Source organism: Luteimonas sp. MC1782, assembly GCF_014164605.1.
Classification (GTDB): domain Bacteria; phylum Pseudomonadota; class Gammaproteobacteria; order Xanthomonadales; family Xanthomonadaceae; genus Luteimonas.
In genome coordinates this window covers 1,926,943-2,029,251 of the sequence record NZ_JACJFT010000001.1, presented here as the reverse complement: position 1 = coordinate 2,029,251, position 102,309 = coordinate 1,926,943, and the positions used below count along the sequence as shown (strand labels likewise).

92 protein-coding genes and 1 pseudogene are annotated in these 102,309 nt (G+C 70.0%); 58 read left to right on the top strand and 35 right to left on the bottom strand.

Translation table 11 applies throughout. From position 1 onward, the window contains the following. Positions 1–219 precede the first annotated feature (219 nt). The 6 genes from H5368_RS09440 (at position 220) to H5368_RS09415 (ending at position 4,355) form a co-directional block, all read left to right on the top strand. Positions 220–747, top strand: coding sequence for a hypothetical protein (locus H5368_RS09440; protein ID WP_182823596.1), 528 nt, complete (start codon positions 220–222; stop codon positions 745–747). A 170-nt stretch (positions 748–917) separates the two neighbouring features. Further along, positions 918–1,223, top strand: a complete 306-nt coding sequence (locus H5368_RS09435) for a helix-turn-helix transcriptional regulator (protein WP_182823594.1) — start codon at positions 918–920, stop codon at positions 1,221–1,223. A gap of 1,029 nt (positions 1,224–2,252) precedes the next feature. Beyond that, positions 2,253–2,591: a DUF488 domain-containing protein gene (locus H5368_RS09430; RefSeq protein ID WP_182823959.1), complete on the top strand. Its 339-nt coding sequence runs from the start codon at positions 2,253–2,255 to the stop codon at positions 2,589–2,591. A 98-nt stretch (positions 2,592–2,689) separates the two neighbouring features. Next, positions 2,690–3,232 (top strand): DUF1810 domain-containing protein, encoded by a 543-nt coding sequence (locus tag H5368_RS09425; protein WP_182823592.1) that lies wholly within the window; start codon positions 2,690–2,692, stop codon positions 3,230–3,232. Next, positions 3,229–3,918, top strand: coding sequence for a VIT family protein (locus H5368_RS09420; protein ID WP_182823590.1), 690 nt, complete (start codon positions 3,229–3,231; stop codon positions 3,916–3,918). Before H5368_RS09425 ends, H5368_RS09420 begins: the two co-directional genes overlap by 4 nt. A gap of 215 nt (positions 3,919–4,133) precedes the next feature. Next, entirely contained in the window at positions 4,134–4,355 is a 222-nt protein-coding gene (locus H5368_RS09415) for a hypothetical protein (protein WP_182823588.1), read from the top strand. 120 nt (positions 4,356–4,475) lie between these two features. Here the strand turns inward: H5368_RS09415 and H5368_RS09410 are convergent, their stop codons facing one another. The 3 genes from H5368_RS09410 to H5368_RS09400 form a co-directional block, all read right to left on the bottom strand. Beyond that, positions 4,476–6,197 (bottom strand): M28 family metallopeptidase, encoded by a 1,722-nt coding sequence (locus tag H5368_RS09410; protein ID WP_182823585.1) that lies wholly within the window; start codon positions 6,195–6,197, stop codon positions 4,476–4,478. Between the two features lie 54 nt (positions 6,198–6,251). Continuing rightward, complete coding sequence (locus H5368_RS09405) at positions 6,252–7,295, bottom strand: serine hydrolase domain-containing protein (protein WP_255486501.1); 1,044 nt, start codon at positions 7,293–7,295, stop codon at positions 6,252–6,254. A 114-nt stretch (positions 7,296–7,409) separates the two neighbouring features. After that, a complete protein-coding gene (locus H5368_RS09400) occupies positions 7,410–8,195 on the bottom strand; it encodes a rhomboid family intramembrane serine protease (RefSeq protein WP_182823582.1) in 786 nt (261 codons plus the stop codon). 103 nt (positions 8,196–8,298) lie between these two features. Here H5368_RS09400 and H5368_RS09395 point away from each other — a divergent pair, with 103 nt between their 5' ends. The 3 genes from H5368_RS09395 to rmuC all read left to right on the top strand — a co-directional run bounded on the left by H5368_RS09395 (position 8,299) and on the right by rmuC (position 11,903). Next, positions 8,299–9,468 carry a class I SAM-dependent rRNA methyltransferase gene (locus H5368_RS09395; RefSeq protein ID WP_182823579.1) on the top strand — a complete coding sequence of 390 codons (1,170 nt, stop codon included), beginning with the start codon at positions 8,299–8,301 and terminating at the stop codon, positions 9,466–9,468. 143 nt (positions 9,469–9,611) lie between these two features. After that, positions 9,612–10,394, top strand: coding sequence for a hypothetical protein (locus H5368_RS09390; protein ID WP_182823577.1), 783 nt, complete (start codon positions 9,612–9,614; stop codon positions 10,392–10,394). A gap of 120 nt (positions 10,395–10,514) precedes the next feature. Continuing rightward, entirely contained in the window at positions 10,515–11,903 is a 1,389-nt protein-coding gene (gene rmuC, locus H5368_RS09385) for a DNA recombination protein RmuC (protein WP_182823575.1), read from the top strand. Between the two features lie 39 nt (positions 11,904–11,942). Here rmuC and H5368_RS09380 read toward each other — a convergent pair whose 3' ends face one another. Genes H5368_RS09380 through H5368_RS09355 form a run of 6 tightly spaced genes read right to left on the bottom strand, consistent with a single transcriptional unit; the run spans position 11,943 to position 16,124 of the window. Next, positions 11,943–13,019, bottom strand: coding sequence for a VacJ family lipoprotein (locus tag H5368_RS09380; RefSeq protein WP_182823573.1), 1,077 nt, complete (start codon positions 13,017–13,019; stop codon positions 11,943–11,945). A gap of 24 nt (positions 13,020–13,043) precedes the next feature. Further along, positions 13,044–13,337 carry an STAS domain-containing protein gene (locus H5368_RS09375; RefSeq protein ID WP_182823572.1) on the bottom strand — a complete coding sequence of 98 codons (294 nt, stop codon included), beginning with the start codon at positions 13,335–13,337 and terminating at the stop codon, positions 13,044–13,046. Beyond that, a complete protein-coding gene (locus tag H5368_RS09370; protein ID WP_182823569.1) occupies positions 13,321–13,986 on the bottom strand; it encodes an ABC transporter substrate-binding protein in 666 nt (221 codons plus the stop codon). Before H5368_RS09370 ends, H5368_RS09375 begins: the two co-directional genes overlap by 17 nt. Next, complete coding sequence (gene mlaD / locus H5368_RS09365; RefSeq protein WP_182823567.1) at positions 13,983–14,519, bottom strand: outer membrane lipid asymmetry maintenance protein MlaD; 537 nt, start codon at positions 14,517–14,519, stop codon at positions 13,983–13,985. Before mlaD ends, H5368_RS09370 begins: the two co-directional genes overlap by 4 nt. A 31-nt stretch (positions 14,520–14,550) precedes the next feature. Beyond that, complete coding sequence (locus tag H5368_RS09360) at positions 14,551–15,300, bottom strand: MlaE family lipid ABC transporter permease subunit (protein ID WP_182823565.1); 750 nt, start codon at positions 15,298–15,300, stop codon at positions 14,551–14,553. Then, positions 15,300–16,124, bottom strand: coding sequence for an ATP-binding cassette domain-containing protein (locus H5368_RS09355; RefSeq protein WP_182823563.1), 825 nt, complete (start codon positions 16,122–16,124; stop codon positions 15,300–15,302). The genes H5368_RS09360 and H5368_RS09355 overlap by 1 nt, the downstream gene beginning before the upstream one ends. Positions 16,125–16,364: 240 nt before the next feature. On the opposite strand from H5368_RS09355, the gene H5368_RS09350 reads away from it, so the two are divergent. From H5368_RS09350 to H5368_RS09290, 13 genes and pseudogenes are all read left to right on the top strand, one after another. Continuing rightward, on the top strand, positions 16,365–19,124 hold the full coding sequence (locus tag H5368_RS09350; RefSeq protein WP_182823561.1) for an HAD-IC family P-type ATPase: 2,760 nt from the start codon (positions 16,365–16,367) through the stop codon (positions 19,122–19,124). After that, on the top strand, positions 19,121–20,011 hold the full coding sequence (locus H5368_RS09345; RefSeq protein WP_182823559.1) for a universal stress protein: 891 nt from the start codon (positions 19,121–19,123) through the stop codon (positions 20,009–20,011). The genes H5368_RS09350 and H5368_RS09345 overlap by 4 nt, the downstream gene beginning before the upstream one ends. A 25-nt stretch (positions 20,012–20,036) precedes the next feature. Further along, positions 20,037–23,519 carry an exodeoxyribonuclease V subunit gamma gene (gene recC / locus H5368_RS09340; RefSeq protein ID WP_255486413.1) on the top strand — a complete coding sequence of 1,161 codons (3,483 nt, stop codon included), beginning with the start codon at positions 20,037–20,039 and terminating at the stop codon, positions 23,517–23,519. Between the two features lie 17 nt (positions 23,520–23,536). Next, on the top strand, positions 23,537–27,268 hold the full coding sequence (locus H5368_RS09335; protein WP_182823956.1) for an exodeoxyribonuclease V subunit beta: 3,732 nt from the start codon (positions 23,537–23,539) through the stop codon (positions 27,266–27,268). 134 nt (positions 27,269–27,402) lie between these two features. Next, positions 27,403–29,214 (top strand): exodeoxyribonuclease V subunit alpha, encoded by a 1,812-nt coding sequence (recD, locus tag H5368_RS09330; RefSeq protein WP_182823954.1) that lies wholly within the window; start codon positions 27,403–27,405, stop codon positions 29,212–29,214. A 311-nt stretch (positions 29,215–29,525) separates the two neighbouring features. After that, a complete protein-coding gene (locus H5368_RS09325; RefSeq protein WP_182823555.1) occupies positions 29,526–29,894 on the top strand; it encodes a hypothetical protein in 369 nt (122 codons plus the stop codon). Then, positions 29,894–32,377 (top strand): Hsp70 family protein, encoded by a 2,484-nt coding sequence (locus H5368_RS09320; RefSeq protein WP_182823553.1) that lies wholly within the window; start codon positions 29,894–29,896, stop codon positions 32,375–32,377. Before H5368_RS09325 ends, H5368_RS09320 begins: the two co-directional genes overlap by 1 nt. A 57-nt stretch (positions 32,378–32,434) precedes the next feature. Then, entirely contained in the window at positions 32,435–33,769 is a 1,335-nt protein-coding gene (locus tag H5368_RS13610; RefSeq protein ID WP_182823551.1) for an ATP-binding protein, read from the top strand. Then, the gene (locus H5368_RS09310; RefSeq protein WP_182823550.1) at positions 33,766–35,397 is read left to right on the top strand and encodes a hypothetical protein; all 1,632 of its coding nucleotides are present in this window, start codon (positions 33,766–33,768) and stop codon (positions 35,395–35,397) included. The genes H5368_RS13610 and H5368_RS09310 overlap by 4 nt, the downstream gene beginning before the upstream one ends. Positions 35,398–35,782: 385 nt before the next feature. After that, entirely contained in the window at positions 35,783–36,436 is a 654-nt protein-coding gene (locus H5368_RS13605) for an SH3 domain-containing protein (protein ID WP_182823548.1), read from the top strand. A 17-nt stretch (positions 36,437–36,453) separates the two neighbouring features. After that, the gene (locus H5368_RS09300) at positions 36,454–36,873 is read left to right on the top strand and encodes a hypothetical protein (protein WP_182823545.1); all 420 of its coding nucleotides are present in this window, start codon (positions 36,454–36,456) and stop codon (positions 36,871–36,873) included. Between the two features lie 71 nt (positions 36,874–36,944). Beyond that, positions 36,945–37,434: pseudogene (locus H5368_RS09295) on the top strand (YdeI/OmpD-associated family protein). Positions 37,435–37,770: 336 nt separating this feature from the next. Further along, entirely contained in the window at positions 37,771–37,989 is a 219-nt protein-coding gene (locus H5368_RS09290; protein WP_182823542.1) for a polyprenyl synthetase, read from the top strand. 24 nt (positions 37,990–38,013) lie between these two features. On the opposite strand, the gene H5368_RS09285 is transcribed toward H5368_RS09290, so the two are convergent. After that, positions 38,014–39,450: an NAD(P)/FAD-dependent oxidoreductase gene (locus H5368_RS09285; protein WP_182823540.1), complete on the bottom strand. Its 1,437-nt coding sequence runs from the start codon at positions 39,448–39,450 to the stop codon at positions 38,014–38,016. A gap of 298 nt (positions 39,451–39,748) precedes the next feature. Here H5368_RS09285 and H5368_RS09280 point away from each other — a divergent pair, with 298 nt between their 5' ends. After that, positions 39,749–40,303, top strand: a complete 555-nt coding sequence (locus H5368_RS09280; RefSeq protein WP_182823538.1) for a YdeI/OmpD-associated family protein — start codon at positions 39,749–39,751, stop codon at positions 40,301–40,303. An 18-nt stretch (positions 40,304–40,321) separates the two neighbouring features. Here H5368_RS09280 and H5368_RS09275 read toward each other — a convergent pair whose 3' ends face one another. The 7 genes from H5368_RS09275 to H5368_RS09245 form a co-directional block, all read right to left on the bottom strand. Continuing rightward, positions 40,322–40,726 (bottom strand): hypothetical protein, encoded by a 405-nt coding sequence (locus tag H5368_RS09275; RefSeq protein WP_182823536.1) that lies wholly within the window; start codon positions 40,724–40,726, stop codon positions 40,322–40,324. Positions 40,727–40,729: 3 nt separating this feature from the next. After that, complete coding sequence (locus H5368_RS09270) at positions 40,730–40,924, bottom strand: hypothetical protein (RefSeq protein ID WP_182823534.1); 195 nt, start codon at positions 40,922–40,924, stop codon at positions 40,730–40,732. A 124-nt stretch (positions 40,925–41,048) separates the two neighbouring features. Beyond that, the gene (gene dcp, locus H5368_RS09265) at positions 41,049–43,202 is read right to left on the bottom strand and encodes a peptidyl-dipeptidase Dcp (RefSeq protein ID WP_182823532.1); all 2,154 of its coding nucleotides are present in this window, start codon (positions 43,200–43,202) and stop codon (positions 41,049–41,051) included. Positions 43,203–43,261: 59 nt separating this feature from the next. Next, positions 43,262–44,050, bottom strand: coding sequence for a type II toxin-antitoxin system RelE/ParE family toxin (locus H5368_RS09260; RefSeq protein WP_182823530.1), 789 nt, complete (start codon positions 44,048–44,050; stop codon positions 43,262–43,264). 146 nt (positions 44,051–44,196) lie between these two features. Continuing rightward, positions 44,197–44,634, bottom strand: a complete 438-nt coding sequence (locus tag H5368_RS09255) for a DUF3597 domain-containing protein (RefSeq protein WP_182823528.1) — start codon at positions 44,632–44,634, stop codon at positions 44,197–44,199. A 120-nt stretch (positions 44,635–44,754) separates the two neighbouring features. After that, entirely contained in the window at positions 44,755–46,626 is a 1,872-nt protein-coding gene (locus H5368_RS09250; protein WP_182823527.1) for a DUF885 domain-containing protein, read from the bottom strand. A gap of 126 nt (positions 46,627–46,752) precedes the next feature. Then, positions 46,753–48,984 carry an NADP-dependent isocitrate dehydrogenase gene (locus tag H5368_RS09245; protein ID WP_182823526.1) on the bottom strand — a complete coding sequence of 744 codons (2,232 nt, stop codon included), beginning with the start codon at positions 48,982–48,984 and terminating at the stop codon, positions 46,753–46,755. A 199-nt stretch (positions 48,985–49,183) separates the two neighbouring features. Between H5368_RS09245 and H5368_RS09240 the strand changes: the two genes are divergently transcribed. The 3 genes from H5368_RS09240 (at position 49,184) to H5368_RS09230 (ending at position 51,395) form a co-directional block, all read left to right on the top strand. After that, complete coding sequence (locus H5368_RS09240; RefSeq protein ID WP_182823525.1) at positions 49,184–49,609, top strand: hypothetical protein; 426 nt, start codon at positions 49,184–49,186, stop codon at positions 49,607–49,609. 33 nt (positions 49,610–49,642) lie between these two features. Next, positions 49,643–50,230 (top strand): GTP cyclohydrolase I FolE, encoded by a 588-nt coding sequence (gene folE, locus H5368_RS09235; RefSeq protein WP_182823524.1) that lies wholly within the window; start codon positions 49,643–49,645, stop codon positions 50,228–50,230. 76 nt (positions 50,231–50,306) lie between these two features. Beyond that, the gene (locus tag H5368_RS09230; RefSeq protein ID WP_182823523.1) at positions 50,307–51,395 is read left to right on the top strand and encodes a DNA topoisomerase IB; all 1,089 of its coding nucleotides are present in this window, start codon (positions 50,307–50,309) and stop codon (positions 51,393–51,395) included. A 53-nt stretch (positions 51,396–51,448) separates the two neighbouring features. Here the strand turns inward: H5368_RS09230 and H5368_RS09225 are convergent, their stop codons facing one another. The 3 genes from H5368_RS09225 to H5368_RS09215 form a co-directional block, all read right to left on the bottom strand. After that, on the bottom strand, positions 51,449–51,763 hold the full coding sequence (locus H5368_RS09225) for a hypothetical protein (RefSeq protein WP_182823522.1): 315 nt from the start codon (positions 51,761–51,763) through the stop codon (positions 51,449–51,451). A 68-nt stretch (positions 51,764–51,831) separates the two neighbouring features. Beyond that, entirely contained in the window at positions 51,832–52,257 is a 426-nt protein-coding gene (locus H5368_RS09220; protein ID WP_182823520.1) for a barstar family protein, read from the bottom strand. Further along, positions 52,254–52,697: a ribonuclease domain-containing protein gene (locus H5368_RS09215; protein ID WP_182823518.1), complete on the bottom strand. Its 444-nt coding sequence runs from the start codon at positions 52,695–52,697 to the stop codon at positions 52,254–52,256. Before H5368_RS09215 ends, H5368_RS09220 begins: the two co-directional genes overlap by 4 nt. A 160-nt stretch (positions 52,698–52,857) precedes the next feature. On the opposite strand from H5368_RS09215, the gene H5368_RS09210 reads away from it, so the two are divergent. Next, positions 52,858–54,126, top strand: a complete 1,269-nt coding sequence (locus H5368_RS09210) for a lytic murein transglycosylase (RefSeq protein ID WP_255486498.1) — start codon at positions 52,858–52,860, stop codon at positions 54,124–54,126. Between the two features lie 60 nt (positions 54,127–54,186). On the opposite strand, the gene H5368_RS09205 is transcribed toward H5368_RS09210, so the two are convergent. Together H5368_RS09205 and H5368_RS09200 are read right to left on the bottom strand one after the other, a co-directional pair. After that, a complete protein-coding gene (locus H5368_RS09205; protein ID WP_182823514.1) occupies positions 54,187–54,402 on the bottom strand; it encodes a helix-turn-helix transcriptional regulator in 216 nt (71 codons plus the stop codon). A gap of 32 nt (positions 54,403–54,434) precedes the next feature. After that, positions 54,435–55,052: a hypothetical protein gene (locus H5368_RS09200; protein ID WP_182823512.1), complete on the bottom strand. Its 618-nt coding sequence runs from the start codon at positions 55,050–55,052 to the stop codon at positions 54,435–54,437. 142 nt (positions 55,053–55,194) lie between these two features. Between H5368_RS09200 and H5368_RS09195 the strand changes: the two genes are divergently transcribed. Next, positions 55,195–56,904, top strand: coding sequence for a M28 family metallopeptidase (locus H5368_RS09195; protein ID WP_182823510.1), 1,710 nt, complete (start codon positions 55,195–55,197; stop codon positions 56,902–56,904). Between the two features lie 3 nt (positions 56,905–56,907). Here H5368_RS09195 and H5368_RS09190 read toward each other — a convergent pair whose 3' ends face one another. Beyond that, a complete protein-coding gene (locus tag H5368_RS09190; RefSeq protein ID WP_182823508.1) occupies positions 56,908–58,356 on the bottom strand; it encodes an Hsp70 family protein in 1,449 nt (482 codons plus the stop codon). A gap of 68 nt (positions 58,357–58,424) precedes the next feature. On the opposite strand from H5368_RS09190, the gene H5368_RS09185 reads away from it, so the two are divergent. Both H5368_RS09185 and H5368_RS09180 read left to right on the top strand, forming a co-directional pair. Continuing rightward, on the top strand, positions 58,425–59,069 hold the full coding sequence (locus tag H5368_RS09185; RefSeq protein WP_255486410.1) for a DUF938 domain-containing protein: 645 nt from the start codon (positions 58,425–58,427) through the stop codon (positions 59,067–59,069). Positions 59,070–59,134: 65 nt separating this feature from the next. Continuing rightward, positions 59,135–59,890, top strand: a complete 756-nt coding sequence (locus H5368_RS09180) for an SDR family oxidoreductase (RefSeq protein WP_182823506.1) — start codon at positions 59,135–59,137, stop codon at positions 59,888–59,890. Positions 59,891–59,913: 23 nt separating this feature from the next. Here the strand turns inward: H5368_RS09180 and H5368_RS09175 are convergent, their stop codons facing one another. Continuing rightward, a complete protein-coding gene (locus H5368_RS09175) occupies positions 59,914–63,645 on the bottom strand; it encodes an indolepyruvate ferredoxin oxidoreductase family protein (RefSeq protein WP_182823503.1) in 3,732 nt (1,243 codons plus the stop codon). Positions 63,646–63,818: 173 nt separating this feature from the next. Here H5368_RS09175 and H5368_RS09170 point away from each other — a divergent pair, with 173 nt between their 5' ends. The 4 genes from H5368_RS09170 (at position 63,819) to H5368_RS09155 (ending at position 69,312) form a co-directional block, all read left to right on the top strand. Next, complete coding sequence (locus H5368_RS09170) at positions 63,819–65,651, top strand: GGDEF and EAL domain-containing protein (protein ID WP_182823501.1); 1,833 nt, start codon at positions 63,819–63,821, stop codon at positions 65,649–65,651. A 75-nt stretch (positions 65,652–65,726) separates the two neighbouring features. Then, entirely contained in the window at positions 65,727–66,368 is a 642-nt protein-coding gene (locus H5368_RS09165) for a tetratricopeptide repeat protein (protein WP_182823499.1), read from the top strand. A gap of 102 nt (positions 66,369–66,470) precedes the next feature. Further along, complete coding sequence (ggt, locus tag H5368_RS09160) at positions 66,471–68,195, top strand: gamma-glutamyltransferase (protein WP_182823497.1); 1,725 nt, start codon at positions 66,471–66,473, stop codon at positions 68,193–68,195. Between the two features lie 91 nt (positions 68,196–68,286). Then, positions 68,287–69,312: a hypothetical protein gene (locus H5368_RS09155; protein WP_182823495.1), complete on the top strand. Its 1,026-nt coding sequence runs from the start codon at positions 68,287–68,289 to the stop codon at positions 69,310–69,312. A 9-nt stretch (positions 69,313–69,321) separates the two neighbouring features. Here H5368_RS09155 and H5368_RS09150 read toward each other — a convergent pair whose 3' ends face one another. The 3 genes from H5368_RS09150 to H5368_RS09140 form a co-directional block, all read right to left on the bottom strand. Continuing rightward, a complete protein-coding gene (locus H5368_RS09150) occupies positions 69,322–70,110 on the bottom strand; it encodes an ankyrin repeat domain-containing protein (RefSeq protein WP_182823493.1) in 789 nt (262 codons plus the stop codon). A 43-nt stretch (positions 70,111–70,153) separates the two neighbouring features. Then, on the bottom strand, positions 70,154–71,818 hold the full coding sequence (locus H5368_RS09145) for an Mbeg1-like protein (protein ID WP_182823491.1): 1,665 nt from the start codon (positions 71,816–71,818) through the stop codon (positions 70,154–70,156). Between the two features lie 74 nt (positions 71,819–71,892). After that, a complete protein-coding gene (locus H5368_RS09140; protein ID WP_182823490.1) occupies positions 71,893–73,380 on the bottom strand; it encodes an AAA family ATPase in 1,488 nt (495 codons plus the stop codon). A 104-nt stretch (positions 73,381–73,484) separates the two neighbouring features. On the opposite strand from H5368_RS09140, the gene H5368_RS09135 reads away from it, so the two are divergent. From H5368_RS09135 to H5368_RS09085, 11 genes are all read left to right on the top strand, one after another. Beyond that, positions 73,485–74,120, top strand: a complete 636-nt coding sequence (locus H5368_RS09135; protein WP_182823488.1) for a ParA family protein — start codon at positions 73,485–73,487, stop codon at positions 74,118–74,120. 39 nt (positions 74,121–74,159) lie between these two features. Continuing rightward, positions 74,160–74,636: a histidine phosphatase family protein gene (locus H5368_RS09130; protein WP_182823486.1), complete on the top strand. Its 477-nt coding sequence runs from the start codon at positions 74,160–74,162 to the stop codon at positions 74,634–74,636. Next, complete coding sequence (locus H5368_RS09125; protein WP_182823485.1) at positions 74,633–75,199, top strand: YceI family protein; 567 nt, start codon at positions 74,633–74,635, stop codon at positions 75,197–75,199. Before H5368_RS09130 ends, H5368_RS09125 begins: the two co-directional genes overlap by 4 nt. Beyond that, entirely contained in the window at positions 75,196–77,127 is a 1,932-nt protein-coding gene (locus H5368_RS09120; RefSeq protein ID WP_182823483.1) for a phospholipase D family protein, read from the top strand. Before H5368_RS09125 ends, H5368_RS09120 begins: the two co-directional genes overlap by 4 nt. Positions 77,128–77,231: 104 nt before the next feature. Next, positions 77,232–77,441, top strand: coding sequence for a hypothetical protein (locus H5368_RS09115; protein ID WP_182823480.1), 210 nt, complete (start codon positions 77,232–77,234; stop codon positions 77,439–77,441). Positions 77,442–77,509: 68 nt separating this feature from the next. Continuing rightward, the gene (locus H5368_RS13420; RefSeq protein WP_220486522.1) at positions 77,510–78,121 is read left to right on the top strand and encodes a YkvA family protein; all 612 of its coding nucleotides are present in this window, start codon (positions 77,510–77,512) and stop codon (positions 78,119–78,121) included. After that, positions 78,118–78,570 (top strand): hotdog fold thioesterase, encoded by a 453-nt coding sequence (locus H5368_RS09105; protein WP_182823478.1) that lies wholly within the window; start codon positions 78,118–78,120, stop codon positions 78,568–78,570. Before H5368_RS13420 ends, H5368_RS09105 begins: the two co-directional genes overlap by 4 nt. A gap of 52 nt (positions 78,571–78,622) precedes the next feature. After that, positions 78,623–79,423, top strand: coding sequence for a lysophospholipid acyltransferase family protein (locus H5368_RS09100; RefSeq protein ID WP_182823477.1), 801 nt, complete (start codon positions 78,623–78,625; stop codon positions 79,421–79,423). Continuing rightward, positions 79,420–80,412, top strand: a complete 993-nt coding sequence (locus H5368_RS09095; protein WP_343203898.1) for an alpha/beta fold hydrolase — start codon at positions 79,420–79,422, stop codon at positions 80,410–80,412. The genes H5368_RS09100 and H5368_RS09095 overlap by 4 nt, the downstream gene beginning before the upstream one ends. Positions 80,413–80,468: 56 nt before the next feature. After that, on the top strand, positions 80,469–82,541 hold the full coding sequence (locus tag H5368_RS09090) for a tetratricopeptide repeat protein (protein WP_182823475.1): 2,073 nt from the start codon (positions 80,469–80,471) through the stop codon (positions 82,539–82,541). Between the two features lie 20 nt (positions 82,542–82,561). After that, positions 82,562–83,170 (top strand): YbhB/YbcL family Raf kinase inhibitor-like protein, encoded by a 609-nt coding sequence (locus H5368_RS09085; protein ID WP_182823473.1) that lies wholly within the window; start codon positions 82,562–82,564, stop codon positions 83,168–83,170. 22 nt (positions 83,171–83,192) lie between these two features. On the opposite strand, the gene H5368_RS09080 is transcribed toward H5368_RS09085, so the two are convergent. Both H5368_RS09080 and H5368_RS09075 read right to left on the bottom strand, forming a co-directional pair. Next, on the bottom strand, positions 83,193–84,014 hold the full coding sequence (locus H5368_RS09080) for an META and DUF4377 domain-containing protein (RefSeq protein ID WP_182823471.1): 822 nt from the start codon (positions 84,012–84,014) through the stop codon (positions 83,193–83,195). A 68-nt stretch (positions 84,015–84,082) separates the two neighbouring features. Further along, complete coding sequence (locus H5368_RS09075) at positions 84,083–84,877, bottom strand: undecaprenyl-diphosphate phosphatase (RefSeq protein ID WP_182823469.1); 795 nt, start codon at positions 84,875–84,877, stop codon at positions 84,083–84,085. Positions 84,878–85,126: 249 nt separating this feature from the next. Here H5368_RS09075 and glnA point away from each other — a divergent pair, with 249 nt between their 5' ends. Together glnA and H5368_RS09065 are read left to right on the top strand one after the other, a co-directional pair. Further along, complete coding sequence (gene glnA / locus H5368_RS09070) at positions 85,127–86,536, top strand: type I glutamate--ammonia ligase (RefSeq protein ID WP_182823467.1); 1,410 nt, start codon at positions 85,127–85,129, stop codon at positions 86,534–86,536. Between the two features lie 352 nt (positions 86,537–86,888). Beyond that, the gene (locus H5368_RS09065) at positions 86,889–87,650 is read left to right on the top strand and encodes an N-acetylmuramoyl-L-alanine amidase (RefSeq protein WP_182823465.1); all 762 of its coding nucleotides are present in this window, start codon (positions 86,889–86,891) and stop codon (positions 87,648–87,650) included. On the opposite strand, the gene H5368_RS09060 is transcribed toward H5368_RS09065, so the two are convergent. Together H5368_RS09060 and H5368_RS09055 are read right to left on the bottom strand one after the other, a co-directional pair. Next, complete coding sequence (locus tag H5368_RS09060) at positions 87,634–88,197, bottom strand: YceI family protein (RefSeq protein WP_182823463.1); 564 nt, start codon at positions 88,195–88,197, stop codon at positions 87,634–87,636. The genes H5368_RS09065 and H5368_RS09060 overlap by 17 nt on opposite strands. A 50-nt stretch (positions 88,198–88,247) precedes the next feature. After that, positions 88,248–88,955: a pirin family protein gene (locus tag H5368_RS09055; RefSeq protein ID WP_182823461.1), complete on the bottom strand. Its 708-nt coding sequence runs from the start codon at positions 88,953–88,955 to the stop codon at positions 88,248–88,250. Positions 88,956–89,276: 321 nt separating this feature from the next. On the opposite strand from H5368_RS09055, the gene H5368_RS09050 reads away from it, so the two are divergent. The 5 genes from H5368_RS09050 (at position 89,277) to H5368_RS09030 (ending at position 93,793) form a co-directional block, all read left to right on the top strand. After that, positions 89,277–89,867, top strand: a complete 591-nt coding sequence (locus H5368_RS09050; RefSeq protein WP_182823459.1) for a YceI family protein — start codon at positions 89,277–89,279, stop codon at positions 89,865–89,867. A gap of 70 nt (positions 89,868–89,937) precedes the next feature. Next, positions 89,938–91,038, top strand: a complete 1,101-nt coding sequence (locus H5368_RS09045; protein ID WP_182823457.1) for an ATP-binding protein — start codon at positions 89,938–89,940, stop codon at positions 91,036–91,038. Next, positions 91,025–92,455, top strand: coding sequence for a nitrogen regulation protein NR(I) (gene ntrC, locus H5368_RS09040; protein WP_182823455.1), 1,431 nt, complete (start codon positions 91,025–91,027; stop codon positions 92,453–92,455). The genes H5368_RS09045 and ntrC overlap by 14 nt, the downstream gene beginning before the upstream one ends. A 58-nt stretch (positions 92,456–92,513) precedes the next feature. Next, positions 92,514–93,083: a superoxide dismutase family protein gene (locus H5368_RS09035; protein ID WP_182823453.1), complete on the top strand. Its 570-nt coding sequence runs from the start codon at positions 92,514–92,516 to the stop codon at positions 93,081–93,083. Positions 93,084–93,169: 86 nt separating this feature from the next. After that, positions 93,170–93,793 carry a superoxide dismutase family protein gene (locus H5368_RS09030; protein ID WP_182823451.1) on the top strand — a complete coding sequence of 208 codons (624 nt, stop codon included), beginning with the start codon at positions 93,170–93,172 and terminating at the stop codon, positions 93,791–93,793. Positions 93,794–93,800: 7 nt separating this feature from the next. On the opposite strand, the gene H5368_RS09025 is transcribed toward H5368_RS09030, so the two are convergent. Continuing rightward, positions 93,801–94,712 carry a hypothetical protein gene (locus H5368_RS09025; protein WP_182823449.1) on the bottom strand — a complete coding sequence of 304 codons (912 nt, stop codon included), beginning with the start codon at positions 94,710–94,712 and terminating at the stop codon, positions 93,801–93,803. A gap of 78 nt (positions 94,713–94,790) precedes the next feature. Between H5368_RS09025 and H5368_RS09020 the strand changes: the two genes are divergently transcribed. Further along, on the top strand, positions 94,791–96,068 hold the full coding sequence (locus H5368_RS09020) for an acetyl-CoA C-acetyltransferase (RefSeq protein WP_182823447.1): 1,278 nt from the start codon (positions 94,791–94,793) through the stop codon (positions 96,066–96,068). 53 nt (positions 96,069–96,121) lie between these two features. Here H5368_RS09020 and H5368_RS09015 read toward each other — a convergent pair whose 3' ends face one another. From H5368_RS09015 to H5368_RS09005, 3 genes are all read right to left on the bottom strand, one after another. After that, entirely contained in the window at positions 96,122–97,288 is a 1,167-nt protein-coding gene (locus H5368_RS09015; protein ID WP_182823445.1) for a heme biosynthesis HemY N-terminal domain-containing protein, read from the bottom strand. An 82-nt stretch (positions 97,289–97,370) separates the two neighbouring features. Then, positions 97,371–98,357 (bottom strand): uroporphyrinogen-III C-methyltransferase, encoded by a 987-nt coding sequence (locus H5368_RS09010; protein WP_182823443.1) that lies wholly within the window; start codon positions 98,355–98,357, stop codon positions 97,371–97,373. Positions 98,358–98,387: 30 nt separating this feature from the next. Beyond that, positions 98,388–99,167 (bottom strand): uroporphyrinogen-III synthase, encoded by a 780-nt coding sequence (locus H5368_RS09005; RefSeq protein WP_182823440.1) that lies wholly within the window; start codon positions 99,165–99,167, stop codon positions 98,388–98,390. A gap of 60 nt (positions 99,168–99,227) precedes the next feature. Here H5368_RS09005 and H5368_RS09000 point away from each other — a divergent pair, with 60 nt between their 5' ends. From H5368_RS09000 to H5368_RS08980, 5 genes are all read left to right on the top strand, one after another. Then, positions 99,228–99,686, top strand: a complete 459-nt coding sequence (locus H5368_RS09000; RefSeq protein ID WP_182823438.1) for a YiiD C-terminal domain-containing protein — start codon at positions 99,228–99,230, stop codon at positions 99,684–99,686. A 34-nt stretch (positions 99,687–99,720) separates the two neighbouring features. Continuing rightward, positions 99,721–100,155, top strand: coding sequence for a hypothetical protein (locus H5368_RS08995; RefSeq protein ID WP_182823436.1), 435 nt, complete (start codon positions 99,721–99,723; stop codon positions 100,153–100,155). 67 nt (positions 100,156–100,222) lie between these two features. After that, the gene (locus tag H5368_RS08990; RefSeq protein ID WP_182823947.1) at positions 100,223–100,663 is read left to right on the top strand and encodes a rhodanese-like domain-containing protein; all 441 of its coding nucleotides are present in this window, start codon (positions 100,223–100,225) and stop codon (positions 100,661–100,663) included. Positions 100,664–100,721: 58 nt separating this feature from the next. Continuing rightward, on the top strand, positions 100,722–101,246 hold the full coding sequence (secB, locus tag H5368_RS08985) for a protein-export chaperone SecB (protein ID WP_182823434.1): 525 nt from the start codon (positions 100,722–100,724) through the stop codon (positions 101,244–101,246). A 6-nt stretch (positions 101,247–101,252) separates the two neighbouring features. Beyond that, positions 101,253–102,293 (top strand): NAD(P)H-dependent glycerol-3-phosphate dehydrogenase, encoded by a 1,041-nt coding sequence (locus tag H5368_RS08980; RefSeq protein WP_182823432.1) that lies wholly within the window; start codon positions 101,253–101,255, stop codon positions 102,291–102,293. The last annotated feature ends 16 nt before the right edge of the window (positions 102,294–102,309 follow it).

Here is a 102,309-nt window from a genome sequence, read left to right as displayed (position 1 = left end):
CATCCGCGGCTACGTCGACTTCTACAACCACCAGCGCCTACACTCGGCGCTGGGTTACACCGCACCCGCCGACTACGAGCGCAGATGCGCCTAACCAACGGGTGTCCACTTTATCGAAGGAAGTCCCACCCGCTTCGTTACGCGGCCCAGGCGGCAGGTAAAGCTTGCCACCTGGTCCACTCCACTGCGCGGGTCGGCTTAACTTAGGTGTTAGCCCCCATGAGAAAGTTCTTCGGCTTGCTGTTATTGATATTTGTACCTCCGGCCGATTCATCTGAGATGGCTGCCGTCTCCAGTGACGCGGGGTTTTGCGGCCGGGCGGAGGATAAATCGGCCATGTGCTACGAGTGGTTGTTGAACTCCAGTCCATCCATTCGCTTTGTGGCATACGGCTACGAGGACGGGATTGAGTACAGTTTCTACACGCTTCTGCCTAGCGATACGTACGAGCACATTATTCGCGTATATCCCGTGATTCGTGATAGCTCGCGCAACGATGCCTTGTTCTGGGGCTATCCTTGGGACATTCGAGACATCGCCCACTCAAACGGCAAGGGTCAGAAGAGGTTTTTGGCCAGCTTCGAGCACAATCTATTCGATGACGGTGAGGTGCACTCACCTTCGTGGCAGAGGCGTGTCCCTGCGGTCCTTTTCATTGGGCGTACCACACAACCGGCAATGACCGTGCCGCAACTCAAGTTCAAGGCAAGCGCCCTGAGTGGTCTGCGCACCGCGGCTGGGGGCTAACAATTCATTCAAGCCGAACCCGCTTCGCGGCGCGGCTTAATTCAGGCGTTAGGGCTCCCCGTGGGAGGTAATGTGCGAGTCTGGATCGCTCTTGCAACTTCGCTCTTGCTGTCCACCACGGCGTTAAGCGCGCCGCCGCAGAGAACCTCATGACTACCGGAAACGCTGATATGCGCAACTACATTCCTGCCAAAAAGCGCGTGGACGTGACTCCCGGCGAGTCTGTCCGCATTATCCGCGAGCTCCAAGGTTTCAGTCAGACGCAGCTGTCCTCGCTTTGCGGCATTCCGCAGACGACGATTTCCAGCATCGAGAACGGTCGCGTCAACCTTGGAGTGGAACGCGCAAAGACCTTGGCTGTGGCGCTGCATTGCCATCCAGCCGTTCTGGTCTTTCCTGGCTGGCAACTCGAGTCTGCCGCCTATCAATGCGTTCAAGCCGAGCCCGCTTGGTTACGCGGCCCAGGCGGCAGGTAAAGCTTGCCACCTGGTCCGCTTCACTGCGCGGCACGGCTTACCTCAGGTGTTAGGCGGCACATGAACGCATTCGGCTACTTTGGATTCATCGCTCTGGCGTCGCTGGCCATCCCATCGTGTGTGGCTCTGCCCCAAGAATTGATGGCAGTTCTCAAGCTGCGTTTGAACGCAGTCATGCAGCCGTTATTGCGGCACTCTCCGCGGAAGACCGGTTGCTGCTGTCCTAGGCGAAGCTGATAGTCCTATCGCCCAAGGGCTGCCTGACCACCAAGCCACCCGCTGGCCAGCCGTTCCTTAACGAGACTGTCGGCGGACAGGCAGACCTGAGCCCCTGCCGCAAAGAGCTGCATGGCCTTACGTTCAAGGACATCATCGGCCTGGCGTATCCTCAGGGAGAGCCAGCGGGTGGCGGTGTCGCGGGTGTTGCACTTACTTTGTTAACTCACGCCTCGCACTCACGCTCTATGGTATCCGTCAATCATGCGCGTAGTTCAGCTCGTCCGCAGACACTTTCCAGTACGGCGAATGGTCATTTGCGCACTGGCCGGTCTTCTTGTTTTCTACCACACGTACACTCTCTTCGACTTGTACTTTGGCTCAGGCACTGATTTGTACGGAGGTGGGAGCGGACATGCATACCCCTTGTTTGAGCACACGCAATCTATTCTTCGCGTGATGATTGTCGTCAGCCTGGTTTTCGTGGTCATGAACAGCCGATTCGCTCTATATGGAATGTGGGCTGCAATATCTGCGCTGGTAGCGACTCACTACTGGGCATTCTTCTTTGACCTCCCATTTCTTTTTTTGGATGGCAGACACCCACTCTCATATCTAAAGGGATTTATCATTCCCACCGTGATTTCGCTTTTGTACTTCTCTGTGAATTCAAAGCGGAAGTCTCGCGAGCCAAGTGCCGCCAGCGAGGGTTGAATTAACCTGCGGCGCCTGTCCATTCATTCGAGCCGACGCCGCTTCGCGGCGCTGCTTGATTCAGGCGCTAGGTCCGCATGGGGGTTTGTCGTGAACGTCATGTTGAAGCGAGCGTACGAATCTCCGGCCAAGAACGATGGAGAGAGGATTCTCGTAGATCGTCTTTGGCCACGAGGCCTGGCCAAGGTCAAAGCTGAAATCGATCTCTGGCTCAAAGAGGTCGCGCCATCGACCGGGCTTCGCCAATGGTTTGGGCATGACCCGGAGAAATGGTCCGAGTTCAAGAGAAGGTATCGCGCTGAGTTGCAGATCAATCCAGCATGGTCCGAGCTTCAAGCGCTCGCCCGTCAAGGAGATCTCACTCTTGTGTACGCGGCCAAGGATCAATTGCACAATGAAGCGGTGGTGCTCAAGGAGCTCCTGGAGCGCCGCACCTGACAACTCATTCGAGCCGAACGGCACGCCAGTCAAGGCTATGAGTTGCAACTGTTCGCTTTGCCGACGCGTGGGAGGCGTTTGGGCCTACTGGAGTTCGCGTGAAGTCCGATGAGTTCCGCCTCGCTCGGTTCCTGCATGCCCAGGAACATTCCTACGCCGCTGCACTGCAGGAGCTGTGCTCCGGCAGGAAACGGTCGCACTGGATCTGGTTCGTCTTTCCCCAGCTCAGGGGGCTTGGGCGCAGTTCGAACTCCGAGGTGTATGGCTTGGCCGGCTTGGCCGAGGCTCGCGCTTACCTTGCAGATCCGATTCTGGGGCACCGGCTCCGAGAAGCGACACGAGCCATGCTGGCTCATCACACCTTGGGCGCGAGCGCCGTGCTCGGCGACCTCGATGCGCTGAAGTTCCGGTCGTGTCTTACGCTGTTCTCGGTCGCTGATCCATCCGAGCACGTCTTTGCAATGGCGCTTGAGCGCTTCTTCGCTGGGGAGCGTGATGTGCGGACACTTGAGCTGCTGGACGCGCAGGGTGTGAGGCGTAACACCATCATGTCCCCGTACACCGGCGCCCGTGTCCGGCCCGAACCCGTGCCAGGATTGGCATCAACGCGCGATTTTCCACTTGCAGGTGAGCGGACATGAGACATGGCGAACGACATCGCACCCATCGGACCGGCTGGCTTCGCGCGGCGGTGCTTGGCGCGAACGACGGGATCGTATCCACCGCCAGCCTGGTGCTCGGTGTGGCCGCCGCCGGTGCAGGCACACGCGCGATTCTCGTCGCGGGTGTTGCCGGCCTGGTCGCCGGTGCCATGTCGATGGCCGCCGGCGAGTACGTGTCGGTCAGTTCGCAGGCGGACACCGAACGCGCCGACCTGGACCGCGAGCGCAAGGAGTTGGCGGCCAACCCGGAAGAGGAGCACGAGGAGCTGGTGTCGATCTACATGCAGCGGGGGCTGGACAGGGAGTTGGCGACGCGCGTTGCCACGCGCCTGACCGCGCATGACGCGCTTGGCGCCCACGGCCGGGACGAGCTCGGCATCTCGGATACGCTGGCAGCGAAGCCAGTCCAGGCCGCACTGGCTTCGGCTGGAACCTTCGCCGCGGGCGCGGCGCTGCCGCTGCTGATGGTGCTCGTGCTTCCGCAGGCCGGAGTGATGTGGGGAGTGGCCGGCAGTTCGCTGCTGTTCCTCGCGCTGCTGGGTCTCGTGGCGGCGCGTGCGGGCGGTTCGCCAGTGGCGGCTTCGGTGCTGCGTGTCGCCTTCTGGGGCACGCTGGCCATGGGCATGACGGCAGCGGTTGGCGCGCTCTTTGGCGTGAGCGCATGAGACAACCAGTTCGCGCAGCGCTCGTTCAGACTCTGGCTGATCGACGGCGGCTACCACGCCGTGCAGTTCCTGCTGTTCGGGCTGGTGTTTGGCCTCTGGAGCTGAATTCGAGGATGGCGCGTGGTGTCACATGTCGGCTCCACGGGCCGTCAATGCACGCAGTCGTATCCCGTCCGCCAGGAGGGCGTGGAGCGTGACGCTGGAGGGCGCATCAAATGAAGACGTTCATCGTGCTGCTGGGCTGGTGCCTGCTGTTTGTCCTGTGCTGGCCCCTGGCGCTGCTGGCCCTGGTGCTGTGGCCGCTCGCGTGGCTGGTGCTGCTGCCGTTCCGCCTGGTGGGCATCACGTTCGCCGCGCTGTTCGCGCTGCTGCAGGCGATCCTGTTCCTGCCCGCACGCCTGCTTGGCTGGCGTCCGTCCCGTCCCGTGTCTGCCTGAAGGCCCACGCGCTCAAGCACCTCCAGGAGTCGCCATGACCAGGTACTCCACACCGCTTCGACGCGCACTGATCGCGGTGAACGGGATCCACCACGACATCGCACCCGAATAGGCGCGCGCTTACCGCGCCCGCGCGCCCGGCACCGCGACCTGCGGCTTGGCACCGGCAAACCGCTCGCCGAAGAAGTCGCCGTCGTTCCAGCGCGGACGCGCGTCCTCGGCGCCGATCTGCCAGGCGATGCGCGCGGAGAGGCGGGCGAGACGGGCGGCATCGTCGTAGTGGATCGGCAGCGTCGCGTCGTCGCAGGGGCGGTGGTAGCAGTTGCGCATGAACCAGGTGGACGACACCCGCGGGTCGCGCGCGGTATCCACCGGCTCCACGCCACCGTCCAGGTACACCGCCGGAATGCCGGCGCGCACGAACGAGAACTGGTCGCTGCGCACGAACACGGCTTCTTCGGGGAAGGGATCCGACGACACCGCCACGCCGATCTCGGCCGCCGCCGCATCCACCACCGCCTTGAGCGACGAGTGCTGCACGCCGATCGACACCACGTCGCGGCTCGGGGCGGTCAGCACCGGCATGTCGATGTTGATGTTGGCCACCAGCGACCCGCGCGGCACGGTGGGGCGCTGCGCGAACCACTGCGAGCCGAGCAGGCCCTGCTCCTCGCCGGTCAGGGCGACGAACAGCTGCGAGCGCCGCGGCGCTGTTTCGCCCGCCTGCAGTTCGCGTGCCGCCTCCAGCATCACCGCCACGCCCAGCGCGTTGTCGATGGCGCCGTTGTGGATCGTGTCGCCGTCGACTTCGGCACCGACGCCGATGTGGTCGAGGTGTGCGGTGTGCACCACGTACTCGTCGGCCAGCACCGGATCCGCGCCGCGCAGCAGGCCGACCACGTTGCGCGACTGCATCGGTTCCACCCGGGTGCGCACGGCGAGCGACAGCGTGCCCGGCAGGTCGAAGCTACGCAGGCTGCCGGCGCGCGCATCGGCGAGCAGCTGCGCGGCGCTGCGGTCGTGGCCGGCGAACAGGGCATCGGCGGCGGCGGCGCTGACGCGCGCCACCACCTTGAGACCCGGCCAGGTGTCGATGCCGCGGCCGTCGTCGTCGCGCAGGCGCAGCGCGGGCTTCTCCCAGCCGGCAGCACTGCGTGCCCAGGGCAGGCGCACTTCGTCGTCGGCGGTGCCCACCAGCACCACGCCCACGGCGCCACGCTCGGCAATGCCGCGCAGCTTTTCCTGCAGCGAGCCGTGGAAGGCACGGCGGGTGTCGTCGAAACCCGCCGGCGCGCCGCCGAACATCATCGCCACCTTGCCGCGCAGGTCGAGGCCGGCAAAGTCGTCGTGGCCGAGTTCGGGCGCGTGCACCGCCTGGCCGACGAACACCGCCGGCGCGTCCACTTCCGCCAGCGGCTGGTTGAAGTTGGCCATCGGCAGGAACTCGTCCTGGAACGCCAGCGCGATCACCTCGCCGTTGCGGTGCACCTCGAGGCGCGCGCCCTCGGCGGCGATCGTGCCGCGCAGCAGCGGCACGCGCTGGAACCAGCTGCCGTCGTCGCCGCCCGGCGCGAGGCCGATGGCGGCGAAGCGCCCGGCGACGTGGTCGGCCGCCAGGTCGAAGCCGGCCGTGCCGGTTTCGCGGCCCTGCATGCGGTCGTCGGCGAGCGCGCGCACGTCGGCCTCGATGCGGTGGGCAGCCGGATCGGTCGAGCGCGGGGCGCTGGGTACGGGAATCTGGCCCGATGCCGCCGGCGCGGTGTCACGCGAGCAGGCGGGCAGTGCGACGGTCAATGCGACGGCGAGCAGGGCCGGCGCGATGCGGCGGGCGGTGAACGGCATGGGGGCGTCCGGCGATGCGAAGGCCGCCAGCCTAGCCTGCGGCACCCGCTGTGGTCACGGCTCCAGGAACAGCGCGGCAATCGCCCGCGCCGTCGCATAGGGCTCCGGATCGTTGCGGTTGCTGAGCAGCACCACGGTCAGCCGCTGCCGCGGCCAGTGCAGGATCACGTTGCGGAAGCCGATGGTCTCGCCGGAGTGCCACAGCAGGTCGCCATGCAGGCGCCAGCCGTAGCCGTAGGCGTCGACGTCGGGCTCGCCGGTGGGCGTGGTGGTCTGCGCCGACACCATGCGTGCGCGTGATGCCGGCGACAGCAGGCGGCCATCGTCGAGCGCCGCGGCCCATGCGGTGAGATCGTCGATGGAGGCGTAGATGCCGCCGTCGCCGAGCACCGCGCTGGTGGTGCTCTGGTCGGTGCGCTGCCAGCCGTCCGCCGCCGCGCTATGGCCGTAGGCGCGGTGCGCGACCTGCGATACGCCGTCCTCGAACGCCACCGCGCCGTCCATGCCCAGCGGGGCGAAGATCCGCGCCTGCAGGAAGTCCGCGTAGCGGCGGCCGGACGCTTCTTCCACCACCTGCGCCAGCAGCGCGTAGCCGGTGTTGCTGTAGCGGTAGGCGCTGCCGGGCGCGAAGTACGGGGCGATGGCCGCGGCCGGTGGCGTGCCGGCGGCCGCATCGCAGGGCAGGCCGTTGGCCAGCAGGCACACCACGTCGGCATCGTGCACCTGGCCGCTGAAATCCGCCGCCATCAGGTCTTCGTAGTCCGGCAGGCCGCCGGTGTGCGCGAGCAGGTGGTGCAGGGTCACGCCGTCGGCATGCGCGGGCAGCGCCGGCAGCCAGCGGCGCACCGGATCGTCCAGCCGCAGCACGCCGTCGTCGATCAGCAACAGCACCGCGGTGGCGGTGAACTGCTTCGACACCGAGGCCAACCGGAAGCGGGTCGCCGGCGTGATGGCGATGCCCTGCTCCAGGTCGGCCAGCCCGTAGCCGCGGCGCACCAGCGTCTCGCCGTCGCGCACCACCAGCAGCGCGGCGCCCGGGGCGTCGCCGGCGTAGCGCTGCATGTGGCCGTCGATCGCGGTCATCGTGTCGTTCCCCATGGCGCGGCCGGCGAACAGGGCTGCGAGCAGCAGGCAAATCCGGACAGTGGTGCGCATCGGCCGATTCTAGCCGCGGACGGCGATGGTCGCCGCGGTCCCGCCGGGCGCCGCACCTCAACGCTCGCGACGTGGAAACTCCAGCACCTTGCCGCGCGCGTCGTCCTCAGCACGGCCGTCGCGGTGCCACAGTACCGGCACGTCGTGCGGGGTCGGCAACTCGAACTGCTCGCGCTCCGCACGCTCGGCTTCCGCGGCGAGCTCCTCTTCGATCTCCCAGCTGTAGCGTCTGCGCGGCGCCATCGGGTCAAGCCGCCGGAACAACCACGCCGCCAGCGCGCCGCCGACCGCACCGCCCAGATGCGACTGCCATGACACGCCGGGCTCGCGCGGCAGCACGGTGAGCAGCATGCCGCCATAGAACAGGAAGCCGATCATCGTCGCGGCGATCGCCGCGCGGTCGCGGCGCAGCACGCCGAGCACGAACACCAGGAACATCAGGCCATGGGTCACGCCGCTGGCGCCGATGTGGAACGAGCCCGGCTCGCCCAGCAGCCACGCACCCACGCCGGAGCCCAGCCACATCAGCGGCAGCCCGCGCAGGGTGGCGCGCGGATACACGCCGCCCGCCAGCGTGCCGAGGAACAGGATCGACAGGCTGTTGGCCACCAGGTGCTCGAGCGAGCCGTGCAGCAGCGGCGCGGTCAGCAGGCCCATCAGGCCCGCCATGCTGCCCGGCGATACCGCGAACGCGCGCGTGGCCAGCATGCCCTGCACCAGGTCCATCAGCACCAGCACCACCACCGCGGCCACGCTGCACCAGGCAGCGCGGCTGAAGCGCCGCCAGTCGGCGCGGCGCTGGGCGGCGGGGTCGGCGGGCGGGTCGGTGTCGGGGAGGTACATGCAGCATCAATGGCGGCACCTGCGGTCAACGCAAGGGCTGCGGGCCGCTCGCCGCGGTACCCGCGAACGGCAGCGGCGCGGCCCGAGCCGGTAGAATCGCGCCATGAATGACGCCCTGCCCGTGGTCCGCCTGCGCAACGCCTGGCGGTCCAGCCATCCGTGGATCTTCCAGAAGCTGGTCGAAAAGCCCAACCCGCGCCCCAAGCCCGGCGCCCTCGTCGACGTGCTCAACGTCGACGGCGAGTGGATCGGCCGCGGCTTCTACAACGGCCACTCGCGGATCGCGGTGCGCATCCTCGAGATCGACCCGGATGTCACGGTCGACGCCGCCTGGTTCGCGCGCAAGATCGCCGCGGCCGTGGCGTTGCGCAGCGAGGTGCTGCGCCTGGACGAGGTCGGCGACGCCTGGCGCGTGGTGCACAGCGAGGGTGACGGCCTCAGCGGCTTGGTCGTGGACCGCTACGCGGACCTGCTGGTCATCGAACTGTTCAGCGCCGGCATGTTCCGCCACCGCGAATGGATCATGGACGCGCTGCGCGCGCAGTTCCCGGGCTGCCGCTTCCACGTCTCCGCCGACGAGCACGTGCAGAAGCAGGAGAGCTTCGACTTCCACGGCACCAGCACCACCGAGCCCGCGCTGATCACCGAACACGGCATCCGCTTCCGCGCCGATCCCGCGGGCGCGCACAAGACCGGCTTCTTCGCCGACCAGCGCGACAACCGCGAGTGGCTGAGCCGCCAGGTCAGCGGCAAGCGCGTGCTCGACCTGTGCTGCAACACCGGCGGCTTCGCCGTGTATTCGGCGGTGCGCGGCGCGGCGGAAGTCGTGGGCGTGGACATCGACGCCGACGTGATCGAGCTCGCCAAGGGCAACGCGCGCCTCAACAACGTGCGCCCGCGCTTCGTGCAGGCCGACATCTTCCCATGGCTGCGCGATGCCGCCAACGCCGGCGACCAGTACGACGTGGTGATCCTGGACCCGGCCAAGATGACCCGCGACCGCGAACAGGTGATCCCGGCGCTCAAGAAATACCTGGACATGAACAAGCTCGCGCTCGGCGTGGTGAAGCCGGGCGGACTGCTGGCCACGTTCTCGTGCACGGGGCTGGTGAGCGAGGAGCAGTTCCTCGACATGCTGCGGCGCGCGGCGTACTTCTCCAACCGCACCGTGCAGGTGCTCAAGGTGTCCGGCGCCGGCCCCGACCATCCGTTCATGGCGCACGCGCAGGAATCGCGCTACCTCAAGGCGGTGTTCTGCCGCGTGCTGGACTGACCGCCTGCACAGGGTTTGTACAACCCGGCGCTTCATCCACGTCTAACCGGTCCGTACCTAGCGTGTGCGGGCCGCGCCGTGGGCCTCATCTTGGTGTCCACGTATCGCGGCGACTTCCCCCAGTCCCGGATCCGGAGCACCCCATGCGCAGCTGGTTGATCGTCCCCTTCACCGCCCTGTTTGCAACTTCGGCGCATGCCGCGGGCCCCGAGGCGGGCCGCTTCTCGATGTCGCTGTCCGGAGGCGCGGATGTGCCGCTGAGTGGCGATGTCCACGACGGGGCGGTGGCCGCCATCCCCGACCTCGGCCCGCTGAATCCCGACCTCGCGGGCGTCGATGCGGAGCTGCGCATCGGCGCGCGCGGGCACGACCGCATCTACGACCTGGCCACGACGTTCGGCGTCGAGTTCGCGTACGCGTTCGACGACCGCTCCGAGATCTTCGGCCAGGTGCGGCAGACGCGCGCCGGCGAAGGCACGGTGCAGGTCGGCGGCGCCTACGTGCCGGCGCTGGCGACCGAACTGCCGGTGTACGGCACCTTCGGCGCCTACGAGGCGCTTTCGGCCGAGCTCGGCTACCGCTATTACTTCGGCACGGCGGGCAGCGCGCGTCCGTTCGTGGGCGCGCGCCTCGGTGCCACGCGCACCGACGAGATCCGCGCCACGTTCGAGATCCCGGATGCCGCGATCACGATCGCCGATGCGCCGTTCTACGACTCCGGCTGGGCCGCCACCGGCGGGCTGGATGTCGGCGTGATCATGCCGGTCAGCGACACCTTCAGCGTCACGCTCGCCAGCGGCGTGCGCTATGTCGCCGACCTCAAGGACGACGACAGCGCCATCGGCGGGCTTGGCCTGGCGAGCATCAACGACACCGGCAGCCGGTTCTCCGTGCCGGTGACGCTGTCGGCGCGCTGGGACTTCTGACGCGCGCCGTGTTTGGCCACGTGCCCGTCGCCGCGGCAACGCGCCGGCGGGCACGTGGTGCTTTTTCCTGCACGCGGCGGTGGTCGCTGCGCATGAGACGGCAGCCACTACACTGTCGTCATGGACTCCATGACGCTCCTGATCCTGATCGCCGGCCTGCTGCTGCTGGCCGTGGTGTTGCTGTGCGTGCTGCTGTTCCGGCGTCCCGACGGGCGCCACGCGGAGCAGCTCGAGCGCGCGCTGCGCGACGAGCAGCGCGATGGCCGCGGCGAGCTGCGGCAGCACCTCGACAGCGCGTCCAGCGCGCAGATGCAGCGCATCGACGCGTTCGGCCTGCAGCTGCAGGCGCTGGCCACCGGCATGGACAAGCGGCTGGATGAATTCACCCTGCGCACCGACCAGCGCCTCGACGTGCTGCGCGAGGCGCTGACCGAAGACGCACGCAAGGCGCGCACCGAAGGCGCGCAGGCGCAGCAGCGCGGTGCCGAAGTGGTGGGCGAACGGCTGTCCGACCTCACCCAGCGCAACGAACTGCGCATCGGCGAGATGCGCGCCACGCTGGAGGCGCGCCTCAAGGACATGCAGGCCGACAACGCCGGCAAGCTCGAGCAGATGCGCGCCACCGTCGACGAAAAGCTGCAGTCCACCCTCAACACCCGCCTGGACGCGTCGTTCAAGATCGTCTCCGAGCGCCTGGAGCAGGTGCAGCGCGGGCTGGGCGAGATGCAGCAGCTGGCCACCGGCGTCGGCGACCTCAAGCGGGTGCTCAGCAACGTCAAGGATCGCGGCGGCTGGGGTGAGGTGCAGCTGGAGAACATCCTCGAGCAGACGCTCACCGCCGAGCAGTACGCCAAGAGCGTGCGCGTGCGCCCCGGCGGCAACGAAGCGGTCGATTTCGCGGTGCGCCTGCCTGGCCGCAGCGGCGACGACGCGCCGGTGTGGTTGCCGATCGATGCCAAGTTCCCGCGCGAGGATTACGAGCGCCTGCTCGATGCGCAGGAAAAGGGCGACGTGGAGGCGGTGCGCACCAGTGGCATGCAGCTGGAGCGCGCGATCCGCATCCAGGCCAAGTCGATCTGCGAGAAGTACGTGGTGCCGCCGCACACGACCGACTTCGCGATCATGTTCCTGCCCACGGAGGGCCTCTACGCCGAGACCATCCGCCGCCCCGGGCTGACCGATGTCCTGCAGCGCGAGCATCGCGTGGTCCTCGCGGGGCCGACCACCTTCACCGCGCTGCTCAACAGCCTGCAGATGGGCTTCCGCACGTTGGCCATCGAGCAGCGTTCCAGCGAGGTCTGGCAGCTGCTGGCGGCGGTGAAGGGCGAGTTCGGCAAGTTCGCCGGCGTTCTGGAGCGTGCCACCACCCAGCTGGACACGGTGCAGAACAGCATCAAGCAGGCTGGCGTGCGCACGCGCGCCATCGAACGCAAGTTGCGCGGCGTGGAGAGCCTTCCCGGCACGGAAGCCGACGCATTCCCGCTGACGGGCGACGACCCGGTCGGCTGAGGCGCAAGCCGCGCCCCGCGGAGTGCGGCCCGGCGCGGTTTACGGCGTGGACGTGCCCGGCACGATCGGCATCACGTCCACCGGCACCGTGGCATCGTTGTCGTCGAACAGGTAGTCCGGCAGGCCGTCACCGCTGTCGTCGCCTTCGCGGATGCGGTCACCGTGGATCTGGTAGTCGCGGCGCTGCATCCAGGCGTCGCGCACCAGCGCGTACTCGTCGTCGGCACCCTCGCGCAGGCGGTCGAGCGCGAACAGCTGGGTGCGCACGTCCACCAGTTGCAGGCCCTGCAGGAACACGCGCACGCTGTCCTCGCCCACCTGGCGCACCGGCGACAGCGGGCCGTCGCCGACCAGCCCGAACGCGTCGCGCACCGTGCGCGGCCCGAACAGCGGCAGCTCCAGGAAGCGCGAGTTCTTCCAGCCCCACACGCCAAGCGTTTGCCCGAAGTCCTCGCTGCGGTTGGGGATGCCCATGCGCGAGGCCGGGTCGAACAGGCCGCCGACGCCGAGGGTGGCGTTGACCAGGAAACGGCCCAGCGACTGCCCGGACTGCTTCGGCCGGCCCTGCAGCAGCGCGTTCACCGCGCTCGACGGCTGGCCGAGGTTGTTGAAGAAATTGGACACGCCGAGCCGCATCGGGCGCGGCACCACCTTCACGTAGGCGCGCGCCAGGGGCGTGGCGATGGTGCGGTCGACGACGTTGTTGAAGCTGTGCACCTTGCGGTTCCACGGCTCCCAGGGATCGAGCGCCCGCGGCGACTCGGCCGGTGCGGGCAGGGTGTCGTCGGCGACCGGGTCGTAGGGCGCGGCACCCCAGATGGCGTCGTAGTCGACTTCGGCGTCGGTGCGCTGGTCCACTGCAGGCGCGGCGATGCCCGGGACGGCAGCGGCGGCGTCGCCACCGCCAACTCCGACGTCCGCCTCGGGCAGCGGTCCTGCCGCCGTGGCATCCGGCATGCCATCGCCCGCCATGGAGGCCTGCGCCGGCACGCCTTCGACCAGCGGCCCGGGGGCGGGCTCGGACACGCCCCGCGAGGGGGTGCCGGCGCACCCGGCCAGGACCAGCGCGGCGAGAAGGACGGCACCGGTGCGCAGGCGGGTCGGGGTAAGAGTCATCACGGCGTCCAGGAAGGGGACAGGTCAGCGCGCGAACGCGAGCCGGTCATCGAGACGATACGCGGCGCGCAGCTCGGCGAGGCCGGCGGGCATGCCGTCGATGGCGAGGCCGGTGCCATCGCTGGCGCCCAGCTCCGCCAGCAGCGCCAGGCCGGCGCTGTCGAGCTGCTGCACGCCGGCGACGTCCAGCCGCCGCGCGCCGGCACGCAGCGGTTGCGCCGCCTGCCAGAGCGCGGGCACGTGCGCACGCAGCAACGCACCGGTGAACACCAGCGCGTCGCCGTTGCGGCGTACGCCGGCGTCAGTTGGTGCCGGCATCGGCCTGCACGCGGCCGGCGCTCAGGTCCGCGGCCACGTCGCGGATCGACTTGCGGCTGAGCGGCGTGTCGAACTGCTGGCGGAAGGTCTGCACGAACGACACGCCTTCCACCATCACGTCGAACACCTTCCAGGTGCCGCCGACGTTGCGCATCAGGTAGTCGACCGGGATCGGCTCGCCACCCGCGCGCAGCATCTCGCTGGCCACGCGCACGCCGGCGCCGCGCGGCAGCGCGGTCTCGGACTTCACGCGCACCCGCAGGCGGGTGTTGAAGTCGAGCAGCGACGAGCCGTAGCGGCGCATCAGGTTCTCGGCCAGCGCATCGGCGAACACCTTGACGTCGGCATCGGCGGCGCCGCGCCCGTGGCGGCCCAGCACCTGGCGCGCCGCGTATTCGCGGTCGAACATCTGGTCGAACTCGCCGGTGATGAACTGCTGCAGCTTGCCGCGGTCGGCGGTGAACTCGGCGCGGCGCGACTCCAGCGTGGCCAGCACGCGGGTGCTGTTGTCGAGCACGAGCTTGCTGGGCGAGCCCTGCGCCGCGGTGGCGGCCGGCTTCGCGGCGGCCTGGGCGAACGCGGTGGAGGGCGCGGCTGCGACAAGCGCGGCGGCGATGGCAAGGGGAAGCAGGATCTGGCGGACCGTCATGGGGTCGTCTCCGGGGGGGGCGGGGAGGTGGTGGTGTCGGGCGGTGCGGTCGCGTCGGTCGCGGCATCATCGCCGCCGCCGCTGAACATGTACTTGCCGACCATCTGCATCAGGTCGACGGCGGGCTGGGTGTAGACCAGCTCCTCGCCGGGCTTGAACACTTCCATGTCGCCGCCGGGCTGCATGCCGACGTAGCTGTCACCGAGCAGGCCGCCGGTGAGGATGCCGGCCGAGGTGTCGACCGGGATCTCGTTGTAGCGGCTGTCGATTTCCATGGTCACGATGGAGTCGAACTTGACCGGATCAAGGGTGATGCCCGACACGCGGCCGATGCTCACGCCGCCGATCTTGACCGCGGCGTTGGGCCGCAGCTGCCCGAGGTTGGTGAAGCGCGCGGTCAGTTCGTAGCTGTCGCGCGACAGCCCGAAGCGGCCATTGGTGGAGGCGAACGCCAGCACCAGCAGCGACGCCATCGCCAGCAGCAGGAACGCTCCAACCGCGAATTCGACGCGGGGACCACGTGAAGTACTCATTGTGAAACCTCGGAAAAGCGGGCGTTCGCGTTCATCGGAACAGCAGAGCGGAGAGGACGAAGTTGAACATCAGGACCAGCAAGGAGGCGTTGACGACGGCGCGGGTGGTGGCGAGCGACGTGCCCTCGATGGTCGGCTCGGCGTGGAAGCCCACGTAGGCCGCGACCAGCGCCGCCGTGCCGCCGAATACCGCGGACTTCATGAATGCGACCAGGAAATCGTCGCGGAAATCGACCGCGTCGCGCAGCGTCTGCCAGAACCCGCCGTTGTCGATGCCCAGCACCTGCACCGCTTCGAACCAGCTCGCGGTCAGCGCCAGGCTCACGAAGAACGCGGTGAGCAGCGGCACCGCGATCACCGCCGCCCAGAAGCGCGGCGCCACCGCCTTGGCGATCGGGTCGATGGCCATCAGGCCGAGCGCCTGGATCTGGTCGGTGGCGCGCATCAGCGCCAGTTCCGCGGCGATCGACGACCCGGCACGGCCCACGAACAGCAGCGCGGTCAGCACCGGCGCCAGCTCGCGGTACAGGCCCAGGCCGATCAGCACGCTCACCTGGTTGGCTGCACCGTAGGTCTCCAGCGCGCGGTAGCCCAAGAGCGTCAGCGACAGGCCCACGAACGCGCCACCGACGGCGATGATCGGCAGGCTGCGCGCGCCGATCTTGTAGATCTCGCGCGTCAGTTCGACGAAGAAGTCGGCGGTGGGCTTCGATGCGCGCAGCACCGACAGCGAGAACAGCCCGGCGCGGCCCAGCGAGCGCGTGGCTTCGACAAATGGCATCAGTGCGCCTCCATCGGCCGGGCGGTGCGCGCCGGCGCGGCATCGAACGCGATCGGCCCGTCCGGTTCGCCGCGCAGGAACTGCAGCAGCAGCGGGTCGTGGCTGGCCGCGAGCTCGGCCGGCGTGCCGGTGAACACGATGCGGCCGTCGGCGATCACGATCGCCTGGTCGGCGATCGGCAGGGTTTCGTGCACGTGGTGGCTCACGATCACGCTGGTCAGGCCGAGGCTGGCGTTGAGGCGCGCGATCAAACTCATGATCACGCCCGAGGCGATCGGGTCCAGCCCGGTCAGCGGCTCGTCGTAGACCATCAGCGGCGGGTCGAGTGCCAGCGCGCGCGCCAGCGCCACGCGCCGCGCCATGCCGCCGGACAGCTCGCGCGGGTAGAGGTCGGCGGCGGCGCGCAGGCCCACCGCATGCAGCTTCATGCGCACCAAGCGGTCGATCACCGGCCTGGGCAGGCGCGTGTGCGTGCGCAGCGGCAGCGCCACGTTCTCGGCGGCGGTAAGGTCGGTAAGCAGGCCGTTGCCCTGCAGCAGCACGCCGATCGACTTGCGCAGCTCCAGCAGCGCGCGCTGCTTGCGCGGCACCGCCTGGCCCAGGACTTCCACCGTGCCGTCAGCCGGAACCAGTTCACCGGTGAGCGCGGCCAGCAGGGTCGACTTGCCGCTGCCCGAGGGGCCCAGCACCGCAGTGATGCTGCCGCGCGGCACCACCAGGTCGATGCCCGACAGGATGGTCCGGTCGCCGCGCACCAGGCGCACGCCGGCCGCGCGCACCGCAGGGGGCGTGGTCGGGCACGGCAGGGGCGCTGGGGACGACATCGGCCTGGAACTCCGGGCGTTGCGGCATGCCAAAGGGCACGAAGCCCGGTAGCTTCTCAACGGGCAGCTGAATGCCACCCGAGTGTGGACCCGGCGCGGGCTTGGATTGTAGCGAGGCGGCCCCTCGAGGCGGCGCTGTCGACCGACGACGGTCGACATGGCAAGGTCGGGGCACGGGTCGCGCCGGATGCATCCATCTGCATCCATCCGTTTCGGGCCCGCAACGGAGGAGCCAGGCCCATGCGTGCAGACGACCACGGCGGCTCCGTGCGCAGCGCCTGGCACGCGCGGTCGCACGAGGAGGTGCTCGCGGTGTTGTCGGCCTCCGCCGCGGGACTGGCGGGCGGTGAGGCCCGGCGCCGGCTCACGGCGCACGGACGCAACGAACTGCCGCCGCCGCGCCCGGTGCCGGCGTGGCGGCGCCTGCTGCGCCACTTCAACGACCCGCTGATCCTGTTCCTGCTCGCCGCCGCGGTGCTCGCGCTGGCGCTGGGGCACGTGATCGATGCGGCAGTGATCGCGATGGTGGTGCTGATCAACGCGAGCGTCGGCTTCGTGCAGGAGGGGCGCGCCGAGGAGGCGATGTCCGCCCTGCGCGCGATGCTGGCCGCGACCGCCCGCGTCATCCGCGATGGCGCGCGCGTGACGCTGCCGGTGGCGGAACTGGTGCCCGGCGACGTGCTGCTGCTGGAGGCTGGCGACCGCGTGCCGGCCGATGCGCGGGTGCTGCGCTGCCGCGGCGTGCGCGTCGACGAAGCCGTGCTCACCGGTGAGTCCGTTCCGGTGGACAAGTCGCCCGCGCCGGTCGCGGCCACCGCCGATCTCGGTGCCCGCGCGTGCATGCTGTATTCCGGCACGCTGGTGGCGTCCGGGCAGGCCAGCGCGGTGGTCGTGGCCACCGGCCAGGCCACCGAGGTCGGGCGCATCGGCACGCTGCTGGGCGGGGTGGAGGCGCAGACCACGCCCCTGCTGCAGCAGATGTCGCAGTTCGGCCGCCGGTTCACGCTGCTGGCGCTGCTGATGGCGGCGGCGCTGTTCGCGTTCGCCGTGCTGGTGCGCGCCTATCCATGGCTCGACGCGCTGATGATCGTGGTGGCCCTGGCGGTGGGCCTCGTGCCCGAGAGCCTGCCGGCGGTGATCACCATCACCCTGGCCATCGGGGTGCGGCGCATGGCGGCGCGCCACGCCATCATCCGCCGCCTGCCGGCGGTGGAAACCCTGGGCGCAACCTCGGTCATCTGCACCGACAAGACCGGCACGCTGACCCGCAACGAGATGACGGTGAACCTGCTGGTTTCGGCTGCCGGGCGCGTGGCGGTGGGTGGGGGCGGCTACGCGCCCCACGGCACGGTGGTGGCCGACAGCGGGGGCGACCAGGCCAAGGCCGGTGGCGAGCGCATCGCGCGCATCGGCCTGCTCTGCAACGACGCGCGCCTGCACGGCGAGGATGGGCGCTGGTGGATCGATGGCGATCCCATGGACGGCGCGCTGCTGGCGCTGGCCGGCAAAGCCGGCCTGGATGCCACCGCCGTGCGTGGCCTGCATCCGCGGCTCGACGAGGTCCCGTTCGATGCCGCGTACCGCTTCATGGCCACCCTGCACGCCGATGTCGAGGGCGCGGGTGCCCTGCTGTGCGTCAAGGGCGCGCCGGAACAGGTGCTGGCGCTCAGCGCCGGGCAGGTGGACGCCGATGGCAACGTCGCTCCGCTGCGGGCCGCCGCCTGGCAGCAGGAGGTCGACTCCGCCGGTGCCGAAGGGAGGCGCGTGCTTGGCTTCGCGGCCGCGCGCCTCACGCACGTTCCCGGCGCGTTCGCCGTTGCCGACGTGCGCGACCTGGTGTTCGCCGGCATCGCCGGCTTCATCGACCCGCCGCGCGACGAAGCGATCCAGGCGGTGGCCGACTGCCGCAGCGCCGGCATCGCGGTGAAGATGATCACCGGCGACCACGCCGCGACCGCACGCGCGATCGCACGGCAGCTGGCGCTGTCTGACGATCCGCAGGTGGTGACCGGGCACGCGCTGGACGATGTCGACGATGCCGCGCTGGCGGCACTGGCCGAGCGCGCCGACGTGTTCGCGCGCAGCAGTCCCGAGCACAAGCTGCGCATCGTGCGCGCGTTGCAGTCGCGCGGGCACACCGTGGCGATGACCGGCGACGGCGTCAATGACGCGCCCTCGCTGAAGCAGGCCGACATCGGCATCGCCATGGGCAACAAGGGCACCGAGGCGGCCAGGGAAGCCAGCGGGATGGTGCTTGCCGACGACAACTTCGCCTCCATCGCGGCGGCGGTGCACGAGGGCCGCGCGGTCTACGACAACATCCGCAAGGTGGTGGCGTGGACCCTGCCGACCAACGGCGGCGAGGCGCTGGCGGTGACGCTCGCCATCGCCTTCGGCTGGGTGCTGCCCATGACCGCGCCGCAGATCCTCTGGATCAACATGGTGCTGACCATCACCCTGGGCCTGGCGCTGGCGTTCGAGCCGCCGGAACCCGGGGTGATGCGGCGCCCGCCGCGCAGTCGCGCCGCGCCGCTGGTCTCGCCGTTCATGCTGTGGCGGATCGTGCTGGTGTCGCTGCTGTTCAGCGCCGGCGCGTTCGGCATCTTCACGTGGGCGCAGCGCCGCGGGCTGGACGTGGCCACCGCGCGCACCATGGTGGTCAACGTGTTCTGCGTGATGGAGATCTTCTATCTGTTCAGCGTGCGCTACCTGCACGGCAGCTCGCTGTCGCTGCGCGGCTTCCGTGGCACGCCGGCGGTGCTGTGGGCGGTGGCGGCGGTGGTGGTGGCGCAATTGGCGTTCACCTATCTTCCGTGGATGCACCACCTGTTCGACAGTCGCCCGCTGCCGCTGCTGGAAGGCGTGGTGATCGTGCTGGTCGGCGTGGCGCTGGGGTTGCTGCTGGAAGTGGAGAAGTGGCTGCTGCGCAGGCTGGACCTGTTCGAGGAGCTGAGACCGGCGGCCGCCGACCGGCCGTCACTGACGGGAGGGACGGCATGACGACACACGGCGCGGACGCCGCCGGCGCAACCGGCATCCTGGCGGCCAGCGACCTTGGCCCGCGCTGCGACCGTGCGATCGACCGGGCGATGCTGCTGGCGCGCGACTTTCGCGGCGCGGCCACCGCGGCCACGGTGCTTGATCCGGCACAGACGCTGTTGACGGAGGTGCAGCGGCGCGATGCGCCTCCGTGGTACCGCCCGCCGTCGCCGCGGGACCAGGCACGCGCGTGGCTGCAGCGGCAGTTCGACGATCCCGCGGTCGCCTGGGACATCCATGTCGACGAGGGCCAGCCCGGTGAACGGCTGTCGCACCTGCTCGACGCGCGCGGCGACACCCTGGTGGTCACCGGCCCGGTGCGCGACGGCATGCTCGGCCCGGCGATGCTGGGTTCGACCATCGACCGGCTGCTGCGACGCGCCGAGACGTCGCTGCTGGTGGTGCGCGAACGCGCGCAGGCACCGTACCGCCACCTGCTGGTGGCCAGTGATTTCTCCGAACCGTCGCGCGCCGCGCTGCGCCGCGCGCGCGCGCTGTTCCCTGCCGCCCGGGTCACGCTGCTGCACGGATTCCAGCTGCCGATGCTGGGGTTGTCCGGCACCGAGCCGGACGCGTCGATCGCGTCGGCGCAGGCGCAACTCCACGAGGAAGGACGCGCGTTCCTGCGCGCTGCGGCGGCCGATGGCGACCAGCTCGAGCTGCTGGTCGAGCACGGTGACCCCGCGCGCCTGGTGCAGCAGTACGTCGACACCTACGCCCCCGGCCTGGTGGTGGTCGGCAGCCACGGCCGCGGCGCGGTGTACGAACTGGCCATCGGCAGCGTGGCGCGGCGCATCGTCGCCACGTCGACGGCCGATACGCTGGTGGTGGGCGGTCTCCCCCCGTGAGATGCCCCTCCGGCATCATGGCCGCATGACCCAGCGGACCGGCGACTTCCGCCTCTACCATTCCAATGCGCTCGACGTGCTGGCCGGCCTGCTGGCCGCTGAGCTGCGCACGCCCGCGCCCGGCCAGGGGCTGCTGGAGCCGGACGTGATCCTGATCCCGCAGGTGGCCATGCGCCGCTGGCTGCAGGCCACGCTGGCCGAAGCGCACGGCGTGGCGGCCAACCTGGAGTTCCTCACGCCGGGCGAGTTCGTGCAGCGCGCGCTGGATGGCAATGTGCCGGGGCGCGGTGACGACCTCGATGCCGCCGCATTGCGCTGGCGCATCCATGCCGCGCTGGCGGATCCGGTGCTGCTGCGCGATCGCGCCCTGCAGCCCATGCGCGCCTACCTCGAAACCGCCCCCGACCCGCTGAAGGCCTGGTCGTTGGCCGGCGAGCTCGCGCAGGCCTTCGAGAAGTACAAGGCCTGGCGCCGCGAATGGCTGCTGGCGTGGGAGGCGGGCGATGCCCCGCGCGATCCGCAGGCGGCGCTGTGGCGGCGCGTGGCGGGCGGCACGGACCACCGCGCGCGGCGCATCGATGCCTACCTGCGTGGCTTCGCAGACGCAGGCACGCCGCTGCCGGCCGGCTTGCCGAAGCGCCTGTTCGCCTTCGCCATCCTCAACGTGTCGCCGGACGTGCTGCGCGTGATCGCCAGCCAGGCGCGCGTCGGCACGCTGCATCTGTATGTGCCCTCGCCCAGCCGCGATTACTGGGGCGACCTGCAGCGCGCACGCGGCGGCGACCCGGAGGCCGCTGCCGGCGAAAACCCGCTGCTTCGCGCCTGGGGCGCGGCCGGTCGCGACTTCATGGCGGTGCTGGGCAACTACGAAGTGGTGCACCCGGACATCGAGATCCGCGGCGATGCCGACCCGGGCGAGGGCGGCGGCGCGCTGCACGGCAGCCTGCTGCGGCGCCTGCAGTCGGACCTGTTCCACCGCCGCCCGTCGCCGCCGCTGGCGCCGACCGCGGACGACGTGCGCACCCGACTGCCGGCGCTGCGCCGCGACGACCCCAGCCTGCAGGTGCACGCCTGCCACACCCGCCTGCGCGAACTGCAGGTGCTGCACGACCAGCTGCGCGCGCTGTTCGAAGACCCGCGCTTCGACCCACCGCTGCAGCCGCGCGAGGTCGCGGTGCTGGCGCCGGATATCGATCCCTACCTGCCGTACCTCGACGCCGTGTTCGGCGGCCGCGGCCGGGCGGACTCCATTCCGTACGCCGTCGCCGATGCCAGCCCCTTGGCCGGCGAGCCGCTGGCGGAAGTCTTCCTGCGCCTGCTGGCACTGCCGGTGGCGCGCTTCGGCCTGGTGGAAACGCTCGACCTGCTGGCCAGCCCGCCGCTGGCCGAGGCCGCCGCGCTCGATGCCGCCGCCTTCGCGCGCCTGCACGCCTGGCTGCACGCCGCCGGCGCGCGCTGGGGCCTGGATGCGGCGCACCGCGCGCGCCTCGATGCGCCGGCGGATGACGCCTACACCTGGGCCTTCGCACTCGACCGCCTGCTGCTCGGCCACGCCACCGGCAGCGATGCGCCCATCACCACCGCCGGCGGCCAGGTCATCGCGCCGATGCCGGAGCTGGAAGGCAGCGCGCTGGACGCCCTCGACACCCTGGTGCGGCTGCTGCGCGTGCTCGCGCGCCACGCCCGCACGCTGGATGAAGCACTGCCGCCCGAGGACTGGCGCGAGCGCCTGATCGGCCTGCTGGAGGCGCTGCTGCCGAAGCCGCCGTCGTCGCCGGCGTCGCGCCGTGCGCTGGATCGCCTGCGCACGCTGATCGATGCCTTCGCCGCCGATGCCCGCCGCGCCGGCGTGGCCACGGCGGTGCCGGCGGACGTCGTGCGCGCGCATTTCGCCGCCGCGCTGGGCGAGGCCGACACCCGCGCCCCGCTGCTCACCGGCGGCGTCAGCATTGGCCGCATGGTGCCGATGCGCCTGCTGCCGTTCCGCGCCATCTGCCTGCTCGGCATGGATGACGGCGAGTTCCCGCGCCGCGATCCCGCCGGCGGCCTCGACCGCCTCACCGCCGACCTCGCCAGCGGCCAGCGCCGCCAGGGCGACCGCTCCACGCGCGATGACGACCGCTTCCTGTTCCTGCAGCTGTTCAGCGCCGCGCAGGACGTGTTCTACGTGAGCTACCAGGGCGCCGACCCGCGCGACGGCAGCGCGCGCGAGCCGTCGGTGCTGGTCGCGGACCTGCTGACGGCCGCCGATGCGCAGCACGCGCCGGAAGCCAAAGCGGGTGCCGCGCTGGTGGTGCGGCACACGCTGCAGCCGTTCGCGCCGGCGGCGTTCGGCAGCAGTGACGAGCCGCGGCGGTTCTCGTACCACGCGCAGTGGTGGCCGGCGGCCGCGCAGCCCGCGCAGCAGCGCGTGCCGTTGCCGGCGTGGTTTGGCGATGACGCGTTGGCGGCGATGGCCGCGAAGGCGGCTGGTGAAGCCGACGGGCGCAGCGCCACGCATTCGGCGCAGGACGGCGACGCACGCGAGCACACGCTGTCGCTCGACGAGCTGCGCCGCTTCCTGCAGGCGCCGGCCGACGTGTTCCTGAAGCAGCGCCTCGGCCTGCGCTTGGCCGAGGTCGAGGCGATCGACGAGGACGTCGAGCCGCTGCTGGCGCCGGGGCGCGGCCTCGCGCGCCAGCAGCTGCAGAAGGCTGTGTTCGACGCCGTGCTGCGTGGTGACGACGACGCGTCGACCCACGCCCTGCTGCGCGCGCGCGGCCTGTTGCCGTCCGGACCGCTTGGCCGGCGCACGCTGGATGACGTGCGCGGGCAGGTGGATGCGTATGCGGCCGCCTTCGACGCGTGGCGAGGTGCTGCGGTACCGGAGGTGCCAAGGCCGATCGAAGTCCCGTTCGATGGCGTGGTGCTGCCGCACAGCGGTGGCGTCCCGCGCCGCCTGAAGCTGCAGGGCCGCGTCGCCGATGCCTACCCGCACGGCATCGCACGTATCCGCTTCGACCCGCCCGCCGGGCAGTCCGCGATCCGCAACGGCCTCGACTGGCTGCTGGCGAGCGCGGATGGCCAACGCGTGCCGCTGGTCGAATTCCACGACGGCGGCGAACACGGCGTCGGCCCGCACGTGCGTGCGCCACTCGCTCAGGACGAAGCGCGCGACGTGCTGCGCATGCTCATCGACCTGCGCAGCAAAGGCCTGCGCCGGCCGCTGCCGTTCGCGCCCTACAGCGGGTGGGAGCTGTACCGCGCTGACAGCCTCGAGCGCGGCCTGGACCTCGCCGCCAGGCGCTGGCATGGCAGTGACCGCAGCTGGGGCGAGGGCACGGGCGAAGCGCTGCGGCTCGCGCTGCGCGGCCGCGACCCGTTCAGCGACGAGGCCACGCAGGTCGCGTTCGTGGACCTGGCGATGGCGATCTATTCCGCGGTGGTGGCCGGCAAGGTCTATGGCGGCACCGACCTCGGCGCGCTGCGCGACATCGCTGCCAAGCTGGACCTGGAGGATGCGGAATGAGCGCGGGCAAGGACGCCATGCATGCAGACGCGGGCCCCGGCCCCGGCATCACGCAAACGGGCGCCGGTAATGGGGCCACGCGTGCATCCGCGCGCGATCCCTATCTCGAGCTTGCGCTCGAGGGCGTCCACGCCATCGAGGCCTCGGCCGGCACCGGCAAGACCTTCACCCTGGCCACGCTGGTGGTGCGCCTGGTGGTGGAGCGCGGGCTGCGCGTGGGCCAGGTGCTCGCCGTCACCTTCACCGAGGCGGCCACCCAGGAGCTGCGCAGCCGCATCCGCGCGCGCCTGCTGCTGGCCGAAGCGCTGGTCGGCGCCGCGCCCGCGGCCGATGCCTCCCCCGAAGCCACGCTCACCCACGCCGTGCTCGACGCCCACCTCGCGCGCGGCAGCGAGTCCGCCGACGCCCTGCGCCGCCGCCTGCACGCGGCCGCCAACGACATCGATCTCGCGGCCATCTTCACCATCCACGGCTTCTGCGCGCGCGTGCTGCGCGAGCACGCGCTCGAAGTCGGCCAGGCCTTTGATGCGCCTGAGCTGCTCACCAGCGACACGCCGCTGTACGAAGCCATCGCCGCCGACCTCTGGCGTTCGCACGGCAGCACGGCGGACGCCGCCGACGACCTGCTGGCGCTGTGGCCGGGCGGCCCGCAGGCGCTGGCGGCGGATCTGACGCCACTGGTGCGCGAACCCCTGCTCCGCCCGGCGCTGGCCGAGTTGCCGGACGACCCCACGCCGCGCCTGCACGCCACCGGCGAAGCGCTGGCCGCCGCCTTCCGCGCCCACGGCGACGATTTCCGCGCCGCACTCGTGTCGGCGGTGGAGGGCAAGATCCTGCACGGCGGCAGCTACAAGCTCGACTGGATCACCGCGCTGTTCGATTCGCTGCACCACTGGTGCCATGCCGGCGAGCGCGGCGCGCCGTTCGAGCACGCCAAGCTCCCGCAGCTGCATCGCGACACCTTGCAGATCCGCACGAGCGTGAAGCACGCCGGCCGCACGCCCGATTCTCCGATCTGCGACGCCGTACCCGGCTACCTCGACGCCCTCACCGCGGTGGCGGATTGGAAGGACGCGCGCCGCGTCGAACTGCTGCACCGCCTGCGCGATGACGCCCGCCTGCGCGTCGCCCGCGCCAAGCAGCAGCAGCGCGTGCAGACCTATGACGACCTGATCGACCGCGTCGCGGATGCCATCGACCCCGCGCATTACGACGGCCAGCAGGCCGAAGCGCTCACCGCCAAGCTGCGCGCGCAGTACGCCGTGGCCCTGGTCGACGAGTTCCAGGACACCGACGCGCGCCAGTGGCGCATCTTCGACCGCGTGTTCGGCGCTGCCAGCGGTGCGCCCGCGCTGTACGTGATCGGCGACCCCAAGCAGGCGATCTACGGCTTCCGCGGTGGCGATGTCGAGACCTATCTCGCCGCGCGCGCCACCGCCGAGGAGGCGCCGCCGCTCGCGCTCAACTTCCGCTCGCGGCCCTCGGTGCTGCGGGCGGTGTCCGCGCTGTACGCACAGGCGCAGGCGGCGTCCGACGCCGACGACAAGGTCCCGCCGCCCTTCATCGACGGCCGCATCGCCTTCAAGGAAGTGCTCCCCGGCGGCGTGCGTACCGATGCCGACTTCCAGCGCAACGGCATCGCGGCCCCCGCACTCACCCTGTGGCGCGCGCCGCCGCCCGAGGCCGACGCCAAGGGCAAGCTCAAACCCCACAGCGCCGGCCGCTCGCGTGAACTCGCAACGCAAGCCTGCGTCGCCGCCATCCACCGCGTGCTCACCGATGCGCGTGACGGCCACGCCAGCATCGAAGGCCGCCCCGTGCAGCCCGGCGACATCGCCGTGCTGGTGCGCTCGCACAACGAGGCCACGCGCATCCGCCACGCGCTGGCGATGGCCGGCATTCCCGCGGTCGCCGCCGGCAAGCAGAGCCTGTTCGCCACGCCCGAGGCGCGCGACCTGCACGCGCTGCTGCTCGCCCTGCTGCACGGCGCCGACGACGGCCGCCTGCGCATGGCGCTGTCCACCGTGCTGGTGGGCCTGGACGCCACGGCGATCGCCGTGCTGGATGACGACGGCGACGCGCTGCGCGACTGGCAGCTCAAGGCACTCGCCTGGCGCGACCGCCTGCAGCGCGGCGGCCCGCTCGCGCTGGTCAACGACCTCTGCGCCGAACACGCCGGGCGGCTCCTCGGCCTGCTCGACGGCGAGCGCCGGCTCACCAACTACCTGCAGCTGGCCGAGCTGCTGCAGGACGCGCAGGCGCGCGCGCTCGGCCTGCACGGCCTGGTCGACTGGCTGGCGAATGCCATTGCCGATGCCAATGCCAACGACGAGAGCCAGCTGCTGCGGCTGGAGTCCGACGCAAAGCGCGTGCAGGTGGTCACCCTGCACAAGAGCAAGGGCCTGGAGTACCCGCTGGTGTTCATGCCGTTCGCGGCCATCGGCGCGCCCACGCGCAGCCCGGGGCAGCGCGCCGTGGTGAACGGCCAGGCCGGCCGCGCGCTGCACTGGAAGCTGCTGCGCTCGCAGTCCGGCTGGGACGAGGCCGAAGACGCTTGGCGCCTCGCGCAGCGCGCCGAAGACGCGCGCCTGCTGTACGTCGGCCTGACCCGCGCGCGCCACGCGCTGTGGCTGGCCAGCGGCATGTTCAGCAACCACGACAAGTCGCCGCTGCTGCACATGGTGGCCACGCCCGATGCACTGGCCGCGGCACTCGGCAGCGCGCTCGCCATCGACCAAAGCATTCCGCCCGCCAAGCTGCCGTGGTTCGCGGCCGACGCCACCGACAGCGTGCCGCCCGCGCGCATCGCCGCGCGCGCGCTCGCCAGCGACTGGTGGGTCTACAGCTTCACCCAGCTCGCCAACGCCGAAGGCCAGGGCGACGCCTCTGCCAGCGCCACCCAGCCCGCGCCCGGCGGCCAGGACGAGCCTGCGGTGGATGCCGATGCCGAGCTTGCGTCGGGTACCGACCCGGCCGCCGCCGACGACATCTTCGACCCGCGCTTCTCCGGCACCCGCTTCGGCGTTGTGCTGCACGACGTGCTGGAACACACCGACTTCGCGCGCTGGGCCGCGTGGACGCCCGGCGCGCCCACGCCCAACAGCGACGACGCCAGGCTGATCGCCGACCGCCTGCGCGCCGGCGGCTACCCGGCCGAAGACATCGACGACGGCATCAGTGCGCTCACCCCGCTCATCGGTCACACGCTCACCGTCGCCCTGCCCGAAGGCGTGCGCCTGGCCGACGTGCCCGCGGACAGGCGCCGCCCGGAGATCGAGTTCCAGTTCGCGCTCGCGCCCACGCGCGTCGACGCGCTGCTCGCGCTGCTGCACCGCCACGGCCTGCTCACCGCGCGCCAGGGCTTCGGCGCGCGCCGCCGGCTGGAAGGCCTGATGACCGGCCTGATCGACCTCACCTACGTGCACGACGGCCGCTGGTACGTGCTCGACTACAAGTCCAACCGCCTGCCCGGCTACGGCCCCGCGCAGCTGGATGAGGCGATGGCGCACAGCGAGTACGACCTGCAGGCGCTGATCTACACGCTGGCGCTGCACCGCTGGCTGCGCTTCCGCCTGGGTGATGCGTATGAGTACGCGCGGGACTTCGGCGGCGTGCGGTACGTGTTCTGTCGGGGGCTGGATGCCTCTCGCGAAGACGCGAAGGGGGTGCAGGCGTGGCGGTTCATGCCGGAGCTGGTGGATGAGCTGGATGCGTTGTTTGCTGGCCAGGGCGCGGAGGTTGCGGCATGAGTACGCTCCCGCTGTTTCCTGAGAGCCAGGCTGGCGACGCAGTCGGCAAGGTCGACGCGGTCGGTGACGCGGAAGCGAGCGCGCCAGACGTGCGCGATGCGCCGCCGCCGGACCAGGCGCATGACACGCGCCGCATGGGCTTGCTGCAACAACTCGGCAAGACCGGCGCGCTGCGCACGCTCGACCACGCACTGGCGCAAAGCCTGCGCCGGCTGGACCCGGACACGCCGGACAGCGTGCTCGCAGCGGCGGCGCTGGCCTCGCTCGCGGTCGCATCCGGCCACGCCGGCTTCGACCCTGCGGAGCCGCAGCGCCTGGTCGATGCCGCAATCGACTGGCCCACGCCCGAGGCTTGGACCGCCGCGCTCGAAGCCTCGCGCTGGGTCGCCCGCCCGGATGCTGGCGATGCCGAATCCGCCGCCGACGTCCCGCTTGTGTACGAACACGGCCTCGTCTACCTGCGCCGCTACCGCGAGTACGAGCGCCGCCTGGCCGACGGCCTGCGCCGCATCGGCGGCGCCGTCCCGCACACAGGCGCGTCCGCCGCCGATGGCGACGGCGCGCACGTCCCCGCACACCTCGCGCCCCTCTTCGCCCAGCTCTTCCCCGAAGCCGCCACCAGCGACGACCCGCAATCCCGGGCCGCCGCCGCCGCGCTCCACCACAGCCTGCTGCTGGTCACCGGCGGTCCCGGCACCGGCAAGACCACCACCATCACCCGCATGCTGGTGCTGCTGGCCGCGCAGGCGCGCGAAGCCGGCGCCGCGCCACCGCGCATCGCCCTGGCCGCGCCCACCGGCCGCGCCGCCGAACGCATGGCCGAGAGCGTGCGCAACGCCGTGCAGGCGCTGCCCGCGCTCGGCGTCCAACCTGCCCTGTGCGCACGGCTGCCCACCACCGGTACCACGCTGCACCGCCTGCTCGGCACCATCCCCGACAGCCCACGGTTCCGGCACCACGCCGACAACCCGCTGCCGTTCGACGTGGTGGTGGTGGACGAAGCCTCGATGATCGACCTGCCGCTGATGGCCAAGCTGGTCGAAGCCGTGCCCGACGGCGCGCGCCTGGTCCTGCTCGGCGACCCCGACCAGCTGCCCTCGGTGGAAGCGGGCGACGTGCTCGCCGGCATCCTGCGCGCGGCCGAAGCCACCGCGCCCACCGCCACCTTCCCGGCCCGCCACGTCCATCTCACCCGCGGCTACCGCCAGAGCGCCGCGCTCGACCTAGCCCCGCTGGCCGCGGCTGTGCGCGAAGGCGACACCGCCACCGCGCTGTCACTGCTGCGCGGCGGAGAGCTGTCCGGCGTGCATTTCCACGAAGGCAACGGCGCTCCGCTGCAGTCGCATCGCGAGCATCTGCTGGCCCACTGGGCGTCGCTTGCCGATGCCAGCGACCCCGCCGATGCGCTCGCTCGCGCCGGACGCCTACGCATCCTCACCGCCGTGCGCGAAGGCCCCCAGGGCGCGCGCGGCCTAAACGCGCGCATCGAGGAAATGCTTGCCGGTACGCGGCGCGGCGCAGGTCCCGCATCAGCGGCCAGCCGCTACTTCCATGGCCGGCTGCTGCTGGTGACCGAGAACAGCTACCGGCATCGGCTGTTCAACGGCGACATCGGCATCTGCCTGCGCGATGACAGCGGCACGTTGATGGCGTGGTTCCTCGGCGATGACGCGCGTAACCCGCGACCGTTCCATCCCGCCGCACTGCCCGCGCATGACAGCGCGTTTGCGATGACGGTGCACAAGGCGCAGGGCTCGGAGTTCGACGAGGTGTGGCTGGTGTTGCCGGAGCGCTTCAACCGCGTGCTGTCGCGGGAGCTGGTGTACACGGGGATGACGCGGGCGCGGAGGGTGTTGAATGTGGTGGGTAGCGCGGACGTCATCGCCGATGCGTTGGCGCGGCATGCGGGGCGGTGGTCGGCGTTGCGGCTCAGATTGAACCAGTAGTTGATCGGCTCCTTTCACCCGAAGCGGATGCCCAAGAATGACTCAGCTGTCGTTGCACCGTCCTAAGCTGACGCCAGATGCCACGTCACCTTCGAACGGCTGCCACTATTCCTTCAACCCAAGGGCGGGTGAATATCACGCGTTGAGAGGTCGCAATTGCGCAAGCACAATCACCTCGTCATGCAGCGTTGGTTGGGATAGGACGCGCCTGTGGTTGCTCGCAGCCAAGTGCGGGCGTATACAGGAAGTCAGGGGCAGCAGCGCGCCAGCTTGCGAGCGTTTCTCTCCCCGAAATCAAAGCCGAGGGGCAAATGGATAACGGACTTAACGCCGAGACGGGCGATCTCGACACGGTCATTGCGCTGTCAGTTGAAGCTTGGAAGTTCATCCGACTCTTCCAGCGAGCCGTCGGAAAACTCGAAATAAGTGAGCAGTCCAGATTCATCAGCCAAGCACGTTTTTTTCAGAAGCGTGTCGATGCCCTGCTGGAGCAGAACAATGTCCGTCTCGAGTCACTAGAAGGGCAAATTTTTGAGCCTGGCTTGGCGGCTACGCCACTCAACGCAGACGAGTTCCCCGAATCAAATGATCGGCTTGTCGTGGCTCAGATGATCGAACCAGTCGTCATTGGGCCGAATGGCGTAATTCGAACTGGCACTTTTCTGTTGGGAGTTGTGTGATGGCCATTTACGTCGGGATTGACCTCGGAACAACCAATAGCGCGATCTGCACCTACGATGGGGAGAAGCTGCGCATTTGGAAGAGTCCAGAGCAGAACGACGTAACACCCTCGGTAATCTACAACGACGGTCGTAGGCGGTATGTCGGAAAGCGAGCGTACGACATGGCTCCCGCCGCGCCAGAGAGTACGGCAAGGCTTTTCAAGCGATTGATGGGAACCAGCACCCCGATCCACGTCAAGGGATCGGAGTCGCCCACTACGCCGGAGGCGTGCTCGGCCGAAGTGCTTAAGACGCTCTTCGGTTATCTGCCCGAAGAAGTTCGTCAAGATGTAGCCGGCACGGTGATCACAGTGCCGGCGGCATTCAATCAGATGCAGAAGGACGCCACGTTGCAAGCGGCCGAGTTGGCTGGGATCGGCGCTGTGACGCTGATACAGGAACCAGTCGCCGCGGTCATGAGCGTCGTGCGATCACGGGCTTCGGACGGAATTTTCATTGTCTACGACTTGGGCGGTGGAACGCTGGACGTAGCGATTGCGGATTCCGCCGGAGGCCGAGTAAGCCTCCAGGCACACGGCGGCATCGAAATGTGTGGTGGACGTGACTGGGATCGCTCCATCGTGGACAGTGTTGTTCGACCGTGGCTATCAAACACATTTTCGTTACCTGAATCCCTGCGAACTGATGCCAGCTATAAGCGGCTTGTTGCCCTGCTCGAGTGGGCGGCTGAAAAAGCCAAGATCGAACTGTCGTCGCGTGGAGACGCCGTGATTTCCCTGGCTGAGACAGAGGTCCGAATGCAGGACCTCGACGGGCAGGACATCTACCTCGAATCCCCTTTGGAAAAGTCGACTCTCGATACGCTCATTGAGCAGCAGATCCTCGACTCGATCCAAGCCGTTCGTGAAACCATGGAGCGCGCCCACATCGGGTCGCATGATGTGAATCGGGTTGTGTTTGTTGGCGGACCCACTCAGTACAAGACCGTACGTGATCGGGTGGCGTTTGAGCTCGGCATCTCTGGCGCTCTTGACGTCAATCCCATGACTGCTGTTGCTGAGGGTGCCGCCGTATTCGCAGAATCAATCGATTGGGCGAGCGAAAAGCGAGGTCGAAAATCCGCCAAAGGCGCACTAGATGCCATGCAACTTGGCCTGACATTCAATTACACCGCCAGGACCCCATCGCCGAAGGCCAGGCTCGTTGTGAAGCTTTCCGGCAGCGCGCCTGCCGGCGCCGAGTTTCAGGTCGACAGTTCGGATACGGGATGGAGCTCTGGAAGAATCCCGTTGACAAACGGGGCCAGCGTAGATCTTTCATTGACAAAAGCCGGTGAGAACACGTTCAAGGTGACGGCATTTGACCAAGCTGGATTAGTGATTCGATTGCCATCCGACCAACTAGTGATCAATCGTACTGCCGCCACGATCGATGCTATTCCGGCTTCCCACTCAGTGGGTCTTGAAGTGCTCGACAAGCTCGGCGGGCAAGCAGTATTGGAGCCGCTCATCAAGGCGGGCGACCCGCTACCGAAGAAGGGGAAAGTAACGGTTCGCTCGGGAAAATCCATTCGTGCGGGAGGCTCGGGCGCCCTGTTCTTCAAACTTTGGCAGGGTGAGATTGATAGCCCAGTTACCGATAATCTGTTTGTTGGCGAACTGCGAATCACGGGAAATGATCTTGAGAGCGGCGTCATCCCTCAGGGGGCGACAATTGTTTGCGACTACGAAGTGTCCGACGCCGGAACTATCACTATGGAAGTGTCAGCACCCGACGCGGGCGTGACTGTGGGGACGGGACACAACTTCTATTCGCGGCAAGAGGGTCAATTGAACTTTGAGCAGGCCTTGGACTTGGTTCATGAAGAGGTCGGTCGACTGGAAGAGCGCATCGTCTCCCTTCAGGAGAAGGTTGATGATGATGAACTTGCTGATGCGTTTGAAAAGCTAGAAGACGCAAAAGGCAAGAGCGCTTACGGAGACTCTGAGAGCCTCAAGTCCGCGATGGATCGAACTCACGAAATCAAACGCATTCTTGCCTCCGTCAGAAAACGCAATCTTCCGTTAATGCGCCGCTTGGATCTCGACTCATGTGTTTCGTTCTTCGACGATCATTGCCGTGAACATGCCAAAGGTTCAGAGGAGACTCAGTTCGACAATGCCTCGAGAGGGGCGCTTAACGTCATCGAGGCCAAGGGGTCGGACTTTGAGATTCAACTCGATCGGATGCGGGGCATCAACTTTGACGTGCTCTGGCGCCAGGATTGGTTCGTCATCGAAAGGTTCAAGGCGCTAGCCAAGGCAACACATCAATTCACGGATAAGGCGGAACACGCCCAGCTTTGCGCAGTGGGCGTTGATGCGATTAAGAATGACAGCATGGATGCGCTGCGGAGCGTTGTCGCAACATTGATGTCCGTAAGAATTTCAACTTCTGGCGAGAGCGACATGTTGCTCGATGCCAACATCGTCCGGGCTTAGCCTGTGGAAGGCCATAGTTGGTTATCTCCAGGATTTCGCACTCTCGACGGAAGTGTTGTGCGCCGCCGCCTTGCGGCCGGGGAAAGCTGGCAGATCTTCGATTGTGGTACAGATAATCGAATCTTAGCTTGCACGCTTGACGTTGCAGAGAAGTGGGCGGGCCTCGGCTTGATTAACCTGGAGATGTTCGCAGTTGCGCTCGCCGACGAAGGACAGATCCTTGTGATCGAAGGCGGACATGGATACCGAGTCGAGCAAATTGACCTGCCCAGTTCAATCGGCGATGCATCAGATGCCGAAGCGTTTGCCGCCGCCTTGATGGCGACGGTAGAGATTCACCCAGATCTCAACTCCGGAAGTGCCATCTACTTCGAGCGCGTTAGCCGCGTGCTTCCTACCCAGTCTGTAGGCGAACGCATCCCTCCTGAGCGCGTCCTCGGCGCATGGGTAACAGGCGGCGTTGATGTGTCCATATTTTCCACGCGCCGCATCGCCACCCTTGCACCTTGGTTAGACGGCGACGACATCGCTCGCCTGCAACATTCCGTGGGACGGGGTGAGTCACGCGCAGCGGAGCCCGCCACCTACTCGGAAAGCGAAGCGACGGCGGGTTCCGGCCTTCAGGTGCTGGAGCTTGCGGGTCGCCCTTCACTTGCGGAATTTTTTAACGAGCATGTGGTCGACATCCTCAGAAATGAGGATAGATACAAGATGATGGGAATCGGCTTCCCTGGAGCCATACTGCTTCATGGGCCTCCGGGAAGTGGCAAAACATTTGCAGTCGAGAAACTTGTAGGTCATCTCGGCTGGCCCTGCATGTCAATTGACTGTGGGAGCATTGGTAGCCCCTACATCCATGAGACCGGACGGAAGATCGCCACAACCTTCGAGGAAGCCGCAAAGGTTGCGCCCTCTCTGGTCGTCATTGACGAGATCGATGCCTTTCTTTCCGCCAGAGAAGATGGCGGCCATGCTCAGCACCGGGTGGAAGAAGTCTCTGAGTTTCTGCGCAGAATTCCTGAGGCCATGCAGCACCGGGTACTTGTTGTTGGCATGACGAACCGGTTGTCCGCTCTTGATCCAGCGGTCGTGCGCCGAGGGCGTTTCGACCACATCGTCGAAGTCGGGATGCCCTCAGCGCAGGAGGCCACGGACGCGCTGCGAAACCTGCTGGCTAACGTGCCGACAGATCCGAGTATCGACATCGATGCTGTGGGGTGCATTCTTGCCGGCCGCCCGCTCTCTGACGTCGGCTTCGTTGTTCGCGAGGCATGCCGGCTCGCTGCCAGAAATCATAAGGATTTCGTCGGCAAGGATGAACTGTCTGCAGCGCTATCCGTCACGTCTGATCGATCTGCCGCACCCCAGAAACGAAGAATTGGTTTTGTATGAGCGACTTGCTGACTAACGCATTCTACGTACTCGGCGCCAGCCCCAGAACGAGCAAGGGGCAACTTGCGGAGCTTGCGGAAGATGCCGCCCTCACCGGAGATCACTCGGAGGTGGCGGATGCGCGAAGCGCCCTATCCAACCCGAGAAGCCGGCTTAAGGCAGAGGTCTCCTGGCTATTGGGCGTCAGCCCAAGCCGCGCCAAAACGTTAATTAGCAAATTGCGAGCCGATCCCCGCGAGATCTATGGCGACTTGGGTGTGCCGCCCCTTGCAGCGGCCAATCTGATCGCATCTGCGTTGCATCAGATGCAGGAGTGCACAGACGCTGATGTTCATATTGCCTGTGAGGAACTCGCGGATCACTTCGCGTCGCTCGACGCATCTTCGATACGCCGCGACCTAAACGAAGACCGTCAAGTCGCCGGCTTCCCACAGATCGCCGATGATTCTCCCATCGAGGCTGAGATCGAAAGCCTGCGTCGGCACTACATCGTGCAGATGCTTGCTGCGCTGGACAGGCTTCCAACCCATGAGTTGATCAGCACAGTAACCGAGCTAACAGAGACCGCAACAGACAATGGAGAGTCACAGGCGCCGGCACTGATAGGCGACCTTGTTGAGGCATACGAGGCCCGAGCCGGCACGTTTTTGGAGGACGAATCGGCGAGCATCCTTGAGTTAATCGCTGAAACCAAAGAAGCAGCCGACTCGGGCGCCGATCCTACTGCGATCGACAAGCTAACAGGCCGAATACTCGAGCGAATTAAGCATTGGGACTCCATTGCGCAGCCAATTCAGTTGATCAAGCAGAGCAAAGGGCTTCCGCACGATGGGAGCATCAATTTAGCGACAACAATGCGGAGTTTGGCGGTTCATCTTTTCAACAAGCATGACTACCTGAACATCGCCAAGAAGATCAGTGCAACTCTCCGGGAGGCGTTTGCCGAGGTCCCGGACATTGTTGATCAAGTCGACGAAGACATTGATGCTCTAGAGGAGATATTTGAACAGCGGCAGCAGAGCCAGCGGAAGGAAGCGGAAGAAAAAGGAGCCTTGGCGGAAGAGATTACCTACGAGACGGCTATCGGCTTTATCTTCAAGGATCATTTCAAGATTTCACCCGCTGGCGTCGAGTGGAAGGGCATTGTGGCTCCGCTTGAGTCTGTATCCAGCGTCTCTTGGGGCGGAGTCAAAAGCCAGTACTCAACTACGTACTCCGTATTCCTCCATTCAGATCGCGGCCTGCTCAACGTCGAACTCACGGACCAAAGCAAGTTCGGGGAAATTATTGACCGTGTGTGGCGCGCTATCGGCGTTCGTCTCTTGGTGGAACACATGAATGAACTCCGCCGAGGTGGGCGGCTTCGATTTGGAGATATTGTGATGTCAGACGCAGGCATCACACTGCCGGTGCCGAAGCTCTTTCGCGCCAACGAATCCGAATTTGTTTCCTGGAGTCAGGCAAGGCGCTCCAAGCAGAATGGTTCGGTTAGTTTGACAAGTGAGTCGGGCAAGGCGCGGGGCAGTTTTGATCTTCGGACGACACCAAATGCTCCAGTGATCTCCACAGCTATCGACATCTTTTGGAAGAAGGGCGGCGACCGCCTGAGTTCAATTCTTGGCAAATGACATGACCGAAAAAACTACCGGGACGGGCTTCGACGGCCTCAAAGCCCACAAATCAGATCATTCGCTTGACCTAGAGCGAGCAAGGGCGGCCAAGAAGACAGCGTCCGACGGACGCACGACCGCCAAGACAAGCGTTCCCGGGCACCCCCAGCCGCCGTCGTCGCCAAGTCCTTCGGCTGCGAACCCATCTCGGCAGCCCGCACAGGCTCCGCCACCAGCGAGCTCTTCCAGTGGCGGGTGGTGGGCCCTTGGTGGTTTGGGTGCGATAGTCGTGTTTGGCATTGCGCTCAGGGACTCCCCATCAAGCAGCTCGTCTTCTGCCCTTGCCCAAGTATCAGCTGAAGCACTGGCGGCGGCAGACGCTGTAGCCGCTGCGGAGAGCACTGTGCAGCCGATCGAGGCGCACGTGGTCGCTGAACAAGCAAATGTCCGATCAGAGCCAAGCACAAGGGGCGCAGTTGTCACCGCACTGCCTCGAATGCAGTCGGTTTATGTGATCGGGAAGGAGGGCACCTGGAGTCAGGTTGTAACAGGCAGCGGGGCCAACTCCGTTCAAGGTTACATTTCATCAAGGCTACTTTTCGAAGGCAGTGCGCAGGGCGCACGTGCTGTCGTGTGCGATGTGGCAAACAGTTCAACGCCCTATAACGGAGAAGTTCTCACCCGTTCTGGTTATGGCAACAACAGCCTGGCAGTGAACGCCGGAGGAAGCGACGTCTTGATCAAGTTGAGACAAGGCGGCAGCACCGCACTTGCTTTCTATGTACGCAATGGCCAGCGTGGCGTTGTCGAGGATGTTCCAGATGGGACTTACCAAGTGATGTTTGCAACTGGCGATGGCTTCAGCCGAAAGTGCCTAGAATTCGTCAACTCCATGAGTGTTTCTGCAGATCCAACACCTGCAACCTTTGAAACACGAATCACATCTGACGGGTATAACCAATACACGCAGAGTTCAGCCGCTGAATACACCCTCACGCGGCAAACAGGTGGAAATTTTACTCCGAGTACTTTGGAACAAAGCGCTTTTCGCGAATAGAACGAAAGGGAACTCGTATGAGCATTTTCGACTTCTTTAAAGGGAGGTCAGACTCGCGTGGAGAGAAGCCCAAGCAAAGGAGCCCGGAGGTGGAGGCTATGCTCTCGATCATGAAGATGATGGGTAATATGAACGAGAGTGGGATCACGTCTGATCAATTTCCTGATGGCGTCGGCGAGTTTGGCTACTCCGTGGACAATCCGGTGCCTTGCGACACAATCATTGGAAGCAACGCGTATCTATCCCAGTTGCGCTGGAACGGCCATCCTGTGACAAACAATCGGATCGGGTCGTTTGGCTCCGAGATAATCGAGCACCCGATTGATGGCTATCAAATCACTTCCTCGGACGGGAAAGAACTTGCGACAATCTTTGTCTCTCCGTACCAGAAGAAGAACTCTTCGCTAGCGCCGCGTGGTTTTGCTCTCTGGAAATAGTGGGAGAGGAACTACGTTGGTTTCGAGCTGCACAAGTTAGGCGTGAGCCTTCCGTAGTTCGCTTGGATGCAATGCCTTGCCAACCCGCGCAGCTCAAGAACGGCACTTGGGCCTTTCTTGTCCTGCCCGAGGCGGCAAACGCAAAGCTGCCCACCTGCAGCCAGGTGGCAGTAGAGGGCGCGCTCGCTGCAACGCCATTCCGGGCCACCTTTGAGCCGGACGGCCAAGGCAGCCATCCTCGAAGCCGCCGGCGTGGGCTGGCGGCACGGACACGCTGGAGTTTGCTCCGGTGGCGAAGCAGCCGGAGCCGAAGGTGCCGCCCGATCTGCGTGAGGCGTTGACCGCGCACCCCATGGCAAAGGCGACCCTGAGATGACATCACCCGGTTGCGCGCCGCGACTGGATCAAGTGGATGAATCGGGCAAGAAGGCCGAGACGCGGGTGAAGCGCATCGCCACGGCCTGCGACATGCTTGCTTCCGGCAAGCGACGCGCCTGCTGCTTCGACCGCTCCGGCATGTACAGCCGCGGCAATCTCGGGCCGCCGACTGCGGCGGACTGACCCCCGCCGTCTTTGCCCGGCGAGCGGGCGTATTTGGTCGGAGCGCCGGCCTAGCAGGGCGGAGCGCGAGCCTATTAGGGCGAAGCGCCGGCTTACTTGGGCGGAGCACGGGCCTATTCGGGCGGAGCGCGGGCCTATTCGGGCGGAACCCCGGCTTATTCGAGCGGAGCGCGGGCCTATTCGGGCGGAGCGCCGGCCTATTCGAGCGGAGCGCGGGCCTATTAGGGCGGAGCGCCGGCATATTCGAGCGGATCACGGGCCTATTCGGGCGGACAGCCCGGCGTCGGCACTCCCCCATGCCGCACAATGCCCCGCCCCGCACCACCAGGATCTCCCATGGAAGTCGAATCCCTCCTCCGCACCGCCCTCCGCGAAGCCGGTTACGGCCCCGATGCCATCGGCTCGGCGCTGCCGCGGATCATGCGCATCCTCCAGGCGGAGGACGTGCGCCTCGAAGCCGGCCGAATCCTGTCCCGCAAGGAGCGCGATTTCGTGCGCGTGCAGCTCGAGATGGGCGTGGACGTGTCGGAGATCGTGGCCGGCCTCAAGCGCTGAAGCCGGCCACTGCAGCTGCCGCGTTCAGGCGCGGCGGCGGATCAGCTCGGCGAAGCCGACAGCTCCAGCCACCGCAGCAACCGGCACCTGCTTCACCTCAGGCTGGTCTTCCAACTCACGCGAGTCATCAAGAAACGCCTGCAGCGAGTCATCCATCGCCTCCATCCAGCGCGTGTGGTGCCGCGGCGCCAGCGTGCCGGTGATCGTGGAGCGATAGCTCTTGTCGCGGTAGTCGAGGATGCCGGCCTGCTTGTCGCGCTGCCACTCCTTGAGCATCTCGGCCACCTTCTCGATCGCGAACTCGGGGTAGTCGGTGCGGTCGACCAGGTCGCGCACGTAGGCGGCCTGGAAATCGATGTCGTCGTTGGCGCCGGCGCAGGCGTTCTCGCGCGCAAACCAGGCCTCGCTGTCGGCGCGCATGGCGTCGGCGTCGGGCAGCGCGGTGCGGCCCAGGATCACGTCGCGCGCCACCCACGCCTGGGCGTCGAACATGTTGAACGTGTAGTACTGGTCCTGCATGCCCAGGTAGACCAGCTTCGGGTTGTCGATCCAGAACACGCCCTGGTACAGCTCCCGCGGGTACAGGCGGTTGGCGGTGCGCAGGGTCAGCTCGTCAGGCAGGAACGGGAAGTGGTGCTGGTAGCCGGTGCACAGGATGATCGCGTCCACGTCCTGGCTGCTGCCGTCGACGAAGTGCGCGGTGTTGCCCTCCACGCGGAGCAGCAGTGGGCGCTCGCTGAAGGCCTCCGGCCAGTCGTGGCCCATCGGTGCGCTGCGGTAGCTGAAGGTCACCGACTTGGCGCCGTACTTGTAGCACTGGGTGCCGATGTCCTCGGCCGAATAGCTGCTGCCGATCAGCAGCAGGTCCTTGCCGGCGAACTCGCAGGCGTCGCGGAAGTCGTGGGCGTGCAGCACGCGGCCGGGGAACTGCGACAGGCCTTCGAACGCGGGCGCGTTGGGCGTGGAGAAATGCCCGGTGGCCACCACCACCCAGTCGAACTCCTCGCTCACCATGCGGTCGTCCTTGAGCTCGCGCACGGTGACGGTGAACTTGCCCGTCTCCTCGCTGTACTCGACCGAGTGCACGGCGGTGTTGAAGCGGATCTGGTGGCGCAGGTTGCTGCGTTCGATGCGGCCCATGATGTAGTCGCGCAGCACGGGCCGCGGCGGATACGAGGCGATCGGCCGGCCGAAGTGTTCCTCGAAGCTGTAGTCGGCGAACTCCAGGCACTCCTTGGGCCCGTTCGACCACAGGTAGCGGTACATGCTGGCGTGCACCGGCTCGCCGTGCTGGTCCAGGCCGGTGCGCCAGGTGTAGTTCCACATGCCGCCAAGGTCGGACTGCTTCTCGAAGCAGACGACCTTGGGGACTTCGGCACCCGCGCGGCGGGCGGCGTCGAAGGCGCGGAGCTGGGCCAGGCCACTGGGGCCGGCGCCGAGGACGGCGATGCGTTGGGTCATGCGGGTGTCATCTCCTCTGGTGGGTCGCGCCGGCAGGCAGGCGCACAGGCGCCCGGCGGCAGCGGGCTGCGCGCGATGGACCGCGAGGAACAACACGTCGGAACTCCGACCGGAGCCTGGCTCCGTTCCTGCCGATACCGGGCATGGGTTCGCGCGGCGGGCCACGCCAATGGCGGCCCGGATGGGCCGAAACGTCGTTGAAAACGAAGCGATTGGCGGCGAAATGCGCGAAACAGCGGCGATTCTAGCACAGCGCCGAGGTGCCACTCTGCGGCTCGCCCGATGCTAAGGTTTCCGTATGGCCAGCAACGCGCCCGCCGCCGTCCGCTTCGAGGCAAGCCTTCGCCGGCCGTTGCAGCCGAAGAACGCCGCCTGGGCCTTCCTCGTGCTGCCCCAAGCCGCGAGCGCCAGGCTGCCGACCCGCAGCCAGGTTACGGTGGAGGGCACCTTCGCCACGGCGCCGTTCCAGGCCACCCTGGAGCCCGATGGCCAAGGCAGCCACTGGCTGAAAATCGACAAGGCCCTGTTCGACGCCGCCGGAGTGAAGGCTGGCGAAACGGCTGCATTGGAGATCGCACCGGTCGCCAGGGAGCCCGAGCCGAAGGTGCCGCCCGACCTCCGCGCCGCGCTGTCCGCCCAGCCCGCCGCCAAGGCCACCTGGGATGACATCACCCCGATCGCCCGCCGCGACTGGATCCAGTGGGTCACCTCGGGCAAGAAGGCCGAGACGCGCGTAAAGCGCATCGCCACCGCCTGCGACAAGCTGGCGTCAGGCCAGCGCCGCGCCTGCTGCTTCGACCGCTCCGGCATGTACAGCCGCGGCAGCCTCGGTCCGCCTGAAGCGGCGGACTGACTCCGCGCTACGGCCGCGTCAGCGCCCCCGGCGCACGCGCGCCTGCCTGCGGCGTTCGGCCACGCCGGCCCAGAACACCCAGCCGCGCAGCGTGGCGGCGCACAGCGCCAGCAGCGTCAAGGCGATGTCGAGCGAGAGATAGATGTTCGCGACCCGGTCGAGCAGCGGCCAGCCGGTGCCCATGAACCACAGGGTGCCGTCGCCAAACAGCCGGTGCACGGCCTGCGCATTCGACAGGGCCTGCCAGTCGCCATGGCGCAGGATGCCCACGAAGCCCCAGGCCAGGCAGGCCACGACGCCCAGCGCCAGTGCGCCGCCCAGCCACGGCAACACCGCGCCGATCCGGCGCGTGCGCGGCCACAGCAACAGCGCACCGAGCCCCCAGGACAGCGCCACCAGCACGAGGAAGAACAGCAGCGCCATCGCTCAGCGCACGCCCTGCTCGATGCCCGGCGTGAACCAGAACGGGATCCGGTATTCGCGGCGGCGCAGCGGAGGCAGCGCGCCGATGGGCACGTAGCCGACCAGTCCGCGCATGCCCAGGTCGCGGCGCTCGAAGGCGATGCGGCTGCCCGGCGGCGGGCTGTCCTGGCCGGGCTGCGGTACGGTCTCGTCGCTCATCGCGTCCCCCTGCGTCGCGGCAGTTTATCCGCGGCGCGACGGGCGTGCGGCCCGCCTCGCCTGAAAGAACGAAGGCCCGCGATCGCGGGCCTTCGTTACTCGGTGCGACGGTGGAAACCGCGGCTTACTTCAGCCCGCGATGCTCCAGCAACGGCTCCACGCTCGGCTCCTTGCCACGGAACTCGCGATACGCCGTGCCCAGGTCGCGCGACTGCCCGATCGAGAGGATCTTGTCGCGGAACACCTGGCCGTTCTCGCGCGTCAGCCCGCCGTTCTCGCGGAACCACTGGAACGCGTCATGGTCGAGCACTTCCGCGCCGAAGTACGCGTAGTAGCCGGCCGCATAGCCGCCGCCCCAGATGTGGCTGAAGTAGTTGGTGCGGTAGCGCGGCGGCACCGCGGCCATGTCCACCTTGTACTTCGCCAGCGCCTCGCGTTCGAACGCGTCCACGTCCTTCTTCGCGTCACCGGACGGCAGCGTGTGCCACGCCATGTCGAGCAGCGCGGCCGACAGGTATTCGGTGGTCGCGTAGCCCTGGTTGAAGGTGCGCGCCTTGACGATCTTGTCCACCAGCGCCTGCGGCATCGCTTCGCCGGTCTGGTGGTGCTTGGCGTAGTTGGCGAACACCTTCGGGTCGAGCGCCCAGTGCTCGTTGAACTGCGACGGGAACTCCACGAAATCGCGCGGCGTGTTGGTGCCGGCCACGCTCGGGTAGGTGGTCTTGGAGAAGATGCCGTGCAGGGCGTGGCCGTATTCGTGGAACAGCGTGGTCACGTCGTCCCAGCTCAGCAGCGCGGGCTGGCCGGCAGCGGGCTTGGTGTAGTTCTCGACGTTGTAGATCACCGGGATGTCGCCGGTCAGGCCGTTCTGCTCGACGAAGTTGCCCATCCAGGCGCCGCCCTGCTTGCTCTCGCGCTTGAACGGGTCGAGGTAGAACAGCGCCAGCTGCGTGCCGTCGGCGTCGAAGATGTCGAATACGCGCACGTCGGGGTGGTAGACGGGCAGGTCGGTGCGCTCCTTGGCGGTGATGCCGTACAGCTGTTCGGCGGCGAAGAACACGCCGTCCTTCAGCACGCGGTCCAGTTCGAAGTAGGGCTTGATCTGCGCTTCGTCGAGGTCGAACTCGGCCTTGCGCACCTGCTCGGCGTAGAAGTCCCAGTCGGCGGCGCCGGCGGTGAAGCCGCCGCCCTGCGCGTCGACCACGGCCTGGATCTTGGCCAGTTCCGCCTTGGCGCGCGCGGTGGCCGCGGGCACGGTGTCGGTCAGGAGCTTGAGCGCGACCTCGGGCGTGACGGCCATCTGGTCGGCGATGCCGTAGGCGGCGTAGCTGGGATAGCCCAGCAGTTCGGCCTTGCGCGCGCGCAGTTCGGCCAGGCGCTGGATGGTGGCGCGGGTGTCGTTGCCGTCGCCCTTCTCGGCGCGGCCCAGCGACGCGGCCATCACCTGCTCGCGCAGGGCGCGGTCCTTCAGCGACGCCAGCACCGGCTGCTGGCTGGTGTTCTGCAGCGGCAGCAGCCACTGGCCGTCCTTGCCGGCGGCCTTGGCGGCATCGGCGGCGGCGGCAATGGCCGCTGCGTCCAGGCCATCGAGCTTGGCCACGTCGTCAACAAACACGCCGCCGGCATTGCCCGCGGCCAGCAGCTTGTTGGAGAACGCGGTGGTCAGCGACGACTCCTCGCTGTTGAGCTTGCGCAGTTCGGCCTGCCTGGCGGCATCCAGCTCGGCGCCGGCGCGGACGAACTTCTCGTACGTGCGCTCGAGCACGGTGAGCTGCTCGGGCGTGAGGCCGAGGTCGGCGCGCTGGGCATGCAGCGACTTCACGCGCGCGAAAAGCGCGGGGTCCAGGTGGATGGCGTCGCCGTGCTCGGCCAGCTTCGGCGCCAGCGCGACTTCGGAAGCCTGCAGCGTGGGATTGGTGTTGGCCGAGGTCATGGCGGAGAAGATGCCGGCGGCGCGGGTCAGCAGCGCACCGCTGCGCTCCAGCGCTTCGATGGTGTTGGCGAAGCTGGGGGCTTCGGCGTTGTCGGCGATCTTGCGCACCTCGGCGAGGTGCTGGCGCATGCCTTCCTCGATCGCCGGCTGGTAGTGGCTGTCCTCGATGCGGTCGAACACCGGTGCCTGGAACGGCAGCGTGCTGGCGGCGAGGAGCGGGTTTTCACCCTGCGTGGGCGCGGTGGCAACGGGGGCGGTATCGGGCATCGGGGACTCGGTGGCGGCGCGGTCGCAGCCCGACAGGGCCAGGGCGATCGCGGAAGACAGCAGCAGGGTGCGCAGCATGGATGGAGCTCCGGTTGGTCAGGAACAAGGGGCGGTGCGGATGGGGCGCGTGGCGGCGTTCACCGGTAGGGCCCCGGCCCGCTCCACACTTCGTCGCCGCGATGGTAAACCCGGTGCATGAGGATCACCTGGCGCGCGTCGCCGATGGCGGCCAGTTCCGGCGCATCCGGCGCGACCATGCGGCAGGGGCCGGACCCGCGCCGCACCACGATCTCCAGCGGGCACACCATCAGGCGTCGCGTACCGGGCAGCGGCAGGAACAGTTCGGTCATGCCCTGCTCGCGCCATTCGCGCAGCCGGGCTTCGCCCAGCGGCTCGTACTGCACCTGGTAGCCGTCCACGTCGAAACTGCTGGTGGGGCCGCTGGCGGCGTTGCCGCGGCGGCGGTGCACCGTCGGGCTGCGCGGGGGGCCGGCACTGGCCGGGGTCATGTCCTCGGCGCGCATGCCGGGCGGCAGTCCGTACGCGCGCGTCGGGCGTTGTGCGGGCGGCTCCGCCGGCGCCGGGGGCGCCTCCGCGGGGGCGGACGCCAGGGGCGTGGACGGTGCGGGCGGTGGCGGATCTTCGCCCTGCGGGACCGGCGGCGGAGTGACGCGCGCAGGCGTTGGCGATGGCGTGGGCGACGCGTTGGCGCTCGGGGGGCGCGCGGGTGGCAACGGCGCAGGCGACGGCAGCGGGGCGTCGATCCAGGTCACCTGCAGGGCGCCACCGCCATCCGGGCTGCCCTCTGCCGGCGGCACCGCCAACGGCGGCGCTTGCATGGCCAAGAGGAGCACCACGAGGTGCAGCAGCGCGGTCCCCAGCGCGGCGCTCCAGCGTGGCAGGCGTTCCTTGGAGGGCGGCGACATGGCGCCCGCCCCACGCGACGCGTCGCTCATGCCGCCGGAACTGCGTCGAAAAGGCGGAACGGCATGAGGCGTCTACGGCGTGCAACCCGGGGGCGGCATGCTAACGCGCCGGCCCCCGCGGCAGGCGCGCCGCGACGCGTCGCGGTTCAGTCGCGCAGGTCGGCCGGCACCTTGCCGCCGTTCTCGGCAAGCTTGCGCATCACCGCCTTGTGCAGGGCAATGTTCTGCTCGGCGCTGCCGTGCGCGCCGGCGTCGACGCCGAGTTCGGCGGCAAGTTCCTTGCGGGCCGCGAGGCTGGAGTCGAGGTCGAGCAGCTTCAGCAGGTCGACGATGGAACGGCGCCAGTCGCTTTCGCCGCCATTGGCGTCGGCCATGTCGCGCAGCACGGCCTCGACGTCGACGGGCGCCGGGGCGGAGGCGGTTGGCGTGACCGCGGATGCGGTGCGCAGCGCGGGCGGCGCCACCTGCGGGTCGTTGCGGCTGCCCTCGAAGATGACGGGTGCCGGCTTGCCGGTGGATGCGGACGCGGGTGCGTCGGCTTTGCGGTTGAAGATGCGGTCGGCGATCTTGGAGAACAGGCCCATGCAGCACACTCCGGAATGACGGGAGCCGTGAGTCTGGGCGCGCGGCAGGGAAGACCGCATGAAAAAAGCCCCGGCGTGGGCCGGGGCCGTGTCGATTGCGGCGTCCCTTCGCTGTGTGCCTCAGCCCGCGGCCTGCTGCTCCGCGATCCACGCGTCCACGCGCTGCTCCAGCATGTCCAGCGGCATCGCGCCGCCACCGAGCACGGTGTCGTGGAAGCCGCGGATGTCGAAGCGGTCGTCCAGCTCCGCTTCCGCCTTCGCGCGCAGCGCCTGGATGCGGATCATGCCGACCTTGTAGGCGGTCGCCTGGCCCGGCATCACCAGGTAGCGCTGGATCTCGGAGCGGATGGCAGTGAGCGGCGCCGAGCTGTTCTCGCGGAAGTAATCCACGGCCTGCTGCTCGGTCCAGCCCTTGGCGTGCAGGCCGGTGTCCACCACCAGGCGGATGGCGCGCCAGATCTCGGAGCCGAGGCGGCCGAACTCGGAGTACGGGTCCTGGTAGGTGCCGGGGATCTCCTTGGCCAGCCATTCCGAGTACAGGCCCCAGCCTTCGGTGTAGGCGGTGGAGAACAGCTGGCGGCGGAAGGTGGGCACGCCTTCGAGCTCCTGGGCGATGGAGATCTGCATGTGATGGCCGGGCAGGCCTTCGTGGTACGCGATCACTTCCAGCTCGGTCTTGGGCATGGCCGCCATGTCCGACAGGTGCGCGTAGTAGATGCCGTCGCGCGAGCCGTCCGGGGTGCCGGGGAAGTAGTGCTGGGCGGCGCCGGGCTGCTCGCGGAACGCCTCCACGCGCTTCACCTCCAGGCCGGCCTTGGGCAGCAGGCCGAAGTACTCGGGCAGCTGCTTCTCGATGTTGTCGATCAGGCGCGTGGCCTCGTCGATGTAGGCCTGTCGGCCGCCATCGGTCTCCGGATAGCGGAACTGCTGGTCGGTATCGAGGAAGGTGAAGAACTGCTGCAGGTCGCCCTGGTAGCCGACGCGCTGCTTGACCGCTTCCATCTCGCCGCGCAGCCGCGCCACTTCGGCAAGGCCGAGCTGGTGGACCTCGTCGGCGCTCATGGACGTGGTGGTGCTTTCGCGCAGCAGGTAGGCGTAGTACGCGGCGCCGTCGGGGTGCGTGGTGCCCACGCCGGCGGGATTGACCAGCGCCGCGGGCAGCGCGGCTTCGGCCCAGGCGATCACGCGGGCGTAGGCCGGCTGCACCTGCTCGAGCAACGCGCTGCGTGCTTCGGCCTTCAGCGCTTCGGCGCGTGCGGCGCTCACTGTGCCGGCCTTGGCGAGCGCATCGGCCTTGGCCTGCGCGTCGGCCCACAGCGCGCTGTCGGCGCCGCGGTCGAACGGTGCGCCTGCCACCACCTTGCGCGACTGCTCGAGCACGCCCTCGTAGGCGAACTTCGGCGCGACGATGCCCTTGGCGGCGGAGGCGCGACCCTGGGCGAGCAACTGGTCGAACAGGGTCGGCACGGCGCGCAGGCGCGCGATGTACGCCAGGTAGTCCTGCTCGCTGTCGACCTTGTGGAAGTTGATCAGGAAGGTCGGCAGGCTGCTGTGCATGCCGTTCATCTGGTCGAAGGCGTAGCCGTTGGCGAGGAACGGCATGCCGTCGCGCATGCTTTCGTACTGGCGCTTCCAGAGATCCCAGGACAGGCGGGTCTCGACGTCGAGCAGGTCGCGGTCGAAGCCCGACTCCATCGCCGCCACCGACGTTTCCAGCCACGCCAGGCGCTTGCGCACGGCGGCTTCGGACACGTCGTCGAGCCGGTCGTTGTGCTCCTTGCGCCCAAGGAAGGTCAGCTGCATCGGGCTGGACTGCAGCAGTTCCTCGTACTGCGCGTCGAACCAGGCGTTGAGGCGCGCGGATTCGGCCGTGACCTGCTGCGAGGTGATGGTGGCCGGGGCGGCGGGCGCGGTGCCCCGCTGCGGTGCGCAGGCAGCGAGCGCGAGGGCGAGGCCGAGGGCCAGGGCGGTGCAGGGGACAGGCGATCGCACGGGGCACGCTCCGCATTCAGGGAGCGGCCATTGTGCGTGCGATCGCGCTGCACCGCCCGTGTGATCGGTCACGGGCGACAGGGCGGAACTGCAGCGCGCGGCATGGTGCCGCGCGCCGGTGGCGGCTCAGCCGGCCAAGGCGTCCAGCGCGCGGTTGAAGGTCGCGCTGGGGCGCATGGCGGCGGTCGCCTTGGCCTCGTCCGGGCGGTAGTAGCCGCCGATGTCCACGGCCTGGCCCTGCACCGCGGCCAGTTCGGCGACGATCGCCGCTTCGTCGCGTGCCAGCGCTTGGGCCAGCGGCGCGAAGGTCGCCTTCAGCCTGGCGTCGTCGTCCTGCGCGGCCAGCGCCTGCGCCCAGTACAGCGTCAGGTAGAAGTGGCTGCCGCGGTTGTCGATGCCGCCGAGCTTGCGCGACGGCGACTTGTCGTTGGCGAGGAATTCACCGGTCGCCTTGTCCAGCGCGCGCGCCAGCACGTCCGCCGCGGGGTTGTCGCTGTGCTGCGCCAGGTGCTCGAGCGATGCCGCCAGCGCCAGGAACTCGCCCAGCGAATCCCAGCGCAGGTAGTCCTCGGCCACGAACTGCTGCACGTGCTTGGGCGCGGAGCCGCCGGCGCCGGTCTCGAACAGGCCGCCGCCGGCCATGAGCGGCACCACCGAGAGCATCTTGGCGCTGGTGCCCAGCTCCATGATCGGGAACAGGTCGGTGAGGTAGTCGCGCAGCACGTTGCCGGTGACCGAGATCGTGTCCTGGCCGGCGCGGATGCGCTCCAGCGACAGCTTCATGGCCGCCACCGGCGCGAGGATGCGGATGTCGAGGCCTGCGAGGTCGTGCTCGCCGAGGTACTGCTCCACCTTGGCCTTGAGCTGCACGTCGTGGGCGCGCGCGGGATCCAGCCAGAACACCGCCGGGGTCGACGACAGGCGCGCGCGGCTCACCGCAAGCTTCACCCAGTCGCGCACCGCGGCGTCGCGGGTCTGGCACATGCGCCAGATGTCGCCAGCCTGCACCGCGTGCTCGAACACCACGCCGCCGTCCTGGTCGACCACGCGCACCGTGCCATCGGCGGCGATGCGGAAGGTCTTGTCGTGCGAGCCGTATTCCTCGGCCTTCTGCGCCATCAGGCCGACGTTGGGCACGCTGCCCATGGTGGCCGGGTCGAACGCGCCGTGCGCCTTGCAGTCGTCGAGCACCGCCTGGTAGATGCCGGCGTAGCAGCGGTCCGGGATCAGCGCCTTGGTGTCCTGCAGCTTGCCGGCGGCGTTCCACATGCGGCCCGAGTCGCGGATCATCGCCGGCATCGAGGCGTCGACGATCACGTCGCTCGGCACGTGCAGGTTGGTGATGCCCTTGTCGGAATCGACCATTGCCAGCCCCGGGCGCCGCGCGGCTTCGGCCTCGAGGTCGGCGCGGATGGCGGCCTGGGTGTCGGCCGGCAGCGTGGCGATGGCGGAGTACAGGTCGCCGAGGCCGTTGTCGGCGTTGAAGCCGGCCTGCTCCAGCGCATCGGCGTGGCGGGCCAACGTGTCGCGGAAGAAGCGCTTGACCACCTGCCCGAACATGATCGGGTCGGAGATCTTCATCATCGTGGCCTTGAGGTGCAGCGAGAACAGCACGTCCTCGGCCTTGGCGTCCTCGATTTCGGCATCCACGAAGCGCGACAGGGCGGCCATCGACATCGCAGAGGCGTCCACCACTTCGCCGGCCAGCACCGCCACCTTGTCGCGCAGCACGGTGGTGCGGCCGTCGGCCTGGACCAGTTCGATGCGCAGCGTGCCGGCGCGGGCCACGGTGGCCGACTGCTCGCTGCCGTAAAAATCACCGCCGTCCATGTGCGCGATGTGCGACTTGGAGTCCGCCGACCACGCGCTCATGCGGTGCGGATGCTTGCGTGCGTAGCCCTTCACCGACGCCGGCGCGCGGCGGTCGGAGTTGCCCTCGCGCAGCACCGGGTTGACCGCCGAGCCCTTGACGCGGTCGTAGCGGGCGCGGATGTCGCGCTCCTCGTCGGTGGCCGGGTGCTCGGGGTAGTCGGGCACGGCAAAGCCCTGCTCCTGCAGCTCGCGGATCGCGGCGCGCAGCTGCGGCTCGGAGGCGCTGATGTTGGGCAGCTTGATGATGTTGGCGTCGGGCGTGGTGGCCAGCGCGCCGAGTTCGGCGAGATCGTCGGCGATCGCCTGGCCGGCGCCGAGGCGCTCCGGGAACTGCGCCAGGATGCGGCCGGACAGCGAGATGTCGCGCGTGGCCACGTCGATGCCGGCGGTGGCGGCGAACGCCTGCACGATCGGCAGCAGCGAGCGGGTGGCGAGCGCAGGCGCTTCGTCGGTCAGGGTGTAGATGATCTGTGGGGTCTTGGACATGTCGTCTCGCATCCGGGAAATGGGGGCGCGCGGTGGAACGGCGCGGCAAGGGGGCCATTGTCGCGCCTGCGGGCCCTGCGGCAAAACGCGCCCGCGGGATGGACATATGCCGGCGGCGCGCTTCACGCCTGCAAGACCGGCCCGCGCCTATAAGTTCCGGCATCGGCCGCGCCCCACGCGCGGGTCCTGGAGGTCAGGCATGAGCACGCTGAAGAAGGACCATGTCCTCGGCGCCGGCACCAGCGCGGTGGCGGGCGGGACGGTGGGGGCGGTGGTGGGCGGCCTGGTGGGAGGCCCTGCGGGCGCCGCCCTGGGCGCGATCGCCGGCACCGCCGCGGCCGCGGTGGCCGGGCAGAAAGCCGCCGAGGCGCTGGATCCGCGCGGCGACATCGGGCATTTCGAACAGATCTACCGGACCATGCCGTACTACATCAGCGGCATGGCGTGGTCGGACTACGCGCCGGCGTACCGCCTCGCGCTCGACAGCCACGGCAGCGACCGCGACCTGATCGGCCTGGAAGCGGGGTGGACGCACGATCCGCAGGGCTCGCGGCTGTTGTGGAGCGAGGTGCTGCCGGTGATCGAGCACACCTGGCGGGAGCTGGAAAACAGCAGCTTGCGTTAGGATGCCGGTCCCGCCGTCGCAACGAGCGCCCACGTGGCCGAGTCCAGCAAGCCCACCCGAGAACAGGCCGAAGACGCCGTGCGCACGCTGTTGCGCTGGTCCGGCGACAACCCGGGGCGCGAGGGCCTGCTGGACACCCCGCGCCGCGTGGTGGACGCCTATGGCGACTGGTTCAGCGGCTACGCCGATGATCCGCGCGAGTACCTGGAGCGCACCTTCGAAGAGGTCGCCGGCTACGACGAGATGATCGTGCTGCGCGACATCGAGTTCGAAAGCCACTGCGAGCACCACATGGCGCCGATCATCGGCCGCGCGCACGTGGGCTACCTGCCCGACGGCAAGGTGGTCGGCATCAGCAAGCTGGCGCGGGTGGTGGACACCTTCGCGCGCCGGTTCCAGGTGCAGGAAAAGATGACCGCGCAGATCGCCGCGGTGATCCAGGACGTGTTGCAGCCGCGCGGCGTGGGCGTGGTGGTGGAAGCCACGCACGAGTGCATGACCACGCGCGGCATCCACAAGCGCGGCGTGAGCATGGTGACCTCGAGCATGCTCGGCGGCTTCCGCGACGACGCGCGCACCCGCGCGGAATTCCTGCGTTTCGTGGGCGACACGCGCCGCTGAGACGCACTGTCCGCGCGGGCGCGCTGCACTCGACCCCTTGATGGGCTGCTCACGACGGCGCGGATAGCGTTGCCGCATGCCCCTAGCGCGCGATGCCGCCCTGACACCCGACGCCGGAGCCGCGAAGGCCGCCGGCCTGCTGCATGTCAGCGACGCCGAGCCCGGCATCGCGCGTCGCCGTGCCGGCCGGGGCTTCAGCTACCGCGACGCGGATGGCCGCACCGTGCGCGATGCCGACACCCTGGCGCGGATCCGCGCGCTGGCGATTCCCCCGGCCTACGCCGACGTCTGGATCTGCGCCTCGCCGCGCGGCCACCTGCAGGCCACCGGCCGCGACGCGCGCGGCCGCAAGCAATACCGCTACCACCTGCGCTGGAACGAGGTGCGCGGCGACGGCAAGTTCGAGCGCGTGATCGCCTTCGGCGAGGCATTGCCGCGGTTGCGGCACCGGCTGCGCACCGACTTGCGCCTGCCCGGGTATCCGCGCGACAAGGTGCTGGCGATCGTGGTGGCGCTGATGGCCGACACCCTGGTGCGCGTGGGCAACGATGCCTACGCGCGCAGCAACCGTTCGTATGGCCTGACCACGCTGCGCAACCGCCATGTCGCCTTCCTCGCCGGTGGCCGTGCGCGGCTGCGCTTCCGCGGCAAGGGCGGCCAGGACCACGACATCGAACTCGACGACAGCCGCCTGGCGAAGCTGGTGCGCGGCGTGCAGCAGCTGCCGGGGCAGCAGTTGTTCCAGTACCGCGATGACGACGGCGTGCCGCAGCCGGTGACGTCCGACCTGGTCAACGGGTACCTGCGCGCCGCGATGGGCGACGACTTCACCGCCAAGGATTTCCGCACCTGGGGCGGCACCCTGCACGCCACGCGGCTGTTCGCCGCGACGCCGCTGCCGGAAGGGCGCGGCGGCAAGCCGGCGGCGGAGCGTGCGCTGGCCGGCACCGAAGCCGCGGTGCTGGCCGAAGTGGCCGGGCTGCTCGGCAACACCGTCGCCGTGTGCCGCAAGGCCTACGTGGATCCGACGGTGCTTGCCGCATGGCGCGACGGCCGGCTGGCGAAGGCCGCGCGCGATGCGCGTGGCGCACGCCAGTGGGAGCAGGCCACGCTGCGCCTGTTGCGGTCGGCGCGCGGACGCCGGGCAAAAAAATCCCGCCCTTGACGGGGCGGGAACGCGACTTCGATCCCTTGGAGAGAGAGGGGCGCCTCGGCGCCTCAGGAAGTCGGGGGAGCGGGCGGCACGTCGCGCATCGGGTCTTCCGGTGATGGCGGTGCGGGCTGGGTGCGGTCGTCCTGCGGCAGCGTGGGATCCACCACCGGCGGGAGGGTGGGATCGACGGGCGGCGGCAGCATCGGGTCGGTTGGCGCCGGATCGATCATCGGCGCGGATTCCGGTGCCGGCTCGGTGACCGGCGCCTGCGGTTGTGCCGGCTCGGCGACCGGGTTGTAGTCGGTGGCTGGATCGTTGCAGGCGGACAGCGAAAGTGACAGCGCAAGCGTTGCCGCGGCGGTCAGGACTGGACGATGCATGGGCGGCTTCCGTGGCGGGACTGGCGACAGTATTCCGGACCGTTCGTCTGCACTGCGTCGTTTTATTGCTAAGACGGTGTGGAGACGGCCGGCAACAGTGCCCAGAACGCGACACCCGCGGCGGCATGTTGCCGGGCCGCCTCGTCGAGGATGTCGAGCAGCGTGGCGAAGTCGTCGGGCGCGTTTTCGCGCAGGTCGCCGCTGTGGTCGAGCAGCAGCAACAGGCCATGGCGGGCATCGAGCCATGACAGGTCGCCCAGGCAGTCGGCCAATGCGTCCCAGTTGCCGCCGAACCACTCGGGGAACAGCAGGCCATCGGCCATCGCCTCCAGCAGCGAGGGTTTGTCTTCGGCGTTCTCGAGGTCGATCGTGACCACGGCGAACTCGAGGGTGGTGGCGGCCTCGACCAGCGCCGCGCGGTCGCGCGCGTCCACGAAGTAGCTGCCGGCCTGGCCCACATCGGCCAGCAGTGCGCCCAGTTCAACGTCGGTCATGGCCTGTCCCCGGTGCGCTGGAACGCGCGGAAGCTGCCGTAGTGGTCGGCGGTGTAGTACCACTCGCGTGGCGGATCGCCACCGGTGACGATGCGGCGCGCACCGCGGTCGCGTGCACCCGGGGTGGCCACGGTGTATTCGCGGTAATGGCCGCGCGGCTGCTGCGGCAGCAGGCGCTCGCGGTTCTGGAACACGCCGCCGTCCTGACGGTGCGGGAACGGCCCGCCGCGGTCGATCAGGGCCAGCGTGTCGAAGGCTTCGGCAGGCAGGAAGGCATGCGTGGGTGCGCGCGCGGGTGCGTGTGCGGGTGCGTCGCCGCCGGACGTGGCGCCGCCGGCGCCATCGCGGCCCACCACCTGCCACAGCCCCACCAGGCACAGCGCCGCGACCAGCCATGCCCAGCTCGCCTGCCGTGGCCGCGCTTTGCGGTTGACGGCCATGGAGTGACTCCTCGCCCGGGAACCCGATGATGACCCAAACGCGACGAAGGTCGTGAATATGGCGTGCGCGGCGTACAGGAGGCGATGCCTACAATCCGACGAGGCCTGACCGGAGCACCCGATGCGCATCATTCCCATACTGGTACCGCTGCTGCTGGCCTTGCAGCCGGCGTGCGCGCAGGTTGTTCCGCCGGCGGCATCTGCACCGGCCCCGGTACCCGCGCCCGTAGCGACCCCTGCATCGGTCCCGGCACAGTCCGCGGCTAGCGCCGCCGATCTCGCGCATTTCCGCAGCTGCATGGCCGGCGTGCGCGCGACGGCCGCAGGCAAGGGGGTCGCGGCTGCGGACTTCGACCGCCTCACGGCGGGCCTGGCGCCTGACATGAGCGTGCTGCCGCTGCTCGACCAGCAGCCGGAGTTCACCACCCCGATCTGGGACTACCTGGCGGCGCTGGTCGACACGCAGCGCGTGGCCGATGGCCAGGCGATGCTGGCCGAACACGCCGCCACGCTGGCGCGCGTACAGGCGACGTACGGCGTGGACCCGGCCACCGTGGTCGCGGTGTGGGGCGTGGAAAGCGATTACGGCAAGAGCTTCGGCAAGCGCCCGCCGTTGGTGTCGCTGGGCACGCTGTCGTGCTTCGGGCGCAGGCAGGCGTTTTTCCAGGGCGAGTTCATCGCCACGCTGCAGCTGCTGGCCGCGGGTGACCTGCGCGACACCGGCATCACCGGCTCGTGGGCCGGTGCGTTCGGGCATACGCAGTTCATGCCCAGCACCTACCAGCGCATCGCGGTGGATTTCGACGGCGACGGCCGCCGTGACCTGGTCGGCAGCATTCCCGATGCGCTGGGCTCCACTGCCAACTACCTCAAGCGCGCCGGCTGGCGCAGTGGCCAGCCCTGGGGCTACGAGGTCGCGCTGCCGCAAGGCTTCAACGCCGCGCTCGCGGGTCGGACAAACCGCAAGCCGCTGTCGGAATGGCAGGCGCTCGGCGTCAGGCGCGTGGATGGCCGCGCCATCGACGGCGTGCCCGCGGACGCGCGCGCCGCCGTGCTGCTGCCGGCCGGCACCGGCGGGCCGGCATTCGTGGTGTTCAAGAACTTCGACGCGATCTATTCCTACAACGCGGCCGAGAGCTACGCGCTGGCGATCGCGCATCTCGCCGACCGCCTGCGTGGCGGCGGTGTGTTCGCCACGGCGTGGCCCACCGACGATCCCGGCATCGGCCGCGCCGAGCGCCGCGAGTTGCAGCAGCAGCTGTTGGCGCGCGGGCATGCGATCGGCGAGGCCGACGGCATGGTCGGCACGCTGACGCGGCGCGCGATCGCTGCCGAGCAGGCGCGGCTTGGCTTCACGCCGGTCGACGGACGCCCGGGTCTGCGCATCCTGGTGGCGCTGCGCGCCGAGAAGACGCCGGCGGTGCCGTGAGCCGGTGAGGCCGGCACACGGCCGCGGCAAGTGCCGTGGCCGCCGCGGGTGGCCGCGTGCTCACGATTGCTTCCAGCGGAACACGTCCTCGACGCCCACGCCGAACGCGCGCGCGATGCGGAACGCGAGTTCCAGCGAGGGTGCGTAGCGGCCTGCCTCCAGCGCGATGATCGTCTGCCGCGTGACCTGGCAGGCATCGGCGAGCTGCTGCTGCGTCATCTCAGCGTGCGCCAGGCGCAGGCGGCGGATGTCGTTTTCAAGCGGAGTGCCGGCCATGCGTCAGCGCCGGGCCCGCGGCGCGGACGGGATCACCACCGGTCGCGCCAGTACATCACCGCGATCGCCGCGCACTCCACCAGCCAGCCGAGCATCAGCACCAGCACCAGCAGGTTGCCGATCACGAAGTGGGTGGCCCACGCCAGCCTGTCGGCCGGCGAGATGCCCAGCAGCACGGCGACCACGATCACGCCGCCGATGAGCACATGGCGCCCCCAGGCCGCGCCGCGGGTCTCGATGGCGCGGTCGCGCTCGTCTTCCTGCACGCGGTCCTTCCAGCGCGACGCCATCAACCGCGTCAGCACGCTCCACGCCACCAGCAGCAGCACCAGGTTGGTAGCCACGCGCCGCGACTGCGCCAGGTCGCCGACGCGGAACACCTCGGCATGCGACACGAAGTAGAGCGTGGCCGCGAGCATGAAGCCGAATCCGATCCACGCCTTCCACTCACCCGGCGACACGGCGTGATCGAACTCACTGCGCGGCAGCGCGGACACCGCGTACAGCGCCAGCCACGTGCAGCCGACCAGCAGGGCCATGCCGATACCGCCGATGTCATGGCCGAACACCCGCCCGCTGCCGAGCAGCAGCCAGAAGCCGGCACCCGCCACCGCCAGCAGCCCGATCCATCCCCAACGCCCGATGATCACAACGCGCTCTCCCTTGGCTTGATGTAAAACATTCTTTACATCAACAAGACGCCATGTCAAATCTTTTTTACATCTGGACCGGGCGGGCCACGCCGTCGCGGGGGAGCACAATGCAGACCTTCTGCAAAAATGGATGACGCCCATGGCGCGTGTACCTGGTCTCCTGGCGGTCGCACTTGCGCTTGCCGCGTGCGCCGGCCCCGCGCCGCGCGACGCGGCCGCCAACGCCAGCGCGGACGCGCGCGCTGCAGGCGCGCCTGTCGCCGCGATCAGCAGCGACAATCTCGCCGCGCACCTGCGCGCGCTGGCCTCCGACGAGTTCGAGGGTCGCGCGCCGAACAGCCCGGGCGAGGACAAGACCGTCGCCTGGATCAGCGCCGGGTTCGAGAAGGCCGGACTTGTACCGGCCGGCGACAACGGCGGCTGGACGCAGGCGGTGACGCTGGAGCGCAGCGCGATCGACGGCCCGGTCAGCGCCTCGCTGCGCGCCGGCGGAAGCACGCGCGCGCTGGCCAACGGCGACGACATCGCGGTGGAAACCCTGCACCCCGCCGGCAGCGTGGCCATGCGCGATGTGCCGCTGGTGTTCGCCGGCTACGGCATCACCGCGCCCGAACTCCGCTGGGACGACTACGCCGGCATGGATGTGCGCGGCAAGATCGTGGTGGTGCTGGTCAACGACCCCGACTTCGAGACCGCACCCGGCAAGTTCGGCGGCCGCGCGATGACCTGGTACGGCCGCTGGGCCTACAAGTACATCGAGGCCGCCAAGCGCGGCGCCGCGGGCGTGCTGATCGTGCACGAGACCGCGCCGGCCGCGTATCCGTGGACCACGGTGCGCAACGGCCGCGCCGCGCCGCAGTTCGACATCGTGCGCGGCGATGCGGCCACGTATCACCTGCCGGTGCGCGGCTGGATCCAGCACGAGGTCGCGGCGCGCCTGTTCAAGGACGCGGGACTCGATTTCGACGACGCCAAGCGCCGCGCGCAGCAGCCCGGCTTCCGCGCGCATCCGCTCGGCGACGCGCAGCTGTCGGTGGCGTTCAAGGTCAAGCGCGCGCGCATCACCAGCCGCAACGTGCTCGGCCTGCTGCCGGGTGCCACGCGGCCCGACGAGACGGTCATCGTCTCCGGGCATTGGGACAGCTTCGGCATCGGCGAGCCGGATGACAGCGGCGACGCGATCATCAACGGCGCCGTCGACAACGCCACCGCGATCGCCTCGATGATGGAGATCGCGCGCGTCATGAAGGCCGGGCCGCCACCGGCGCGCAGCGTGCTGTTCGTCGCGCTCACCGCCGAGGAGAGCGGGCTGCTCGGCGCCACCTGGTACGCGGCCAACCCGGCGCGCCCGCTGGCGACCACCGCCGCCGCGATCAACATGGAGATGTGGAGCCCGGACGGGCCGACGCGCGACATCTCGAGTTGGGGACTGGGCAAGGTGTCACTGGAGCGCGACCTGGAGGCGGCCGCGACCACGCAAGGCCGGACGTACTCGGCGGATCCGAATCTCGAGGCCGGCTTCTTCTACCGCGCCGACCATTTCGCATTCGCGCAGGCCGGCGTGCCGGCGATCACCGTGGGCCCGGGCATGGACCAGCTCGACGGCGGCGTGGACGGCGGCAAGGCGGCGCGCGCGGACTACTTCGCCAAGCGCTACCACCAGCCCGGCGACGACTTCGACGCCAGCTGGGACATGCGCGGGCCAACCGCGGATACCGAAGTCGTGCTGCGGCTGGTGCGCGCGGTGGCGGATTCAAGCGCGTGGCCCGCGTGGTATGACGGCAGCGAGTTCCGCGAGGCGCGCGCGAAGAGCGCAGCGCAACGTGCGGACGCAGCTCCGCGCAGGTGAGCCTCAGTCAGCGGCGGCCGCGCGCGCGAGGCCGGTGACCACGCCGAGCGAGGCGTCACCGCGCACGATCTCCACGCCCGGGAACACCTCGGCCACCAGCGCCGGCACGTACGGCGAGCGCGACATGCCGCCGGTGAGGTAGACAACCTCGGGCGTCTCGATCGCGCCGGCACTGGCCTCGCGCATCAGCGCGCGCAGCTGCGCCAGGAATGGCCGTTCGGCGGCGGCCGCGAGGTGCGCCCGGTCGATGTCGCAGGCCAGCCCCGCCTCGACGTAGTCCAGGTCCACGGGCACGCTGCCGGTGGCGCTCAGTTCGATCTTCGCCTGCTCCACCGCGCGGTTCAGGCGCACGGTGTTGCCGGCCTGTTGCAGCGCCATCAGGCGCGCGCCGTAGGGTGCCTCCACTTCGTCGAAGATCGCCTTGTGGAAGTTGGCCTGCCGCTGCAGGTCCTGCACGTGGGACGCCTCGTAGTAGCGATGCACGGCCGTGCGGGTGACGTTCTTGCCGAACAGCGGCATGACCCCGCGCATGCTCAGCTCGAGGTCCACGTCGGTGCCGCCGACCGGCTCGCCCCACGCGCCGTGGATGACCGGCGCCGGCGTGTCGCCGCCCACCAGGGCGAGCGCCATGTCGGTGGTGCCGCCGCCGATGTCGAGGATCATGGTGCGGCAGGCGCGTTCGCTGCGGCGGTGGAAGTCGTAGGCGGCCGCGGCCGGTTCTTCGAGGAATTCGACCGCCTCGAAACCGGCCGCATGCGCGGCATCAGTGAGGATCTCCAGCGCCTGCACGCCGCCGGCCTCCTCCATGGAACTGCGGAAGCGCACCGGGCGGCCCATTACCGCGGAGCGCACCTCGGTGCCCAGCTGCGCCGAGGCCGTGGTGCGGATGTGGCGCAGCACGTGCGTGGCGATGCCCAGCAGCACGTCGCGCGCATGCGCTTCCAGCTTGTAGCCGAGCATCGATTTCGGCGAGACCACCAGGTGGCCTTCGCCCGCCGCGAGGAACGCATCCACCGCTTCGTCACCGTACAGCGCGTCATCCAGCTCGGCTGTGGCGTCCATGGCCTCGCGCACCTGGCCGGCCACCCAGTCGCGGCGCACGGCGGCGATCGCCGCGCGGCGGAGCTCATCGTCGCCGCGCCGGCGCATGGTCGGGACCTGGGCCAGGGCGGCGTCGCGCTGGTGCACAGGCAGCGCCATGGCCGACTGCCGCAGGCGCTCGAGGCGCGCGAGTTCGCGGGCCTGGTCGGCGCGTGCGCTGGTCATCCAGCGCGTCACGTCGTCCTGCAGCGCGTCGGTGAGCTCGAAATGGTGGATGTCCGGCAACCGCTGCGGAAAGAACGCCGTGGTGCGGAACTGCGCCTGCGCGCCGAAGCGGATCAGCTGCACCTCGCCGTCCACCACCGCACCCGCGGCCGAGTAACTCGTGCCGAAATCGATCCCGATCCGCATGTCCAACGCCTGCCCATCCATCTACGCCCGCCATTGTGCCGGCGCGGCGCCGCGATGCCGAGGTTTGTATGCTGGCCGCGCCGAAGATGGACAACGCCATGCACCGCGACGCCGCCAAACCCCACGCACCCTCCTGCGACCGCAACCGCGAGCCGATCCTGGCCGTGCTGCGGGAGCACTTCGCCGACCGCAGCCGGGTGCTGGAGATCGCCAGCGGCACCGGCCAGCACGCGGTGCATTTCGCCGCCGCCATGCCGTGGCTCACCTGGCAGGCTACGGACATGGCCGACAACCTGCCCGGCATCCGTGCGTGGCTGGACGAGGCGGGCCTGCCCAACACGCTGCCGCCACTTGTGCTCGACGCGCTGCAGTCGCCGTGGCCCGCGATCGACGCGGATGCGGTGTTCACCGCCAACTCCCTGCACATCATGGGCGTCGACGCGGTGGAAGCGTTGTTCCGCGGCGTCGGGCGGGTGCTCGCGGGCGCGCCCGGCGGCACGTTCGTGGCCTACGGCCCCTTCAACTACGCCGGCGACTACACCAGCGACAGCAACCGCGACTTCGACGCCTGGCTCAAGGCGCGTGACCCGCGCTCGGGCATCCGCGATTTCGAGGTGGTCGACGCATTGGCTGTCGACGCGGGGCTGCGCCTTGTGGCGGACGTGGCGATGCCGGCCAACAACCGCTGCCTGGTCTGGCGCCGCGACACCTGATCCAGGACAACATCCCGCTACCCGAGCTGGGTGACACTCGGGTCATCCCCCAACGGAGTACCACCATGGATCTCGAACTGCAGGGCAAGGCCGCGATCGTCACCGGTGCGGCATCCGGCATCGGCCGCGCGATCGCGCTGGCGCTGTCGCGCGAGGGCGCGCACCTGGTGCTGGCCGACATCGACGCTGCCGGCTGCGAACAGACGCTGGCGCTGATGCGCGAGGCGCGCGCGCAGGCGCAGGGTGTGGTGGTACGCGCCGACGCGGCGCTGCTTGCCGACCACGAGGCCACGGTCGCCGCGGCGCTGGAGGCGTTCGGTGGCCTCGACATCGCGGTCAACAACGCCGGCATCGGCGGCGAGGCGCACGACACCGCCGAGATGAGCCCGGAGGGTTGGCGCAAGGTGATCGACATCAACCTCAACGGCGTCTTCTATGCCATGCACGCGCAGCTGCCGGCGCTGCTGGCACGCGGCGGCGGGGCGATCGTCAACCTGGCCTCGATCCTGGGCGCCACCGGCTGGCGCACGGCGTCGGCCTACGTGGCATCCAAGCACGGCGTGGTCGGGCTGACGAAGACGGCGGCACTGGAGTACGCCACGCGCGGGATCCGCATCAACGCGGTGGGGCCCGGCTTTGTCGAGACGCCGATCATCGGCGAGGACCCGAAGGTGCTGGCGCACCTGGCCAGCCTGCATCCGGTGCAGCGCCTGGGCCAGCCGGCGGAAGTCGGCGACCTGGTCGCCTACCTCGCCAGCGCGCGTGCGAGCCTGGTGACCGGGGCCTACTACCCGGTCGACGGCGGCTACCTGGCGCAGTAGCCGCCTGGCGCTGCTTCGCGGACTCAGGCCGCCTGCACGATCCGCAGCGGATTGGCCCATTCGCGCAGCAGCTCCGCCTCGCGCGCCCTGGCGGTCTCCAGGTGCGCATGCTTGACGTGGCCGTAGCCGCGGATGTGCTCGGGAATGGAGGCGATCTCCGCGGCCAGCACGATGTTGCCGCTGTCCAGGCCGTCGAGCAGCCCGCCGACGGTGCGCTCGTAGTCGTCGATCAGCGCGCGCTCCATGCGCCGCTCCTCGGTGTAGCCGAACACGTCGAGCGCGGTGCCGCGCAGGCCGCGCAGCTTCGCCAGCACGCCGAACGCGGTCAGCATCCACGCGCCGAAGGCCTGCTTCTGCAGTTCACCGCTCGCGTTGCGTTTGGCCAGCAGCGGCGGCGCAAGATGGAACTGCAGCGTGTAGTCGCCCTCGAACTGCTGCTCCAGGCGGCGCTTGAACTCGCCGCTGGTGTACAGGCGCGCCACTTCGTACTCGTCCTTGTAGGCCATGAGCTTGAAGAAGTAGCGGGCGACGGCCTCGCCGAGGTCGGTGGCGCCGGGCGCGCGCGCCTGCTCGGCGGCGCGGACCTTCGCCACGAAATCGGTGTAGCGACGGGCGTACTTCGCGTTCTGGTAGTCGGTGAGGAACGCGGCCCGGCGCGCGACCAGTTCGTCGAGCGAGCGCGAGAGGCGGGCGTCGTCGAGCGGCAGGTAGGCGACCTGGTCGGCGCCGGACGGCAGGTGGCGGAGGTCGTCTTCCTGGCGCGCCGGCTTGGGCGCGCTGGTGGCGCCCCATTCGTTGCCTTCCCAGTCGCCGGGCGGCAGCGCGTCGAGCGCGTGCGGGGTCGCTTCGACGGTGGTGCGGGCGTTGCGCACCACGCCGGCGGCGTCGTACACGACGTCCGGGTTCACCGCGGCCAGGCGGCCCCAGGCGAACGCGGTGCGGTTCATTTCCACGGCGGCGCCGTTCAAATCCACCGCGCGCATCAGCGACTCGAATGCCAGCGGCACCAGGCCGCGCTGCCAGGCGTAGCCGAGCATGAACAGGTTGCTGGCGATGGCGTCGCCCATCAGCGCGTTGGCCAGCTGGGTGGCGTCGACCATGTGCAGCGCGGCGTCCGCGGCGGTGGCGCCTTCGGCCGCGTCGCCGCCGAGCGCCTGGCGCACGGCGCTGGCGATGTCGGCGGCCGGGAACTGCATGTCCGGGCGGGTGGTGAAGCTGCCCGGCATGGCCTCGTGGCTGTTGAGCACCACCTGCGAACGGCCGGCGCGGATCTTCGACAGCGCCCAGTAGTCGTTGACCACCACCATGTCGCAACCCAGCACCAGGTCGGCCTCGCCGGCGGCGATGCGCGAGGCGTGGATGTTGTCCGGTGCCCGCGCGATGCGGATGTGGGTGGTCACCGCGCCGCCCTTCTGCGCGAGCCCGGTCTGGTCGAGCACGGTGGAGCCGCGTCCTTCCAGGTGTCCGGCCATGCCGATCAGCGCACCGATGGTCACCACGCCGGTGCCGCCGACCCCGGTGATCAGGATGTTCCAGGGCTGCGCGAGGTCGCTGGCGAACACCGGCTCCGGCAGGTGGGCCAGGTGCTCGGCGGCGTTGACCTTGCGGCCCTTGCGCGGCTTGCCGCCGAGCACGGTGACGAAGCTCGGGCAGAAGCCTTCGACGCAGCTGTAGTCCTTGTTGCAGTTGGACTGGTCGATTTCGCGCTTGCGGCCGAACTCGGTCTCCTTGGGCAGCACCGAGACGCAGAACGACTTCTTGCCGCAGTCGCCGCAGCCCTCGCACACCAGGGTGTTCACGAACACGCGCTTCTGCGGGTCCACCAGCTTGCCGCGCTTGCGGCGGCGGCGCTTTTCGGTGGCGCAGGTCTGGTCGAAGATCAGCACGCTGGTGCCCTTCACTTCGCGCAGGCGCTTCTGCACCGCGTCCAGCTCGCGGCGGTCGTGGAAGGTGACGCCGGCCGGGAAGATCGAGCGGTCGCTCCACTTCTCGATCTCGTCGGACAGCAGCGCGATCACCGCCACGCCTTCGCTCTTCACCTGGTGCGCGATCTGCGGCACCGACAGCGTGCCGTCCACCGGCTGGCCGCCGGTCATGGCCACCGCGTCGTTGTAGAGGATCTTGTAGGTGATGTTGACGCCGGTGGCGATCGACTGGCGGATGGCCAGCGTGCCGGAATGGAAGTAGGTGCCGTCGCCGAGGTTCTGGAACACGTGCGGGGTGTCGGTGAACGGCGCCTGCCCGGACCAGGTCACGCCTTCGCCGCCCATGTGGGTGAAGGTGTCGGTGCTGCGGTCCATCCACGTGACCATGTAATGGCAGCCGATGCCGGCCATCGCGCGCGAGCCTTCCGGCACCGCGGTGGAGCTGTTGTGCGGGCAGCCCGAGCAGTAGTGCGGCACGCGCGGGAACTGCGCGCGCGGCAGCGCCAGCGCGCCTTCCTTCTCTTCCATCCAGCGCAGCACGTCGCGCATGTGTCCGGAATCATGGAAGCGCTGGATGCGGCGCGCGATCACCGCGGCGATCGTCGCCGGGGTGAGCTCGCCGGTGCTGGGCAGGATCCACTCGCCGGCTTCGTCGTACTTGCCGACGATGCTCGGCCGGCGGCCGCCGTCCAGGCCGAAGTCAAAGTTGTAGAACAGCTCCTTCATCTGGCTCTCGATGAAGGCGTGCTTCTCCTCCACCACCAGGATGTCCTCGAGCCCGCGCGCGAACGACTGGATGCCCACCGGCTCCAGCGGCCAGGTCATGCCGACCTTGTAGACGCGGATGCCGAGCTCCGCGCAGGCGTGGGCGTCGAGGCCCAGGTACTCCAGCGCCTGCAGCACGTCGAGGTAGCTCTTGCCGGTGGTCACGATGCCCAGCCGCGCGGCGGACGAGTCGATCACCACGCGGTCGATGCCGTTGGCGCGCGCGAACGCCTGCGCCGCCTTCACCGCATAGCGGTGCAGGCGCATCTCCTGGTCCATCGGCGGGTCGGGCCAGCGGATGTTGAGCCCGCCCGGCGGCAGCTCGAAGTCGTCCGGGATGATGATCTGCCGCGCGAATGGATCCACGTCCACCGATGCCGAGGACTCCACCGTCTCGGCGATGGTCTTGAAGCCGATCCAGCGCCCGGTGTAGCGGCTCATCGCCCAGCCCACCAGGCCCAGGTCGAGGATGTCCTGCACGCCGGCCGGGTTGAGGATCGGCATCAGCGCGCTGCTGAACTCGCCTTCCGAGCCGTGCGGCAGGGTGGACGAGCGGCAGGCGTGGTCGTCGGCGGCCAGCGCAAGCACGCCGCCAAGGCGCGAGGTGCCCGCCGCATTGGCGTGCTTGAACACATCGCCGGAACGGTCCACGCCGGGGCCCTTGCCGTACCACATGCCGAACACGCCCTCGACCTTGGCGCCCGGGAACAGGTTGGTCTGCTGCGTGCCCCACACCATGGTGGCGCCGAGATCCTCGTTGAGGCCCGGCTGGAAGCGCACCTGCGCGGCCTCCAGGTGCTTGCGCGCGCGCCACAGCTCCAGGTCGAAGCCGCCCAGCGGGCTGCCGCGGTAGCCGGAAATGAACCCGGCCGTGTCCAGCCCGGCGGACTGGTCGCGCAGGCGCTGCATCATCGGCAGGCGCACCAGGGCCTGCACCCCGGAAAGATAAATGCGGCCGCGGGTGCGGGTGTACTTGTCCTCCAGGCCGTAGTCGTGGTCGGTCACGCCATGGGTCAGGCCCAGGTTGGCGGACGCGGGCGAGGAAAGTTCGGCGGTGCTGGTCATGGCGGGCCCTGGGGCTGGCGGCGGCGCGGCCGCTGGCGGGGAGCGCGGCGGGCGCGCGGGTCGGAGCGGCGCGGATTCTAGCAGCGGGGACATTTCCGTGATGCCGCCTTAACAGAAGCGGGTGGACAGTGAACCGGTACCTTTGACAGGTACCGCGGACCCCGGGAGCACGCATGGCGAGCGGCCAGGCAATGGACTACCGGCAGGACAGCGGCGCGTGGGCGCGCAGGCACAACCACGCCCTGGTGTCGCTGGCGCGCCGTGTCTGGACCGAGCGTTGCACCCTCGATACCGCCCTGGCGCAGATCTGCGAGACCGCCGCGCGCACCCTGGAGGTGGCTCGGGTCAATGTCTGGCGCCTGCATGCGACCCATGGCGTGCTGCGCTGCGTGCACGCCTACGACCGCGCCAGCGGCGAGCACAACCCGCCCGGCTTCGACGAGGCCTTCGACGCCGGCTCCGAGTACGACCGCCAGCTCGACAGGGTGCGCTTGATCCATGCCACCGATGTGCAGCGCGACGTGACGCTGTCCGCCGCCGACGCCGTGCTCGGCGATTACCTCGCGCGTCACCAGGTCAGCTCGCTGCTGGATGCACCCATCCGCAGCGAGGGCGAACTGCTTGGCGTGGTGTGCCACGAACATGTCGGGGAACCGCGCAGCTGGAGCGCGGAGGACGAGGCGTTCGCGGCCAGCATCGGCGACTTCGTGGCGATGGCCTACGAGATCCAGCGCCGGCGCGACGCCGAGCGCCGCCTGCGCTACCTGGAGCTGCACGACCCACAGACCAACCTGCCCAACCGCGACCACCTGCTCGAGGTCGCGCACAGCGCACTGCGCCCCGCGCACGGCGAGGAAGCCAGCGTGGCCGCGATCCACCTGCAGCTGGAGCATGACGGCACCGGCCGGCAGGACGCGGTGGTGGCCGCGGCGGCGGCGCTGCGCGGCGGCCTTGGCAACGAGGCCACGCTGGCACGCGTGCGCGACGACGGTTTCGCGCTGGTGCCGCGCCGGCCGTTGCGCGAAGCCGAGGCGCTCGACCTGGCCGGTCGCTGCGTGTCGCTGGTCGAAGAAGCCGTCGGTGACGGCACCACCCGGGCCGCGGCCGGCATCGCGTTCTCGCGCGACCTGTCGTCGCCCTCGGCGGACATGCTGCTGCGCAACGCCGAGCTCGCCAGCCAGCGGGCACGCGCGCTCGGCATGCTCAACCGCTGTGAAGTGTTCGACGCCGGTCGCCACGGCGAACTGGTGGTGCGCATGCGCCTGGAACGCGCACTGCGCGAGGCCTACGAACAGGGGCAGCTGGACCTGCACTACCAGCCGGTGGTCGACCTGCGCGATGGCCGCATCGTCGGCGCCGAGGCGCTGCTGCGCTGGCGCGACGACCGGGGTGGCTGGCGTCCCTGCAGCGAATTCATCGATGTCGCCGAGCGCTCCGGCCTGATCGTCCCGCTGGGTCGCTGGGTGCTGCTGGAGGCCTGCATGGCCGCGATGGCCTGGCCGCGCGCGGACCTGCAGCTGGCGGTGAACGTGTCGGCGCGCCAGTTCGAGCAGCCGGGACTGGTGGCCGATGTGGCGCAGGCACTGCAGGTGTCCGGGCTGGCGGCGGAGCGGCTGACCCTGGAGCTGACCGAAACCGTTCTGCTGCACGATGCCGACGTCGCCTGCGAGACCCTCGCCCGGCTGCGGGCGCTGGGGGTGCGCATCGCGCTGGATGATTTCGGCACCGGCTACTCCTCGCTGGCGAGGCTCAAGCGCCTGCCGATCGACTGCCTGAAGATCGACCGCAGCTTCGTGGCCGGCCTGCCGGGCGACGGACGCGACCAGGCGATCGTGTGCGCGATCGCCGGCATCGGCCGCGAGATCGGCCTGGACGTGGTGGCCGAGGGCGTGGAAACCGCGGAACAGGTGACGGCGCTGCTGGGCTGCGGCCTGACGCGCGGCCAGGGCTACCATTTCGGGGCCGCGGTGCCGGACCTGGCCCTGCGCGCCCGCCTCGCCGGCTGAGGCGCGCTGGTCCGCACCCCGGGCAGCCGCTACCATGCGCTCGGGACACGGGGACCCGGTCAGAGGTTGTTGGTCATGAAACGCACCATCGGGCACCGTTCGGTCGCCCTCCTGCTCGCGCTGCTGCCCTTCGCCATTTCCGCGCAGGCGCTGCCCAAGCCGAAGGAATTCTATTTCGAGGAAGACCCGCAGGCGACGCGCCCGCTGGTGCTGGTACCCGGTGACGACGACGCCACGGTGCAGAAGCTGCTCGACGCGCGCAGCCGCAGCCGTCGCGACGTCGACGTCGATCTCGCCACCGCGCAGCTCGCCCACCTGTCGTATGCCGCCGGCCGCGTCGAGACCGGTGCCGCGCTTTACGCCGAGGCGCTGGCGTCGCCGGTCGGCATCCGCATCCGGCCGGCCGTGCACTGGAACCACGGCTGGGACCTGTACCGCACCGGCAATGCCGCCGCGGCGCTGGAGCAGTGGCGCCTGGCTGGCATGGAGCGCATGAAGGGACCGTCCTGGCTGCCACCGACCGTCGCGATGGCGCTGTGGTCGCTGGACCGCCGCGAGGAGGCGGTGCGCTGGTACGCCGCCGCGGTGCGTACCGAGCCCGCGCTGTGGCAGGCGCCCGACCTGGCGCGGCTGCTTCCGGACTGGCGTGACGAAGAGCGCGCGCTGCTGGCCGAGGTCGCCGCGGCCTGGCGCGCGGCGCCGCCCGCCTGGCCCTGAGCCGCGCCCCGCTGCAGCGCTGCGGCTGTTCCGACGCGCCGGGGCTGCGAACCGCACGCCGCGCGTCGTAAGGTGGCGTTTGTCTCCGCTCCGGTGTCGCGCATGGTCCGCCTGTCGCTTGTCTCCGTTCTCCTCGCCTGCCTGGCGTCGCCGGCCACCGCCGCCGACCGCGTCACCGGCCAGGCCTTCGCCACGCGCAGCGAGGTGTACGCGCCGCACGCGATGGCCGCCACCTCGCACCCGCTAGCCACCCAGGTCGCGCTCGACGTGATGAAGGCCGGCGGTTCCGCGGTGGACGCCGCGATCGCCGCCAACGCCGCGCTGGGGCTCATGGAGCCCACCGGCAACGGCATCGGCGGCGACCTGTTCGCGATCGTCTGGGATCCTGGGACGCGCAAGCTGCACGGCTACAACGGCTCCGGACGCTCGCCGCAAGCACTGACCGCGGCCGAGTTCGAGCGCCGCGGCCTGACGGACATCCCGCCGCACGGGCCACTGCCGGTGACCGTGCCGGGCACGGTCGATGGCTGGTTCGCGCTGCATGGCCGCTTCGGCAGGCGCACGATGGCCGAGAACCTCGCGCCTGCGATCCGCTACGCACGCGAGGGCCACCCGGTGCACGAGGTGATCGCGTACTACTGGGACCGCTCGGTGCCGCGGCTGTCGAAATGGCCGGGCTTCAGCGAACAATTCACCGTGGCGGGCGGGCCCGGCGAAGGCCGCCGCGCGCCGCGCACCGGCGAGACCTGGAAGAACCCAAACCTCGCCGCGACGCTTGAGAAGATCGCGGACGGTGGCCGCGACGCGTTCTACAAGGGCGACATCGCACGCACCATTGGCGCCTACTTCGCGGCCAATGGCGGTTTCCTGGCGTACGAGGATCTCGCCGCGCACGCGGGCGAGTGGGTCGAGCCCGCATCCACCAACTACCGCGGCTACGACCTCTGGGAGCTGCCGCCCAACGGCCAGGGCATCGCCGCGCTGCAGATCCTCAACCTGCTGGAGCCGTATGACCTGAAGGCGTACGGGTTCGGCAGCCCCGAGCACGTGCACCTGTTCGTGGAAGCCAAGAAGCTCGCCTTCGCCGACCGCGCGCGCTGGTATGCCGATCCCGACTTCCATCCGGCGCCGGTGGCGAAGCTGATTTCCAAGGACTACGCGCGCGAGCGCGGCAAGCTGATGTCGATGGAGCGCGCGCTGCGCGAGGTGCAGCCGGCCACGCCCGCCGAGCTCGACGAGGGCGACACCATCTACCTGACCGTCGCCGATGCCGACGGCATGATGGTGTCGCTGATCCAGTCCAACTACCGCGGCATGGGCAGCGGCATGGCGCCGCCGGGGCTGGGCTTCATCCTGCAGGACCGCGGCGAGCAGTTCGTGCTCGGCGACGCCGCGCATCCCAACGCCTACGCGCCGGGCAAGCGCCCGTTCAACACCATCATTCCGGCGTTCGTGACCAGGGACGGCAAGCCGTGGCTGTCGTTCGGGGTGATGGGCGGCGCGATGCAGCCGCAGGGGCACGCGCAGATCCTGATCAACATGATCGACTTCGGCATGAACCTGCAGGAGGCGGGCGACGCGCCGCGCATCCAGCACGACGGCAGCACCGAGCCGACCGGGCAGGCGACGGTGATGAGCGACGGTGGCGAGGTCGACCTCGAGACCGGCTTCCCGTATGCAACGGTGCGCGCACTGATGCGCAAGGGCCACAGCGTGCGCTTTGCCGATGGCCCCTACGGCGGTTACCAGGCGATCATGGTCAATCCGCACGGCGGCTGGATCGGCGCCAGCGAATCGCGCAAGGACGGGCAGGCCGCCGGCTACTGAACGCGGGTTGCGTCGCGTCGCCAATCCTCGCGCGGGCACTGCGCGGGCGCCGGTATGCTCCGGTCCATCGATCCCGCTGATGGAGCCGCGCATGCGCATCCGACTTCTGTTGCCCGTCCTGTTGTTGCCCGCGCTCGCCATGCCTGCATTCGCGCAGGCGCCGTCGCCGCGGGAGCCAAGCGAACAGGAGCTGCGGCGCGCGCAGCAGGGTGCCGAGGCCTGGCAGGCGTACCTGCTGCGGGTGGCGAAGGCGGTGGCGCGTTCCGACGGCGCGCGCGACCTCGCGCTCGCCGCGCTGCTCGAGGCGCAGGCGCGCCCCTACGACCCAGGCCGTGCGACCGGCCTCGACCCGGACCGCCTGCGCGCGGAGGCCGGCGCGCGCGGCGCGGGCGACCTGCTCACCCAGCAGTTGCTGCTGGCCGCGGCCGTGGTTGGCGATGACCCGGCGCGCCGCACCGCCGCCGCGCGTCGCTGGCAGGCGCTGGCGCCGGGCAACCTGGCGCCGCTGATGCACCAGGGGCTGGATACGGCGGCGTTGCTCGACGCCGCGCCGCGCCTCAACCGCAACGCGCCCGAGCTGTATCCGTTGCAGCGCTGGGCCGCAGGCGTGCTGCGCCGCCACGCGCCGACCGCGGCCGAGTGGGCGGCGTTCGGCGAAGGCGCGAAGCCCTCGGCCGAGGCCAATGCGGCGGTGTGGTCGTCATCGCTCTCCGTGCTGCTGCCCGACTACCAGCCGCTGCTGCGTGCCTGTGACATGCGCGCACCGGGCGCGGCCGGCCGCGCGGCGGCCTGCCGGCACCTGTCGAGCCTGCTGCTGGCGCGGCCGCAGACGATGATCGACGAACGCATCGGCCTGTCGCTGGCCCGCGGGCAGGCGACCAGCCCGGCGGACATCGCCGCGCTCGACGCGCGCCGCCGTGGCGTGGACTGGCGCCTCGAACAGATGGGCAAGCTCGCGATGCAGGCCGACGGCCCCGGTGGCGCCGCGGCGTTCGCGCGACTGCTGGCCGATGCATCGGTGACGACGGAAGACGCCATGGCGCGCCGCATGCTGGCCGAAGCGGGCATCCCGGCCGAACCGCCAGCGGGCTGGCAGGCGCCCTGGCAGCGGCGCTGAGCCGCGCCGTCAGCCGCGCGGTTTGACCGCGACGCCCTTGGCGCCGAGCCACGCGTCGATCTTTTCCAGGTCGCGGCGGGTGGCGACGTCGAGCAGCTTCGGGTTGCCGCCGTAGAGGTAGTCCTGGAAGGTCGCGCCGGTGCGGTCGGTGGCGCGCGGATCGGCACCGCGCTCGAGGAAGCGCAGCACCGCGCCGGAATCCTTGACCAGCGCCGCCTGGTGCAGCGGCGTGGTGCCAGTGCGGTCGGCCACGTCCAGGCGCGCGCCGGCGCCCAGCAGCACGCGGATGTTGTCCTCGCTGCCGGCGCGCAGGGCGTCGAACAGCGGCGTGGCACCGGTGACGGTATTGGGCGTGTCAGGCGACATGCCGTGCTCCAGCAGCGTTTCCAGCCAGCCCGGGGTCTTGCCCATCGCCGCCAGGTGCAGCGCGGTGCGCCCGTCCCGGTCGCCGCGCGCGGGGTCGGCGCCGAGCGCGAGCAGCAGGCGCACGGCGCCGCGGTCGCCGCGCTTCATCGCCCACTGCAGCAGCGGCTGGCCCTTGTCGTCGACCGCGTCGGGGTTGGCGCCGGCGGCCAGCAGCTGGCGCGCAAGCGCTTCGTCGTCGCGCAGCACGGCGTCGGCAAACTGCGCGTTGCCGGGGTTGGCGAAGGACTTGCCTGGGTTCACGTCTGTCCCTTGCCGGGCACAGCCGGCGGTGGAGGCGAGCATCAGCGACAACGCCAGCAGCACGCGCATGCCGCGCGGCGCCTTCCACGGGGAAGGCGCCTGCGGTGATTGCGTACGGGGCGTGTCGGACATGGCGACCACGGTACTACGGCGGCATCGCACCCTGTCTACCGGATCAGAACCACTTCAGCGGGTTGAGCTTGTCGCTCACCCACTGCGCGCCGTCGGTGACGGCCTGGCCGACGTCGCCGACCACGTCGGCCACGACCTCGACGCCGTCGCCAAGCACGTCGGTCACGGTGTCGACCGCGCCGCCGACCGTGTCGGCGACATCGCTCACCACCTTGCCGGCGCCTTCGACGAAGCCGGCCACGGCATCGAGCGGCGCGTCGAGGCCGGTGGCGTCGCCGATGTCACGCAGCAGGCCGCCGCCGGCGTTGGCGAGGTTCTGGGTGGTGTCGCCGACCAGGCCCAGTGCACCGTCGGCCAGGTCGCCGACGCTGTCGACGGCGAAGTCGAGCACGTCACCGACCACTTCCAGGCTGCCTTCGACCAGCTTGCCATCGGCGAACGCGCCGTTGCCGGCATCAGTGAAGCCATCGATCATCTCGGAGCCGTTGCTCCACAGGTCGCCGACCACGTTCTCGCCCTGGCGGATCACGCTGCCAAGCTGGTTGAGGCTGTACTCGCCAACACGCTCCACGCCGTCGCGGAGGATGTTGCCGCCCACGCCGATGGTGGTGTCGAGGAGGTCGCCGCCGGCATCGAGCAGTGTGTCGGCGGCCCAGCCGATTGCCGGGTCGCCGGTCGCGGTGAAGAAGCGGTTGGCGAGGTCGCCGAGGCCGTCCAGGCCCTTGTTGACCAGTCCGCCGGCCTGTTCGGACAGGCTCGGCCGGCTGGCGGGGGCGTAAGCGGTGTTCTGCTGCAGGGCGTCGACATAGGACGCGTTGTCCCCGCCGCCGCCATGCAGCGCGACAAGATCGCCCGGCCCGCCCATGCCGGCCGGCGGGTCGATGCGCAGCTCGTGGCCGACCGCGTTGGGCGGCGACATGCCGAGGATCGGGAGGATGGGCAGGTCCTGCTGCGCGCCGTTCAGTGGATCGCCGTTGACGATGTAGCGGCGCAGCTGGCCGCTGTCGGCGGCCTCCTGGCGCACCGCGTTGGGGTTGAAGCCCAGCGACTCGAGGGTCTGGTCGCTCAGGCCCGCCGCGTTGAAGGTGACGCCGGTGGTGCCCGTGGCCAGCGCCGCGGCACTGGCCAGGCCGCCGCCGAGCGAGTGCCCGGTGAACACCACGTTGCCTTCGCCGAAGGCGCGCAGCGCGGCCTCGCCCAGGGCCACGGCGTCCTTGTACTGGCCGGTCTCGAAGCCGAGGCCCTGCAGGCCGTTGTCGTCGGCATCGCCGGACGGCGCGAGGCTCCAGTCATCGGTGCCGCGGTAGGCGACCACGTACTCGCCCTGCGCGTTCTGGTAGATCGCGGCGTCGAAGCCCTCTGCGGTGCTGAGCAACGCCGGGTCGATCGGGATCTCGTTGCCCTGCGCGTCGACCAGCGACGTGCCATCGGCGCTCGGCTCGAGCCGCGTCCAGCCGGCTTCGGCGAGCGCCGCTTCGGTCTGCGGGTTGTCGGCCGCGTAGACGTCGTTGGCCATCATCGCCAGCTGCAGGTCGGTCTCCGGCTGCGGCGTGGTGCCGCTGGCGTCGGCGGCGAAGCTGCCGTCGCCCCTGGGATAGCTGTCGGCGACCTTCTGCAGCTGCGGCGGCGCCCACAGGCCGGCGGCGAGCCGATCGTCGAAGCGCAAGGGCTGGAGGAAGGACTGCTGGCTGGCGACGTCGAGGCTCATGGCCGACTCCTGGAGCGATGCCATGAGACTAGCCACCGGGCGCACAGGCGCCAGCTGGTGGTGACCCTAGAGCGTCAGTCCGCGGGCACCGTGCGGCCCAGCGCCCAGGCGCGCAGGGCGTCGACCTGTTCGCGCATCACCACCGACAGAGGGCGGGTGCGCTTGAGCTCGGCGCGCAACATGAAGTCGTTGAGGGCGGTGCCGGCCGCGTGCGCGGCATACAGGCCGGAGACGATCGCCTGCTCGATCTCCGCACCGGAGAATCCGTCGGCCGCCTCGGCCAGCGCCGCCAGGTCGAAGCCGTCGGCCGCCAGCGCCCGCTTGCCGAGATGCAGGGCGAACAGCTCGCGCCGCGTCCCGGCATCGGGCAGGTCGATGAAGAAGATCTCGTCGAAGCGCCCCTTGCGCAGCAGCTCGGCCGGGAGCTCGTGCACCTGGTTGGCGGTGGCCACCAGGAACACACGCGAGCGGCGCTCGGCCATCCACGTCAGCAGGTAGCCCAGCACGCGCCGCGACACGCCGCCGTCATCACCGGCCGCCGAAGACGCCAGGCCCTTCTCGATCTCGTCGATCCACAGCACGCAGGGCGCGAGCTGCTCGGTGGAAGAGAGCGCGGCGCGCAGGTTCTTCTCGGTCTCGCCGTGGTACTTGTCGTACAGCGTGCCGAAATCCAGCCGCACCAGCGGCACGCCCAGACCGCCGGCGATGGATTTGGCCAGCAGCGACTTGCCGCAGCCCTGCACGCCGAGCAGCAGCACGCCCTTCGGCGGGTCCAGGCCGGGCGGTGCATCGCCGGACACGAACACCTGCCGGCGCTGGCCGATCCAGCGCTTCAGCGCGTGCGCGCCGGCGACATCGCCAAAACCGGCGGTGTCGTGTTCGTAGTGCAGGTGGCCGCTGCGGTTGAGCAGCTCGAACTTCAGGCGCGCCAGCTGCGGCAGGTCGTCGCCGCAGATCACGCCGTCGTTGAAGATCAGCTGGCGCGCGATGCGCCGCGCGTCGGTGAGGCTCAGGCCACGCAGGTTGCGGACGATCTGCGTGACCACCGCGGCATCGGCTTCGACCCGGCGGCCGCCGTGACCGGCCTGATAGGCCAGGGCTTCCTCGCGGACCAGCTTGAGCAGGGCGTTGGCGTCGGGCAGGCGCGGGGTGAAGCGCACCGCGAGCGGCTCGAGGTCGGCCGGCAGCTCGACCTTGTGGCCCACCAGCACGAGCACGTGCGGCAGGCAGTCGCGCCGCTGCAGGATGTCGCGGACCTGGCGCTGGGTGCCGGCGTAGCCCAGGTAGGGGTGGAAATCGAGCAGCAGGTACACGCCGCGCTGGTCGGCGGCGTGGATGGCGCGCAGGGTGCTGGTGGCGTCGGGGGCGTCTTGCGCCGCGTCCTCGCCGTCGAGGTCCAGGCGGCGCAGGCCTTCGGTGATCGTCCAGCGGTACAGCGCGCGCCAGACATGCAGCAGCGACTGCCGGAAGAGCTCCACCACGCGCGGCTCGTCCGGCGTCTCGATGACGATCAACGGGGTGTCGGCGCGGATCAGCGCGGCCAGGTCCTTCAGGTCGCTCATGCGCTCGGGCATCGGCTTCGGGTCCGTGATTGTAAGCGTGCGCCAAGCCGCGTCCGCCGGTGTACCCTCGACGTCCGACTTGGCGGAAGGTGACCGGGGTACGGATGAAGACGGTGCTGGTGGCGAGCTCGAAAGGCGGCGTGGGCAAGACCACGATCGCGACCCATCTCGCCGCGCACGCGGCCCTGTCCGGGCAGCGGACCGTGATCATCGATGCCGACCCGCAGCGCTCGTCGACGCGCTGGGCGGAGCGTCGCGTCGGACTCGACAGCGCCGTGCTGCCGGTCGCGGGCGCCAGCCGCCAGCGCGCGGCCTGGAACTCCCTGCCCGCCGACACCCAGCGCGTGGTGATCGATGCCCCGGCTGGCGCCATGGCCGGCGACCTCGAGAACTGGCTGGAGCACGCCGACTCGGTGGTGGTGCCGGTGCTGCCCTCGGCGCTCGACCTGGACGCCACGGTGCCGTTCCTGGATTCGCTGGCCCAGCACCCGCGCATCCGCCGCGGCCAGTTGCGCGTGGGCCTGGTGGCCAACAAGCTGAAGCCGTGGACCAATGCCTCGCAGGCCATGCTCGACCTGCTCGGGCAGTGGCCGTATCCGGTGGTCGCCAGCCTGCGCGACAGCCAGGCCTACGTGATGCTGGTCGGCCTGGGCAAGAGCCTGTTCGACTACCACTCCGCCCAGGTGCGTGACCACCAGGAGGATTGGGATCCGTTGCTGAAATGGGTGCGCAAGGCCTGAACCGGGCACCGCGCCAGTGAACCACCAAGGGAGTGCCTCGTGAGGGAAATCGTGCTGTTGCGCCACGCCCACGCCGAACAGTCGGGTCCGGGCCAGAACGACGTCGACCGTCCGCTGTCGGCGGAGGGCCTCGCCGAGGCCGAAGCCGCCGGTTGCTGGCTGCGCGACCACGGCCTGGTGCCGGACCTCGTGCTGTGCTCGCCCGCGCGCCGTACGCGCGAGACGCTGGAGGCGGTGCTGGGGATGGTCGGCTATGTCGACCAGCGCCTGGAGCCGGCGATCTACGACGCCTCCGCGGGCACCCTGGCGACGGTCGCCGACCGCCACCGCGATGTCGGCCGCCTGCTGGTGGTCGGCCACAACCCGGGGCTGGAACGCCTGGCGGCCCTGCTGCACAGCGGCCAGTCCGGCGAATACCGCGGCATGCCGCCGGGTGCGATCGCCGTGCTGCGCCTGCCGGTCGACGCCGAGGTGGAACCCGGCGTGGCCAGCCTCGTCGACTTCTGGTGGCCGTGAGGCGTGCCCTTGCACGCGCCTGGATCGCCACCGTCGCCGCATGCCTGCTGGCGGCGCCTTCGCATGCCGGGCGGATCGACCGGTTGGCGTCGGAGATCGGCTTCACCCTGACCACGCGCTGGGGCCAGACCCTGCGTGGCCGTTTCCCTGAATACAGCGGCGAACTCCGGGACCTCCCGGACGGGCGTCGCCAGGTGCGGCTGTGGCTGTCGGCGGCCGATGTGCGCATCGCCGGCAATGCCCGCTACACGCGCCTGACGCGCGGCAGCGGATTCTTCGATGCCGCGCAATATCCGCGCGTGACCTTCGTGTCCGAACCTTATGACGAGGCCCTGCTGCATGACGGCGGCCCGTTGGTGGGCACCCTCGTGATCCGTGACGTGCAGCGCCGTGAAACGTTCACCGTGCTCCCGGCGGAGTGCCCGCGGCCCGGGCGTGACTGCGACGTGGTCGCCACCGGGGTCATCGACCGTGCCGACTACGGAATGGACCGCTGGAACGTCGCGCTCGCGCCGGAAGTGCGGTTCCAGTTGCGCATCCGCATCCGGGGTGGCGACGCGTGAACCGGTGGTTGCGCGTGCTGGCCCTGGCGGGGGCGCTGATGGCGGGCGGCTGCGCGACCCTGTCGCAGGACGAGCGCGTGGCGGCGACGCGGATCGCGAACGAGGCGCAGCCGGTGGTCGTGGACTGCGTGGCCGACGATGCCTGCGCCACCGCGTCCGCGCTGCGCGAGCTGGGCGCCCGGGCTGTCGCCGCCAGCACGCCGGATGCGCCGCGCCACCATGCGCTGATCCTGGACTACGGCCAGGACGCGCTGCTCGCACGCCTGAGCCTGATCCGCTCGGCGCAGCGCACCCTGGACGTGCAGACCTACATCTTCGACGAGGACGACGCCGGCCACCTGTTCCTCGACGAGATGCTGGCCGCCGCGCGCCGCGGCGTGCGCGTGCGGGTGCTGGTGGACCAGCTGTCGGCGCTGCGCCGCGTGGAGACGCTGGCCGCGCTGGCCGGCGCGCACGCCAATTTCGAGATGCGCCTCTACAACCCGGTGCTGGGCCGCGCGCGCATCAGCTATCCGCAATACGTGCTGGCCGCGGCCTGCTGCTGGCGGCGGCTCAACCAGCGCATGCACGGCAAGCTGCTGCTGGTGGACGGCGTGGTCGGCATCACCGGCGGCCGCAACTACCAGGACAGCTATTACGACTGGGACCCGGTCTACAACTTCCGCGACCGCGACCTGTTCCTGGCCGGGCCGGTGGTTGGCGACATGGCCGCCAACTTCGAGCAGTACTGGGTGGCGCGGCTCACGCGCAGACTGCCGGAGCTCGCCGATGTTGGCCGCGCGCTGTTGCGCGACGGCGTGCCAGGGCTGCCGCACGCGCCATTCGAGCTGCCCGAACGCGTGCAGCGCATCTCGCGCGATGCCGATGACCAGGCGCTGGTCGACGAGCTCGCCGCGTATGCGCTGCCGGTGGCCGGGGTGGGCTTCATCGCCGACCCGCCGCAGAAGCACCGGCGCAGCTACGAAGGCGTGGCGCCCTCGACCCGCGGCCTGCGCGAGCTGATCGACGGGGCCACCGCGGAGGTGCTGCTGCAGACGCCCTACCTGGTGCTGTCGCCCGCCGCCCAGGCGCAGTTCCGCGAGCTGTACGCGCGCGACCCGCGGCCGCGGGTGGTGGTGTCGACCAACAGCCTGGCGGCGACCGACGCCTTCATCACCTACGCGCTCGCCTACAAGTACAAGCGCCGCTTCCTGCGCGAATTCGGTTTCGAGATCCACGAGTACAAGCCGTTCCCGCAGGATGCGCCGATCGACGTCGAGGCCACCGGCACGGTCGACATCGCGTGGGACCAGGGCGGCAACGCGGTGATCGGCGGCCAGCGCGGCCGCGCGGCCGGGGTCGACGGCAGCCAGGGCGGCGGTCGCGAGCGCGCGACCCGCCCGCTGGCGCGTGAATACTCGGCGCTGCGCTGGTCGGGCTTCTCGGCGCATGAGCCGGTGCCGCTGGAGCGCGGCGGCGTGCGCTTCGGCCTGCACGCGAAATCGCTGGTGATCGACGAACGCATCGGCGTGATCGGCACGCACAACTTCGACCCGCGCGGCGATACCTACAACACCGAGAGCGCGGTGGTGATCGAGGATCCGGCCTTCGCGCGCGCGCTGGCGGCCAGCATCCGCCGCGACATGCTGCCGGCCAACGCCTGGACCATCGCGCCGCGCGACAAGCCGCCGGTGTTCTCCGGCCTGGACTATTCGCTGGGCAAGCTGTCCGAAGCGCTCCCGGTGTTCGACCTGTGGCCGACCCGCTACGCCACCAGCTACGAGTTCCAGCCCGGCCCGGCCTGCCCGGAGCCGCTGCCGCCATCCGATCCGCGGTTCCGTGACTGCTACACCCCGGTGGGGGATTTCCCGGGGGTGCAGATGGGCCTGAAGACGCTGATGACGCGGATCTTCACCGCCTTCGGCGCGGGGCTCGCCCCCATCCTCTGACCGTTCGTCGGCAGCACCGGGAACGTGACTTCCGGCCTATTGCCGGATGTGTGAGGTGTAGTAGTCTACCAACACACCGAATCACAACCACACCGGAGCGCACCATGAACGTCCAGACCCAGAGCCAGACCCAGACCCAGGCCCAGTTCCATCGCGTCGACCGCAGCCAGCATGCCCCGCACCTTGCCGGCGGCCGCCTTCCGACGCGTGACCGCGCCCGCGAGTTCGGTGTCGGCTACGGCAACAGCAGCGGCTACGCCTCGCCGCGCCGCTATGTCGCCAGCCAGGGCACGCATCGCTTCCGCTGTGCCTGAACGGCGATTGACGCTGGCGCGGCTGCGGCCCTAGGCTGCAACCATCCTGTCTCCGCCTGGGATCCGCCATGTCCATTTCGCTGACCATCGAGCTCAACGACCGCGATCTCGCCCACTTCACCAAGGCCATGGATGCCGCCCGCGCCGCCGCCGCGCACATGGCCCCCGAGGCCGTCGTGGCGGCCGCCGCCTCGCTGCTTGGCGAGGCCCAGGGGGTGCACATACCGGACTTCGTCCGCGAGCGCCTGTTGCGGCTGGACGACATGATCGCCATGGTGCGCGACGAGGGCTGGGCGCTCGGCGACGAGGACCGCCAGCGGGTGCTGTCGGTGCTGGTGTACTTCGCCGACCCGAAGGACGTGATCCCCGACCATATCGAAGTGCTGGGCTTCCTCGACGACGCGATCATGATCGAGCTCAGCGTCCGCGAACTGCAGCACGAGCTCGACGCGTACGACGATTTCTGCGACTTCCGCGAGCACCAGGCGCACAAGCGCGGCATCGAGCCGGCGGCCGTGGGCCGCGCCGACTGGCTCGACAGCCGCCGCGAGGAGCTCATGGAGCGTATGCACGCGCGCCGCGAACGCGATTTCGGCGTCGGCTATGGCGCCAGCAGCGGCTACCGCAGCCAGAGCAGCTACGTGCGCACCTGGCGTCCCAGCCTGTTCAAGCTGCGATGAGCGGGGCGCCGGCGGCCGACACACCGGCCAAGGTGTTCCGGCGCACGGCCGACCTCGCCACGCTCAATGCACTGTCCCCCGGCACCGCGATCGAAGCGCTGGGCATCGTCTTCACCGCGATCGGCAGCGACCACCTGGTGGCAACGATGCCGGTCGATGCGCGCACGCTGCAACCCTACGGCCTGCTGCACGGCGGCGCGTCGGTGCTGCTGGCCGAGACCCTCGGCAGCAGCGCCGGCAATCTCTGCGTCGGCGAGGGCGAGGTCTGTGTCGGCATCGAGATCAACGCCAACCACCTGCGCGGCGTGCGCACGGGGCTGGTGACTGGCACTGCACGCCCGCTGCACCTCGGGCGCAGCACCCAGGTGTGGGAGATCCGCATCGTGGATCCGCGAGGCCGCCTGGCCTGCGTCTCGCGCCTCACCCTGGCCGTGGTGGCGGCGGCCTGAGGCTGCCGCGGCGCCGCTACCCGCGCCTGCGGCCATCCGGTATCTTGCGGGCATGCGTTCCCCCATCGTCGACACCGCGCCCGCCGGTGGCTGGCTGCTGCGCGGCTGTCGCCGTGCCGTGCGCGCGCCGCTGCTGCTTGGCCACCTGCTGATCCTCCTGCCGCTGACCATGCTGGTGGTGTGCCTGCCGCTGGCGCGCATCGATGTGGGCGGCGAAGACCTCGGCCATCGCGTGATCCGCGCCTGGCAGGCCGGCCTGATGCGGGTATTCGGGTTCCGCCTGCGGCGGATCGGCACGCCCTTGCCGGGTGCCACGATGTTCGTCGCCAACCATGTCAGCTGGATCGACATCAGCGCATTGCACAGCCAGCGGATGATGGGCTTTGTCGCCAAGCACGAGATCGCCGGCTGGCCGCTGATCGGCTGGCTGGCCGGCAAGGGCGAGACCCTCTTCCACGAGCGTGGCAGCCGGGAGTCGCTGGATGGCGTGCTCGACGCGATGCTGGCGCGCCTGCGCGGTGGCCACTCGGTCGGCGTGTTTCCCGAAGGCCGGACCCGCGACGGCCACCAGGTCGGCCCGTTCCATGCGCGCATCTTCCTGGCGGCGGTGGAAGCCGGCGTGCCGGTGCAGCCGGTCGCGCTGCGCTATGGCGAGGGCGGCAGCGCGCAGCATGTGGTGGCCTTCGGGCCGCGCGAAAACATGCTGCAGAACCTGCTGCGCCTGATGGGCGAACCGTCGCGCGTGGCCGACGTGGTGTTCCTGGAACCGGTCGCGCCGGGCGATGCCGAGGGCCGCGCGCGCATCGCGCGCATCGCCCGCGACCGCATCGACGCCGCCATGCGCGGGGCGTGAGCGACCCGTTCGCCAGCGACTATGCGCCGCCGCGCTGGTTGCGCAATTCGCACGTGCAGTCGGTGCTGGCATCCAGCCCCATGCGTCGCCGCCGCGGCCTGGCGGCGCTGGCCGCGACCGGCGCCCACACCGCCAGCATGATCATCGACGGCGGCGACGGCGTGCGCCTGCTCGGCCTGCACAGCCACATGCCGGGGATCGAGCCGCGCGGCATGGCGCTGCTGCTGCACGGCTGGGAGGGCAGTGCCGAATCGAGCTACATCTGCCTGACCGCGGCGCACTTCCTGGCGCGCGGCTACGACGTGCTGCGGCTCAACTTCCGCGACCACGGCGGCACCCACCACCTCAATCCCGACATCTTCCATTCCGCGCGCATCGACGAAGTGGTGCACGCCGCCGCCGACGTCGCACGGCGCCTGCCGCGGCCGCGCATGGTGGCGGCAGGCTTCTCGCTTGGCGGCAACTTCGCGCTGCGCCTGGCGCTGCGTGCGCCGGCGGCGGGGCTCAGGCTCGACGGCGTGGCCGCGGTTTGCCCGGTGCTGGACCCGGCCGACACCATGCTGGCGATGGAGCGCGGCTTCCCGCTGTACATGCGCCACTTCGAGAACCGCTGGCGGAGCTCGCTGGCGCGCAAGCGCGACCTGTTCCCGGATCGCGTGGGCTTCGACCGCGACACGCTGCGCCTGCGCATGCGCGCGCTCACCGAATGGCTGGTGCTGCGGCACACCGACTTCGGCAGCCTGGACGCGTACTTCGACGGCTATTCGATCGCCGGCGACCGCCTCGCGGCGCTGCAGGTGCCGGCGCAGATCCTGACCAGCGCGGATGATCCGGTGATCCCGGTGTGGGGCTTCAGGCAGGCGCGCCTTGCGCCGTCCACGCGGCTCGAGATCGCGCGCTGGGGCGGGCACTGCGGCTTCCTGGAAGGCCCGCGGCTGGACGGCTACGCCGAGCGCTGGGTGGCCGCGCGCCTGGCGGTCCCGGACTGACGGCGGGCTACAATCCCCGCTTTCAGGCGCCTGCGCCTGCAGCAGACGGATATCCCATGCAGCAACAGATCCTCGAGGCACTCACCCGCGGCGCCAACAGCGACGCCCTTGCCACCGCCCGCGACTTCGTCGCCACCAATCCGGATGACCCCCAGGCACACCGCCTGCTGGCGCTGGCGGCAGGTGCCACTGGCGACGTCGCCGCGGCGCAGGCCAGCATCGACCGTGCGATCGCGCTGGCACCCGATGACGCGGATCTCCATTTCCAGCGCGCCGGGCTGCTGGTCGGTGCCGGGCAGGTGGATATCGCCCACGAGGCGCTGCGCGCCACCGTCGAGCTCGATCCGAACCAGCTGCGCGCCTACATCCTCCAGGCACAGCTCGCGATCGGCCGCAACGACCTGGACGAGGCCGCGCGGCTCGCGCGCCTGGCAGCGCGGATCGACGAGGAGCATCCGTTGCTCCGGACCGTGGAAGGCATGCTCGCGCTGCGCGCCGGCGCGGTCGACAAGGCCGTCGCGGTCCTGTCACAGGCCGCCGAGCGGGCTCCGGACGACTTGCAGCCGCGCTACGCGCTCGGTTTCGCGTACATGGCCAAGGGCCACCTGGCGTTCGCCGAACAGGCGTTCCGCAGCGTCCTGGCAAAGCTGCCGGACGCCGGCATGCTGCGCGCGATGATCGCCGAGCTGCTGTGGCGGCAGGGCCACGCGGCGGCCGCAGCCGACGAGCTCGCACCCCTGCTGGCCGACCCGGCAACCGCGACCACCGCGCTGCGTCGGTTTGCCGGCGAACTCAATCTTGCCGCGGGACGCAACGAGCGCGCCCTGCCGCTGCTGCAGGGTGCGCTTGCGGACAATCCAGGCGACCAGCGCACGGTGTCCGCACTGACCGAGGCCTGGCGCCGGATGGGTCTGGCGCAGGATGCGCGCCGCACGCTCGACGCGGCACTCGCCACGTCGCCCGACATCGATGCGCTGTGGCACGCGCGCATGGTGTTCATGAGCGACCTCGACGAGGGCGACGCCCTGGTCGCACGTTGGCGCGAGACGCTGCCTGCGTCGCTCGCGGCCCTTGAAGCCGAAATGACCCTGCACCTGAGCAACGCCCGCAGCGACGAGGCGGAGAACGTCGCGCGCGCGATCGCCGAGCTGGCGCCGGGCCACGAACACGCCGGCCTGCGCCTGCTCCTGGGCGAGGTGCGACGCGCGCCGAAGGACGCCATCGCCCGCATCGAGGAGATGCTCCTCCAGGGCGGGCTTGCGCCGCAGCGCCAACAGTTGCTCCACGAATGGCGCGCGCTGGCGTTCGACGCCCTCGACCAGCCCGAGTCGACGGTTGCGCTGTGGACCGCCCAGCATCGCGTGGTGATGGATGAGCGCCTGCCGCTGCCCGAGCTCACCGCGCCGCGCACCGACTGGCCGGAACGCGCGCAGCCGACGGGCAAGGAAGCGCCGGTGGCGTTCCTCGTCGGTGCCCCCGGTTCGCTCGTGGAGCGCCTGGCGGCAATCCTGTCGGGCAGCCTGACCACGTTCCGTGGCGATCGTTTTGGTCCCTCGGCACCGCCGGATGCGCTGCAGCACTACAGCACGCCGCTCCGCCTGGCGTCGCGGGAGCTGTCACCGGGCAACGTCGCATCGAGCTGGCAGATGGCGTTGCCCGCGCGCGGCATCAAGGCCGACGTGGTCGACTGGCTGCTGTGGTGGGACAACGCGCTGGTGGCCCTGCTGCGTGACCAGCTGCCGCAGGCCAGGCTGGTCGTCGCCCTGCGCGACCCGCGCGACATGCTGCTCGACTGGCTCGCATTCGGCGCGGCCACGCCGATGCGCATCGAGTCCCCGCGGCTTGCCGCGGAGTGGCTCGCGGCGTCGCTTGTCCAGGTGGCCGACCTGCACGAACAGGACCTGGTGCCGCACAGCCTGGTGCGCATGGACGACATCGCCGACAAGCCGCGGGCCGTGGCCGGACTGCTCGGTGATGCGCTGGGCATCAGCCTGCCGACGCCTCCGCCCGGACTGTTCGGCACCGACCGCCTTCCGGCCGGTCGCTGGCGCAGCTACGCCGGTCCGCTGGCCGGGGAATTCGCGATCCTCCAGCCGGTGGCGCGCCGCCTGGGCTATCCGGAATCCTGACACCCGCGGAGGACAACCCCATGCAGATCAGCAGCGACGACTTCCAGCACGGCCAGCCGATCGGCGTCGACTTCGCCCTCGGTGCGGCCGACGGCTTCGGCGGCAACCGCAATCCGCAGCTGTCGTGGCGTGACGCGCCAGCGGGCACGCGGTCCTTCGCGCTGCTGTGCATCGACACCGACGCGCCCACCGATGCCGCGCTGGTCGGCGCGCCAGGCGTGGAGATCCCGGTGGAACACCCGCGCGGTGACTTCATCCACTGGGTGATGGTGGACATCCCGGCCGATGTCGGCGACATCGCCACCGGCAGCTGCAGCAACGGCGTGGATGCCCGCGGCAAGCGTGCGCCGGCCGGTCCGGCGGGCGCGCGCCAAGGGCTCAACGACTACACCGGCTGGTTTGCGGGCAACGCCGACATGGCCGGTGACTGGTTTGGCTACGACGGCCCGTACCCGCCGGCCAACGACCTGCGCGGGCACCGCTATTTCTTCCGTGTGTTCGCGCTCGACGTGGCGAGCCTCGGCGTTGGCGACCGCTTCACCGGCGGCGATGCGCTGCGCGCCATGCAGGGCCACGTGCTGGCCGAAGCCGCGACCTGGGGCAGCTACAGCCTGCACGCCGCGGCCTGACGCCACGGCGCGCGCGGCGGCGTCAGTCGGCCGGCACCAGTTCCGACTCGACCACCATGTCGAGCACATAGGCGACCGCCGACGCGTCGGCGGGCACGTCCCTGCGCTGATAGCGATCCAGGCGCACCACGGTGCGGGTGCCTGCCCGGTGGTCGTAGCCCTCGATCTCCTGGTACAGCGGCCCCCACGCGCCGGCGCCCGTGCGCAGGCCAGCGGCGTCGTACTGCAGCTCGCGGACCTGCAGGCAGCGGGAGTCCGGCATCACCGGGTGATGGCAGTCGACGCGCTCGGCGGCGACTTCGAGGAACACGCGCTCCGGCGCCATGCCGAATCGGGTCTGCGCCGTGGCTGTGCCGATGAAGGCAAGGGTGTCGCCAGCGGCATTGACCAGTTCCAGGCGCGGCGGGTCACCGGCGACCAGGGTCACCGCATGGTCGCCGGCCAGGCGCGTTCCGGCCGCGCGCTCCATCGCCATCAGCGCGGCGTCGGCGCAGGCCATCTGCGTGCTGATCAGCTGCCCGATCGCCAGGCGGGCGCCGGCGAGCGCCGCTTCGCCGCCCATGCGGTTGCAGGTGTTGCCCACCGCGACCCGGCCGTCGGCGAAATCGAGCTGCAGCGGCTTGTCGGGATTGGCGAACAGGGGCTCCATGCGGCGGCCGTCGGCGCTGGTCGCGGCGTCGAGGTGCCAGTGGTGGGCCGCGAGTGTGCCGGCCAAGCCGCGCGCCGGAGTGGCCGCGGTGTCGCCGACAGGCGTCGGCGCGACCCGGGGCGGCGACGCGTCATGCGGCGCCGGGGTACAGGCGGCGAGCGCCAGCGGAAGGACAAGGATCAGCAGCGGCTTCATGGTGTGCTCCATGGACGTGGGCCAGGTTCAACGCCCGGGTGGCCGCGATGGGGTTGCGGCAAGCGCGGTCAGTCGCCGGTCGGCAGCCACAGCAGCAGCGCGGCACCGAGCAGGATGCGGTAGACCGCGAAGCCGGTGAAACGGTGGTGCTCGATGTAGCCGAGCAGCCACTTCACCACCAGGAATCCGGTCACCGTGGCGGCCGCGAAGGCGATGCCGACGTCGGCCCAGTTCTCGCCGCCGACCGCGCCCTCCTGCACCAGCTCCAGGAACGTGTAGGCGCTGGCGGCGAACATGGTCGGGATGCCCACCAGGAACACGAATTCCGCCGCCGCAGGGCGGCGGTTGAGGCCGAACAGCATGGCGATGAAGATCGCCGCCGCCGAGCGCGAGGTGCCGGGGAAGACGCCCGCGACCACCTGCGCCAGGCCCACCAGGATGGCCACGGTCCAGGTCACGTCGATGCTCTCCGGCCGGCGTTCGGCCACCCGCTCCGCGACCAGCATCCACACGCCGCCGATCACCAGCGCCCAGGCGATCGGGGTCACGGTCTCGGGCAGCTCCCAGCCCAGCAGGCGCACCGGCAGGCCGACGATCGCGGTGACCAGGAACGCGGTGGCGAGCTTCAGCGCGTAGTCTCGGTGGCGGGCCTCGCCAAGCCCGGTGGCCAGGGCCCAGATGCGCTCGCGGAACACCAGCGTGATCGCCAGGATCGCGCCGGCCTGGATGACGATGTTGAAGAAGTCCGAGCGCGCGCCCAGCCAGTACTGGGCGATCAGCAGGTGCCCGGTGCTCGAAATCGGCAGGAATTCGGTGAGGCCTTCAAGGATGCCCAGCAGCAGGGCGGCCAGCGGATCGGTCATCGGCGCGGAGTTCCGTGAATGGGTGGCATGGCGCGCGGACACAATGCGCGGCGCGGCGGCAGCATAGCGGAAGCGTTACGCACCAATCAGGTGCACGAAGCCGTGTTTATCGGCCTGTCTTGGTGCAATGTGTCACCAGCCCTGGCTGGAATCCCAGAAAATTCAATTGCTTGCGGGTTGGCATGCGGCTTGCGTCGATCAACGGGTCAGGGTCGCCCGCGACCCATCCCAATGCCCCAGGAGCCTGCCATGTCCCTCGAACACGTCGAAAAGCTGATCAAGGACCACAAGGTCGAATTCGTCGACCTGCGTTTCACCGACATGCGTGGCGTCCAGCACCACGTGACCTTCCCGACTTCGATCGTCGAACCGGCGCTGTTCGAGGACGGCAAGATGTTCGACGGTTCCAGCATTGGTGGCTGGCGCGGCATCCACCAGTCCGACATGGTGCTGCTGCCCGACGGCAACAGCGCGTTCCTCGATCCGTTCACCGCCGATCCGACGCTGGTGATCACCTGCGACGTGCTCGACCCCACCACCATGCAGGCCTACAACCGCGACCCGCGCGGCATCGCGCGCCGCGCCGAGGCCTACCTCAAGTCGAGTGGCATCGCCGAACAGGCGTTCTTCGGCCCCGAGCCCGAGTTCTTCATCTTCGACTCGGTGCGCTACGCCAACGACATGGGCCACACCTTCTTCCACGTCGATTCGGAAGAGGCCGCGTGGAACTCCGGCCGCGAGTACGAAGGCGGCAACACCGGCTACCGTCCGGGCGTGAAGGGCGGCTATTTCCCGGTGGCGCCGCTCGACTCGCTGCACGACATCCGCGCCGAGATGTGCAAGACGCTCGAAGCCGTCGGCATCGAAGTGGAAGTGCACCACCATGAAGTCGCCAACGCCGGCCAGTGCGAGATCGGCACCAAGTTCAGCTCGCTGGTGCAGAAGGCCGACGAACTGCTGACCATGAAGTACATCGTCAAGAACGTGGCGCACCGCAACGGCAAGACCGCCACCTTCATGCCCAAGCCGCTGGTCGGCGACAACGGCAGCGGCATGCACGTGCACCAGTCGCTGGCCAAGGGCGGGGTGAACCTGTTCTCCGGCGACGGCTACGGCGGCCTGAGCCAGACCGCGCTGTGGTACATCGGCGGCGTGTTCAAGCACGCGCGCGCCATCAACGCGTTCGCCAATTCCAGCACCAACAGCTACAAGCGCCTGGTGCCGGGCTTCGAGGCGCCGGTGATGCTGGCCTACTCGGCCTCCAACCGCTCGGCGAGCTGCCGCATCCCGTACGTGTCCAACCCGAAGGCGCGCCGCATCGAGTTCCGCTTCCCGGATCCGATGAACTCCGGCTACCTGATCTTCACCGCGCTGATGATGGCGGGCCTCGACGGCATCAAGAACCAGATCGACCCGGGTGGCCCGAGCGACAAGGACCTCTACGACCTGCCGCCGGAAGAGGCCAAGGGCATTCCGACCGTCTGCCATTCGCTCGACCAGGCGCTGGAAGCGCTCGACGCCGACCGCGAGTTCCTCAAGGCCGGTGGGGTGATGAGCGACGACTTCATCGACGCCTACATCGCGCTGAAGATGAAGGAAGTCACCGCGTTCCGCGCCGCCACGCATCCGCTCGAGTACCAGATGTATTACGCGATCTGATTCGTCGGCGCGGGTGCCGGATGCCAATGCCCTTGAGGACTCATGTCCCCCGGCGATGGCCTGGCGGCCATCGCCTCCTCCTTGACTTCGCCCTCAAGGGCATTGGCACCCGGTACGTCGCAGCGCGCGGTGGTGGGAGGAGCAAGTGCCACAGCCTGCGATCTGGCGGATGCTTTTCGTTACCCGCGGGCTGCGCGGAGCCCCGAAGTGGCCGTGAGGCCTTCGCGGGGAAGTCAAGGAGGAGGCATCCGCCGCCAGGCGGATGCCGGGGGACATGAGCCGCGAAGGCCTCGCGGCCACCTCAGGGCCCTGCACGGTTGCATTGCGCGGCGATCACGGGTTCGATTGCCTCATGAACATCAAACCTCTTGCGGCAGTCCTTTGCCTCGCCCTGCTCGCCGGCTGCGCCCACCAGGCACCGCGCAACCCGCTGGCGACCTGGGTGCCTTCGCCGAATCATGACGAGCGCCGCCCGGTGATCATCGTGCTGCACTACACCGAGCAGGACTCGGTGGAGCAGAGCCTGCTCACGCTGCGCACGCGCAACAGCGGCGGGCCGGTGAGTTCGCATTACCTGGTCGGCGACGACGGCGGGATCTACCAGCTGGTCGCGGACGGCCATCGCGCCTGGCACGCCGGCGGCGGCAGCTGGGGCACCATCACCGACCTCAACTCGGCCTCGATCGGCATCGAGATCGACAACGACGGCGTCGAGGACTTCACGGACGCGCAGGTGGATGCCCTGCTGCGCCTGCTCGACGACCTCACCACGCGGCTGCGCATTCCCCGCAGCCAGGTGATCGGCCATTCCGACCTGGCCCCGTCGCGCAAGATCGATCCCGGCACGCGGTTCCCGTGGCGGCGGCTGGCCGAGGCCGGCTTCGGCATCTGGCCGGCCGACGATGCGCCGGCCGCGCCGGAAGGCTTCGACCCCCTGCAGGCGCTGCGCCTGCTGGGCTATCCGCTCGACCAGCCCGAGGCGACCATCCGTGCGTTCCGCATTCGCTTCCGCGGCGATGCCGGCAGCGTGCTGGATGCCGAGGACCATCGCATCCTGCACGCGCTGACGCGGCCGGACGGCGCCGGCCTGCTGACGCCTACTTCGCTGCAGTGAACCGGACGCGGGTCGAGATCGCGACCTCGTCCGGGATCATGCCGGTGTCGGCCCAGTCGCCACCGCCCACGCCGAACGCCAGGCGCTTGACCACCGCGTTGCCGGACAGCAGCGGCTGCGCGCCGGGCGTCCAGGTGAAGGTAAGCGTGACCGGCTTGCTGACGCCGCGCAGGCTGAGCGTTCCGTCGGCGGCGTAGCGGTTGCCGCCGAGGCTGCGGAAGCCGCTCGCGGTGTAGCGTGCCTGCGCGAAGCTGGCGATGTCGAAGAAGTCCTTGCTGACCAGGGTGGAGTCGCGGTCGGCGTTGCCGGTCACGGTGCCCGCCAGCGGGATCAGCACGTCGAGCTTCGCCGCGGCGGGCGCGGCGGGGTCGAAGCTCAGGGTGGTGGTGAAGCGCGGGAACTGCCCGCTGAAGGTTTCGCCGTCGTACTCGCTGGCAAACGTCAGCGCGGAGCCAGCGGCCTGGACGTAGTCGGCGGCGGCAGCGGGTGCGGCGAAGCCGAGGGCCGCGGCAAGCGCGAGCGGCAGGATGATGTGGCTGGAACGCATGGCGATCTCCGGAAGGTTGCGGCCGCGGCGCGGGTTGCGCCGTGGCGATGTCAGTGGATGCGTGGCAGGTCGAACACGAGGACCTCGGCGCCCACGCCGTGCGCGATCTCGATCCGCGGCTCGTCGGCGTACAGCAGGGCATCGCCGGCGACCAGCGGGTAGCCATTGACCGTCACCTCGCCGCGCGCGACATGCACGTACGCCAGCCGACCGGCGGCGATCTCCTGGACCGCCGTCTCGTCGCCATCGAACAGGCCTGCGGACATGGTGGCATCCTGATGCAGGGTCACTGAACCGTCGCGCCCGTCAGGGCTGGCGACCAGCCGCAGGCGGCCGCGCTTGTCGGCCTCGGGGAAGGCCTTCTGCTCGTAGCCCGGCGCGAGGCCGCGCGCCGACGGGATGATCCAGATCTGCAGGAAATGGGTGCTGCGCCCGCGTTCGTGGTTGTACTCGGAGTGCGCCACGCCGGTGCCCGCGCTCATGCGCTGCACCTCGCCGGGGACGATGGTGCCGTCGTTGCCCATGGAATCCTTGTGCGCCAGCGCGCCGTCCAGCACGTAGCTGATGATCTCCATGTCCTGGTGGGAATGGGTGCCGAAGCCCTGGCCGGCCTGGATGCGGTCCTCGTTGATGACCCGCAGCGGGCCCCAGTGGACGTGCGCGGGGTCGGAATAGCCGGCAAACGAGAAGCTGTGCCAGGAGTCGAGCCAGCCATGGTTGGCGTGGCCGCGGGCCTTGGCGGGGCGAAGGGTGATCATGGGTGCCTCCAATGTCGGGCGTCGGGCGGTGCGCCGCGCTGGGAGCAAGTCTGGTTGAATCCAAAATCAGAATAAAGGCAATATAAATGGTGATAAGTCAACAAATTTGGAACGATCTCCGCTGCCAAGGCGTAGCGGGGCCACGAAGCGCATTCAAGTGAGTGTTCCAAATATGTGACGATTAGTGTCTTTGTTGATGATAGACGACAGCGTTCAGAACGATAGACTTCACCGGCACCGAAGGACGTGGACGCATGGCGTTCCCATTTCCGTAACGGCACCGATGATCATCATCCAACCAGATTTCCCGGAGACCCAGACATGACCACCACCTTCAAGCGCATCCTCCTCGCCGGCGCGCTGTCGCTCGCCACCGCCAGCGTGTTTGCCGCGCCGGTCACCTACAAGATGGACCCCGCGCACACCGACGTGATCGCGCAGTGGAGCCACTTCGGCTATTCCAACCCGATCGCCCATTTCGGCAATGTCGACGGCACCATCGTCTATGACGCCGACAACATCGCCGCGTCCAGCGTCGAGGTCACCCTGCCGATGAGCGGCATGTCCTCGCACGTGGCCAAGTTCGACGAGCACCTGCGCAGCGCCGAGCTGTTCGACGTCGCCAACTTCCCGGAAGCGACCTTCAAGAGCAGCAAGGTGGAGTCCGCCGGCGAGGGCAAGCTCACCATCACCGGTGACCTGACCATCAAGGGGGTGACCAGGCCGGTCGTGCTGGCCGCGACCATCAACAAGGTGGCCGACCACCCGATGAGCAAGCAGCCCAGCGCGGGCTTCGACGCCACCGCCAGCTTCAAGCGCTCCGACTTCGGCCTGGGCCTGTACGCGCCGGCGGTGAGCGACGAAGTACAGATCCGCATCACCACTGAAGCCTCGGTGCCCAAGGCGAAGTAAGCGGCGCCGCACGGAACGACCGCCGGCGTGGCACTCGCGCCGGCGGCCGGGTTTGCACTAGATTGGTGCAATGACCGGACTCAGTCCCGCCCACGACACCCTCGCCACCCCGCTGCTGCTTGCGGATGCCGAAGGCGTGGTGGTGGCGGGCAATCGCGCCTGCGCGCAATGGCTGGGCGTCGGCGCCAAGCGCCTGCCCGGCCTGCCGCTGGCCGCGCTGGAACATGGCGATGACCGCCTGCAGCGCGCGCTGCACGCACACGGCCCTGGCGAAACCGTACGCCTGCCGCGGATGCCCCTGGCGTTCCCGGGCGCCGCGGCGCATTTCGCCGACGCCTGGCTGACGGCCCGGGACGACGGCGGCTGGCTGCTGGAAGCACATCCGGTCGACGAGTTCGGCGGCGGCGATCCGGTCGCGGCCCTGCCGTCGGCGCTGTCGGCCGCGCTCCGCGGACTCGCCCATGAGCTGCGCAACCCGCTTGCCGGCCTGAAGGGCGCGGCCCAGCTGCTCGCGCGCCGCGTCGGCGACGATGCCGACTCGCGCGAGCTGGTCGCGCTGATGGAATCCGAGGTCGGCCGGCTGACCCAGCTCATCGACCAGCTGCTGCAGCCGGTGCCGCCGCGGGCACACGCCCCGCTCAACATCCACGCCGTGCTTGAACGCGTGCTGCGCCTGGCGGAGAACGATGCCGGCTGGGCGGTGAAGCTGGTGCGCGATTACGACCCCAGCCTGCCGGAACTCGACGGCGACCCCGACCGCCTCACCCAGGCGGTCTGGAACCTGGTGCGCAATGCGATCGAAGCCGGCGCCGGCGCCGTGGTGCTGCGCACGCGCGCGGAGCATGGCCTGCGCATCGGAGGCGAGCCGCACGCGCTTGCGCTGCGCCTGGAGATCGTCGACGACGGCCGCGGCGTGCCCGAGGCGCTGGCCGAACAGGTGTTCCTGCCGCTGGTGTCGGGGCGCGCGGAGGGCACCGGGCTCGGCCTGGCGCTGGCGCAGCAGGTCGCGCGCGAGCACCGCGGCAGCATCGCCTACCGTTCGCGCGCGGGGCACACGGTGTTCACCCTGCTGCTGCCGTACCCGCCGCCCACCGACGTCGCGCGCGACGCGGGCAGCGGTGGCGAACGCGACCAGGGCAACGCCGCGGAGATCGTCCATGACCGACGCTGATGCTGCACGCGTGTGGGTGGTCGACGACGACCGCTCGGTGCGCTTCGTGCTTGCCACCGCGCTGCGCGACGCCGGCTACGCGGTCACCGGCTTCGAGTCGGCGGGTGACGTCATGGCCGCGCTGGACCGCGCTGGTGCCGGCCCGGACCTGCTGTTCACCGACATGCGCATGCCGGGCGACGACGGCCTGGCGCTGCTCGACGCGCTTCGCCAGCGCCTGCCCGCCCTGCCGGTGGTGGTGATGAGCGCCTACACCGACGTCGCCAGCACCGCGGGCGCGTTCCGTGGCGGGGCGCAGGAGTTCCTGTCGAAGCCCTTCGACCTCGATGACGCGGTGGCGCTGGCGGCACGCGCGCTGGACAGCCGTGCCGACGCCGGCGCGCCAGCGGATGCCACCGCCACCGGGCCGGACGCTGCCGCCAGCGACGCCCTGGTCGGCGACGCACCGGCGATGCAGCAGCTGTTCCGCGCCATCGGCCGGCTGGCGCAGGCGCCGCTGTCGGTGCTGATCACCGGCGAAACCGGTACCGGCAAGGAACTCGTGGCGCGCGCGCTGCACCGCGAGTCGCCGCGCGCGCAACGGCCCTTCGTCGCGCTCAACACCGCGGCCATTCCCGCGGAACTGCTGGAAAGCGAACTGTTCGGCCACGAGGCGGGTGCGTTCACTGGCGCCAACCGCCGCCACGTGGGCCGCTTCGAGCAGGCGCATGGCGGCACGCTGTTCCTCGACGAGATCGGCGACATGCCGGCGCTCCTGCAGACGCGGCTGCTGCGCGTGCTGGCCGAAGGCGAGTTCTTCCGCGTCGGTGGCCGCGAGCTGATCCGCGTCGACGTGCGCGTGCTGGCCGCCACCCACCAGGACCTCGAGGTGCGGGTCGGCGACGGCAGCTTCCGCGCCGACCTGCTGCACCGCCTCGACGTGGTGCGCCTGCGCCTGCCGCCGCTGCGCGAGCGCCGCGAGGACATCCCGCGGCTGGCCGAGCGCTTCCTGCAGCGCGCCGCGACGCGCTTTGACGCAGCCCCCAAGCGCCTGTCGCCGGCGGCGCTGGCGCGGCTGATGGCCCATGACTGGCCGGGCAACGTGCGCGAGCTGGAAAACCTGTGCTGGCGGGTGGCGGCGCTGGCACCGGGCGAGGTGGCGGGCGTGGAGGACCTTGGCGAGACCCTGGCCGCGGGGCACGCGCTGGCGGCGGCGGACGGCGCGGCCTGGGAAGAGAGCCTGCGCGCCTGGGCGCTGGCGGCGTTGGCCACGCATGCCGACGGCATCCACGCACGCGCCCGCGAGCGCCTGGACCAGGTGCTGCTGCAGGCGGCGCTGGACCACACCGGTGGCCGCCGCAGCGAGGCCGCCGCGCGCCTGGGCCTGGGCCGCAATACCCTGACCCGCAAGCTTGGCACCAGCCGTGGGCGACGCTGAGCGCCGGCGTGGCGGATCACGTTGCGGCAACGGTGCCACCGGTTAGGCTCGGACCGCGATGACCCCACCCATTCCTTTTCTCCACCCCTTGCGCGCCGCGGCCTGCGCCCTGCTTGCGGCGGGCTTGCTGTCCGCCTGCGCCAGCGGCCCGCCGCGCGCGTCCACCGCGGCACCCGCCACGTCCGCGGCGCTGCCGCGCGCCGAGTCCGGCACGGCCCGGCAAGCGGTGGCCAACCTGTCGGCGGCTTCGGCCACCCTGGTCAGCGGCCGCGTCGCGCTCACGGCGGAAGCCGGTGGCGTGCGCCTGGCCGGCGAGATCGGCGGCCTGACCCCGCATGGCGCGCACGTCCTGCAGGTCCACGAACGGGGCGATTGCAGCGCCGTCGACGCCTCGAGCGCGGGCCGCTATTTCGACGCCTCCGGGCGCGGCGTCGTGGATGGCGGCAGCGACCGCGTGGTCGCCGATGCGCGCGGCGTGGCGCAGGTCGCGCAACTGGTGCCCGCCGCGGTGCTCGGCGGTGGCGCCGCCAATGACATCGCCGGCCGCGCGCTGGTGGTCATGGGCGCGACATCGGGCGCCACCGGTGCGCGCGTGGCCTGCGGCGTGATCAGGCTGCCGGCACCATGAGCCGCGCGGCACCTGCCCGCAGCGGCGTTGCCCCCACCCCGTTTGCTTGCTCCGCGCCAGCCGGCGCGCCCCGAAGGGAGTTCACCATGCGTACCACCAGCCTCACCCTGCTTGCCGCTGCGTTGGCGCTCGCGCTGTCCGCCTGTGGCGACCGCGCCGCCGTCGATGACGCCGCCACACCGACCACCGCCGACGTACCGCGCGAGTCCACGCCGGATGTCTCGCCGCCCCCCTACGTGCCCGCGGACGACGCGCCTGCGAGCGCCGTGGCCGCGCTGGCCGCGACCGCCGGCAACACCACCGCCGGCGAGCTGCGCTTTGCCGCCGTCGACGGTGGCGTGCACATCACCGGCCAGGTCACCGGCCTGGAGCCCGGCACTGAACATGGCTTCCACGTGCATGAGACCGGCGACTGCAGCGCGCCCGACGGCAGCAGCGCCGGCGGTCACTTCAATCCCGCAGGCACCGCGCATGGCCGCGTGGGTGGCGCCGCCCACCATGCCGGCGACACCGGCAACATCACCGCCGATGGCGCGGGCGTGGCGCAGGTGGACACACGCCTCGAAGGCGTGACGCTTGGCGACGACGCAGCCACCGACGTGATCGGCAAGGGCGTGATCGTGCACGCCGATCCCGACGACTACACCACCCAGCCGACCGGCAACGCCGGCGCGCGACTGGCGTGCGGCGTGATCGGCCCGGGAGCGTAAAGACGCGTCAGAGTGCGTCGTGCGGATCGCCGCTGGCGTGCGCGAACGACACCGTGATGCCGTGCGCGCGCAGCACGCTGGCGAACTGGCGCTGGCGTGCCTCGAAATGCGCGAAGCCGCGCGCCAGGCGTGCATGCCGCACGTCGTCGGCTTCATCAGCGGCCTCGACGGCGCCAGTGGCATAGCGGGCGCGCCACGCGTCGGGCGAGAGCAGCGCCATGCGCACTTCGCCGTCCGCGTAGCGCAGCAGTGGCTCGGGCGGGGCGTCGAGCCAGGCTTCGCGCGCCGGTGACAGCAGGGCGGTTTCCAGCAACGGCCACAGAGGCTCGAGTCCCGCGTGGCCGTACTGCAGCGCGGTCATCGCGCACAGGTCGTGCACGGTGAGGTAGCGCGCGTGTTCGACTCTCAGGCCGAACGCCTCCTGCATCGCCAGCGCGGTCGCCGCGCCGGCCATGCCTTCTTCCATCAGGTCGGCCTCGCAGCGCGCGGCGACGCGCGCCACTACCGCCGGGTCGCCGTCCAGCACGAACGGCAGCAGGCGCAACGGGCCGCCGCCGAAGTCCGCCGATGGCGACAAGGCGCCAGGCAACTGGCCGGCGTGGTGGCCGAACGCGATCACGCGCGCACCGCCGCCCGCCGCGCGCGGTGCCCGCGCCGCCAGCTGCCACAGCTCCTGATGCAGCGGCCAGCCGGGGCGCAGCAGTTCGACCGGATCGTAGTGAGCCGCGACCAGCGTGCAGTCGAGCAGCGCGGCATCGGGCGCGAACGCCGCGAGGTCGGCGGCGACCAGCGCCGCGAGCTTGCCGGCCTGCTCCTGCGCCACGCTGTCATGCGCCACGCCCGCGCCATACGCGAGCTCGAGCGCCAGTGCGCCAAGCACGCGGCGTTGTCCGTGAACCGGTGGAGTGATCTCGTTCATTGGCCCTGCGCATGTGCAGCGCTAAACTGCCGCCCATTATGCCCGCCTGCGCCGGCGGGTCATCCCGAGAGGTCATCCATGCTGCATGGTCGCCCCGTCGCCGTCCTTGGCGGCGTCCGCATTCCGTTCTGCCGGCAGAACACCGCCTACGCCGACGTCGGCAACCTCGGCATGTCGGTACGCACGCTTGGTGCGCTGGTCGAACGCTTCGGCCTGCATGGCCAGCAGCTCGGTGAAGTGGCGATGGGTGCGGTGATCAAGCATTCCAGCGACTGGAACCTTGGCCGCGAGGCGGCGATGTCGTCCGGGCTGTCACCGCTGACGCCCGGCATCACCCTGCAGCGCGCCTGCGGCACCTCGCTGGATTCCATCATCACCATCGGCAACAAGATCGCCTGCGGGCAGATCGAGTCCGGCATCGGTGGCGGCAGCGACAGCACCTCGGACGTGCCGATCGTGTACGGCAAGGCACTGCGCCGCCGCCTGCTCGGCGCAAATGCCGCCAGGACCACCCGCGACAAGCTGGCGCAGTTCGCGGGCTTCCGCATCGGCGAGCTGAAGCCGGACTTCCCCGGCGTGGCCGAGCCGCGCACGGGCAAGTCGATGGGCGAGCACTGCGAAGACATGGCCAAGGAGTGGAGCATCTCGCGAGACTCGCAGGACCAGCTCGCGGTCGCCTCGCACCACCGCCTGGCCGCCGCCTACGAGCGCGGGTTCTTCGACGACCTGGTGGTGCCGTTCCGCGGCGTGTCGCGCGACAACATCCTGCGCGCCGACTCCACCCTGGAAAAGCTCGCCACCCTGAAGCCGGCGTTCGACCGCACCTCAGGTCGCGGCACGCTGACCGCGGGCAATTCCACGCCGCTGACCGACGGTGCATCGGCCTGCCTGCTGTCGACCGACGAGTGGGCCGCGACGCATGGCCATGAAGTGCTGTGCCATGTGCGCGACGCGCAGGTGGCCGCGGTCGATTTCGTGCACGGCGAAGGCCTGCTGATGGCGCCCACGGTGGCGGTGGCGCAGCTGCTGGCACGCAACAGCCTCACGCTGCAGGACTTCGACATCTACGAGATCCACGAGGCCTTTGCCGCGCAGGTGCTGTGCACGCTGCGCGCCTGGGAGAGCGAGGACTACTGCCGCACGCGGCTGGGCCTGGATGCGCCGTTGGGCCGCATCGACCCGCTGAAGATGAACCCGCTGGGCTCGTCGCTCGCCACCGGCCATCCGTTCGCCGCCACCGGTGCGCGCATCGTCGCCAGTGCCGCCAAGCAGCTGCGCGAACGTGGCGGCGGCCGTTGCCTGGTGTCGATCTGCACCGCCGGCGGCATGGGCGTGGTCGCCATCCTCGAGCGCTGAGGCCGGCACGTGCAATGCAGCCGGCGCGCGCATCGCGCGCCGGCTGCCACGCCTCACTCGATCACGTGCACCGGTTCACCGCGCATGGCCCGCAGGGCATTGCCGTACGCGACGCGCGCGCGGGCGTCGTCGCCGAGCTGCGCATAGTTGTGGCCCAGCTCTTCCCAGCCTTCACCGCCGGCACCCTGTGCCAGCGCGCGTTGCAGGTAGTCCATGGCCGGCTGCGGCTGGTCCTGCAACCGTGCCAGGCGTGCCAGCGTGAGCAGCAACGCCGGGCTGCCCGGATGCTGCTGCAGCCAGCGTTCGGCGGCGGCCTGGCGCTCGGCGAAGCGCGCCAGCGGCAGGCTGCCGTAGCGCGCGGCCAGGCGCTCGTCCCAGCGCGTGCCGAGCGCATGTTCGATGCTCGACGTCGCGGCCTCGTCCCAGCCCAGGGCTGCGGCGCGTTCGGCGTACGCGCTGACGATCGTCGGCTCGGCGCGCAGCGGCTTGGGCAGCGATTCCCAGCGGTCGGCAAGCGCGTTGGCATCGGCTGCCTGGCGCATGGCGGCGGCCGACCAGCGCAGTTCGCGCTCGGCCAGCACCGTGTCGGGCAGCGCCTGCTGCTGGCGCAGCGCACCCAGCAGCGCATACGCCTCGGCCGCCTGGCCGGACACGGCAAGCGCCTCCGCGCGCAGCGCAAGTCCACGTGGCGGCAGCGGCTGCGCGGCCGGGGCATCCAGCGCGACCAGCGCGTCCGTGGGGCGTTCCTCGGCAAGCGACAACTCGGCGTGGCCGATCGCGCGGGTCAGCGCGTGGCGCACATCGATGGCATCGAGGTGGCGTCGCGCCGCGGCGTGGTCGCCGCGGGCAAGCGCCGCGCGCGACGAAGCGAGCAGCGCGATCGCGGCATCGCTGTCGTCGCCGGCCTGCGGCAGGAGCTTTTCGGCGCGTGCGTAATGGCCGTGGTACAGCGCCTCCAGGCCGGTGCCCAGGCGCGCGCGCGACTGCTGGTCGCGGCGTTGGCGCCAGGCGCGCAGCGGCAAGGCGATCAGTGCCCACAGCAGCCACAGCGCGAACAGCGCCACGACCGCGGCCACGCCGACCCACAGCAGGTTGGTGGTGTAGTCCCAGCCGCGGTAGCGGACCAGCACGTAGCCGGGGTCCTGGGCGAGCAGGTGCCAGGCGAGCGCGCCGACGATCGCCAGCAGGATCCAGAGCAGCAGGTTGCGGAACAGATTCATGGCAAGGCTCCCGAGTTCGTGGCCACCCTAGCCGGTGCGGCGTCGCGGCAGTGTATGAATGCGGGCGCGGCGCCGTTGTCGTTCAGCGGGCGCCGCCGGGCGCGCCACGGCGCAGGCGCAGCTGCTCCAGGGTGCTGCCCAGCGTGGGCAGCGCCACCGCCAGCGGCAGCGCGCCCAGCGCCTGCACGTCGGCCATGCGTGCCCGCAACGCGGGGGTCTCCGGCCACAGCCGCGGCAGCCAGGCTTCGCTGCGCGCCAACGCCGCGCGCCAGCCGCCGGCATCGCGCCGTTCGGCGGCGGTGCGGGCCAACGCCAGTTCGAGGCGCAGCGTGGCGATGCCGGCCGCCCGCTCGGCGGGCGCGACGGCCTGCCGCGCGTCGCTGCGCCGGACATCCACCACGCGGCCGGCAAGCCGCTCCCACCAGCTGCCACCATCACCCGCCGTGGCGCGTGGCGCAGGCTGCACCGGCAACGCGTCGAGCTGCGCGGCCACGGCGTCGAGGCGCGCCAGCGCGACCACGCGCGGGTCGTCGCCCAGGGCGTCCAGCGCGGCGCGTTCCTGCACCAGCACCTGGCGGATGTCGAGGTAGCCCGGGTCGGTGACGGCGTCGAGCAGGCGCGCCGCCAGCGCGTAGGCGCGGCGGGCGCCCTCGAGGTCGGCGGCCAGCATCAGGCGCTGCTGCCCCTGCGCCAGCAGCAGCTCGATGTCGTCCAGGCGCAGCGCCTGGGCACCGCCTTCGGCCGGCCCGGCCAGGCGCTGCACGCTTTCCTCGAGCAGGGCGGCGCGCTGGCCGATCCCGAGGAGCTCGTCGCGCAGCACGCGGTTGGTGGCCTCGGCCTGCTGCAGGCGCTTGCCCTGCGCCTGCTGGTTGCGGCGCACGGCAGCCATGCGGTCCTCGAGCGCGGTGACGCGCTGCAGCTGGTCGGCGACCGAGGCGCGGCGTTCGGCCGACTGCGCCTGCCAGCTGGTCCACCCGAGCCAGGCGACCACTGGCACCAGCAACAGCAGGAGCAACCAGGCGAGGGCGGAGCTGCGGCGCGGCGGCGCAGGGGAGGAAGGGGGATTCACGGCAGCGGGCGCGGGTGGGGGCCACACATGTTAGGGCTTCATGGCAGCCGCGGCGCATGCGGCTTCGAGCATGGCATCGGGGCGCGCGCTCGTGGCCACCCCGGCCACGGACAGGCCCAGCGCGCGGGCGAGGACGGCGAGGCGTTCGCTGGCCGCGACCACGCGCGCGGCGCGCAGCCGCGCAAGGGCATCCGCGGGCAACCGCGCGACGACATGCTCCAGCGCCTCGCCGCTGCTGGCCAGCAGCCACGCCGGCGCGTCGAGCGCGCGCAGCGCCGCCACCGCGCGGGGCGTGGGCGCGATCGGCACGCGTGCATAGACGTTGGCGCGCAGCACCCGGGCACCGCGGGCGGCGAGCGTCGCGGCAATCACGCCGCGGCCGCCAGGCGCGGTGACCAGGCCGATGTCCAGCCCGCGCACGGCGGCCAGTGTCGGCAGAGCCAGCAGCCCTTCGCTGTCCATGCGCTGCGGCGCATCCACTGCGGCCACGCCGGCACGGTGCAGCGCGCGCGCGGTGCCGGTGCCGACTGCCACGAACACCTGGCCGCGGCCGGGGCGCAGCGCACGCAGCCGCGCCGCCGCGTCGACCGCCGCGGGACTGGTGAACAGCACCCGCGGTGCCGCCAGCGCCGCGCGCAGCGCGGCGCGGGTGGCGCGGTCGTCGCGCGCCTCGATGCGCCACGGCGACAGCGCCAGCGTACGCGCGCCATGGCATGCCGCCGCGCGCCGGATCGCGTCGTGGCCGCCCACCGGGCGCAATGAGATGACGTAGCATCCGGACAGGCGTCCGGGTGTGGCGTTGGTGGGCATCGCAGCAGCTTGGTGCCTGTCGATGGCCCCTGCAAGGCGCCGCCCCGCACAGGACCCCGCATGACCCTCGAAGACGAACTGCTGGCGCTGGACGCGCACTACCGGTCGATGCCGCCGGTGGCGGCGATGGCCGTGACCATCGCCGGCCACGACGGCGGACACCTGCGCCTGCGCGCGCCGCTCGCGCGCAACGTCAACGACAAGGGCTGCGCATTCGGCGGCAGCCTGGTGTCGGTGATGACGCTGGCCGGCTGGGGCCTGGTGACGCTGCGCTGCGCGCAGTTGGGGATCAAGGCCGACGTGTTCGTGGCCGACAGCGCCGTGCGCTACCTGGCTCCGCTGTACGCCGACCTCGAGGCCAGCGCGTGCCTGGAGGAAGGCGCGCACTGGAGCGACTTCGACAAGACCCTGCGTGCGCGCGGCCGTGCGCGCGTCGCCATCACGGCCACGGTGCCGCTGCCGGCCGGCGGCGTGGCCACCACCATGCGCGCCAGTTACGCGGCGATCACCAGGGGTTAGCATGCCGGCCACGCCGACTTCCGGAATCGCCGCCATGCGCACACCGCCCCACGCCTCCCTGTACGCGAGGGCTGCCTTGCTGCTGTGCATGCTGGTGGCCGTGACCGCCTGCGCCAGTGCGGGCGGCAAGGGCGACGCGCTGCAGCGCGTGCAGTACGCGTACTCGGCGGCGATCCGCTGGGGGGATTTCGAAACCGCCTGGAACATGGTGGAGCCCGCGTACCGCGAGAAGCATCCGATGACCGATGTGCAGCTGGAGCGCTACAGGCAGATCCAGGTCTCGCACTACCGCGACATCAGCGCCCAGGCCGGCGAAGGCACGGCGGTGCGCGAGATCGACATCGGCGTGATCAACCGCCACACCATGGCCGAGCGCAGCCTGCGCTACCAGGAAGCCTGGCGCTACGACGCGGAGAGCCGCGCCTGGGTGCTGACCAGCGGCCTGCCGGACTTCTGGCGCGGCGAGTAGCCCGGCGCTTTGCGCCGCCGCCGGCGCTGGGCGACAATCGCGGCCCGCTGCCATGCTGGCCCCCGCCTTGAACCTTGAAGAACTGTCGGCCTTCGCCGGCCGCAATCCCATGCTCGCCCTGGCGCTCGCCGGCATCACGCTGGCGATCCTCTACACCGAGGTCGCGCGCCTGTTCCGCGGTTTCAAGGGCCTGCGCCCGGCCGAACTCACCGCGCTGATGAACCGCGAGAACGCGCTGGTGGTCGACCTGCAGCCAGCCGGTGACTTCGAGAAGGGCCATATTCCCGGCTCGAAGAACGTGCAGATGAGCCAGTTCGATCCCGAGAACAAGATGCTGGCAGGCGCCAGGGCGCTGCCGGTGGTCGCCGTCTGCAAGACCGGCGTGACCGCGGCGCAGGCCGCCAAGCGCCTGCGCAAGGCCGGCTTCGAGCGCGTGTACGTGCTGGAAGGCGGCATCGCCGCCTGGCAGCAGGCCGAGCTGCCGCTGGCCAAGGGCCGCGGCAAGTAGCGTAACGGCCGCGTGCGATAATTCACCTCTTTCCCGAATTCTCCCGGAGTTTCCCCAGATGGCCGACCAAGACCAGAACGGCGCCGCCGGCGCCATTGCCGAACAGCCCGCCGCCCCGCAGTTCACCGTCGAGAAGATCTACGTCAAGGACGTCTCCTTCGAGGCGCCCAGGACCCCGCAGGCGTTTGGCGAACAGGGCCAGCCGCAGCTGCAGATGAACCTCAACCAGCGCGTCAACCGCGTCGCCGACAGTACCTTCGAGGTCGTGCTCGGCATCAACCTGACGTGCAACATGGGCGAGGACAACACCATGTACCTGGTCGAAGTGCAGCAGGCCGGCCTGTTCAACCTGGTGGGCTTCGAGGACCAGGCGCTCGACGTCATGCTGGGCACGCACTGCCCGGCCATCCTCTACCCGTATGCGCGCCAGACCATCGGCGACCTGATCCAGGCCGGCGGGTTCACCCCGTTCCTGCTGCAGCCCATCAACTTCGAGGCCCTGTACGCCGAAGGCGTGCGCCAGCGCGCCGCGCAGCAGGCCGGTGGCGACCTCGCCAATACCGAGGCCGGCGGCAACGCCTGAGTGGTGATGGAGCCCTCGGTCACGCCGGTGGCCAAGCCGGCGGTAGCGGTGCTGGGCGCGGGCTCCTGGGGCACGGCGCTGGCGGCGCTGATCGCGCGCCACGACCATGCCACGGTCCTCTGGGGGCGTGATGCAGAGGTGGTCGGCGCGATCGATGCCGGCCACCACAACCCGCGCTACCTGAAGGGCATCGCCCTGCCGGCATCGCTGCGCGCCACCACCGACCTCGCCGCGGCCCTGGCCACGGCCGACCTGGTGCTGGTCGTGGTGCCCTCGCACGCCTTTGCCGACACCCTGCGCGCGCTGGCGCCGCTGCGCCCCGCGCATGCAGGCGTGGCCTGGGCCACCAAGGGCTTCGAGCCCGGGTCCGGGCGTTTCCTGCACGAGGTTGCCGCCGAGGTCCTCGGCCCCGAGGTGCCGCTGGCCGTGGTGACCGGGCCGTCGTTCGCCATGGAGGTCGCGTCGGGCCTGCCCACCGCGCTCACCGTGCACAGCGATGACCAGATGTTCGCGCAGTTGGTGGCCGACGTGCTGCATGGCCCGGCGTTCCGCGCCTACACCGGCGACGACATGCGCGGCGCCGAACTGGGAGGCGCGATGAAGAACGTGCTGGCGGTGGCCACCGGTGTCGCCGACGGCATGAACCTGGGCCTCAACGCGCGCGCCGGACTCATCACCCGCGGCCTCAACGAGATGCTGCGCCTTAACATCGCCATCGGCGGCAAGCCCGAGACCCTCATGGGCCTGGCCGGCCTCGGCGACCTGGTGCTCACCTGCACCGGCGACCTGTCGCGCAACCGGCGCCTGGGGCTGGCGCTCGGCCGCGGCCAGACGCTGGAAGACGCGGTGCGCGAGATCGGCCAGGTGGTGGAGTCGGTGCAGACCGCCGACGAGGTCATGCGCCAGGCCGAGGCGCACGGCGTGGAACTCCCCATCGCCAGCAACGTCCGCGACGTGCTGCACGGCGACATCACCCCGGCCGAAGGCCTGGCACGCCTGCTGGCGCGCGAGCAGAAAGCCGAGTACCCGGCGAAGCTCTTCGCCTGACCCCCCGCGGTGGCTT

Coding starts and splice junctions, on each gene's coding strand:
- H5368_RS09260 (WP_182823530.1), bottom strand. CDS start 44,050: ATGTCGCCGCCCTCCAAGGAACGCCTGCCACGCTGGAGCGCCGCGCTG.
- H5368_RS09240 (WP_182823525.1), top strand. CDS start 49,184: ATGAGCACGCTGAAGAAGGACCATGTCCTCGGCGCCGGCACCAGCGCG.
- H5368_RS09030 (WP_182823451.1), top strand. CDS start 93,170: ATGCGTACCACCAGCCTCACCCTGCTTGCCGCTGCGTTGGCGCTCGCG.
- H5368_RS09255 (WP_182823528.1), bottom strand. CDS start 44,634: ATGGGCCTGTTCTCCAAGATCGCCGACCGCATCTTCAACCGCAAAGCC.
- H5368_RS09375 (WP_182823572.1), bottom strand. CDS start 13,337: ATGCCGGCACCAACTGACGCCGGCGTACGCCGCAACGGCGACGCGCTG.
- H5368_RS09060 (WP_182823463.1), bottom strand. CDS start 88,197: ATGCGTTCCAGCCACATCATCCTGCCGCTCGCGCTTGCCGCGGCCCTC.
- H5368_RS09080 (WP_182823471.1), bottom strand. CDS start 84,014: ATGAAGCCGCTGCTGATCCTTGTCCTTCCGCTGGCGCTCGCCGCCTGT.
- H5368_RS09100 (WP_182823477.1), top strand. CDS start 78,623: ATGCGTTCCCCCATCGTCGACACCGCGCCCGCCGGTGGCTGGCTGCTG.
- H5368_RS09015 (WP_182823445.1), bottom strand. CDS start 97,288: ATGAATCTGTTCCGCAACCTGCTGCTCTGGATCCTGCTGGCGATCGTC.
- H5368_RS09190 (WP_182823508.1), bottom strand. CDS start 58,356: ATGCGGATCGGGATCGATTTCGGCACGAGTTACTCGGCCGCGGGTGCG.
- H5368_RS09405 (WP_255486501.1), bottom strand. CDS start 7,295: ATGGGGAACGACACGATGACCGCGATCGACGGCCACATGCAGCGCTAC.
- H5368_RS09410 (WP_182823585.1), bottom strand. CDS start 6,197: ATGCCGTTCACCGCCCGCCGCATCGCGCCGGCCCTGCTCGCCGTCGCA.
- H5368_RS09035 (WP_182823453.1), top strand. CDS start 92,514: ATGACCCCACCCATTCCTTTTCTCCACCCCTTGCGCGCCGCGGCCTGC.
- H5368_RS09185 (WP_255486410.1), top strand. CDS start 58,425: ATGCTGGCCGCGCCGAAGATGGACAACGCCATGCACCGCGACGCCGCC.
- H5368_RS09390 (WP_182823577.1), top strand. CDS start 9,612: ATGCGCAGCTGGTTGATCGTCCCCTTCACCGCCCTGTTTGCAACTTCG.
- H5368_RS09085 (WP_182823473.1), top strand. CDS start 82,562: ATGCAGATCAGCAGCGACGACTTCCAGCACGGCCAGCCGATCGGCGTC.
- H5368_RS09170 (WP_182823501.1), top strand. CDS start 63,819: ATGGCGAGCGGCCAGGCAATGGACTACCGGCAGGACAGCGGCGCGTGG.
- H5368_RS09050 (WP_182823459.1), top strand. CDS start 89,277: ATGACCACCACCTTCAAGCGCATCCTCCTCGCCGGCGCGCTGTCGCTC.
- H5368_RS09355 (WP_182823563.1), bottom strand. CDS start 16,124: ATGTCGTCCCCAGCGCCCCTGCCGTGCCCGACCACGCCCCCTGCGGTG.
- H5368_RS09205 (WP_182823514.1), bottom strand. CDS start 54,402: ATGGCCGGCACTCCGCTTGAAAACGACATCCGCCGCCTGCGCCTGGCG.
- H5368_RS09140 (WP_182823490.1), bottom strand. CDS start 73,380: ATGAGCGACCTGAAGGACCTGGCCGCGCTGATCCGCGCCGACACCCCG.
- dcp (WP_182823532.1), bottom strand. CDS start 43,202: ATGCTGCGCACCCTGCTGCTGTCTTCCGCGATCGCCCTGGCCCTGTCG.
- H5368_RS09195 (WP_182823510.1), top strand. CDS start 55,195: ATGGCGCGTGTACCTGGTCTCCTGGCGGTCGCACTTGCGCTTGCCGCG.
- H5368_RS09090 (WP_182823475.1), top strand. CDS start 80,469: ATGCAGCAACAGATCCTCGAGGCACTCACCCGCGGCGCCAACAGCGAC.
- H5368_RS09105 (WP_182823478.1), top strand. CDS start 78,118: ATGAGCGGGGCGCCGGCGGCCGACACACCGGCCAAGGTGTTCCGGCGC.
- H5368_RS08980 (WP_182823432.1), top strand. CDS start 101,253: ATGGAGCCCTCGGTCACGCCGGTGGCCAAGCCGGCGGTAGCGGTGCTG.
- recD (WP_182823954.1), top strand. CDS start 27,403: ATGGGCTTGCTGCAACAACTCGGCAAGACCGGCGCGCTGCGCACGCTC.
- H5368_RS09300 (WP_182823545.1), top strand. CDS start 36,454: ATGAGCATTTTCGACTTCTTTAAAGGGAGGTCAGACTCGCGTGGAGAG.
- H5368_RS09175 (WP_182823503.1), bottom strand. CDS start 63,645: ATGACCAGCACCGCCGAACTTTCCTCGCCCGCGTCCGCCAACCTGGGC.
- H5368_RS09225 (WP_182823522.1), bottom strand. CDS start 51,763: ATGCATCGTCCAGTCCTGACCGCCGCGGCAACGCTTGCGCTGTCACTT.
- H5368_RS09400 (WP_182823582.1), bottom strand. CDS start 8,195: ATGTACCTCCCCGACACCGACCCGCCCGCCGACCCCGCCGCCCAGCGC.
- rmuC (WP_182823575.1), top strand. CDS start 10,515: ATGGACTCCATGACGCTCCTGATCCTGATCGCCGGCCTGCTGCTGCTG.
- H5368_RS09075 (WP_182823469.1), bottom strand. CDS start 84,877: ATGACCGATCCGCTGGCCGCCCTGCTGCTGGGCATCCTTGAAGGCCTC.
- H5368_RS09155 (WP_182823495.1), top strand. CDS start 68,287: ATGCGCATCCGACTTCTGTTGCCCGTCCTGTTGTTGCCCGCGCTCGCC.
- H5368_RS09135 (WP_182823488.1), top strand. CDS start 73,485: ATGAAGACGGTGCTGGTGGCGAGCTCGAAAGGCGGCGTGGGCAAGACC.
- H5368_RS09350 (WP_182823561.1), top strand. CDS start 16,365: ATGCGTGCAGACGACCACGGCGGCTCCGTGCGCAGCGCCTGGCACGCG.
- H5368_RS09430 (WP_182823959.1), top strand. CDS start 2,253: ATGTTGAAGCGAGCGTACGAATCTCCGGCCAAGAACGATGGAGAGAGG.
- H5368_RS09275 (WP_182823536.1), bottom strand. CDS start 40,726: ATGGCGCTGCTGTTCTTCCTCGTGCTGGTGGCGCTGTCCTGGGGGCTC.
- H5368_RS09345 (WP_182823559.1), top strand. CDS start 19,121: ATGACGACACACGGCGCGGACGCCGCCGGCGCAACCGGCATCCTGGCG.
- H5368_RS09320 (WP_182823553.1), top strand. CDS start 29,894: ATGGCCATTTACGTCGGGATTGACCTCGGAACAACCAATAGCGCGATC.
- H5368_RS09005 (WP_182823440.1), bottom strand. CDS start 99,167: ATGCCCACCAACGCCACACCCGGACGCCTGTCCGGATGCTACGTCATC.
- H5368_RS09000 (WP_182823438.1), top strand. CDS start 99,228: ATGACCCTCGAAGACGAACTGCTGGCGCTGGACGCGCACTACCGGTCG.
- H5368_RS09335 (WP_182823956.1), top strand. CDS start 23,537: ATGCATGCAGACGCGGGCCCCGGCCCCGGCATCACGCAAACGGGCGCC.
- H5368_RS09180 (WP_182823506.1), top strand. CDS start 59,135: ATGGATCTCGAACTGCAGGGCAAGGCCGCGATCGTCACCGGTGCGGCA.
- secB (WP_182823434.1), top strand. CDS start 100,722: ATGGCCGACCAAGACCAGAACGGCGCCGCCGGCGCCATTGCCGAACAG.
- H5368_RS09270 (WP_182823534.1), bottom strand. CDS start 40,924: ATGAGCGACGAGACCGTACCGCAGCCCGGCCAGGACAGCCCGCCGCCG.
- H5368_RS09230 (WP_182823523.1), top strand. CDS start 50,307: ATGCCCCTAGCGCGCGATGCCGCCCTGACACCCGACGCCGGAGCCGCG.
- H5368_RS09220 (WP_182823520.1), bottom strand. CDS start 52,257: ATGACCGACGTTGAACTGGGCGCACTGCTGGCCGATGTGGGCCAGGCC.
- ntrC (WP_182823455.1), top strand. CDS start 91,025: ATGACCGACGCTGATGCTGCACGCGTGTGGGTGGTCGACGACGACCGC.
- H5368_RS09370 (WP_182823569.1), bottom strand. CDS start 13,986: ATGACGGTCCGCCAGATCCTGCTTCCCCTTGCCATCGCCGCCGCGCTT.
- H5368_RS09360 (WP_182823565.1), bottom strand. CDS start 15,300: ATGCCATTTGTCGAAGCCACGCGCTCGCTGGGCCGCGCCGGGCTGTTC.
- H5368_RS09290 (WP_182823542.1), top strand. CDS start 37,771: ATGGAAGTCGAATCCCTCCTCCGCACCGCCCTCCGCGAAGCCGGTTAC.
- mlaD (WP_182823567.1), bottom strand. CDS start 14,519: ATGAGTACTTCACGTGGTCCCCGCGTCGAATTCGCGGTTGGAGCGTTC.
- ggt (WP_182823497.1), top strand. CDS start 66,471: ATGGTCCGCCTGTCGCTTGTCTCCGTTCTCCTCGCCTGCCTGGCGTCG.
- H5368_RS09420 (WP_182823590.1), top strand. CDS start 3,229: ATGAGACATGGCGAACGACATCGCACCCATCGGACCGGCTGGCTTCGC.
- H5368_RS09435 (WP_182823594.1), top strand. CDS start 918: ATGCGCAACTACATTCCTGCCAAAAAGCGCGTGGACGTGACTCCCGGC.
- H5368_RS09045 (WP_182823457.1), top strand. CDS start 89,938: ATGACCGGACTCAGTCCCGCCCACGACACCCTCGCCACCCCGCTGCTG.
- H5368_RS09145 (WP_182823491.1), bottom strand. CDS start 71,818: ATGAGCCTCGACGTCGCCAGCCAGCAGTCCTTCCTCCAGCCCTTGCGC.
- H5368_RS09115 (WP_182823480.1), top strand. CDS start 77,232: ATGAACGTCCAGACCCAGAGCCAGACCCAGACCCAGGCCCAGTTCCAT.
- H5368_RS09440 (WP_182823596.1), top strand. CDS start 220: ATGAGAAAGTTCTTCGGCTTGCTGTTATTGATATTTGTACCTCCGGCC.
- H5368_RS09280 (WP_182823538.1), top strand. CDS start 39,749: ATGGCCAGCAACGCGCCCGCCGCCGTCCGCTTCGAGGCAAGCCTTCGC.
- H5368_RS09285 (WP_182823540.1), bottom strand. CDS start 39,450: ATGACCCAACGCATCGCCGTCCTCGGCGCCGGCCCCAGTGGCCTGGCC.
- H5368_RS09310 (WP_182823550.1), top strand. CDS start 33,766: ATGAGCGACTTGCTGACTAACGCATTCTACGTACTCGGCGCCAGCCCC.
- H5368_RS09025 (WP_182823449.1), bottom strand. CDS start 94,712: ATGAACGAGATCACTCCACCGGTTCACGGACAACGCCGCGTGCTTGGC.
- recC (WP_255486413.1), top strand. CDS start 20,037: ATGACCCAGCGGACCGGCGACTTCCGCCTCTACCATTCCAATGCGCTC.
- H5368_RS08995 (WP_182823436.1), top strand. CDS start 99,721: ATGCGCACACCGCCCCACGCCTCCCTGTACGCGAGGGCTGCCTTGCTG.
- H5368_RS09395 (WP_182823579.1), top strand. CDS start 8,299: ATGAATGACGCCCTGCCCGTGGTCCGCCTGCGCAACGCCTGGCGGTCC.
- H5368_RS09245 (WP_182823526.1), bottom strand. CDS start 48,984: ATGTCCAAGACCCCACAGATCATCTACACCCTGACCGACGAAGCGCCT.
- H5368_RS09150 (WP_182823493.1), bottom strand. CDS start 70,110: ATGTCCGACACGCCCCGTACGCAATCACCGCAGGCGCCTTCCCCGTGG.
- H5368_RS09325 (WP_182823555.1), top strand. CDS start 29,526: ATGGATAACGGACTTAACGCCGAGACGGGCGATCTCGACACGGTCATT.
- H5368_RS09065 (WP_182823465.1), top strand. CDS start 86,889: ATGAACATCAAACCTCTTGCGGCAGTCCTTTGCCTCGCCCTGCTCGCC.
- H5368_RS09380 (WP_182823573.1), bottom strand. CDS start 13,019: ATGACTCTTACCCCGACCCGCCTGCGCACCGGTGCCGTCCTTCTCGCC.
- H5368_RS09215 (WP_182823518.1), bottom strand. CDS start 52,697: ATGGCCGTCAACCGCAAAGCGCGGCCACGGCAGGCGAGCTGGGCATGG.
- H5368_RS09020 (WP_182823447.1), top strand. CDS start 94,791: ATGCTGCATGGTCGCCCCGTCGCCGTCCTTGGCGGCGTCCGCATTCCG.
- H5368_RS09165 (WP_182823499.1), top strand. CDS start 65,727: ATGAAACGCACCATCGGGCACCGTTCGGTCGCCCTCCTGCTCGCGCTG.
- H5368_RS13420 (WP_220486522.1), top strand. CDS start 77,510: ATGTCCATTTCGCTGACCATCGAGCTCAACGACCGCGATCTCGCCCAC.
- H5368_RS09055 (WP_182823461.1), bottom strand. CDS start 88,955: ATGATCACCCTTCGCCCCGCCAAGGCCCGCGGCCACGCCAACCATGGC.
- glnA (WP_182823467.1), top strand. CDS start 85,127: ATGTCCCTCGAACACGTCGAAAAGCTGATCAAGGACCACAAGGTCGAA.
- H5368_RS09415 (WP_182823588.1), top strand. CDS start 4,134: ATGAAGACGTTCATCGTGCTGCTGGGCTGGTGCCTGCTGTTTGTCCTG.